Genomic DNA, 113,437 nt, shown 5'->3' on the forward strand with positions numbered 1-113,437 from the left:
AGGTGGGCGAAGCCGCTCATCGCTTCGGCGAGGGTGCCGAAGCCGGGCCGGTGTGCGTAGGGGCCGTGTTGGCCGAAGCCGGAGATCCGGACGATGACGAGGGCCGGGTTGATCTCCAGGAGCTGGTCGGGGCCGATCCCCCACCGTTCGAGGGTGCCGGGGCGGAAGTTCTCGACCAGGACGTCGGCGGTGGCGGCGAGGCGGCGGAGCAGGTCGGCGCCTTCGGGGGTGGACAGTTTCAGGCCGATGGTGCGTTTGTTGCGGGAGATTTCCTTCCACCACAGCGGTACGCCGTCCTTGGCGTGGCCGTGTCCGCGCATGCTGTCGCCGGCGACGGGGTGTTCGACCTTGATGACGTCGGCTCCGTAGTCGCCGAGGATCTGGCAGCACAGCGGTCCGGCCAGGATCGTCGAGGCGTCGATGACGCGCAGTCCGGTCAGCGGTCCGTCGTGCACTGGAGGCCCCCATTCGGTTTGTTCGCATGAAGCGAACGGTGTTTCGCTGAGCAGAATAGTTTGTGGTCAGGTGTGGGGTCAACGCGGTGCCGTGCCCGTCACCCCCTCCACGGCCGGCCGTCGCCGCGTCAGCCGGCCTCCCAGGACCACCGCGGCGGCGAGCGCGGCCACCACCGCGACGACCGCGCCGGTACGGGCGGAGAACGCGTCACCCAGCCAGCCGTGCAGCATCGCGGCGGCCGGCCGGATACCGAGGAAGCACATCGACCACAGCGCCATCACCCGGCCGCGTACCGCGTCGGCCAGCCCCTGCTGCATGGTGGCGTTGACGTCGCTGACCGCCAGCAGGTAACCGGCGCCGCCGACGGCGATGCCCACGGCGGCCACCACCGGTCCGGGGCTGACCGCCAGGACCGCCATCCCGGTGCCCAGCGCGGCCACCCCGACCGCCCCCGTCCGGCCGCTGCCCAGCGTCCGCCGCAGCCGGCCGACCCCGCCGGCGACCAGCGCCGACCCGAGCCCGAAACAGGTGATGAAGACACCCACCAGCAGCTCACCGCCGCCGAAGCCCTCGGCGAACAACGGGGACAGCGTGTTGATCGGTTCCATCGCCAACCCGATCAGGGCCACCGCGACCAGGCAGCGCACCAGCTCGGGACGGTGGCGTACGTAGGCGACGCCCCCGAGGACGCCCAGCCGGCCGCGCGGGCGCGGCCCGTCGGCGGGCCGGGGCAGCCGGACACCGGTCAGCGCCAGCGCGAACACCAGGAAGCTGGCGGCGTTCACGGCGAACGCGGCGCCCGCGCCGGCCAGCGCGTAGGTGGCCGCCCCGGCGACCGGGCCGATCGCCCGGGACAGGTTGAAGGTGAGCGAGTGCAGGGCGATGGCCTGGGGCACGTCGGCGCGGCCGACGATGTTGGGCACCAGCGCCTGCGCGGCCGGCCCGGTGACCGCCTGCCCCACCCCGGACAGCCCGACGAAGGTCAGCAGCAGCACCGGGTTCAGCGTGTCCAGGAACGCCAGCAGCGCGAGCACCGCCGCCGCCGTACCGCCCAGGGTCTGCCCCACGATGATCAGCAGCCGCCGGTCGACGCGGTCGGCCACCGCGCCGATCACCGGGGCGAGGACCAGTTGCATGGCGAACTGCAGCGCGGTGACCAGCCCCACCATGAACGCCGAGCGGGTCAGCGCGAAGATGGTCAGGATCGCCGCGACGTTCTGGAACCAGGTGCCGGTGTTGGAGGCCAGCGACCCGAAGAAGTACGGCCCGAAGCGGCGGTCCCGCAGCAGCGCGAGCGCGCCGCGCCCCACCTCGTCGGCGGGCTCGTCGGCGGTGTGGTCAGCCCGCCGCACCCGCGCCGCCCAGTCCGTACCCCTGCGGGGTGCCGCCCGCCAGCGAGGTCCACACCGACTTCGGGCGCAGGTAGAGGTGGGCCGCCTCGGTGCCGTTCTCCCGGCCGTACCCGGACAGGCCGACGCCGCCGAACGGCACCAGGTCGGACAGCACCCGGTACGTGTTGATCCACACCGTGCCCGCGCGCACCTGGCCGGCGAAGCGGTGCGCCCGGGCGATGTCGGCGGTCCAGACGCCGGCCGCGAGCCCGAAGTCGGTGTCGTCGGCCAGCCGCAGCGCCTCGGCGTCGTCGCGGAACGACGACACGGCCAGGACCGGGCCGAAGACCTCCTCGCGCAGCAGCCGCGCCCCGTCGTCGAGCCGGTCGAAGACCGTCGGCGGGACGTAGAAGCCGTCGCGCAGCCGCTCGTCGTCGGGCAGCGCGGACTGCGCGACCAGCCGCCCGGCCGTGCGGGACTCGGCGATGAACGCCAGGGTCTTGTCCCGCTGCGCCGCGGTGATCTGCGGGCCGAGGTCGGTGGCCTGGTCGAACGGGTCGCCGACCCGCAGCGCGCGCACCCGTGCGGCCACCCGGTCGAGGACCTCGTCGTAGACGGACTCGTGCAGGACCAGCCGGGAACCGGCGATGCACATCTGCCCGCAGGAGGCGAAGACGCCCAGCACCACCGCGTCGACCGCCCGGTCCAGGTCGGCGTCGCCGAAGACGACCTGCGGCGACTTGCCGCCCAGTTCCAGCGCGACCGGGGTCAGGTGGGCCGCCGCCGCGCGGGCGATGGCCTTGCCGGTGTCGTGGTGGCCGGTGAAGACGATCAGGTCGACGTCCGGGTGCGACACCAGCGCGGCGCCGGTCTCCCGGCCGCCGGGCAGCACCCGTACCAGGTCCTCCGGCACGCCCGCCTCGGCCAGCAGCCCGCCCAGCCGCAGGGCGGTCAGCGGGGTCTCCTCGGCCGGCTTGAGCAGGCAGGCGTTGCCGAAGGCCAGCGCCGGTGCGATCTTCTTGGCGGCGAAGAAGAACGGCACGTTCCACGGGATGACCCCGGCGACGACGCCGTGCGGCTCGGGCACGGTGTAGGTGTGGTACTCGGGGCCGACCGGGATGGTCTCGCCGCGTACCTGCTCGGCCCAGCCGGCGTAGTAGCGGAAGCTGCCGGCGGCCCGGCGGACCTCCCGGCGGGTGTCGCTGAGGATCTTGCCGGTGTTGCGGGTCTCGGTCTCGGCCAGCTCCTCGACCCTGGCCTCGATCAGGTCGGCGACCGCGTGCAGGATGCGGCCCCGGTCGCTGCCGGTGCGGGCGGCCCAGGCCGGTTGGGCGGCGCGCGCCGCGCGGACCGCGGCGTCCACCTCGGCCGGGGCGGCGGGCGCGACGCGGGTCAGGACCCGGGCGTCGATCGGCGAGACGACGTCAGCCATCGTTCGTCCTTTCGTCGTCGGCCGGGGTACGCGCCCGGCGCTGCGGATCCATCGATCCGGTGAGGTGTTCGGGCACCCAGACGTCCAGCACGGCCGGGACCCGGTCGCGCCGCACGGCGGTGCGGGCCCGGTCCAGGGCGGCGGCCAGGTCGGCGGCGCGGACCACCCGTTCGCCGTGGCAGCCCTGCGCGCGGGCGTGCGCCGCGTAGTCCGGTGACGGGGTGAGGTGCCCGCCGGGCACGGTGGGTTCGGTGACGGCCAGGCCGTCCGGGTAGTGCGCGGCCAGGGTGGTGGTGCCGGTGCGGTAGCCGCCGTTGTTGACCACGACGGTGACCACCGGGGCGTCGTGCTGCTGCTGCAGCCACAGGCAGGAGTCGGGCGAGCCGAACAGGTACGAGCCGTCGCCGGTGACCGCGACCGCGTGCGCGCCGCCGGCGGCGATGCTGGCGCCGGTCGCCGCCGCCACGGACCAGCCGAGGCTGGAGCCGCCCTTCTCGAACAGGGTGCCCGGCTTCGTGCGGGAGACCGTCGCGGTGTCGAAGACCTCCCAGGTGAGCAGGTCGTCGGGGCGCAGGTGGGCGTCGAGCGCCGCGGCGATCAGCGCGGGGGTGGGTACCCCGCTGACCGCTCCCCCGGCCGGGGCGCCCCGGGTGGGGGTCGGGGGCTGACGTCGCCGGGTGGTCCCGGCGCCGACCTCGCCGAGCACGGCCGCGAGGAACGCCGCCGGGTCGGCGGTGGTGCGGGCGTCGGCGCGCAGCTCGTACAGGGGGATGCGGCTCTCGATCGGGTCGGGTCCGACCCAGCCGATCCACGCGTCGTCGCGGGGCTGCTCCACGGCGGGCATCCAGGGCACCGGGTGGTCCAGCACGACGACGACGTCGAACTGGTCCAGGGGCGCGGTGGTGCGCCACGGGTTGTCGTCGGGCAGGTTCATCCGGTAGCGGGAGGCGCGGACCTCCACGCCGAGGGTGTCGGCGAGTTCGGCCAGCAGCGCCACCGCCTGCGGGTTCTCGCCGACCCGGTCGGTGACGACCACCGGCCGTCGGGCCGTGGCCAGGCGGCGGGCCACCTCGCTGACCACGCCGGGGTCGCCGGGGCCGAGGGACGGGATGCCGAGCGCCTGGGCGCTGGGCACCCGGCTGCCGGTGGTGACCGGGTGGCGGCCCACCTCCTCGGGCATCGCCAGGTAGACGGGGCCGCGTCGGGGCGCGAGGGCGACCTGCAGGCCGCGCGCCACGACCAGGGCGGCGTCGTCGAGCGCGGACAGTTTGTAGTCCCACTTGACGTACTGCCGGACGATCGACCCCTGGTCCCAGCGCTGCTGCTTCCAGAACACCGGTGAGGTGCGCGACCCGGCGCGGGTGGGCGGGTACCCCGACATGATCATGATGGGGTGGTCGCCCCACATCGCGTTGTGGATGGCGCCGCCGTGGTGCAGCAGACCGAGGTCGGCGTGGGCCGCCGTCATGGTGGGCCGGCCGGTGACCATGGTCTCGCCCATCGCGGCGGTGAGCGCGACGTGTTCGTGCGGGCAGGTGATGATCTCCGGGGTCGGTTCGCCCTTGTGGCGGGCCTGCGCGGCGGCCTCCTGGAAGGAGGTCAGCTCCGAGCCGCTGTTGAACCAGAGCCGTCGGACGCCGCTGGCCGAGGCCGCCGCCAGCACCGCGGCGGCGCCGCCGGCGGTGGCCGGGTCGGTCGTCACAGCGCCCTCGCCCGGGTGAGGTAGTCCTTGTTGATGAGCTTGTCGATCGAGGCCGGGGAGTCGACCAGCTTGGCCTTGACCAGGCTCTCCTGGCCGGTGAGCCAGGTCTGCTCGTCGAGTTGCAGGGCGTTCTCCGGGCCGGCCGCCAGCCAGCTCTCCACCAGCATGGGCAGCTCGGCGCGGGCCTGGTCGGGGTTGGTCTCCGGGTTGTACTTGCGCAGGTCGGTGATGACCTGGTCCCAGTTCTCCTCCTTGCTGGCGTAGTCGATGGCCTTGAGCACCCCGGCGAGGAACCGCACCGGCATGTCGCTGCCCGACTCGACCATCTTGAGGCTGGTGTTGTACGAGTCCGACGGCATCGGCGCGAACTCGTCGGTGCTGAAGAAGGTGACCTCGCCGATCTGCTTCTGGATGGTGTCCCGGTCGGTGTTGACGCAGACCCAGGCGTCGACCTCGCCCCGGCGGGCCAGCTCGTACGCGGCGGTGCCGACCCCGGTGACCGGGCGTTGCACCGTCCGGGGGTCGACCCCGGCGTTGATCAGCATGACGTCGAGCAGGTTCTCGGTGGCGCCGCCGGTGGAGACGATGCCGCAGGTGCGGCCGGCGAGGTGGGAGGGGTTGGTGATCGGCTTGTCCGGCAGGGACACCACCTCGAACTGCGACTTCTGCCGCACGCTGGCGATGCTGACCATCGGCGCCTGCTGGTTGGCGACCGCGATGATCGCGTTGATGCCGTTGGCGCGGGTCAGGTCGGCCGAGCCGCCGAGCACGGCCTGGATGGCCGTGGCGGTGCCCTGCCCGCCCTTGATGTCCAGGTTCAGGCCGTGCTCGGTGAAGAAGCCGCGCTCCTTGGCGACCATCGTCTCGACGAAGCTCAGCGTCAGACCGGACGCGGTCATGTAGGAGCCGGACATGCTGCCGTCGGCGTTGACCTGGTTGTCGTCGCCGCCGCAGCCGCTGAGGAGCAGGGTCATGCCGCCGGCGCTGGGCAGCAGGAGCCCGGCGGTGGCACCGAGTCGCAGGAACGAGCGCCGGGACATCGGCGAGGGGGTGTGTGTCACGAGGATCTCCGGGGGCGAGGGGGGAACGGAGGGTGCGCGGATTCCGCCAGTGCCGCGTCGCGGCGCCGACCGGGTCGTGTACGGGGGATGTGTGCGGGTGCGGCCGTGGCCGGTCAGGGCCGGCGGCGCGGCTGGACCGACTCGTGCCAGGGGATCAGGAGCCGGCGGGCGCCGGTCACGACGCTGTAGAGGGTGAAGCCGAAGATCGCCATGATCAGGATCGCGCCGAACAGCGCGTCGACCTGGAGGCCGTTCTGCAGGTTGACCGCGTACCGGCCGAGGCCCTTGTCGCCGCCGAGGTACTCGCCGACGATCGCGCCGATGGTCGCCTGGACCACCGCCAGCTCCATGCCGGCCAGGATGAACGGCATCGTGTACGGCAGGTCGGCCTTCCAGAACCGTTCCCAGCGCGACGCCTTGAGGGTGGTCATCAGGTCGTGCATGGAGCGGGGCACCGAGCGGACGCCGAACGAGGTGTTGATCAGCAGGGGGAAGAAGGCCAGCAGGGCTGCGATGACCACTTTCGACGACGGGCCGAAGCCGAGCCAGAGGATGAACAGGGGCACCAGCGCGACCTTCGGCACCACCTGGGTGGCGACGATGAACGGCCGGCTGACCCGGTCGAACAGCGGCGACTTGCCGATCATGAGGCCGAGCCCGACGCCCAGCACGATCGCCAGCGCCAGGCCCATCATGACCTCGTAGAAGGTCGTCCAGACGTGGGTCCGCCAGACGAACGGGTCGGTGATCTGCTCGGCGAACGACGCGAACACCGCCTCCGGCGGCGGCAGCACGAACCGGGACAGGTCGGTGACCTCGACGTAGATCTTCCACGCCACGAGGAAGAGGGCGATCAGCAGGGGGGTGGTGTAGAAGGACAGCCAGCGGTTCTCGCGCAGCCGCTGCGACCAGGTCGGTGGCGGGGGCCGGAGCGGTTGTCCGGTGGCGGAGGTCGGCGCCGGGTGGCGCTCTTTAGTGGCAGTCACTGTGCGGCACCTCGAGTACGTCAGGCCGAGACGGCGGAGCGGTTGTCGGTGTCCTGCACCGCGCCGATCTGGCGGCGCAGCTCGGCGGCGAGATGGCGGAACTCGGCGGACTCGGTCATGTCGAGGGTGCGCGGCCTCGGCAGCGTCACCTCGGTGATGGAGTGGATGTGGCCGGGCTTGGTCCCCAGCATCACGATGCGGTCGGCGAGGAACACCGCCTCGGAGACGGAGTGCGTCACGAAGACGACCGTCTTGCGGTTCTCCAGCCAGATGCGCTGCAACTCGGCGTTCATCATGTCGCGGGTCTGGGCGTCGAGGGCGCCGAACGGCTCGTCCATGAGCAGCACCTGCGGGTCGTGTGCCAGCGCGCGGGCGATGGAGACCCGCTGGCGCATGCCGCCGGAGAGCTGGTGGGGGTACTTGTTCTCGGTCTCGGGGAGCCCGACGAGGTTGAGCATCTCGCGGACCCGGTTCGTCCGCTCCCGCCGGCCGACGCCGGCCATCTCCAGCGGCAGGGCGACGTTGGCGGCGGTCGACCGCCAGGGCATCAGGGTGGCCTCCTGGAAGACGAACCCCAGGGCCCGGTCGTCGCCGTCGGCCCGCCCGCCGTGGTCGAGGCGGACCCGCCCCACGGTCGGGCTCTCCAACTGTCCGATGATGCGCAGCAGGGTGGTCTTGCCGCACCCGGAGGGCCCGAGCAGCACGACGAACTCACCGTCGGCGATGTCGAGCGAGACGTCACTCAGGGCGAGCATCGACTGCCCCCCGGCGCCCGCGAAGACCTTGCTGACGCCCTCCACTTTGATCGCACTCATGGCTACCCCTGTCACACACCGGCCCGCGGTAATCGCGAGATTGTTCGCTTGTGCAGTACGCCGTTCTGTTGGTGCGAACGTAAGCTATGGTCGGCGGCGAGGTCAATGACCTGGAGGGCCCGACTCGGCATCATCGATCTGGATCAATCATGAAATTCGGGAGAAAGCCTCATGAACTACCCTCCGCAGCGGACCGCGGTGCTGGTCATCGACATGCAGAACGACTTCTGCGCCGCCACCGGAGCGATGGCGACGCTCGGTGCCGACGTGCGCCGCAACGCCGACGTGGCCCGCCGGCTACCGGACTTCCTGCCCCGGGCGCGGGCCGCCGGCTGCCTGGTCGTCTGGGTCCGGCAGGCCGCGCACGACCAGCTCGTGTCGCCGGCCCGACGGGCCCGCGCCGAGGCGATGGGCCGCGACCCGCTCAGCGTCTGCGCCGCGGGCTCCTGGGGCGCCGAGCTCGCCGACGGCCTGCACCCCGAGCCCGGCGACTGTCACCTGGAGAAGACGCGCTACAGCGCCTTCGTCGGCACTCCCCTGCACAACCTGCTGCGCGCCCACGGCCGCGACCACGTGGTGGTGGTCGGGACGGCCGCCAACGTCTGCGTCGACTCCACCATCCGGGACGCGTACATGGCCGACCTGGCCGCCACCATGCCGACCGACCTGGTCGGCTGGACCCGCGCGGACCTCGCCGAGCCGGCGGTCCGCAACCTGGGCTTCTACTTCTGCGAGACCACGACCTCGACCGAGCTGGTCTCGGCCTGGTCGGCGGTCGACCGCGTCGCCTGACGCCGGGCCCCCCGCCGCTTGGCCGCCGGCGGGGCCTGCGTCGGGGCCTGGTCGTCGGCCGGCTCCGGGGCGGGCTGGTAGCCCAGCTCGGCGCTGACCTGGCGGGCCGCGTCGGCCACCAGGTCGCCGTACTCGGTCAGCAGGCGCGACGAGAAGCGGTCCTGCGGGCCGCACAGCGACAGCGACCCGTAGACCTCGCCGGAGGCCAGCCGGATGGCCGCCGCCACGCTGGCCGCGCCGGCCTGCCGCTCGCCCCGGCTCACCGCGTACCCCTGCTGGCGCACCGCCCGCAGGTCAGCCCAGAGGTCCTCCCCGGAGGTGATGGTGGCCGGGGTCATCGCGACCAGCTCGTGGGTGGCCAGGTACTCGGCCACCTCGGCGTCGGGCAACGCCGCCAGGATCGCCTTGGACGACGAGCCGGCGACCAGCGAGTGCCGGGAACCGAGCGTGACCGACATCCGGATCTCGTGCGGCGAGAGCACCTGGTCGGTGTAGACCCGCACCCAGCCCTGCCGCATCGACAGCGTCGCGGTCTCGCCGGTGATCTCCACCAGCCGCCGCATGTGCCGGTTGGTGGTCCCCTGCACGTCGACGGCGCGCAGCGCGGCCAGCCCGGCCGCCAGCGCCCCCGGCCCGAGCCGGTACCGCCGGGTGCCCTCGTCGAAGGTGACGAACTGGTTGGCCGTCAACTCCTTGAGGATGCGGTGGGCCACCGCCTTGGGCAGGTTCAGCTCCCGCGCGACCGTGGACACCCCGGTCATCTCCGGGCTGCGTTCGGCGAGCATGTCGATCACGGCCAGCGCCCGACCCAGGCCGCTGGCGGTGTAACGGTGACCGTCCGCTGGCTCGCTCACCGGCACCGCTGACCCCCATCTCGACCGTGACCTCTGTGTACGTGCGTCTGCGGGCGCGCCGTGGGCGGGCAGCCCGGCGCCCGGCGCCTAGTGCTGGATCCCGAGCATACTGACCCGGCGCAGATATGTGCGGGCGTCCTCGGGGTTGTCCGCGACCGCCCGCAGGCGCACCAGCCGCTCCCGGCGCCCCGCCAGGTCGACCGCGTCGGCCGACGTGCGGTTCTCGGTCGTGGCCGGCTGGACGAAGCGTTCGGCGACCGCGCGGCGACGCTGGGCGTACGCGCTGGTCGCCGCCGCCTGGTCGGGGGCGGCCAGCGCGGTGGCGACCGCCACCGCGTCGTGGATCCCCGAGTTCAAGCCCATGCCCCCGGTGGTGCTGCTCAGGTGGGCGGCGTCGCCGGCCAGCAGGACCCGGCCGATCCGGAAGGAGTCGGCCAGCCGTTGGTGACTGCGGTACACCTGGTGCTGGTGCAGCGGCAGCAGCCCGTCGGTCTGCGTCCGGCCGCCCAGCAGCAGGTCGACGGCGGCCAGGAAGTCCGGGTGGGTGCCCGGCGGCGGCTCGTCGTCGACCCCGGTCGACGTCGACAGCGCCGCGCGCCAGATGTCCGGGGTCCTGATCAGCGAGAAGCGGCCACGCGGGCCGGACCAGTACCCGACCTCGCCGAGGTCGGCCACCGCGTCCTCGAAGCGGAACGGCGTGGCCACCACCAGGCTGAGGAACGGGTACGTGAAGCCGGGGAACGGGACGTCGAGCAGTTTGCGGGCGGTGCTGTGCGCCCCGTCGGCGGCCACCGCCCAGTGGCAGGTCACGGCGACCCGGTCGCCGCCGACCGCCACGTCCAGTTCGACGCGCGTGTCGTCCTGGCGCAGCCCGACGACGTCGTGCCCGAAGCGCAGGTCCACGTTGGGCTCCCGGGCGACCGCGTGGCGCAGCAGCCGGACCAGTTTGTACTGCTCGTACTGGAGCCGGAACGGGTACCGGGTCTCCCCCTCCAGCAGTTCGTAGCGGAAGCGGGCGGACTCGGTGAGTTCCAGGTCGCGGTAGTCCAGCCGGCGTACCCGGACCGCCTCGGCGAGCACCGGGGCGGCCAGGTCGAGTTCGTCGAGCAGTTCCAGCGTCGGCGGGTGCACCGTGGAGCCCCGCCACTCCGAGCGCACCTCGTCGTGGTCGCGCTCCAGCACGATCACCGCGATGTCGCGGCGGGCCAGGGCGAGGGCCGTCACCATGCCCACCGGTCCGCCGCCGAGGACGACGACCGGTGCGTCCACCGGGTGGTGTGGCGCCACGTTCACTCCTTCCCGCCGGCGGGGCCGGCGATCTGCGTCGTGGGGGCGGTCCCCGCCAGGGCGGTGGCCAGGTGGCGCAGCGCCGCGCTCGGTGACTCCGCCGCCAGGTGCGTCGCCCCGGCGGTCCGCAGGAGCTGCCAGGCGCCGGCCAGGTTCGAGGAGAGCACCGGCACGGGCGCCTGCGGCAGCACCTCGTCGAGGACGTCGAGGCTGGGTGCGCCCGTACCGGTCAGCAGCACCGCGTGTCCGGCCGGGAAGCCGCCGGCCGGCGCGGCCAGCGCCCGGTGCACGGTGTCCCGCACGGTGGTCGAGGCCAGGTCGTAGATCGCGCCCGTACCGGGGACGGGCACCACGGCGGTGACCGTGCGGCCGGCCGCCCGCCAGAACGTGGCCGCCTGGTCGGTGAGCCAGTCCGGGTACGGCGAGACCAGGGTCAGCGACCGCACGCCGAGCCGGTCGAGCACCTGCCGTACCGCGGTCGCGGCGCCGAACACCGGGGCGTCGAGCCGCCCGGTCGCCACCTGGTCGGTGCGGTCGGCGTCCGGGCGGCCCGGCCGGTAGTAGCAGCCGGTGCAGGCGACGTACGCGGCCCGCAGGTCCAGGCCGCGCAGCGTGGCGACGGTGTCGGGCAGGAGGTCGGCGTACCGGTCCAGCCGGTGCGCCAGCGTCCCGTCCACCACCGGCAGGCGGGCGACGTGGTAGCGGAGGCGGGGCGGCAGCAGGCGGCGGAGTTCGGGCTCCACGGTCGGGTTGGCCGGCGGAACGATGACACCCAGAGCCGCCTCGACCACGACACCCCCACCAAACTGTTCGACTGAGCCGTACGCCGTTCTACGTACTGGAACGATAGGGGCTGCGACGGGACCGGGTCAACCCAGCCGTCACCGGTCGCCGACGCGACGGGCGGGGATGACCTGCGGGGAATCGGCCGCCGCGGGCCGTGGACGACGCGGTGTCGGGTCAGAGCCCACCGCCGACGCGCAGGACGGCGCCGGTGGTGTAGGAGGCGTCCGGGCTGAGCAGCCAGGCGATGGCGGCGGCGACCTCGTCGGGTTCGCCGGGGCGGCCGAGCGGGATGCGGCCGGCGACGCGCTCGGGCCGGTCGGGTTGGCCGGAGAGGGCGTGGATGTCGGTGCGGATGATGCCCGGGGCGACGCCGTTGACCCGGATCCCGCGCGGGGCGAGTTCCTTGGCCAGGCCGACGGTGAGGGCGTCGGCGCCCGCCTTGACCGCGGCGTAGTGGACGTACTCGCCGGGGCTGCCGAGGGTGGCGGCGACGGAGGAGACGTTGACGATGGCGGCGCCGTCGGTCATCAGCCGGGCGGCCTGCTGGGCGCAGAGGACGTAGCCGACGAGGTTGACGTCGACGACCTCCCGCAGGTCGTCCGGGCGCAGATCGGTGAAGGGGCCGATCGGGCTGGTGACGCCGGCGTTGTTGACCAGGCCGGTGACCGGTCCGAGGTCGGCGGCGGCGGCGAAGAGGGCGGCGACCTGGTCGGGGTCGCGGGTGTCGGCGGGTACGGCGACGGCGCGGACGCCGGTGGCGCGCAGCTCGGCCACGACGGTGTCGGCCGCGAGGTGGTCACGGCGGTAGCCGAGGGCGAGGTGGTGGCCGGCGCGGGCGAGACGGCGGGCGGTGGCGGCGCCGATGCCCCGGCTGCCGCCGGTGATGACGGTGACCGGTGCCACTGTTCCTCCCCTGCCGCTCGGTGTTGGCGACGTTACCGGACGGGTGGCGGGGTGTGGCTCCGGGGACCCGGCCGGGGGCGGCCGGTGGCATACGCTCGCCGCGACGGTGTCGAGTGAGGAGGGCGCGTGGCGGGTGTGGGTGTCGGTGACCTGGTCGACGACTTCGAGTTGCCGGACGAGACGGGTCGTCCCCGGCGGCTGTCGGAGTTCCTGGCGGCGGGGCCGGTGGTGCTGTTCTTCTATCCGGCGGCGATGACGCGGGGCTGCACGGCGCAGAGCTGTCACTTCCGGGATCTGGCGGCGGAGTTCGCCGCGGTGGGCGCGACGCGGGTGGGGATCAGCCGGGACACGGTGGCGCGGCAGGCGGAGTTCGCCGACCGGTACGGGTTCGACTATCCGTTGCTGTCGGACCCGGACGGCATGGTGGCGCGGCGGTTCGGGGTACGGCGGCGGTTGCCGTTGGGGCCGTTGGCCACGCGGCGGATGACGTTCGTGATCGGGGCGGACGGCGGGTGCTGGCGGTGATCCACAGTGAGGTGAGCATGACCGAGCACGCGGACCGGGCGTTGCGGGCGCTGGGGGGCTGATCCCCGACGGGCCGGCTGTCCCAGGCGGCTGGTATCAAGGCAGGGTTCAGACAGGTGTACGGAAGAGGTTGCTGATGGGTGCCGCGGGCCGGGGTTTGTCCACTGACGAGGTGCAGAGCATCCGGGAGGCGTTGGCGGCGGGTCGCAAGCCGAGAGTGGTGTTCACCGCGTCGGCGGGACAGATCGCCGGGCAGGTGGGCCAGGTGGTGGGGTTGACCGATCCGGCGGAGTCGGACGAGTTCGTCGTGGTGCGTTTCGGGCGCGACGAGTTGCCCTTCTCCCCCACCGACGTGGAGATGGCGCCCAAGGGCGCGGGCCGGCGGGTGGCCGAGCCGAAGGAGGAGGTCGAGCCGGCGCCGGAGCCGGAGCCGGTGGTGGAGCCGGAGTTCGTGTTGGATCAACGGCCGCCGGTGCCGCGGCAGCAGCGGCGGGAGGAGCAGCGGGTGGAGACGGTGGAGGCGGCGGAGGCGAAGCCGGCGCGGCGGCCGGTGAAGGCGGCGAAGCCGAAGGGGCCGGCGGGGCTGACGGTGACGTTGGCGTACGCCGAGGGTGAGTGGACGGTGGCCGCGCAGCAGGGCAGCAAGGCGTTGGCGAAGCCGTACGTGGTGAAGCCGGCCGAGGCGCTGCGGATGGTGGCGCTGGTGGACGTGCCCGGCGTGCAGGAGGCGGTCGAGCAGATCCTGGCGGCGGAGCGGGCGGAGGCGGAGCAGCAGGCGGAGAAGCTGCGCGCGGAGCTGGCGGAGATCGAGGCGCGGTTGGCGGAGTTGCGCGAGGCGGGGTGAGCCCCGTCGGTGCGTGTGGTGTGGTCCGGGTCCCGCTGGTGCGGGGCCCGGTTTCGGGTGGGCGGGTGGTGTCAGGTGGTGACGTGGGGCCGGTGGTGGACGGGGAAGGCGACCGAGTTGGCGATGTAGCAGGCGGCGTGGGCGTCGGCGTGCAGCCGGGTGGCGGTGTCGACGGTGGCGGGGTCGGCGACGGTGACCCGGGGACGCAGGACGACCTCGGTGAAGCGGGTGGTGCCGTCGACGGCCGTCATGGTGCCGGTGGCGTGGTCGGTGTAGTGGGTGACGGTGACGCCGGCGTCGGCGCAGAGGTGCAGGTACCAGAGCATGTGGCACTGGGCGAGGCTGGCCACGAGGAGTTGTTCGGGGTTCCAGCGGTCGGTGTCGCCGCGGTAGGTGGGGTCGGCGCTGCCGGGGATGGTGGGGCGGCCGTCGGTGGTGATGTCGTGGTCGCGCCCGTAGGCGCGGTAGGCGCTGGTGCCGGTGCCGTGGTTGCCGGTCCAGGTGACGGTGGCGTCGTACCGGTGTGCGGATGGCATGGGATGGAGCCTAGGGCCTGTGTCGAAGTCGGTGCCGGGGCTTGAGTGGTTGGTTGAGGATCTTGGCGTGTCGGTGTTCGAGACATAGTGAGGTCTCCGGTATCTGGTTCAGCGACCAAGCAGAACCCGAACACCGGAGACCTCGTGGACACCCTAGCGGTGACGAGGCGGCATGACCTGACCGACGCACAGTGGGTGGCGCTGGAGCCGCTGCTGCCTGTGGGGCGTAGGCCAGGTCGACCGTCGACATGGACGAAACGGCAGCTCATTGATGGGATCCGGTGGCGGATACGGGTCGGTGCCCCGTGGCGGGACGTTCCGGAGTGTTACGGGTCCTGGGCTGCGGCGTATGCGCTGTTCCGGCGGTGGCAGCGTGATGGGACCTGGGCGAGGATCCTGACCGCGTTGCAGGCCCTCGCTGACGTGGCCGGACGTGTCGTGTGGGACGTGTCGGTGGACTCGACGGTCGCCCGAGCGCACCAGCACGCCGCTGGGGCGCGTAAAAGGGGGATCTGCAGGCCGAGCCGCCGGGCGGGGTCACGGTCGAACCGGCCGATCACGCGCTCGGCCGGTCACGGGGTGGGCTGACCACGAAGGTGCACCTGGCCTGTGAGCAGGGACAGAAGCCGCTGTCGATCGTGTTGACCGCCGGGCAGCGTGGGGACAGCCCGCAGTTCATGGCGGTGCTCGACGGGATCCGGGTGCCCCGACTCGGCGGCGGCCGGCCCCGGACCCGCCCGGACCGGGTTCTCGCTGACAAGGCGTACACGTCGAAGGCCAACCGCCGCTACCTGCGCCGACGTGGCATCAGGGCGACGATCCCGTCGAAGGCCGACCAGGACGCGAACCGGCGCAAGCTGGGGTCGAAGGGCGGCCGGCCACCGGCCTTCGACCAGCAGCGGTACAAGCAGCGTCACGCCGTGGAGTGCGGCATCAACCGCCTCAAACGCCACCGTGCCGTGGCCACCCGCTTCGACAAACTCGCCGTGCGCTACGAAGCCACCGTGCACGTCGCCGCGATCAACGAGTGGCTGTGACCGACTTCGACACAGGCCCTAGTGGCCGGCGCCCCGGCGGCGGGTCCCGCGCCCGCCGCCGGCCGGGCGGTCAGGGGTGCGGGATGTGGTGGACGCCGAGGCGCTTGCGGAAGACCCAGTACGTCCAGCCCTGGTAGGCCAGCACGATCGGGGTGAACAGGACGGCGACCCAGGTCATGATCGTCAGGGTGTAGCCGGTGGACGCGGCGTTGGTGGCGGTGAGGGTGCCGGCGGGGTCGGCGGTGGAGGGCAGCACGTTCGGGAAGAGGGCGGCGAAGAGGGTGGCGACGGCGAGGCCGATGGCCACGGCGGTGCCGGTGAAGGCCCAGCCCTCGCGGCGGGCCCGGGCGGCGGCGAGGCCGGCGGCCAGGGCGAGGGCGGCGCCGACGGCGAGGACGACGGCGGCGGCGCTGGAGCGGATGGTGAGGGTCCAGGTCAGGAAGGCCATGGCGAGGACGGCGGCGGCGACGCCGAGGCGGCCGGCGAGGGCGCGGGCGCGGTGGCGGATGTCGCCGACGGTCTTGAGGGCGACGAAGACCGCGCCGTGGGTGGCGAAGAGGACGGCGGTGGTGGCCCCGCCGAGCAGGGCGTACGGGTTGAGCAGGTCGAGCAGGCCGCCGACGTACTCGTGGTCGGCGTCCAGCGGTACGCCGCGCAGGATGTTGGCGAAGGCGACGCCCCACAGCACCGCCGGGACGAGGGAGCCGACGATGATGGCGGTGTCCCAGCGGCGTTTCCAGGTGGCCTCGGGGCGCTTGTGGCGGTACTCGAAGGCGACCCCCCGGGCGATCAGGGCCAGCAGGATCAGCAGCAGGGGCAGGTAGAAGCCGGAGAAGAGGGTGGCGTACCACTCGGGGAAGGCGGCGAACATGGCGCCGCCGGCGGTGATGAGCCAGACCTCGTTGCCGTCCCAGACCGGCCCGATGGTGTTGATCATGACTCGGCGTTCGCGGTCGTCGCGGCCGAGGACGGGCAGGAGCATGCCGACGCCGAAGTCGAAGCCTTCGAGGATGAAGTAGCCGGTGAAGAGCACGGCGATGAGGAGAAACCAGACGGTGGTGAGGTCCACGGTGGGGCTCCGGGGTCAGTAGGCGAAGGCGAGGGGGCGGTCGGCGTCGTCGTCGGTGTCGTCGGGTTGGTCGGGTTCGGTGATCTCGGGTACGCCGGCTTTGGCGTACCGGAGCAGGAGTTTGACCTCCACGACGGCGAGCGTGGCGTAGATCAGGGTGAAGGCGGTGAAGCTGGTGAGGACCTCGGCGAGGCTGACGCTGCGGGAGACGCCGTCGCGGGTGAGCATCTCGCCGAAGACGATCCAGGGCTGGCGGCCCATCTCGGTGAAGATCCAGCCGAAGGAGTTGGCGAGCAGGGGCAGGATCGGCATGATCACGGCGGCGCGCAGCAGCCAGCGGCTGCGCGGGGTGCGGCCCCTGCGCTGGGACCAGAGCACCCAGAGGGCGATGGCGGCGGCGGCGAGCCCGAAGCCGATCATGAAGCGGAAGCTCCAGTAGGCCACGGGGATGATCGGGGCGTAGTTGCCGGGGCCGTACTGGGTGGCGTACTGGGCCTGGAGGTCGTTGATGCCGTGGACGGTGCCGTTCGGGTCCCCGGTGCTGAGGAAGGAGAGCAGGTAGGGGATCTTGAGGGCGAAGACCTCCCGGCTGCCGTCGAGGCTGCCGACGGTGAACACGGAGAAGGCGGCGGGGCTCTCGGTGGTGTAGAGGCCCTCGGCGGCGGCCATCTTCATCGGCTGCACCTCGGTCATGATCTTGCTCTGGATGTCGCCGGTGACCAGGACCCCGGCGGTGGAGATCAGGGCGACGGAGGCGCCCATCTTGGCGGCGAAACGGTAGGCCGGGGTGTCGGGGTTGTCCGGACGGCGCACGAGGTGCCAGACGGCGACCGCGACGAGCAGGGAGCCGGCGACCAGGAAGCTGCCGAAGATGGTGTGCGGGAAGGTGACCAGGGCGACCTTGTTGGTGAGGACGGCGACGAAGTCGGTGAGTTCGGCCCGTCCGCTCTCCGGGTTGATGCGGTAGCCGACGGGGTTCTGCATGAAGGAGTTGGCGGCGAGGATGAAGTAGGCGCTGAGGTTGCTGCCGATGGCGGCGGCCCAGATGCTGGCCAGGTGCAGTCGTCGGGGCAGCCGGTCCCAGCCGAAGATCCACAGGCCGATGAAGGTGGATTCCAGGAAGAAGGCGACCAGGGCCTCGATGGCCAGGGGTGCGCCGAAGATGTCGCCGACGAAGCGGGAGTAGTCGCTCCAGTTCATGCCGAACTGGAACTCCTGCACGATGCCGGTGACGATGCCCATCGCGAAGTTGATCAGGAAGAGCTTGCCGTAGAACTTGGTGAGCTTGAGGTACTTCTCGTCGCCGGTGCGGTGCCAGAGGGTCTGCAGGATGGCGACCAGGACGGAGAGTCCGATGGTCAGCGGGACGAAGAGAAAGTGGTAGACGGTGGTGACACCGAACTGCCAGCGGGCGACGTCCAACGCGTCCACCTGTAACCCCCAGGTCGTCATACTACGGGACGTAGTAAATACTACTCGGCGTCGTAGACGGTGCGGCAGGGGCGGAGGTCCCGAACGGACCCGGGACCAATGACCTTGATCACGGGGGCCGGTCGGGCGCGCCGGACCGACGTGCCGCAGCGGGCGTCCGGCCCCCGGCACGGGCGCGGGCGTGGCACGATCGACCGCTGATGGACACCCCGCCCTCCCCCTGGCGACCGCCCCTGCTCTGGCGGGCCGCCCAACTGTTCGCCCGCCTCCTCGTCGCGCTGGTCGCCCGGTTGCGGGTCACCGGCGACGTGCCCGAGACGCTGCGCCGGGGGCCGCTGATCCTCGCGGCCAACCACCTCAGCCCGTTCGACCCGATCGTGCTCGCCGCCGCCTGCCAGACCCGGGGCGTCGCGCCCCGGATCATGGCCACCGCCGGGCTGTTCCGCGCCCCGGTGATCGGCGCGGCCATGCGCCACGCCGGGCACATCCGGGTGGACCGGGGCACCGCCGCCGTCGGCCGGGCCCTCGACGCCGCCGCCGTCGCGGCCACCGACTCGGTCGTCCTGGTCTATCCCGAGGGGCGGATCGGGCTGGACCCCGGCCTGTGGCCGGAACGCGGCAAGACCGGCACCGCCCGGCTCGCGTTCGCCAGCGGCGTCCCGGTCGTCCCGGTCGCCCAGTGGGGCTCCCACGAGGTGCTGCCGTACCAGGCGCCCCGGGGGATGCTGGGCGGGCTCGTCCGGGCCGTGCGGCGTCGGCCGGTGATCCGGGTGCACTTCGGTGCCCCGGTCCACCTGGCCGACCTGGATCCCGCCGGGGCCGGCGCGGCCCGGCGGGCCACCGACCGGATCATCGACGCGATCACCGAGACGCTGGTGCCGTTGCGCCCCGACGAGCCCGACCGGCCCCGCCACGTCGACCCGTCCCGCCCGGTGGACACCAGCCGCGCGCACCGCCGGCTCGACCGGCCCGGCTGAGCGCTCAGCCGCCCTGCACCGCCCGCAGCACCTCGGCGACGGCCACCGCGACCGGCGCCACCGGGGTGGCCACCTCGGCCAGCCGGTGCAGCAGGACGGTCACCCGGGCCGGCTCGGCCGGCCGGCCCGCGCCCAGCTCCGCGCGCAGGTCGGCGGCGGCGACCCGCGCCGGCGGCGTGAGCTGCGCCGCGTGCCGGTCCAGCACCTGCAGCAACGTGCCGAGCAGGGCCGACAGGTCGGCCCCGGTGGGCGTCGGGGTCGACGACAGCGTGCCGCCGACCGCGTACGCGCCGGGGCCCACCGCCTGGTTGCCGACCTGGCTGACGCCACCGGACTGCTGGACGCCGTAGTTGACCGCACCGCTGTCGGACACCGTCTCCCCCATTCCCCTAGCTCTCCCGCCGCTGCCGGGACGCGTCGTTCCCGGCCTCCGTCGCCTGCTCGGCACGCGCCCCGGTGCCCACCGCCTGGTTGCCGACGACGCTCAATCCGCCGGTCTGGATCACACCCTGGTTGAGGATGGTGGTCTGCCGGGTGCGGAACTCCGTCGTGTCGACCCCCCGCGCGTCGAGGAAGCCGACGATGGCGGCCAGCACGTGCCGTTCCACCACCTTCAGGTGCTTGGCGGCGTCGAGGACCTGGAAGTAGTTGTGGTAGTCGGCGCCGGCGGCCACCTCCCGCACCCCGACCTCGGCGCCGTAGTCGTACCCGAGATCCTCCCGGGCCAGCCGGCGTCGCCGGCTCTGCCGCCGCTCGTGGCGGGCCGCGTCGAGCAGGTCGACCAGCAGCCGCCCCGGCGCACCGGCGGCGGTCCGCAGCAGGGTCGCGCCGCCGGTGGCCAACACCTGCGCCAGGTGGCTGGCCGGCAGCCACTCGGTCAACCGGTCCACGTCGTGGTAGCCCAGCCGGGGCGGTTGCAGCACCGTGCGCGCGCACTCCAGGTACAGCACCCGTCCGTCGGTGGAGAAGTGCAGGAACGTGCCGGCCACCACCTCCCCGCCCCAGGAGGGGACCAGGGCGCACAGGTAGTGGCGGGCCGCCCCGCGCGGCTGCCCGGCCACCTGCCGCACCTGCTCGTCGGACCCGCTGCCGGGGCATGCGCTGCCGGTCGGGCAGCAGCCGGGAATCGCCGGTGAGCAGCCGACCACCCACGAAGACCCGGTCCTGCAGCAGCAGCCCGCCGGGCAGGTCGGGGCCGCCCGGGTCCAGACGCACCGTGGCGAGGTGGTCGCGGACGTGGTCGATGAGGTCGACGACCGGGAACGCGACACTCGCGGCCGGCCCGGCGGGCAGCCCGACGACCGGCTCGGCCGCCACCAGCGGCAGGGCGAACGACCAGCCGGCCACCGGGTCGCCGTATCCGACGAAGGGGTCGTAGCCGCGGTAGACGGTGACGTTGCCGTGCTGGGCGCCCTCGACGGCGGCCAGCCGGGCGGCGTGGCGGCCCTCGCCCGTGGCGGGCCGCTCCGGCGGCTGCACCCGGCCCCGGCGCAGGCGGGTGGCCAGCAGCCACCGGGTACCCAGCAGGTGCAGCACCAGGACCAGGTAGGCGGCCACCCCGAAGGGCAGGGCCAGCAGCGGGCGGCCGACCAGCCAGTCCGTCAGGGAGCCCGGCTCGTCGGTGGCGGCCACCTGACGAAACTGCACCAGCAGCAGCACCGCCGCCAGCGCCCCGCCGACCAGCCCCAGCAGCGCCCGGGCCAGGCCGGTCCGGGTGTCCCGGTGGGGGGTCAGCGCCCCGGCGACCAGCATGACCAGCCCGGCCAGCACCGCCCACAGCGGGGAGATCAGCAGGGCGGCGCCCCCGGTCAGCAGCAGCCAGGCGTCGCGGTCGCGGCGTCGGCGGCGGGCCCACAGGCAGTGCCGCAGCACCGTGGGCAGGTCGAACCCGACCGACGGGGCCACCGCCCGCAGGTCGTCGTCGAAGATCTCGGCCAGCGTCCGTCGGGTGAACGTCGCGTCGGTGTGCGCGGCGGCGCACAGGTAGCGGGTCGCCTCGCTGGCGGTGTGCTCCTGCGCGGGGATGGTGTGCTCCTGCGCGGGCGGGTCTGCCTGGTGCGGCACGCGGGTCACCTGCCCGACCCGGCGGACCGGGCCACGACGAGGGCCAGCAGCGTCCCGGCCAGCACCGCGCAGAGCAGCCCGCCCGAGGAGAACGACAGCGTCGCCTGCAGCAGGGCCCGCCCGGTCACGGCCGGTTCACCGAGGCCGACCTGCACGGCCGCGCCGCCGAGGGCACCGGCCACCGCCCCGGCCAGCGGGGCGGCGAACATCGCCGGCGTCCGCCACGGGCCCGGCGGTACGGGTCCGGCGGCGGCCAGCCGACGCAGCAGCCACACCGTGACGGCCAGGAACACCAGCGTCCGCAGGTTCCCCGCGAGCCAGTACCCGGCCGGGTCGGGTGGGGGCTGGGGGTCCCACGCCGGCCAGGCCAGCCCCACCAGCACGGCGGTGACCACGACCAGCAGCGGAGCCAGGTAACCGTCGGTGGGCGGCAGGTGGACCCCCGCCAGGTCGACGTGCGCCTGGTACAGCGTCTCGGCCGCCCACGGGTTCCCGACGGCCAGCACACCCAGCAGCAGGTACCGGGCGGTGCCGGGCAGCCCGGGCCGGCGGGGCCGGCGGTGGGAGCAGGCGGGGCGGCAGCGGGTCCAGGGGCCGTCGCAGCAGCGGGGCGTCGGTACGGCCCCGGCCATCCGGCGGGTTCATGTCTCCATCGTCACCGTCGGCACCGGGGCGGCCACCGTCTCTGTCGGGTATCCGAACCGTGCGGGCCCGCCGGGTGTCCGAACCGTGCTGGCCAGGGGTCACGCCCCGGTCACCGGCCGGTCACCGCCGGCGGGGATACTGCCGGCGTGCCCCGTGCGTACCTCGACGCGCCCGCACCGCTGGCGTTCGCCCACCGGGGCGGCGCCGCCGCCGGCGACGAGAACACCGTCGCCGCGTTCACCCGCGCCGTCGACCTCGGCTACCGGTACGTCGAGACCGACGTGCACGCCACCGCCGACGGCGTCGCTGTGGTCTTCCACGACGCCACCCTGCGCCGGGTCACCGGCGAGGCCGGGCGCATCGCCGACCTGCGCCTGGCCGACCTGGCGTCGGTCCGGGTCGGCGGGGCGGCCCTGGTCCCCCGCCTCGACGAGGTGCTCGCCGCCTGGCCGCAGGTGCGGTTCAACGTCGACGTCAAGGCCGACGGCGGGGTCGAGCCCACCGTCGCCGCCGTCGCGCGCACCGGCGCCGGGGACCGCGTGCTGCTCGCCTCGTTCAGTGACGCCCGGCTGGGCCGGCTGCGCACGCTCACCGGCGGGCGGATCGCCACCGGGCTGGGCATGCGGGGGGTCGCCGCGCTGCGCCTGGCCTCGCTGGCCGGCCGCCGGCTGCGGCTGCCCCCGTCGGTGGTGGCCGCGCAGGTGCCGGTGCGCTACGGCCGGGTCCGGGTGCTCGACCGCCGGTTCCTCGCCCACGCCCACCGGCACGGCCTCCAGGTGCACGTCTGGACGATCGACGAACCCACCGAGATGCACGGCTTACTTGATCTCGGGGTGGATGGCATCATGACCGATCACGTCGGCGTGCTGCGCGACGTCTACCGCAGTCGCGGCCACTGGGCCGCCTGAAAACCCGAGGACCCCCATTGGCCGAGACGGTCACCCCCACCCCCCGGACCGCACCGGGCAGCACCCGCCGCGAGCGCACCGGCTGGTACTTCTACGACTGGGCCATGTCGGCCTTCTCGACCACGGTGCTGACCGTGTTCCTCGGCCCGTTCCTGACCAGCGTCGCGAAGCTCGCCGCCGGCTGCGAACTCGGCGCCGACGACTGCACCGGGTACGTGTACCCGCTGGGCATCAAGGTCGCCGCCGGGTCGTACTTCCCGTACCTGGTGTCGGCGTCGGTCTTCCTCACCGTCTTCGTGCTGCCGGTGGTCGGGGCGGTCGCCGACCGGTCGGCGCACAAGAAGCGGCTGCTGGCCGTCGCCGCGTTCGTCGGGGCCGGCGCCACCATCGGCATGGTCTTCGTCACCGGGGACCGGTACCTGCTCGGCGGGGCCCTGTTCATGGTCGCCAACATCGCGTTCGGCGCCGGGGTGGTGGTCTACAACTCGTTCCTGCCCCAGTTGGGCGGGCCCGACGACCGCGACGGCATCTCCAGCCGGGGCTGGGCCCTCGGGTACCTCGGTGGTGGGCTGCTGCTGGCGCTGAACCTGGTCGTGGTGATGATGTTCAGCCGCGACGGCGACGGGCAGCGCACCCTGGACCTGGCCCGCGCCTCGATCGTGTCGGCCGGGGTGTGGTGGGCGCTGTTCACCCTGGTCCCGTTGCGCTGGCTGCGGGAACGCCCCACCGCCGAGGCGGCCGCCGGGGGCGGCAACGTGCTCCTCGACGGGTTCCGGCAGCTCGGCCGGACCCTGCGCCAGATCCGGGCGTACCCGTTGACGCTGTTCTTCCTGCTGGCGTTCCTGGTCTACAACGACGGCATCCAGACGGTCATCGCCCTGGCCAGCCAGTACGGCACCGAGGAGCTGAACCTGGAGCAGGACACCCTGATCGTGACGATCCTGCTGGTGCAGTTCCTCGCCTTCGGCGGGGCGCTGCTGCTCGGCGCGCTGGCCAAGCGGATCGGCGCGTGGAAGACCGTCCTGCTCAGCCTGGTGCTGTGGACCGGCGTGATCCTCGCCGCGTTCTGGCTGCCCGCCGAGGCGCCGGTACCGTTCATGATCCTCGGGGCGATGATCGGTCTGGTGCTCGGCGGCAGCCAGGCGCTGAGCCGGTCGCTGTTCAGCCAGCTCATCCCCGAGGGCAAGGAGGGCGAGTACTACGGCTTCTACGAGATCAGCGACAAGGGCACCAGTTGGCTCGGCCCGCTCGCCTTCGGTCTGGTGTTCCAGCTCACCAACTCCTACCGGGTGGGCCTGGTCTCCCTGCTGATCTTCTTCGTGGTCGGGTTCGCGCTGCTGGCCGCCGTGCCGATCCGCCGGGCCATCGTCGCCGCCGGCAACACCCCGCCCCGGGTGCTGTAACGCTGCGGACCGATCCGGGGGCGTCGATCGGCTAGGCTGCCCTGCCGTGACCGACGACGCCACCGCCGCCCCGATCTGCCTGGCCCGCCCGCTGTCCGCCCCGCCCGTCGACTCCGCCGCCTGTGCCGTGGCGCGCGGGGTCGACGGGCGGCCGTTGCACGCCGCGGCGTTGAAGTTCTTCTGGGGGCCGATGGACTGCGGCAAGTCCACGATGGCGTTGCAGATGAACTACAACCACGCCCGGCAGGGCCGCCGGGGCCTGGTCACCACCCGCATCGACCGGTCGATGGGGCCGCAGGTCACCACCCGCATCGGGCTGGCCCACACCGCCATCGAGGTCACCGACGACCTGGACCTGCGCGCGCTGGTGCGCGACGCACGCGACGACGGGGTACGGGTGGACTACCTGATTTGCGACGAGGCCAGCTTCTACGGCGTCGAGCACGTCGAACAGATGGCCGAACTGGTCGACCGGCACGACGTCGACGTGTACGCCTTCGGCCTGGCCACCGACTTCCGGTCCCAGCTCTTCCCGGCCGCGCGGCGGCTGTTCGAGCTGGCCGACGAGGTGGCCCGCATCCAGGTCGAGGTGCTGTGCTGGTGCGGCCGGGAGGGGCTGCTCAACGCCCGGGTGGTCGACGGGCGGGTGGTCCGCGAGGGCGAGCAGGTGGTCATCGGCGACACGGTGGACACCGCGCGGGTCCGCTACCAGGTGCTGTGCCGCCGGCACCACCGCACCGGCGACCTCGGCGGCCGCTGACCCCCGGCCCCCCGTCCCCGCTGCGGGCCTTTCCCCGGCTGGTCTTTGCCTCGGCCGGGTCAGTAGGGGTCGCCGCAGACCCGCCAGTCGTCGCCGTCGCGGACCACCGACAGCCGGCGTTCCTCGGCGACGCCGCTGGCCCGGTCCAGCCGGGCGGTCACCGTGCCGTGCGGGCGCCCGTCGCGGGTGCTCACCGACACGTCGAGGACCCGGTAGCCGGTCACCTCCGGCGGGGTGCGTACCCACCGGTCGAAGCCGATCCGGCTCCACCGGGTCCGGGTGTCCGCGCAGAGCCGTTCGTACGCGGCGTCGGTGTCCCCGGCGGTGAGCTCCCGCAGGAACCCGTCGGCGGTGTCCCGGACCGGCCCGTCGGCCCGCCAGATCACCTGCACGTTCCACAGGGCCAGGCCAGCCACCCCCACGCAGCACAGCGCCACCGCGCACCCGGCCAGCACCAGCCCGGCCCGCACCGGACGCCCCGGCCGGGCCGGCCGCTCCCACCGCTCACCCCCCACGCCTACCGACCGTAGAGAACCCGCCCGCCCCACCGCAGCGACTTGCGCCCCCGCTCCGCTGCCTGCTCCCCGCCTCGCCCCGCCCCACTCGCGCGCGGGGCATCTTGCCTTGCGGGTCGGTCGGAACCAGCTGTCGGGTGGCCGTCGGTTTCGTTGGACAGGGTATGAACAGTTCGGTGGGTGGGTCCGGGACCCGGGTTTCTGGACGCCGGTCCGGGGTGCCGGGGTGGGCGGCGGCCGGCCCGTGGTGGTGTCGCGGGGCGGTCACGGTGGCCGTGGTTCTGGCCGTCGTGGGGGTGGCCGGGTGCGGTGAGGCACCGGCCGGTGGTCCGGTGGAGCCGAGCCCGACCAGCGGCGGCCGGCTACTCGAACGCGACGGGGTACGCACCCTGGTAGCCCCGCCACGAGAGATCGTTCTGCTTGCCGGAATCGTCGGCGAGCTGGTGGTCAACGACGGCGGGTGCCTCGCCGTGCGAGGTGTGCACAGCAAGCCCGGACGAGTGAGACTGCTCGTCTGGCCGCACGGCACCGACCTGCTCGCCGACGGTGAGGTCGGGGTGCTGACGCCGGAGAAGAAGGAGATCAGGGCCGGCGACACGTTCACCGCGACCGGCGGCTGGCAGGAAGTGCCGCTCTGGGGCGGGCCCGAGGTGCCCGCAGAGTGCCTCGGCGGGCAGGCGGGAGTGAGCCTCATCGACGTCGTCTGACCGTCCGCCGCCGCCCGGGCCCGCTTCGGGTGGGTGTGAGAGGGGTACCCCGCTCTACCGTATGCGTTAACAGGGGGCCCTTCCTTACACCTCAGGAGCGTGACGATGACCCGCTACGTGCAGCCGGTCCCGGTCCCCGACGATCCGTACACCTCGGACGGCTGGCTGCGGTCCTGGCTGGAGCGGCAGCTCGGCCCGGCCGGGCACGCCGCCGCCAGGGACCGCCTGACCGACCTGGCCGCCGACGTGGTGGGGCCGCTGCGCGCCGCGCACGCCGACGCCGAGGCGCACCCGCCGACGTTGGTGCGGTACGACCCGTGGGGCGCCCGGGTCGACCGGATCGACACCGCCGCCGGCTGGCAGGCCCAGCGGACCGCCGCCGCCCGGCACGCCGTGGTGGCCCTGCCGTACCTGGACGGGGCGCGGGCCACCTGGGGCGCGGCGGCGCGGGTGGTGCAGCACGCCCTGCTGCACCTGTACGCGCCGGAGTCGGCGACCTTCTCCTGCCCGGTGGCGATGGCCGACGGGGCCGCCGCGCTGCTGGCCCGCCCCGAGGTCGACCCGGCGGTGCGGGACCGGTGGCTGCCCCGGCTGGTCGCCACCGATCCGGCCACGGCGGTGGTGTCGGGGCAGTGGATGACCGAGTCGCAGGGCGGCTCGGACCTGTCCCGCTCGACCACCACCGCCCGGGACGTCGGGGACGGCTCGTGGCGGCTGACCGGGGAGAAGTGGTTCTGCTCGGCCGCCGACGCGCCGATGGCGGTGGCCCTGGCCCGACCGGTCGGCGCGGGGCGGGGCAGCCGGGTCCTGGCCCCGTTCCTGGTGCCCCGGTACGCCGCCGACTCGCCGCTGGCCGCCGCCGGTGCGCCGGCCGACGCGCCGGCGCCCGGGGTGACCGTGCACCGGCTGAAGGACAAGCTCGGCACCCGGGCGCTGCCCACCGCCGAGGTCGGCCTGCGGGAGGCGTACGCGGTGCCGCTGGGCGACCCGGGCCAGCCCGGCCTGGCACGGGCGATGACCCTGGTGGTGGTGACCCGGGTGCACAACGCCAACGCCGCCGCCAGCGGCATGCGCCGGGGCCTGGCGTACGCGCGGGCGTTCGCCGCCGCCCGGCAGGTCGCCGGCGGGCGGCTGGCCGACAACCCGCTGCACCGGGCCACCCTGGGGGCCCTGGCGGTCGACGCGGCCGGCGCGTTCGTCCTGGCCGGGCACGCGTTCGCGCTGCTGGGCCGGGTGGAGGTGGGCGCCGACCCGGACGCCGTCGCCGAGCTGCGGGTGGTCGCGCCGCTGGCGAAGCTCGCCACCGGCCGCTGGGCGGTGGCCAGCGCCGCCGAGTACGTGGAGGCGTTCGGCGGTGCCGGGTACGTCGAGGACACCGGGGTGCCCCGGCTGCTGCGGGACGCCCAGGTGCTGCCGATCTGGGAGGGCACCACCAACGTGCTGGCGCTGGACGTGCTGCGGGCGGTCTCCCGGGAGGACGCCGGTGGGCCGGTGCTGCGCCGGCTGGCCGCCGCCGTGGACCTGGCCCGGCCGCTCTCCCCCGCTCTCGCCGACACCCTGGCGGCGGTGGCCGGTGAGCTGACCGGCGTGCTGGCGGAGGTCAGCGCCGACCCGCAGGCGGTGGCGGTGGTGGCCGGGGCGCGGGGTGTGGCCCTGCGGATGGCGTGCGCGCTGACGGCCGCCCTGCTGGTGGAGCACGCGGTCTGGGGTGACGAGGCGGCGGAGGTGGCCGCACGGCTGTGGGTGCGCCGGTGGCTGCGCCACGAGGACGTCTCCGCCGACGCCCACCACCACCTGGACCTGCTCGCCTGACCGGCGAACCCCGTCCTCCCCAGTTGAGGGTTGAGCCCGCCTGCCGTCTGATTCGGGCGGAAAAAGTCTCACAAAGCAGGTCAATGAGAAAATTGAAGGCATGGAGATCAGCGAGATCAGCCGGTACGTGGGCGACACCTTCGCCGGGGTGCGGGCCGTCGAGGCCGCCGGGGACACCTTCTTCCTGTACGACCCCGACGGTGACCTGCCACCGCAGCGGCAGCAGCCGTTCGCGACGATCGTCACCACCGACCGGTACGACAGCGCCTCCCGGCTGGACGCGCCCGGCCGGTACCGGCTCAACGTCGGGCTGACCCGGGCCGGGTACACCGGGCTGTTCGGTCCGGTGCCCACCCGCCGGGAGGCGACCGGGCTGCCGGCGACGGGACACGACGCGACGGTGCCGGACCGGATCGTGCCGCACCCGGTCTACGCCGGCCAGCACTGGGTGTGCGTGGTGAACCCCGACGCGACCTGGCCCACCGTCCGGGACCTGCTGGCCGAGGCGTACGGGTTCGCCGTCCGTCGACACGCCAACCACCGGGCCCGGGGCGAGCGCCAGCCGCGCTGACCCCCACCGCCCCGGCGGCACCGGGCCCGCCGGTCAGGCGCGGCGGCGGGCCCGCGCCGCCCAGATGACGTACGCCGGGTCGCGGTCCAGGTTGTGCCGGTCCCGGTCGTAGCGGCGGGTGGTGCGCGGGTCGGCGTGGCCCATGGCGTCCTGCACGTCCTCCAGTGGCACCCCCTCGGCGCGGGCGGTGGTGGCGAAGGCGTGCCGCAGCGAGTGCGGGGACAGTTTCGCCCAGGCGGGTAGTCCGGCGGCCTGGGCGAGGCGACGGACCATCCGGAACACCGAGTGCCGGTCCAGCCGGTTGCCGCTGGCGGTGACCAGCAGCGGCCCGGTCAGGCCGGTCACCGGTACCCCCTGGGCGGCGGCGCGGGCGGCCAGGTAGGCGTCCACGGCGTACGCGGTGCCGGGGGTGAGCGCGCGGCGGCGCGCCCGGCCGCCCTTGCCGACGAAGCGGACACTGCGGTGACCGCGTTCGGCGCCCAGGTCGGCCAGGTCCAGGGAGACCAGTTCCCCGACCCGCAGACCCAGGTCGGCCAGCAGGGCGATCGCGGCCCGGTTGCGGTCCGCCGTCGGCCCCGTGTCGGCGTCGGCGGCGGCGAGCAGCCGGTCGACCTCCTCCGGGGTGAGGCCGATGGTGGTCGAGTGGTCCCGGTCGATGCGGGGCCGGTCGGCGTCGGCCACCGGGTTGGCGTCGATCGCCCGCAGCTTGACCAGGAAGTCGTACCAACTGGACAGGGCGGACAGGCGGCGGGCCACGGTGGCCGGGGTCAACGGCCGGCCGCTGCGCGCGCCCACGGTGGACTCCAGGTCCCGGCCGTAGTCGTTGACGTCGAGGAAGTTGGCGCGCAGCGGGTCCAGGCCCCGGGCGGCGCACCAGGTGAGCCAACTGGCGACGTCGCGCCGGTACGCGTCGCGGGTGTGGTCGGACAGCCGCCGGTTGCGCAGCCACGCCTCGGTGAAGTCGGTCGGGCCGCCGTCGCGCAGGGCGAGGCGGGTCGAGGAGCGCGCCGGAACACCCGAGGGCAGCATGTGAAAGATCTTGTCAGCCTTCCCGGGGTGCGGCGACGCGGCACGCCGGGTCTCGCCCGCCCCGCCAGGTCCGGCGACCGCATCCGCGCGGGGACGTCCGATGCGTCCCCGCGCGGATGCCGGTCCGTCCGGCGCCGGCCCCGGTGGGGCGCGGATGTCGGACCCGGGTGCTCAGGCGTTGATCTGCCGGGCGCCGGCGCCGGTGGCGCTGATCGCCACCCGGCGCGGCTTCGCTTGCTCCGCCACCGGGATGCGCAGCGTCAACACGCCGTTGTCGTAGCCGGCCTCCAGCCGGTCGGTGTCGAGGGTGTCGCCGAGGAACAACTGCCGGGTGAAGGTGCCCATCGGGCGTTCGGCGGCGACCAGCTCGACGCTGTCGCCGGCCGGCCGGCGCCGCTCGGCGCGGACGGTCAGCACGTTGCGCTCGACCGTGCAGTCGATGCTGTCCGGGTCGACGCCCGGCAGGTCGAACACGGCGTAGAAGTGGTCGCCGTCGCGGTAGGCGTCCAGGTGCATGACCGCCGGGCGGGCGGTGGTGCCGAAGAACTGCTCGGCGATCCGGTCGATCTCACGGAACGGGTCGGTGCGCATCAACATGGCGGTGCCTCCTCGGTTCTCCAGTGCCGAAGGTGTCGGGTTGAGTCGACTGGACTCAACTTTCCCTTCCTGTGTAGCGCGTCGCGCAACTGGCGTCAAGTCGACGGACCCGGGATCCCCTGGCGGGCCACGCGGTCGACGTGACATCACCGCACGGAAGGCGGCGGAGCGTGAGCGTCGCACCCGGGCCCTACCCTGACGCGGTGCTGTCTGAGATCAACGGCCTGTCACGCCACTTCACCGCGGACACGCTCCGGGCGCATCTCCTGCGTCGCTCGGCGCGGGCCGACAACGGATGCCTCATCGTCCGGGGCTACGGTCGCCAGCGCGGCGTCCACCAGAAGGTGGCGGGGCGGGCGTGGGCACACATCGCGGCGTACGCGGTCTTCGTCGGAGGCTACGACCCGGCCCTGGAGATCCATCACGACTGCGGGGTGCCGGACTGCATCGAGCCGACCCACCTGCGGCAGGTCTCCCGCGCGGACAACTGCCGTGCGCGAACCCAGCGCCCGCAGTGCCGCAACGGGCACGACCGGGAGGTCGAGCCGGCGACGGGCCGCCTGCGGCGGGTCTGCCGGATCTGCAACCGCGAGGCGCAGAAGCGGTGGCGCGAGCGTCAGGCCGCGCAGGTCGCCGAGGCGCGCACCTCATACGGGCGGCACGGTTCCTGACGGAAGCCGAGGTCGGCGGGGTGTTCGTCGGTGGAGAGCGGGCGTCGTACACCAGCGTAAGTGGTTACGCACAAGAACAGTCATTATGATGTGCAGGCGTTATGTCCGCTTCGCCCTGGCCAATTACTGGATTGCTGTAACCGGTAATCCAGTAATTGGCGTCGGGGGTGGTGAGGGCGGGTGCCGGCCGGTGCGGCGACGTGGGGGCGTGGCGTCAGGTCGTGTGGCGGATGATCGAGCCGGCGATCCGCTCGGTGAGCCCTGGCGAGAAGAACGGGTGGTGGCCCATTCCCGGCACGATCTCCAGGTGCGCCGCCGGGATCTGCGCCGCGAGGGCCGCACCGTGGGCTGGGGGAAACAGCGGGTCCTCGCTACCGTGCAGGACCAGGGTCGCCGCGGTGACGCGGGACAGGGCGGCCCGCCGGTCGTCGTCCCAGCGCCGCCCGGCGAGATCGTGGTTCGCGGCGGCAGCGACGTCGTGGGCCCGCGCGTAGCAGTCCTCGACGAACCGTCGCGCGGCGGAATCGCCGAAGGGCAGGACGTCGCCGTTGAGCACTCGCCAGGTCTGCACGTCGGCGTCCATGCGCTGCCGGGCCGTCGTGCGAGGCGCCGTCGCCGAGGCCATCACGTGCTGGAGGAACCGTGCCGTCGGGGGCGGAAGCTCGTCGGGCGCGGCCGGTTGACCTGCCAGCGCCCGCGCCCACGCCGGGCCGGGGTTGTTCCCCATCGGAGAGGAGGCCATGGCCGTCAGCGTGCGGACACGGGCCGGCTGATGCACGGCGAGCCACTGCCCGATCGCCGCGCCCAGCGACGTCCCGACGATGTGCGCGGCCGGGACGCCGTGGGCGTCCAGAACGGCGGCCGTGTCGGCTGCCATGTCGGCGAGCGCGTACGGGTGCGTGGTGAATTCGACGGAGTCGGAACGGCCGGTGTCACGGTGATCGAACCGGATGACCTGCCGGCCGCTGGTCACGAGCGCCTCCACGAGCTCGTCGGGCCAGCCGATGCCCGGCGTGGAGGTGCCCATGACCAGCAGGACGGTGGGGTCACCGGGGCGACCGAAACGCTCGGTCCACAACCGGAGGTGCCCAGAACGAACGAACTTCTCCTCACCAGTCAGCATGCCGGGCACCGTAGCGGTCACCGGATGCGCCGGAAGCGGCTACCCATGGTAGTTGAAAACGACGCTCGTGAGATAATGGAGTGGTAGGTGGGAGCGTCGTGAGGGGCAGGCTCACAAGCGGCGTGGGGTGCGCCGGACCGGTCGGTACCGCACACTCAGCTCGGCCGTCGGGTCACCGGCGCCGACCCGGTGCAGATAGTGCGGCCCGCCACCGGGAAGGTCCAACAGCCGGATGCCCTCGCCGAGCAGCACGGGCGCGATGTGCAGGTCGATCTCGTCGAGCAGGCCGCGTTCGAGAAGCTGCGCACCGATCGTCGGCGACAGCACCTCGACGTTCCTGCCGCCGGCCGCGTCCAGCGCGATCCGTACCGCCTCGGCCACGTCACAGTCGAGGAACGTGACGCGCTCGGCGGGCACGGCGTCCTCGGGGTGATGGGTCAGCACGAAGATGGGCCCGGTCCAGACGCCGCCGTAGAAGGCGCCCGGATCCGGGAACCGGTCCCAGCCGCGCCGGCCACCCAGGACCGCGCCGGTGGTCTCGACGTACTGCTCGATCAGGCCCGGCTGGGGCGAGATGCCCGTCGACATCCAGTCCATCTCGTGGTTCGGCCCGGCCACGAACCCGTCCAGGGACATGGTGAAGTGCCAGAGCACCTTCCCGTTCGCGGTCTGCGGTTCCCAGTCGTTCACTGCGGTCTCCTCTACCGGCTGACTACCTCGTCGGTACTGAGACGGCAGCCACCGCGAAATCTCATCGGTCCGGGGCGGGCGGAGGGTCGAACAGCGGAGACAGGGCCGGTTCGTGACCGGTACGTCGCCGTGGCCACCTGGTCGTTGGCGCGCGCCGGCAGCTCCGCGACCGCGGCCCCCGGTCGCCGCGCTCCACGGCGGACAGGTGGCGGCGCAGGATCCGGTGGTCCTCGGAAGCCGGCGCGTCCGCGCCACGCCCGCAGGAACACCTCCTGGACCAGGTCCTCCGCCTCGTCGTTCGACCCGAGCGTCCGGGGGGACCCCCATCAGCGGTATGGCCCGCCGGGCGTCTCCTGGCCGGGGACCAGCAGGGCCGCCACCAGCTCCGCCGACCTGCGCCGGGAGCGGTCCCTGAGCTGCCCGCCCACCGCGTCCGGGTCCGCCTCGGGACTCAGCTCCTCGACGTCACGGCGGCGCAGCGCACGTTCCTGACCCGGCCGGTCGACGTCGTCGCCGACGTACTCGGAGAGGAAGAACATCGCGTCCAGTGCGCGGCTGCCGGCCCGGGTCGCGTGCCGCACCTCGCCCGTACGCCGGTACTCGCAGGCGTAGTAGGCGACGGCCAGGGCGTGGCACGCGAAGGCCAGCACACCGGACGGTTCCCGCTCGGCGGCCAACTCGGGCAGCGCCATGAGCCGGGCTGCGTTCCCCCGCCAGGGCTCGGCGTCGGCCGGACCCGGCGCCCACAGGTCCTCCAGGACCAGCAGGAACGCCTCCACGTCGGCGGTCCGGCCGTCGGTGGCCCCCACCGGCCCGGTGAACAGTTGCGCCATCCGCTCGACGAGCGACGCGACCGCGATCTGCCCCTGCCGGCGGGACGCTCCCGCGAGGAACGCGCCCAGGGGGTCTGCGCGGTCTACGGCCATATGAACGTCCTTCTCTTGGTCCCGTGCTCCTTGTCGTAGACCTCGCCGGTGACCAGACCGCCCGAGGCCCGGATCAGGACCGCGCAGATCTCGACGCACACGCTGCGGGACGCCCCTCCCGCGACGGGCTGCCACGCCATCTTGTTGATGAACAGTAACGCGTTCTGCTCCGCGTCGGTGTCGGGAAGGTTGTCGGCGAGGATCTCCCCGGAGCGGATCATCGCCCGTTGGGTGGGGGTGAGGCCGGCGCCGCTGCCGGCCACCACGTCGACCTCCCCGAGCGGGGTCGACGCCCGGACGACCGCGACCGTCCTCCTGCTCTCGGCGATGGGGTCGTCGAGAGCGGCGTGGATGTCCGAAGCCCGCCTGCTCAGTGTCTCCGCGGTCGCCAACAGGGCCTGGTAGCGGGCCGTCCGTGGGAGGGCGACGACGTCGGCCTGCGCGACCCCCGTGATCCGGACCTGCCGGCCGTCGACGATCGCGGTCGCCGGCCGGTCGCCGTCGACGGAGTCGTCGAAGGACCGGTGTGCGGCCGTCCGGCCCGTGCCCGACGGCTGGAACCACAGCGCCTGGTAGGTGCCGTCGGGTTTGCGGACCAGACCGGCGTAGTCGCGGGCCAGCACGGGGTCCGTCCCGCCACGGTCGAGGGCCCTGGACACCGCGTCCGGGCTCAGGTAGGCGGTGACCGGCCGTCTGTCGACCTCGACCTGGTGCCTGCGTTCGTAGCCGTCCAGCGCGTCGGCCTCGGTGAGCCGCGCGGCCCGGTCACCGCCGTCGTCGCGGCCCTCGCCGGGCGAGGGCGGCCGGGCCGCGTCGCCGCCCGGTGGCTGCGGTACGGCGGCCGCGCCGGCCTGGGCCACCGCCGCCTGGGCCAGTGCCGCCTGGACCGTGGCGGCCACCATCTGCTGGAACAGGTCCCGGTGCTGGTCGCGCAGCTCGGCACGGTCGCGGTCCAGCGCCTCCCGCTGCCGCCGGAGCTGGGCCTGGTCGGTCTTGATCCGATCGCCGTCGGCGGCGATCGCGGACACCTCCGACTTCAGCCGCCGCTGCTCGGCGTTGAGCGCGGCGGCCCGTGCGTTGAGCCGGTCGGCGGTCGCTGGTGGCGCGCCGTTCGGATAGGCGGCCACCCGGGCGTTGTGCGCGTCGATCTTCCGGTCGTTGGCGCGCAGTTTCGCGAGCACGGCCTTGGAACGCTGGTTGTAGGAGGCGACCCGGCGGTCGACCGTGGTCTCGCGGGCGGTGAGCTGGCTCTCCCGTCGCGGCACGGCCGCGAGTCGCTCGTTGTAGGCGGTGACCTGCGCCTTCAGGGCGGCCGGCAGGCAGCTACACGGTTCGAGGCGGGCGGGAAGGGGGTTGCCGGCCGGGGCGGAGGCCGCCGGGAAGGTGGGGGCGGCGGTCGCCGGGACCCCGCCGACCGTGAGGACCAGCAGCACCGTGAGGAACAGGCGGAGCAGACGCTGACCGCCCGGCAGCGGCCGGCCGGTCGTCGACGGCGGTGTGCCGTCCCGCATGGTCAGCTCACCCTGCTGGCGACGCGGTCGATGATCCTGGCGGCAGCCTCGCTGCCGTCACCGACCTGGCAGACGGCCACCTGCACCACGGTCCGGCCGGTCAACCGCGCCTGGCGGTAGCAGGTCCACCCGTCGGCGTCCTCCTGCGTCGAGACCCACACCAGGCGGTCCGCCGTCGAGGCCTCCACGGTGTAGACCCACGCCGTGGAGCGCTGCGCGGCGTCGGTCCGCACCGCCGACGTGCAGCCTCTGATGCCGTCGGTCAGCGCCTGGAAGACCGTGCCGGCCCGGTGTCCGTCCGGGTACACACCCAGGACCTGGGTCACCGTGTGGTCGGCCACCGCCTCGGAGTCCTGGTACGTCGCCGACAGGAAGACCGTCCAGCCGCGCGTGTAGACCGACCGGGTGGCCGGGCCGACGGCGACCGCGCAGGTGGCGGGATCGGCCACCTGGGGGCGGGGTGGCTCACGATGGCTGGTGGCGGCTGTCAGGGTCGTCCCGACCAGCACGCTGGCGTCCTCCCGCGAGAGGATCCGGGCCTGTACGGTGCCCGGCACCGCCCGCTGCCCCCCGGCCGACCACAGCAGCCACCCGATGGCCGCCAGCTCCGCCAGCGCCACGACCGCGAGTCCCGCCGCCAGCCAGCGCCACGCGGGCAGGCTGCGCCACAGCGGTGGCGTCGGCGGGGGTGCGCCGACCGGCTGCGCCGGGTCCGGCGCAGGGGGCGGTGCCGGTGGCAGGGGCGGTGGGGGTGGCAGCGGGGGCCACGAGGCCACCTGCGGCTGGGGCCGCCCGTCATCCCCCGTGCCGGACTGCGACGACTGAGTCATGTGCTCACCTCGACGCTTCCTGACGGACACCCCGTGACCTCAGGCCGGGTCCAGGAGCAGACATCGACGTATGCGTATCAGCCGGGCGGGGGGTGGCGTCAAGCGAAGTGTCGGGTAGGCGGCTTTCGTGCCTGCGGTGACGGGCTGGTCAGGAGGACCGGCCGAAGACGCCGCGCAGCACCGCCCAGAACTGTGCGATCCAGGCCCGCAACCGGGCCAGGAGGGTCGCCGGCACCGGCTGGTCCCGCTGGGCCTCGGCGTCGCCGAGCAGCGGCGTGGTGGACGTCGCCGGGGAGGGGGGCGAGGACGAGACCAGCGCGTCGATCACCGGCGCGGCCGCCACCTCGACGATCTGCACCTCCGGCTCGATCTCGGACTGCGGTGCCGGGCTGCCGGCCCGGTCGTAGACCTTGATCACCTCGCCGCCGGGCAGGACCACGTCGACCTGGACCAGCCGGGCGTCGAGCCCGGCCCGCTCACCGAGCTGCTCCCGGAACGTGCCGCGCAGCACCGCCGGCGCGTCGTCCCACAACTGGTCCGCGTGGTTGTCGGCGACGTCCACGACGACCCGGACGTGCTTGCCCGGGTAGGTGGCGACCTTGCCGGCGACCTCCTGGCGGAACCGGTCGAGCACCTGGTCCAGGGTGCCCATGCCGGTGACCGAGACGTGGTCGCCGACGTCCTGGACGTCGGCGTAGTAGGACTCCGCCGACTCGCCGGTCAGGTCGCCGGGCTCCTCGCCGAGGACGTAGTCCGGCTTCTTGGCGTCCGCGTCGAACGGCCACGGGTGCAGCGTGTGGTCGCCGCCCAGCCAGAGCCGCTTGGCGTTGACGCTCTCCTTGAGGTTGTTGTACACGTTGCGGGGGAAGCTCGACGGGATGGTCCGGCCGCGTCCGGTGGGGGCGTTGGGGGCGGGGCGGCGCAGCAACTCGACCATCTGGGTGAGGACGCGGGTCGCGTCGGCGGGGCTGCGCTCCGGGTCCAGCAGCGAGTCCACGAACTGGTCGATGAGCGGGCCGAGCTGCGCGTTGTTCTGGCGGTACTGCCGCATCTGTCGGTTCGTGGGGCCGAGCAGGCCGTTGCCCTGGCGCAGGCCCTCGATGGTGTCCCGCCACGACGCGGTCGGCCACGCCTCGGCGGGCTGCTGGGACGGGCCGGGCTCGTCCTCCCGCATCATCGCCTGGACCGCCTGGTTGCCGACGGTCTGTTGCAGCGTCAACAGGCGCTGCACGTCGGCCGAACCGGCGGGCCGCTGCGGGCGGCGGGGCGCGGGTGCCGGCCGGCTGGTCTCGGCCACCTCCCGGGCACGGGCGTGCATGTGCGGCCCCTCTCCGTAAGCACCGGTGCCGCCCGGCCGGCGGCGACAGCGGCGACGCGCGTCGCGGCTAGCCCGCAGCGTAGGTCCCGGGACGCGTGCTGCCAGGGACCGTCCGGGTGGCGTCGGGGGCAGGATCCGAGGTCCGCGCGGCCAGGCCTCGGCCCTGCCGGGGCTTCGCCGGTCGCGGTCCGGTCGGTCAGGCTCCGGTGCGGGCCTGCCGCCAGCGCCGTACCACCGCGTCGGGGTCGGCCGGGCGGACGACCACCTGCGGCCCGGTGGGGTTGCGCAGCCACGCGACGACCTGCGCGTTGAGGTCCCGCACGACGGCTCGGACGCCGGCCTCGGTGGGCAGGTCCCGGACCTCGTCGTCGAGGCGTTCGAGGCGGCGGCGCAACTGGAGCGGGGTGGGCAGCAGCAGGTCGGTGGGGATCGCCTCCCGTGCCAGGAAGCTGCGGATCCACCACGACTCGTGGTACGGCTCACCGCGCCCGGGGATCGGCCGGCCCGCCCCGGGCAGGTTGTCGAACTCGCCGCGTTCCTGGGCGGCGCGGATCTGCGCCTCCACCGCCGCCTCCCCGCCACCGAGCACCGGCCCCACCTCCCCGCCCCACGATAGCCGGCGGGGCGGGGTCAGCCGGTGGGCTCGCGCAGCACCGCGACGCCACCGGCGGGCAGGTGCACGGCGTCGGTGACGGTCGCGTCGGTGAGCAGGTCCACCCCGCTCGCCGGTACGGTCTGCGGCCGGTCGGTGTGGTTGAGCAGGAACAGCCAGCTCCCGTCGTCGCCACCGCGCCGGACCGCCTCGACCCCGGCCGGCGCGTCCGGGCAGGTGGGCGCTACCCCGGCCTGGGTGGCCGCCTCGGTCAGCAGCCGGCGGTAGGTGGCGTCGTCGGGGCGGGTGGAGACGTACCAGGCGACCCCGGCGCCGTAGGTGTGGCGGGTCACCGCCGGCTGCCCGGCCAGCACGCCCCCGGCGTACCCGGTGACGGTCCGCGCGCCGGTCAGCCCGACGGTCTCGGCCCAGACCGTGCCGGTGCCGCCGTCGGTGAGGGCGACCCGCTCGTCGTCGCCGAGCGGGTGGAACTCCTCCACCCGGACGCCGAGCACGTCGCGCAACGCGCCCGGGTAGCCGTCGAGGTGGATGCGGGCGTGCGCGTCGGCGACCCCGCTGAGGTACGTCACCAGCGCGTGCCCGCCGCCGTGGACGTGGTCGCGGACCCACCCGGCGGTGGCCTCGTCGGCCAGGTACAGGGCGGGGACCACGAGCAGCGGGTACCCGTCGAGGGGGTCGCCGGGGACGGCGACGTCGCAGGCGAGGCCGGCGTGCCACAGCGCCCGGTGGGCGGCGGCGACCTCCTCGTGGTGGTTGAGCCGCTCCGCGGGCAGGCCGGGGTGTTGCAGCGCCCAGCCGCTGGCGGCGTCCCAGGCCAGCGCGACGCGGGCGGCGACCCTGCCGCGTACCTCGGCGAGCCGGTCCAGGGCCTGGCCGAGCCGCACCGCCTCCCGGTACACCCGGCTGTCCGCGCCGGCGTGTGGCACCAGCGCGGAGTGGAACCGTTCGGCGCCGCCGCGCGGGGCGCGCCACTGGAAGAACAGCGCGCCCCGGGAGCCCCGGGCGACGTGGGCGACGCTCTGGCGCAGCATCCGACCGGGTTCCTTGGTGTGCATCCGGCCGGCGGCGTAGATGAGGTTCGGCGCGGTCTCCATCAGCAGCCAGTCCGGCGCGCGGCCGGGGGCGCCGTGCCGGGCCCAGCCCCGGGCCAGGTCGGCGGCGAGGGCGGTCTGCTCCTCGGCGCCGAGGTCGACGGCCGACGGGTAGTGGTCGATGGCGACCAGGTCCACCTCGCGTGCCCAGCGGGCGTGGTCGACGGGCACCCAGTCGCCGAGGACGTAGTTCGTGGTGACCGGGACGGCGGGGTTGGCGGCGCGCAGCACGTCCCGCTGGTCGGTGTACGCGGCGAGCAGGGTGTCGGACCAGAACCGGCGGAAGTCCAGCAGGTGGCCGGGGTTGTGCAGGTACTGGGTGGCGCGGGGGGTGCCGATCTGCGCCCAGTCGGTGTAGTGCTGGCTCCAGAAGCTGGTGGTCCAGGCGTCGTTGAGGGTGTCGAGGTCGCCGTGGCGGTCGGCCAGCCACCGCCGGAAGGCCACCTCGGCGTGCGGGCAGTGGCAGGTGGTGCCGTACTCGTTGTGCACGTGCCACAGGGCCAGCGCCGGGTGGTGGGCGTACCGGTCGGCGAGGACCTCGGTGATCCGGCGGGCGGCGGCCCGGTACGCGGGCGCGGCGGCGCAGTACGTGTCGCGGCTGCCGTGGTGCAGCCGGACCCCGTCGGCGGTGACCGGCAGCGCGTCGGGGTGGGCCAGGGAGAACCAGGGCGGCGGGGAGGCGGTGGGGGTGGCCAGGGCGACCCGGATACCGGCGTCGTGCAGCAGGTCGAGGACCTCGTCGAGCCAGTCCAGGGTGTAGCGGCCGGGTTCGGGTTCCAGCCGGGACCAGGCGAACACGCCCACGGTGACCAGGGTGACCCGGGCGCGGCGCATCAACTCCACGTCCTGGCGCCACACCTCGGCGGGCCACTGTTCCGGGTTGTAGTCGCCCCCGTACCAGAGCCGGCCGTCGTCGCGCATGTGCCACCACCTGTGGGTCGTCGGAACAGAGGGGTGGTGCCCGGCCCCGCCGACCGGGCCGGGCACCACGGCGTGGGGGGTCAGCCCTTCACCGCGCCGGTGATCACACCCTTCGTGAAGTGTCGCTGCACGAACGGGTAGGCGATCACGGCGGGCAGGACGGTGACCACGACCACCGCCATCTTCACCGCCAGGGTCGGTGGGTAGGCGGTGACCCCGGGCACGCTGATCGAGGACCCGGAGACGTTCGGGGACTGCCCGGCGAGGATGTAGCTCTGCAGCACCCGCTGGATGGGGAACTTGCTGTTGTCGTCGATGAAGAGCACCGAGTTGAAGTACGCGTTCCAGTAGCCGACGGCGTAGAAGAGACCGACGACGGCGATCACCGCCCGGGACAGCGGCAGCATGATCGTCCACAGGATACGGAACTCGCCGGCGCCGTCGATGCGGGCGCTGTCGAGCAGTTCACCGGGGACGTTCATGAAGAACGCCCGGATGACGACCAGGTTGAACACGCTGATCGCGCTGGGCAGGATCAGCGACCACAGGCTGTCCTTGAGGCCGAGGCCGGTGACGACGAGGTAGCTGGGCACCAGGCCGGGGAAGATCAGGAAGGTGCCGAGGAAGAGGAACAGCAGTCCCCGGTGCGCCACCGAGCCGGGCCGGGACAGCCCGTACGCGGCGAGCACGGTGAGCGCCAGGCTGACCGTGGTGCCGGCCACGGTGACCAGGGTGCTGATCCAGACCGCCTGGGTGATCGTCCCGCCGGAGAAGATCGAGAAGTACGCCGACAGGTCGATCTCGCGGGGCACCACGACCATGCCGCCGGTGTCGTTGATGGTCTCCCGGGAGGAGAGGCTGGTGACCACCACCGACCACATGGGGAAGAGCACGGCGAGCACCAGCAGGGTGAGCGCGGTGCCCTTGCCGAGTTGGCCGAGGAACGAGGGCGGTTCCTCCCAGGTGGGCCGCTGTGGGTGGCGCCGACGCAGTCGGGGTGCCGGTTGGGGGCCGGCCGGCACCGGGCCGGCCGGGCTGATCTGCGTGCTCATGACCGGGAATACACCCCCTGCTCACCCAGCTTGTGGGCCATCTTGTTGGCCGCGACGATGAGGATCAGGCCGATCACGGCCTTGAACAGGCCGGCGGCGGCGCCCTGTCCCCACTGCTGGGTGGCGATCGCGTTGTGGTAGACGAAGGTGTCCAGCACCTCGGCGGCCTGCCGGCCGACCGCGTCGCGCTGGAGGATGAACTGCTCGAAGCCGACCGACAGGGCGTCGCCCAGGCGCAGGATGAGCAGCAGGACGATGACCGGGCGCAGGCCCGGCAGGGTGATGTGCCACAGGCGCCGCCACCGCCCGGCGCCGTCGGCTGCCGCCGCCTCGTACAGGTTCTGATCGATCGCGGACAGGGCGGCGAGGAAGACGATCGCGCCCCAGCCGACGTCCTTCCAGACCGACTCGGCGGTGACCAGGATGATGAAGGTGTCCGGGTTGGTCATGATGTTCCACGGCTCCAGCCCGGCCTGGCGCATCTCCTGCGCCAGCAGACCGGCTCCGCCGAACATCTGCACGAAGAAGGTGATGACCAGCACCCAGCTGAAGAAGTGGGGCAGGTACACCACGCTCTGCACGAAGCCGCGGATCCGACCGGACATCACGCTGTTGAGCAGGATGGCCAGGAAGATCGGCAGCGGGAAGAAGAAGACGAGCTGGAAGGCGGTGATGGTCAGCGTGTTGCGCACCGCGTCCCAGAACAGCGGGTCGCGGAAGAGGACCTCGAAGTTGCCGAAGCCCACCCACTCGCTGTAGAGGAACGCCTCCAGCGGGTCGTCGCCCACGAACGGGTTGTAGTCCTGGAAGGCGATGACGTTGCCCAGGGTGGGCAGGTAGTGGAAGACCAGCAGCAGCAGGGCGGCCGGGGCGACCATCGCCAGCAGCGGCCAGTCCCGGCGCAGCCGCGCGCCGAGGGGGCGCTTGGCCCGCCGGCGGCGGGCCCGGGGGGCGGCCGGGCCGTCCCCGGCCGACCGGTGCTGATCGGCCGGGGACGGCGCGGGGACGTCGGTGCGACTCATCGGCCGTTGTCGGACAGGGCCTTCTCGTGGAACGCCCGCCCCTCTTCGCCGCCGGTGGAGAGGAACTCCTTGGTCACCTGATCCATGTCGGTCAGCGGACGCCGGCCGCGCAGGATGTCACGGATCTTGTCGTCGGTGGGCTGGAGGACCTTGGACCAGTTGGCCGGCAGTTCCAGCTTGATGCCGGCGAACAGCTCGGGCTCCCGCAGGCCGATGAACTTCTTGTGGAAGTCGATGTACTCCTGGGCGTAGTTGGGGGTGTCGCCGCTGCGGATCTTGATCGGGGGTCGACCGCCGAGGCTGTTGACCTGGCCGGCGAACTCCTTGCGGAACTGGTCGGTGGGGATCGGGCTGTGGTCGGCGGCGCGGGTGAAGTGCTTGCCCTCCACGCCGTACTCGCGCAGCTCGAACTCGCGGCTGCCGAAGGGGGCGGCGCACCAGTTCATCACCCGCAGCAGCTCCTCCACCCGCTCCCTGCCCAGGTCCTTCTTGACGAAGGTGTAGAAGACGGGCTTCTCGCTGCCCCAGACGATGGCGTCCTTGCCGTTGACGCCGAAGAAGGGCAGCGGCTGCATGTTGAAGCCGGGGGTGACCTTGGCCTGCTCACCCTGCATGCCCTGCCAGGCGCCCATCCCGTCCTGGTACATGAGGATCTTGCCGGCGTTGAAGAGCTGCTTCTCGTCGGCGCCCTTGCTGGCCACGGTGTCGGGGTGCACCATGCCCTCGGCGAACAGCCGGGCGGTGAACTCCAGCGCGGCCTTGAACTCGGCGGTCTCGTACTTGTGCTCGAGCCCGCCGTCGGCCTTCTTGCGCCAGGTCTGGTTGCAGCCGTAGAACTGCTGCACCATGTCGAAGACCGTCCCGAAGGCCCAGACCCCCTGGTTGGCGTTGGTGGCCTTTTTGCCGAACTCGTACAGCTCCTCGATCGAGGTGGGGGTGCCGTAGCCGGCCTTGTCGATCAGGTCCTTGCGGTGGAACAGCGTCCAGGCGAAGGGACCGTCGGTGGGGAACGGCGCGGCGTAGAGCCGCCCGCCCCACACGCAGTACTCCCAGGAGCCGGTGGGCAGCGCGGCCAGGTACGGGTACGCGGCGGCCTTGTCGCCCTGCAGGTAGTCGGTCAGGTCCTCGAAGAGCGCCTTGGTGGCGTCGGAGAACCGGGCGATCTTGTCGACCTCCCAGTTCGGGACGCAGAGCAGGTCGGGCACGTCGCGGGCGCCGAGCAGGGCGCTGAGCTTGTCGGCGTAGGTGTTGCCGTCCTGCACGCTGACGACCATCTCCACGCCGAGCTTGGCGTTGATCGCCTGCATGTACTCGTTGCGGTCGTTGGCCGGCGGCGTCGGACCCCACCAGGGGCTGATGGCGCGGACCTGCTGCCCGCTGCGCCCCGGCTGCTCGGTGACCGCGTCGACCAGTTCGGTCGGGTACTTGAGGTAGCCGCTGGGGATCGGCCCCTCGCCGGGGATGTCCGGCGGGAGCAGGTCGGCGGCCTTGTACGTGGGCAGCACGGCCTTGATCGCGTCGGCCTGGGTGGCCGAACCCTGGCTGCCCACCTCCTTGCTGCAGCCGGCCAGGGTGCTGCCACCCATCGTCGCGGCGGCACCGAGGCCGATCAGACGCAGCACGGTACGGCGGTCGGTGGATGCGCCCGGCTGGGACGGCGTCACGGCGCACTCCCTTCATCGTCGAAAGCGGGTTTGCGGAGCAGGTTCGTCCGGCTAGGATTAGTTGGTGTTCTAGCCGAACAAACTAATCGACGGTGATTCGACCCACAAGGGAGCGGTGCCGGCGCAGCCGGTCGACCCCGGTCACCGCCGCGATGCGCGAAGATGACCGCGCGGCACCCACCCCCGGGATCGCGCACACCGGTGCAGGGAGCGGGCAGACTGTGATCAGCGTCCACAACGAACCGCAGCCGACCGACCTCGGCGACGTCCGCGTGGCCAACCGCGCCGTGGTCCTGCGGCACGTGCGCGTGCACGCGCCGTGCTCACGCGCCGACATCGCGGCCCGGACCGGCCTCAACAAGGCGACCGTCTCCAGTCTGGTCAGCGAGCTGATCGAGCGCCGGCTGGTCCGCGAGACCGGGCTCACCGAGAACCGCATCGGCCGGCCCGCCACCATGCTGGTGCTCGACGGCGAGCCGTACGCGGCGGTGGGCATGGAGGTCCGCGCCGACGAGCTCGTCGTGGTCGCGGTCGACCTGGCCGGCAACCGGCTGCTCACCTGGCGGCGCGCGTTCACCCCGACGGACTCCCCCACCGACACCGTCCGCGTCCTGGCCACCCTGGCCCGCCGGGCGGTGGCCCGGATCACCGAGCAGGACCGCACGGTGCTCGGCCTCACCGTCGGCGTCCCCGGCCTGGTCGACGCGGCCGGGGCGGTGCCCCTGGCCACCCCGCTCGGCTGGCGGGACGTGGCCCTGGCCGCCGAGCTGCGCGCCGCGCTGGGCGACCCGGAGCCGGGTTACCCGGTCACCGTCGACAACGAGGCCAATCTGGCCGTCCTGGCCGAGCACCGCCACGGCCGGCACGCCGGCACCCCGGACCTGGTCCATCTGACCGGGGGCATCGGGGTCGGCGCCGGGGTCATCTCCGCCGGGCGGCTGCTGCGCGGCGGCCGGGGCCTGGCCGGGGAGATCGGGCACCTCCCGCTCGACCCGGGCGGTCCCGTCTGCGCGTGCGGTCGGGCCGGCTGCGTGGAGGCGTTCGTCGGGCTGCCCGCCGTGGTGCGCCGGCTGTTGCCGGACACCGCCCAGGAGGGGCCGGTCACCGACTACCTGCCGGAGCTGGACCGGATCCAGGCCCTGGCCCGGCAGGGCGACCCCCGGGTGCGGGCCGGCCTGACCGAGGTCGGCCGCCGGCTCGGGCACGCGGTGTCGCTGGTGGTGAACCTGGTCGATCCCGAGGTGGTGCTGGTGGGCGGCCACTTCGCGGCGCTGTCCACCTGGCTGCTGCCCCCGGCCCGCGAGGAGCTGGCCGGGCGGGCGATCGCCCCGGACGCCGGCGGGCTGCGGCTGGACGCCTCCGTTCTCGGCGCGACGGCGACGGCGCTGGGTGGCGCCACCGCCGCGCTCGCAGCCATCGAAAGTGGTCGACTTCCTGCGCGGTGACCTCCGGCTCCGTTACGGATCCGCCTCTGTCCGGCCCTTGACCGCATCGGCACGGTGGTGCCAACCTCGAACAGCCGTCCCCTCGTCCGGGCAGACACCGGGGCGGCTTGTTTCGCCGGGGTCGTCGAAGCGCTTCACCGTCCGGGCCGACGGCCTCACCTCCACCATCGCGATGCCGCGTGTCGCGACGTCCGTCGAAGCGCTTCGACTTGTCGCCGGCCGGCGAGCACGGAAGGCAAGCCACATGACCGACCGCACCGACCCGGTGACCGGCCCGTCCCCCGACACCCGTATCGAGGAGCTGCTGGAGCGGCTCACCCTGCCGGAGAAGATCGGGCTGCTGCACCAGTGCCAGGCACCGGTGCCCCGACTCGGCCTGGCACCGTTCCGCACCGGCACCGAGGCCCTGCACGGGGTGGCCTGGCTCGGCCCGGCGACGGTGTTCCCCCAGGTGATCGGACTGGCCAGCACCTGGAACCCGGAGCTGATCCGGGCGGTGGGCGACGCCGTCGGCGACGAGGTCCGCGCCAAGCACCACGCCGACCCCGAGCAGGTCGGCCTCAACGTGTGGGCGCCGGTGGTCAACCCGCTGCGCGACCCCCGGTGGGGCCGCAACGAGGAGGGCTGGTCCGAGGACCCGTGGCTGACCGGACTGCTCGCCACCGCGTACGCCCGGGGCCTGCGCGGCGACCACCCGCGCCGGCTCAAGACCGCCCCGACGCTCAAGCACTTCCTCGGCTACAACAACGAGACCGACCGGGCCACCACCTCCAGCGACATGTCCCCCCGGGTGCTGCACGAGTACGAACTGCCGGCGTTCCGCGCCCCCCTGGCCAGCGGGGCGGTGGTCGCGGTGATGGCCTCGTACAACCTGGTCAACGGGGTGCCGGCGCACCTGAGCCCGCTGATCGGGGCGGAGCTGCGCCGCTGGTCGGCCGAGGAGGTCTTGGTCGTCGGCGACGCCGGGGCGGTCACCAACATCGCCGGCCTGCAGGCCCACCTGCCCGACCACGTCGCCGGGTTCGCCGCCGCGCTGCGCGCCGGCATCGACAGCTTCACCGAGGACGCCAGCGACAGCGCCCCGACCATCGACCGCCTCACCGAGGCGCTGCGCCGGGGCCTGATCTCCGAGTCCGACGTGGACCGCGCGGTACGCCGGATCCTCACCCTGCGGCTGCGCGTCGGTGACCTCGACGCGCCGCAGAACGACCCGTGGGCCGACGTCACCCCCGACGTGGTCAACTGCCCGGCCCACCGCGACCTGGCCCGGCAGGCCGCCCGGCAGTCGGTGGTGCTGCTGGACAACGACGGGCTGCTCCCCCTCGACCCCCGGACGACGCCCCGGGTGGCCGTGCTCGGCCCGCTCGCCGACACCGTGTACGAGGACTGGTACAGCGGCACCCTGCCGTACGCGGTCACCACCTACGCCGGGCTGGCCCGGCGGCTGCCGGCGGTGACCACCCACCCCGGGGCGGACCGGGTGGCGCTGCGCGTCGGCGACCGGTACGTCGGCTGCCCGGCCGGCGAGGACGGCGGCCCGCTGCGGGTGGGCGACGACGCCGACGGCACCGGATTCGACGTGGTCGACTGGGGCGGCGGCGCGGTGGTGCTGCGCGCCGTGGCCAACGGCCGGCACGTCGGCGCCGACGACGACGGGGTGCTGGTCAACGACCGTCCCGGGCCGGGCGGCTGGGTGGTCCGGGAGACCTTCCGCCTGCGCCCCGGGGTCGACGGCACGGTGCTGCTGCACCACCTGGCCACCGGCCGGTACGTCACCGTGACCGGGGACGGGACGCTGCGGGTCGACGCGGACGGCCCGGACACCGCGACCGCGTTCGGCGTCGACCTGCTCGTCGACGGGCTGGCCGAGGCCGCCGCCCTGGCCGCGGCGGCCGACGTGGCGATCGTGGCGCTGGGCAACCACCCGATGGTCAACGGCCGGGAGACCGAGGACCGCGCCGACCTGGCGCTGCCCGCCGCGCAGGAGGCGCTGCTGCGCGCGGTGCACGCGGCGAACCCCCGCACGGTGCTGCTGGTCACCAGCAGCTACCCGTACGGCATCGGGTGGGCGCGCGAGAACGTGCCGGCGGTGCTGTGGTCGGCGCACGGCGGCCAGGAGCACGGCGAGGCGGTCGCGTCGGTGCTGTGCGGCGAGGCGGAGCCGGGGGGCCGGCTCACCCAGACCTGGTACGCCGACGCGGCGGAGCTTCCCGACCTGCTGGACTACGACGTGATCGGGTCGGACGCCACCTACCTGTACCACCGCGGCGATCCCCTGTACCCGTTCGGCCACGGCCTCGGCTACACCACCTTCGACTACGCTGACCTCCGACTGAGCGCGGCGACGATGACCGTGGGCGAGGAGGTCGTGGTGAGCGTCGAAGTCACCAACGGTGGCACCCGCGCGGGTGAGGAAGTGGTGCAGCTCTACACCCGGCAGCGGCGGTCGCGGGTCAAGCAGCCGCTGCGGCAGTTGCGGGACTTCGCCCGGATCAGCCTCGCCCCCGGGCAGCGGCGGGTGGTGCGGCTGCGGCTGCGCGCGGCGGACCTGGGGTACTGGGACGAGTCCCGGGCGGCGTTCGTGGTGGAGAGCGCCCCGCACAGCGTCCTGGTCGGCCGGTCGTCGCGGGACATCCGCCTGGTCGGTACGGTCACCGTCCGCGACGCCGCCGACCCGGTGGCGGTGCCCGACGGCGCGGTGGCGCGGCAGCCCTCCGGCGCCGGCCGGCGCCGGTGACCGCCGGGACCGGGCGGGGGTGGGCCCGGTGAAGTCGCCCGACCAGGTGACCATCGCCGACGTCGCCCGGCACGCCGGGGTCGCCGGCAGCACCGTCTCCTACGTGCTCAGCGGCAAGCGGGCGATCTCCGAGGTCACCCGCAACCGGGTCCTGGCCAGCGTCCGGGCGCTCGGCTACCACCCGAACGCCGGGGCGCGGGCGTTGGCCAGCCGGCGGGCCAACGTGATCGCGTTGGTGCTGCCGCTGCGCTCCGGTATGCAGGTGCCGGTGGTGATGCAGTTCGCCATGGCCGTGGTGACCAGCGCCCGCCGTTTCGACCACGACGTGCTGCTGGTCACCTCCGACGAGGGGCCGGCGGGGCTGCGCCGGATCGCCGCCAGCGCGATGGTCGACGGCATCGTGCTGATGGACGTGGAGCTGGACGACTCCCGGGTGCCGCTGCTGCGGGAGCTGGCCCGGCCCAGCGTGCTGATCGGGTTCCCCGCCGACGCGGCCGGCCTGACCTGCGTGGACCTGGACTTCCACCGGGCCGGTCAGGTCTGCGTGGAGCATCTCGCGGAGCTGGGGCACCGGCAGATCGCGCTGCTGGGCGCCCCGGCGGCCGTCTACGACCGGGGCACCGGTTTCGCCCACCGGACCCGGTCCGGGTTCACCGAGGCCGCGGCGCGGCACGGGATGACGGCGGTGACCCGCCCGTTCGAGGAGGGCGCCGCGGCGGTCCGGCAGGGGCTGATCGAGTTGCTGGACCAGCACCCCGACCTGTCCGCGCTGGTGGTGCAGAACGAGGCCGCGGTGGGTCCGGTGCTGGCCACCCTGCCGACGCTGGGGCGGCGGGTGCCGCAGGACGTGTCGGTGGTGGGGATCTGCCCGGACCGCTTCGCCGAGCAGGCCAGCCCGATGCTGACGTCGGTGCCGGTGCCCGCCGAGGAGGTGGCCCGGCAGGCGGTGGCGCTGCTGATGAGCAAGCTGCGCGACGAGCCGGTGCCGGCGGCCACCCTGCTGGGCCCCCGGCTGACCGTGCGGGACAGCACCGCCGCGCCGCCGGCCGGCTGACCCAGGCCGTCGGCCGGTCAGAGCCGGGCGAACCAGTCCCGGGCGGCGGCGGCCCCACCGGCGCCGAGGGCGACCATCAGCGCCACCCGGGCCTTGCCGGCGGGCAGTCCCCGGGCGCCGACGGCCCCGACGCTGGCGGCGAGCCCGTCGGGTGGTGGCAGGTCGGCCAGCGCGACCGGCCGGGTCCGGCAGCGGGAGGCGACCACCACCGGGATGCCCCACTCGGTGAGGTCACCGACGGTGGCCAGCAGATCGACCGGCACGTTGCCGGGGCCGGTGCCCTCCAGGACGAGGCCGGCCGCGCCGGCGTCCACGGCGGCGGTGAGCACACCCGCCGGGATGCCCGGGTAGGTGCGGATCAGCGCGACGTCGGTGGCCGGCTGGCCCGGGGGGTGCGGCGGGCGGGCCGGTGGGGCGGCGACCGGCTCCACCCGCCCGTTGGCGACCCGGGCCACCACCGGGTACGGGTCCGAGCGCAGCGCCGGGCCGCCGGTGGCGTCGACGGCGGTGACCCAACGGGCGGCGTGCAGGTCGTCGTCGGCGCAGACCAGGACACCGGCGTGGCGCAGCGTCGGGTCGGCGGCGGCGGTGAGCGCGGCGGCGAGGTTGCGGAACCCGTCGGCGCCCGGCTCGTACGGCCGGCGGCGGGCCCCGGTGAGGATCACCGGGCCGGGCAGGTCCGGCCCGAGCAGCAGGTCGGTGAGGTAGGCGGTCTCCTCGACGGTGTCGAGGCCGTGGGTGAGCACCACCGCGTCGTGGCCGTCGTCGAGCAGGGCCGTCCGGACCCGGCGGGCGAGCGCCAGCATGGTCTCCGGGGTGGTGTCCCAACTGGGGCCGGTGGCCAGGTCGGCGACCTCGACGGCGCCGGTGGCCGGCGCGGGGACGGCGGCGAGCAGGTCGGCGCCGGTGAGCACCACCGGGGTGCCGTCGTGCCGGTGGTGGGCCATGGTGTCGCCGGTGGCCAGCAGCAGGATCCGGGGGCTCATCGTCTCGCTTCCGTCGGGGCCGGCGGGGCGGGTGGCGGGGCGGTGCCGGGCCGGCACCGGTCGAGCAGCAGGGGCAGCAGGAGCAGCAGCGCCACGACGGTGGCGGCGAGCCGCGCGGACCCGGTCGGGGCGCGGCGGGTCACGGGCGGGGGTCGTCGGTGGGGCCGAGCCGCTGTTCGAGGCGTTCGACGCGGGCGAGCAGGGGCCGCAGGTGACGGTCGAGGGCGGCGGTGAGGGCCGGGGCGGGGTCGGCCGGGGCGGGCGTCTGGGCGCGCAGGTGGACGTAGCCGGCCAGGGCGGCGGCGACGGCCCGTCGGGTCAGCCGGGGTTCGGCGCCGGCGGCGCGCAGCACCTGCCCGGCGACGCCGTCGGGTTCGGCGACCAGGCCGAGCAGCAGGTGTTCGCAGCCGACGTAGTTGTGTCCGAGCGCGGTCGCCTCGGTGAGGGTGAGCTGCAGGGCGGCGGCGGCGGGGCCGCTGACGTGCCGGCCGGTGGGCTCGGAGTCGGGTTCGGCGTGGGGGTGGGCGTCCAGGTCGCGGCGGAGCCGGGCGGGGTCGACCTCGATGGCGCGCAGGACGTGTAGGGCGAGGTTCTGGCCGTCGTCGAGCAGGGCGGCGAGCAGGTGCGCGGTGTCGACGCCCGGCGGGTCGGTGGCGCCGGCGGCGGTGGCGAGCACGGTCCGGGCGCGGGCGGTGAAGGCGGGCAGCCGCTCGGCGAGGTCGCCGCCGGCCAGGTCGGCCCGGGTCAGCTGGCGGATCGCGGTGACCCGCCGGACGGCCTGTTCCAGGGCGCGCTGGCAGATCGCGGAGACCGGCAGCGCGGTGTCGCGCACGGCGTCGGCGAGGTCGTCGGGCAGGTACACGTTGATCTTCGGCACGGTGGCCTCCTCAGGCGACGGGACCGGCGACGCTGACAGTACCCCCAATGGGGTTACCTTGTCATGGACTATAACCCCACAGGGGGACGCGGGATGCGGGCCGACGGCGTATCGTTCGGGGCGGACCGAGCGACGGGGGCGTCCGATGGTGGGCACGGCGGCGGTGGTGGGGATCGGGCTGGTCGCCCTGGGCATGGTGCTGACCCCCGGCCCGAACATGGTCTACCTGGTCTCCCGCTCGGTGGCCCAGGGCCGACGGGCCGGCCTGGTGTCACTGCTCGGGGTCGCCGCCGGCTTCGGCGTCTACCTGCTCGCCGCGGTCGCCGGGATCGCCACCGTCTTCGTGCTGGTCCCGACGCTGTACCTGGTGGTCAAGCTGGCCGGCGCCGGGTACCTGCTCTGGCTGGCCTGGCAGACCGTCCGCCCCGGCGGCGCCTCGGTGTTCGCGCCGACCCCGCTGCCGCCGGACCGGCCCCGCCGGCTGTTCACCATGGGCCTGGTCACCAACCTGCTCAACCCGAAGATCGCCATCCTCTACGTGTCGCTGCTGCCGCAGTTCATCGACCCGCACGGCGGCCCGGTGGCGGTGCAGAGCCTGATCCTCGGCGCGGTGCAGATCACCGTCGCGTTGACCGTGAACGCGCTGATCGTCCTCGCCGCCGGCTCGATCGCCGGGTTCCTCGCCACCCGACCCGGGTGGCTGCGGGTGCAGCGGTACGTGATGGGCAGCGTGCTGGCCGCGCTGGCGCTCCGGATCGCCACCGACCGGTCCCGGGCGGCGGTGGCGACCGGCTGACCCCCGGGTCGCCGGGCGGACGACGGCGCCACCGGGCCGGTGCGCGCCGGCCCCGGCCGGGGCCTACACTTCGGCCTCGATGGACGCCCCGGACACCACCGCCGAGACCCGCCCCTGCGCCCACTGTGGGCGCGACGTGCCGCAGCGGGCCGGCGCCGGCCGCCCCTTCCGGTACTGCCGGGACAACGACGGCGCGTGCCAGCGGGCCTCCCGCGCCAGCCGGATGCGCCACCGCACCGCCCCCGGGCTGCCCGGCCAGGTCGCCCGCACCTGGGAGGCCGTGGACCGGCTCGACCAGATCGTGGCGACCCTCACCGAGACGCTGCACGCCGAACTGTCCCCGGTCGGGGTGGAGCGCCAGCTCGCCGAGGTCCGCGCGGAGGCCGCGACCCAGGTCGCGCAGGCGCACACCGAACGTGACGAGGCCCGCCGCGACGCCGAGACCGACCGGGCGGGCGCGGTCGCGGCCCGGCAGGCCGCCCGCGACGCCGCCGCCGCCCGGGACACCGCCCACGCCGAGGCGCAGGCCGCCACCGCGCGGGCCGCCACCGCCCTCGACCGCGCCGCCCAGGCCGAACAGGCCCGCGACCGGGCGCACCGGGACGCCAGCGCCGCGCAGGCGCTGCGGGCGCAGGCCGAACGCGACCGCGACGCGGCCCGCCACGAGCTGGACACCGTCCGCGCCGAACGCGACGTCGAGCGGCGACGCCGCGCCGACGTGACCGCCGAACGGGACGCCGCCCGCGCCGAAGCGCACCGGGCCGCCGAGGCTGCGCAGCAGGCCACCCGGCAGGTTGAGGTCCTCACCGGCCGGGCCGAGCAGGCTCGCGCCGAGGCCGAGCAGGCGCGGGCCGACGCCGCACGGGCCCGCACCGAGGCGGACCGGGCGGGCGCGGAGGCCGACCGGGCGCGCGCCGAGGCGGCCGAGGCCGACGCCGGCCGGGCCGCGGCGCAGACCGCCCGCGCCGAGGCCGACGCGGCGGCGCGGCGGGCCGACGAGGCGGCCACGGCGGCCACCGACCGGGCCGCCGGCCTCGCCGCCGAGCGGGACGCCGCCCGGCAGGCGCTCGCCGCCGCCCAGGCCCACGGCGAGGACCTGCAGGCGCGGCTGCGCGCCGCGCAGGCCGAGCGGGACGCCGCCGAGCGGCGGGCGGCGCAGCTCGCCGACCAGGTCAGCGACCTGGCCTCGGCGCTGGCCCGGCTCGGCGCCCCGCCCCGGCCCTGAGCCCGCCGCGCGCCCCGGGTGTCGGTCGGCCCGACCGGGGTCAGTGGATGCCGGCCATCAGGGTGCGCAGGTGCCGGGTGAGCATCACCGCGCCGAGGCCGCACGCCACCGACGCCAACCCGAAGGTCAGGAAGTACGTCGGCGCCGGCCAGGTCACCGCGAGCCGGGCCACCTGCCCGCCGATCGCGTCGCCGACGGCCACGGCGAGGAACCACAGCCCCATCATCTGGCTGGCGTACTTCACCGGCGCCAGCCGGCTGGTGGCCGACAGCCCGACCGGGCTCAGCGACAGCTCACCGGCGACCTGCACGGCGTACACGGCGACCAGCCACCAGGGGGAGACCAGGTCACCGCCGACCGCGGCCTGGGCGGCGGCGGCCATCAGCACGAACGACAGGCCGTTGAGCACCAGGCCCACGGCGAACTTCGCCGGCGTGCCGACCCGGTGGCCCAGGCGCAGCCACAGCAGCGCGAACAGCGGCGCCCCGATGATGATCAGGATCGGGTTGACCGACTGGAGCCAGGAGGCGGGGAGGGTGAACCCGGCCACCGTCCGGTCGGTGCGCTCGGCGGCGAAGACGTTCAGCACCGACCCGGCCTGGTCGTAGATCAGCCAGAACGCGGCGGCGAAGACGAACAGCCACAGGTACGCCCGCATCCGGCTGTGTTCGGTGCGGCTGAGCTCCCGGTCGGTCATGATCCGGGTGAAGTAGCCGGCGGCGACCAGCACGGTGCCGACGGTGAGCAGGTTGACCACCGTGTTCACGGTGAACAGGCCGGTCACCGCCAGCGCCGCCACGACCAGCCCGGCCACGACGACGCCGACGGCGACGCGGGTCAGCGCGCGGCGACGTTCGGCCCCGAGCAGCGGGTCGGCGGGGTGGGCGCCGGCCGCGCCGAGGCCCCGCCCGCCGAGGACGTACAGCAGCACGCCGAGGGTCATGCCGACCGCCGCCGCCCCGAACCCCAGGTGCCAGTTGATCCGCTCGCCGAGCAGGCCGGTGACCAGCGGCGCGGTGAACCCGCCAATGTTGATCCCCATGTAGAAGATCGAGAAGCCGGCGTCGCGGCGTGGGGAGTCACGCGGGTACAGGTCGCCGACCATGGTGGAGATGTTGGGTTTGAGCAGTCCGGTGCCGACCACGATCAGCGCCATGCCGGCGAAGACGCTCCACTGCGCCGGTACGGCCATCACGTAGTGCCCGGCGGCGATGATCACCCCGCCCCACAGCACGCTGCGCCGGGCCCCGATGAGCCGGTCGGCGACCCACCCGCCGGGCAACGCCATCAGGTACACCATCGCGTTGTAGGTGCCGTACACGGCGTTGGCGGTGGCGCCGTCGAGGTCCTGGCCGCCGTCGGCGACCGAGGCGGTCAGGTACAGCACCAGGATCGCCCGCATGCCGTAGAAGCTGAACCGCTCCCACATCTCGGTGAGGAACAGGGTCGCCAGCGCCCGGGGGTGGCCGAGGAACGTCGGCCCCGCGACACGGTACGGCGCGTCGCCCTCCATCGTCACCTCCAGGCCGTCCGGGGGCGGCTATCGTCACCTCCGGGCCGCCTGGGCGGCTAGCATCCCCACTGACAGCCAGAACACGCCACCGATTCGAGCCCGGCCGGGAACACCCCCGCCGGGCGGCTGTCATGGCCGGCTACCCTTGGCGGGGGTCCGCCGCGCGACACCACCGTGGGCGGGAATGGCCCGGCGGCCACGGACCGTTACACGAGAAGACCAGCACCACGAGCGAGGGGAAGTCGATCATGGGCGAGCGCATGCTGCGCGGAAGCCGTCTGGGCGCGGTCAGCTACGAGTCCGACCGCAACACGGAGCTCGCGCCACGGCAGACCCGGGAATACCTCTGCGCCAAGGGCCACCAGTTCGAGGTCCCCTTCGCCGTCGACGCCGAGGTCCCGGTGACCTGGGAGTGCAAGTTCGACGGCAGCGTGGCCCGGCTCGTCGACGGCAGCGAGCCGGAGCAGAAGAAGGCCAAGCCGCCGCGCACCCACTGGGACATGCTGCTGGAGCGGCGCTCCGTCGCCGAGCTGGAGGACATCCTCGCCGAACGGCTCCAGGAGGTCCGCACCCGCCGCGGCCGCGCCTGACCCGCACGACGCGGCGACGCCCCCGAAAGGTCTCCTTTCGGGGGCGTCGCCGCGTCGTCAGGACCTCACCGGGGGCGCGGCTCGACGATCTCCCCCTCGATGGCCCCACCCGGCTGCACCACCGGCTCCCCGGCCGCCGGCGCCGGCTGCGGCGCGGCGCGCGGCGCCGACCCGGGCGGCTCCGGCTGCGGCGCACCCCGGTACACCCGCACCCGGCGGGGCCCGAACAGGTCACCGGCGACCATCGACGACACCCGCCGCTCCGCCGACCGCTGCATGCCCCGGCGGGCCAGCCGACGCACCGGCGGCACCAGCAACGACACCCCCACCAGAGCGCTGACCAGGCCCGGCGCCGCCAGCAGCACCGCGCCCAGCAGCCCCACCAGGCCGTCGGTCACCTGCGGGCCCGGCGGCTGCCCCGACTCCGCCGCCGCGCGGAACCCCCGCCACGCCCGCATCCCCTCCCGCCGCAGCAGCACCAGCCCCAGCAGCGACACCGCGAACACCAGCAGCACCGCCCACCCGAAGCCGACCCACCGGCCCACCGCGACGAACGCCGCCACCTCCAGCACCACCGCCAGCAGCATGCCCAGCGGCACGAACCTCAGTCCTCGGCGCATGTCACCTCATCCGCTCCTCGGCGCGACCCTGGCCTCCCAGCATGACACGCCGCCCCGTCACGGCCACCGGACCTGACCGGTGGGCGTCCCGTGCAACCCCCGCCGCACCGCCGCCCGCCGGTCCTGCACCGCCCACCCGGTGATCCGCCACAACGCCTCCACCACGATCAGCGGGCTCATCTTGCTCGCCCCCCGCTCCCGCTCCGCGAACGTGATCGGCACCTCCACCATCCGCAGCCCCGCCCGGTGCGCCAACCGCGACAACTCCACCTGGAACGCGTACCCCTGCGAACACACCGACTCCAGGTCCACCGCCGCCAACGCCGCCCGCCGGTACACCCGGTACCCGCCGGTGGCGTCCGACACCGGCATCCCCAACGCCCACCGCGCGTACAGGTTCCCGCACCGCGACAACAGCAGCCGCCGCACCGGCCAGTTCACCACCCGCGCGCCCGCCGTCCACCGCGACCCGATCACCACGTCCGCGTCCACCGCCGCGGCCAGCAACCGCGGCAGGTCCTCCGGGGCGTGCGACCCGTCGGCGTCCATCTCCACCACCGCGTCGTACCCGCGCCCCCGCGCCCACCCGAACCCCGCCAGGTACGCCGCGCCCAGGCCCTCCTTGCCGGGACGGTGCAGCACGTGCACCCGCGCGTCGGCGCGGGCCAGGTCGTCGGCGAGCGCCCCGGTGCCGTCCGGGCTGTTGTCGTCGGCGACGAGCACCTCCACCTGCGGGGCCGCCCGGTGCACCCGCGCCACGATCGACGTCAGGTTGTCAGCCTCGTTGTAGGTGGGGATGACCACCAGGACCCGCCCCACCCCGGGATGGCCCTGCGTCCGCCGCTGCCGCACCGTCTCGACCACCACGCCCCCCGTGTCCGTCGCGCCGGCCTCAACCGGCCCCGCTGCCGCGGGCGGCCCCCGCCGGGCGTCCCCGCCCGGCGGCCCGCCGCGTGACACCCGCGGCGACCAGAGCCGCCACGGCCAGCACCGTCAGCGCCACCTCCGGCCACACCCCCACCCGGGTGGCCAGGGTCCGCCCGTCACCCAGGCGCATCTGCCGGGTCACCACCGCCGCCGTGTTGAACCCGGTGGCGTCGAATACCCGCCCGTCGGCGGCCACGAACCCGGACACCCCGACCGTCGAGGCCATCAACGCCTCCCGGCCGTGCTCCACCGCCCGCACCCGCACCATCGCCAACTGCTGGCGGGCCTCGGCCACGTCGAACGTGGCGTTGTTCGTCTGCACCACCAGCAGCTGCGCCCCACCGGTCACCGTGTCGCGCACCAGCCCGTCGTAGGCCACCTCGAAACAGATCACGTCACCCAGCACCGCCGGCCCGGCCCGCACCACCCCCGGCTCCGTCCCGGCCACGAAGTCCGACCGCACCCGGTCGACCTGCTTGCTGACCATCCGCGCCAGGTCCCGCAACGGCACGTACTCGGCGAACGGCACCGGATGCCGCTTCGCGTACACCTGCTCCAGGTCCGGGCCGGTCCCCGGCCGCCACAGCACCCCCGCGTTGCGGACCTGCCCGGCCCGCTCACCCAGCAGCACCGCGCCCACCAGGATCGGCGCCCGCACCGCGTCGGCCGCCTGGGAGATCCGCGCCCCCGCCTCCGGGTTGCGCAACGGGTCGATGTCGCTGGAGTTCTCCGGCCACACCACCAGGTCCGGCTGCCGGGCCGTCCCGGCCGCGACCCGCCCGGCCAGGGCGATCGTCGCGTCCACGTGGTTGTCGAGCACCGCCTGCCGCTGCGCGTTGAAGTCCAGGCCCAGCCGCGGCACGTTACCCTGCACGATCGTCACCGTGACCTGGCCACCGGCGCCGCGCACCGCCACCGGCACCACCAGCCCCGCCCCGACCACCGCGACCGTCGCCGCCACCAGCGCGGCCACCGGCAGCCACCGGCCCCGCCCCACCGGGACGGCCGGGCCCCGCCACGGCCGCCACACCAGCGTCACCAGCAGCCCACCGGCCACCGCCACCGCGAACGTCACCAGCGGCGCCCCACCCACCGCCGCCAACGGCAGCATCGGCGACGAGTCCTGGCTGAACGCCAGCCGCCCCCACGGGAACCCCCCGAACGGGGTCCGGCCCCGCAGCGCCTCCTGCCCCACCCACACCAGGCCGGTCAGCAGCGGCCACCCCCACCGGGCCCGGTCCACCAGCGGCGACACCCACGCCGTCGCCGCCCCCAGCACCGCCAGGTACCCGGCCTGCACCAGCGACAACAACACCCACGGCAGGTACCCGGTGTGCAGGTTCGTCCACGCCAGCAGCGGCGCGAAGAACGCCACCCCGGTCAGGAACCCCAGACCCGCGCCGGCCCGCAACCGCCGCCGGTGCGTCGCCGCCGCCAGCAGGGCCACCCCGACCGGCGCCAGCGGCCACCACCCGTACGGCGGGAACGCCACCAACAGCGCCACCCCGGCCAGCAGCGCCGCCGGCGCCGCCACCACCAACGGCAGGGCCCGGCCCGCCACACCCTCGGCCGCCACGTCCCCGGCGCGCGTCTGTTCCCGGTCGAGCGTCGTCACCGGCACCTCACCACGATCACGCGCCGAAGGCTACCCGCCCCACCCGGGAAACCAGCCGCTACGGGCGACCCCCACCCCGGGCGCGGACAACAAATCGGGGCGCGGCCTGCGCCGCGCCCCGATGCTCCCAGGCCCTCCCCGGCCGGTGGGGCGAGAATGCGGCACGCCGACCTTCGGACCGACCCGACGTGGACTGGCTGCCCCCGCCTGACCGTTGTCTACTGGCCGTGCACCTCACCCTGCCCGTACACCGGTAACCGCGACCGGTTCGCGCCGCCCCGCCGACCCCCGCCCGCTGGACCTGGCCGCCGCAACACATCGCACCGTGTCACTCGGCCAGCGGACGAAGGGACGAAGCGAACAACAGCCGCTTCCCGTAGTAGGACTCAAAGACGGTACGTGGTGCACCCCCGGCCGTGTCAACCCGCCCCCGGCCAGTCGCCCGCCCCACCCGGCGTGTCGCGGCGGCACGCCCACCGACCGTCTCACTCCGTGACGAACCGCCCACCCAACAACGCCCGCGCCGCCCCCGGATGCTCCCGCGCCAACAGCCCCCCGGCCGCCAACACGTAGTCCACGTCCACCACCGCCCGCGCCGCCCGGGGCACCGCCCACCCCCCGGCGTGATCGGTCAACACCCCACCCAACACGCCCACCGCCGCCGACACCTCCGCGTGACGCAGCACACCCCCCGACCCCACCACCAGCCGCACGTCCCGCAGGTCCCGGCCCGCCCACTCCCCACCGGACCCACCCCGGGCATGCCGCCGCACCGCCACCGTCGCCGCCAACCCGGCCAGCCGCCGGTCCACCGCCACCTGCGCCCCGTCGACCGGCACGAACCCCGGATCCGCCGCCCGCACCCGCGCCGCCGCCGCCAACACCTCACCCTCGACCGGATCGACCAGCCGCTCCGCCCCGGCCGCCCGCACCACCCCCGGCGCCGACCACCGCATCCCCAGATCCCCCTCCACGGTCCGCGCCCGCCACCACGCGCCCGCCACCTCCCGACCCGGCCCGCCGGCCCGCTCGTCCGGCGTCAACACCGAGTACACGTCCGTCGTGGCGCCCCCCACGTCCACCACCACCAGGTCCCCGCCGACCACGTCGGCCAGCACCTCCACCCCGGCCAGCACCGCGTCCGGGGTCGCCGCCCGCACCAGCCGCGCGAACCGGCCACCCCGCGACAACCGCTTACCGCCGATCACGTGCCGCAGGAACACCTCCCGGACCGCCGCCCGCGCCGACGCCGGCGCCAACACCCCGAGCGCCGGCAGGACGTTGTCCGCCGCCGTCACCGGCACCCCCGCCGCCCCCAGCAGCCCACACACCTCGTCCCGGGCGTCCGCGTTACCGGCGAACACCACCGGCACCCGCCACCGCGCCCGCGCCAACCGGGTCGCGTTGTGGACCACCACCTCCGCGTCCCCGCCGTCGGTGCCCCCCACCAGCAACACCACGTCCGGGCGGGCCGCCCGCACCGCCGCCACGTCCGCCCCACCCAACCGGCCCGCCGCCACGTGCACCACGTCCGCGCCCGCCGACAACCCGGCCCGCCGCCCCGCCCGCGCCGTCACCAACGGCTCGTACCCGACCACCGCCAGCCGCAACCCGCCACCGGCCGACGAACACACGTACCACGGCACGTCCCGGCCCGCGCCCGCCGCCGCCACCGCCGCGTCCAGGCCGTGCAGCACGTCCGTGCCCACCGACGTCGGCACCGCCGCCACCGCGACCAGGCCACCCCCGGCCAGGTCCACCACCGCCACCTTCGTGAACGTGGACCCGACGTCGGCGCAGACCGCCAGACTCACGCCGCCGCCGGCACGACCACGGTCCCCGTCGCCGTCACCGCCACCACCGGCTCCACCACCACCTCGGCCGCCGACTCGCCCCGCTCCGGACGCCCCCGGCACACCACCCGCGCCACGAAGTCGATCGTGCGGCTGCGCGTCCCCACCCGCGTCACCGTCGCCACCACCTCCAGCACGTCCCCCGCCCGCACCGGCGACCGGAACTGCACCTCGGAGTACGAGGCGAACAACCCCTCGTCACCGTCGGAGCGGATACACACCTCCGTCGCCACGTCCCCGAACAGCCCCAGCACGTACGCCCCGTCCACCAGGTTCCCCGCGTAGTGCGCGTGCCCGTACGGCACGTACCGCCGGTGCGTCACCGTCAACCCCACCCGCGCGTCCGTCACCGCGCCACCCCCCTGCCCGTCACCAACGCGTGCACCAGATACGACGCCACCTCACCCGGCGTCGTCCCCCGACCGAAGATCCGGTCCACCCCCAACTCGGCCGCCATCGACTCGTCGAACCGCGGCCCACCCACGATCAACAACGGCCGCCGTCCCGCCGGCACCGCCTCCCGGAACGCCGCCGACATCTCCCGCGTGTTGTGCAGATGCGCGTCCCGCTGCGTCACCACCTGCGACACCAGCACCGCGTCCGCCCGCTCCCGGCGCGCCGCCGCCACCAACTCCGGCACACTCACCTGCGCCCCCAGGTTCGTCACCGTCAACTCCCGGTAGTACTCCAGGCCCTTCTCCCCCGCGATGCCCTTCACGTTGAGGATCGCGTCGATACCCACCGTGTGCGCGTCCGTCCCGATGCACGCCCCCACCACCGACAACTTCCGCCGCAGCCGCTGCTTCACCACCGCGTTGACCTCCCGCGCCGACAACAACGGAAAGTCCCGCTCCACCACCTGCACCGCCGACAGGTCCACCAGATGGTTCACCCGCCCGTACACCACGAAGAACGTGAACCCGTCACCCATCTGCTTCGCGTGCACCACCATCGCCGGGTCGATGCCCATCTTCGCCGCCAACTGCACCGCCGCACCCTCGGCCCGCTTGTCGTGCGGCACCGGCAACGTGAACGACACCTGCACCATGCCGTCACCCGTGGTGTCCCCGTACGGCCGCACCACCGACCCGCTCATGCCGGCCGCTCCAGCAGCTCCGTCGCCGGGTTGAAGTAGTCCGCCTCGTGCGCCGCCACCCCGTCCAGGCCCTTACCCCGGTCCGCCGGCCGCCGCATGATCCCGAACGCGCCCTCCGCGATCGCGGCCAACAACGACCGCTCCCCGATCCGCTCCAGCAACTCCACGGCCTCACCGAGCACCCGGTGCGCCCGCTGCTGGACGAACCCGCCCGGCGCCGGCACGAAGTCCTCGTGCAACCCGCCCGCCGCGCCCAACACGTACCGCACGTTCTGCAGGGCGATGTCCCGGTCCGACAGCCACGGCGTCACCACCGCCTCGGTCATCATCCCCACCAGCAGGATCCCCTGCCCGGTCATCGTGCCCACCAGGTTGAAGAACCCGTCCAGCAGATTGCCCCGGAACACGTCCCCGGTCATGTGCTTCGTCGGCGGCATCCACTTCAACGGCGCGTCCGGGAACAACTCCCGCGCCAGCAACGCGTGCGCCAGCTCCAACCGCAACGACTCCGGCACATCCGGGTTGATCTCGAACGCGTGCCCCAGCCCCAACTGCCAGTCCGCCAGCCCCGCCTCGTGCGCGAAGAACTCGTTCAGCAACTGCGACACCGTCACCGTGTGCGCCTCGTCCACCGCGTCCGCGGTGGTCAGGTAGTTGTCCTCACCGGTGTTGATGATGATGCCCGCCCGCGCGTGCACCTGCCGCGAGAACCGCTGGTCCACGAACGTCCGCACCGGGTTGATGTCCCGGAACAGGATCCCGTACATCGAGTCGTTGAGCATCATGTCCAGCCGCTCCAGACCCGCCAACGTGGCCATCTCCGGCATGCACAACCCCGACGCGTAGTTCGTCAACCGCACGTACCGACCCAACTCCCGCGACGACTCGTCCAACGCCGCCCGCATCAACCGGAAGTTCTCCTGCGTCGCGTACGTCCCCGCGAACCCCTCCCGCGTCGCCCCCTCCGGCACGTAGTCCAACAACGACTGCCCCGTCGACCGGATCACCGCGATCACGTCCGCACCCGCCCGCGCCGCCGCCTGCGCCTGCGGAATGTCCTCGTAGATGTCCCCCGTCGCCACGATCAGATAGATCCACGGCCGCCGCGCCGGATCCCCGTACCGCCGCACCAACCGGTCCCGCTCCGCGCGCCGCCGGTCGATCCGCCGGACCCCCGCCGCCACCGCCTTGCGCGACGCCCGCCGCGCCGCCGTCGCCGCCTTCCCCGACGGCTGCCCGAACCGCACCGACCCGGCCGCCGCCTTCTGCGCCAGCACCGTCACATCCGCGAGACCCTCCCGCGCCAACGCGTCGAACACCGGCACCGCCACCCCGTGCCCCAGCCCCACGTCCGCGACCACCGCGTCCACCAACCGGTTCACCCACGGGATACCGTCCGGGTCGGCCCCCGCCACCCCGGCCAACCGCAGCACCGCCCGCTCCACCGACACCGTCGTGTGACCACGCGCCAGATCCACCACCGGCTGCCCGACCCGCCGCGCCAACTCCCGCGCCCGCGCCACCACCACCGGATCCAGATCAAGCTTCCCCATCACACCGACCCATCCTCATAGATCACCTCACCACGCAGCACCGTCGCCCGACACACCGGCAACGGCGTCGGATCCGCCACCCCCCGCACCTCCGGGTCCACCGCCTGCACCACCGGCAGACCCCGCTCCACCCCCGCCGGCGTCGACCACACCGCGAACGTCGCCGGCGCCCCCAACGCCACCACACCCTCCGCGTCCAGCCCCACCGCACGCCACCCACCCCGGGTGTGCGCCGCGAACGCCGCCCGCACACTCATCCGCTGCACCGGATTGTGGTGCGCCACCGCCGCCCGCACCGCACCCCACGGATCCAACGGCGTCACCGGCGCATCCGACCCGAACGCCAACGCCACCCCGACCCCGTGCATCGCACCCATCGGGTTCGACTCCAACGCCCGCGTCAACCCCAACCGCGACTCGTACATCCGACCCGCCCCACCCCACAACCGGTCGAACGCCGGCTGCACCGACGCCACCACCCCGAACTCCACGAACCCCGCGATCAACCGCCGGGTCATCAACTCCGCGTGCTCGATCCGGTGCCGCGCCGCCCGCACCCGCTCCACACCCAGCTTCTCCGCCGCCCCCGCGAACCCCGCCAACACCGTCGAGATCGCCGCGTCCCCGATCGCGTGGAACCCGCCCTGCACCCCGTGCGCCGCACAGTCCACCAGATGGTCACGCACCTGCTCGGCACTCAGATACCCGTGCCCGCACGCCCCCGCCTCCCCGTCCCGGTACGCCTGCGACACGTGCGCCGTCCGCGACCCCAACGCCCCGTCCGCGAACAGATCCCCACCGGCACCCACCGCGCCCAACTCCCGGGCCCGCGCCGCACCACCCAACTCACCCCAGTACCCGTACACCTCCGGCACCCCGACCCCCGACAGCCGCAACAGCCCCGTGAAGTCCTCCTCGTCCGAGATGTCCGGCCCACCGCACTCGTGCACCGCCGCGATCCCCAACGCCGCCGCCCGCGCCAACGCCACCCGCTGCGCCGCCACCCGCTGCGCCCGCGTCACCGACCCCTGCGCCGCCGCCCGCACCACGTGGTGCGCGTCCCGCCGCACCCACCCCGACACGTCGTACCCCGCGACCGACGCCACCTCCGGACACGCCGCCAGCAACGCCCGCGACACCAACGCCGAATGGATCGACGCCTGCGACAGGTACACCCGACGCCCACCGGCCGCCCGACCCACCTCGTCGGCGTCCGGCAACCGCCGATCCCCCCACGTCGACTCGTCCCAGCCGTGCCCGAGCACCACCGCGTCCACCGGCGACCCCGCCGCGAACCCCGCCACCGCCGCCAGCAGCTCCCCCGCCGACCGCACCCCCGACAGGTCCAGCCCCGACAACACCAACCCGGTGTCCGTCGTGTGCACGTGCGCGTCCACGAACGCCGGCGTCACCAACGCCCCGTCCAACTCCACCACCCGGTCCGCGACCGGCGCGTCCGCGTCCACACCCAACCAGGCGATCCGCCCGTCCCGCACCAGCAGCGCCGTCGCGCTCGGATCCGCCGGACAGTGCAGCACGCCGCCGCGATACAACGTCGAGGGGTTCGTCATGGCCTCAGTCTGCCGCCAACCGGGCCGCGAAGAGCCCACGCACCCCAGGCTCGGACCGCACCAGATCCAACGCCAACTCCGCGTGCCCCGGCACGTACCCGTTGCCCACCACCATCGTCACGTCCGCCGCCAGACCCTCCGCGCCCAACGCCGCCGCCGCGAAACTCGTCGCCATCGAGAAGAACACCACCGTCCCGCCGTCCTCCGTCGCCAGCACCGCCCCGTGCTCACACCCCGGCACGTCCACGCAGACCACCGTCACGTCCGCCGGCACCCCCAACGCCGTCGTCACCGCCGTCGACACCCCCACCGGATCCCGCGCGTCGGCCACCGCCACCACGTCCGCCAGCCCGGCCGCCACCAGGGCGTCCCGCTCCGCCACCACCGGCACCACCCCGACGGTCCGCCCGGCACCCGCCCGCCGCGCCGCCACCAGCGACAACGACCCGCTCTTCCCGGCACCACCGAACACCGCCACCGTCACCGGCCGCGGATCGGCCTCCCGCCGCCGCCGCGCCACCCGCTCGCCCACCACCCGCGCCGTCAACGCCGGCGCCCCGCACACGTCCAGCACCGCCAACGACAGCTCCGGATCCAGGTCCGTCGGCAGCACCGCCGCGATCGACCGGGCGAACAGGATCGCGTACCCCGCACACGGCACCTGCTCGCTGCGTCCGTCCCACCGGGCCAACCCGTCGGTGAGCACCAGCGGGGTCAACGTCAGCGACACCAACGACGCCACCCGGTCCCCCGGCCGCAACCCCAACGGCGACCGCCGGCCCGCCTCGTCGACCGTGCCGATCAGCATCCCGCCCGACCCGGTCACCGGGTTCTGCATCTTCCCCCGCGCCGCGACGATCTCCAGGACCTCCGCGCGGATCCGTTCCCCGTCCCCGCCGTGCTTGTCCCACAACTGACGAAAACTCGCCGCGTCCAGGTTCAGCCGCTCCACCCGCACCCGCACCTCGTTCGGCCCGACCACGGGACTGGCGTCCAGTCGCCACGCCGCCTGCGGCAGCACCCCCGCCGGCTCCACCACACGGTGCAGCCCCACCGGTGACGTCACGACAACCTCCCCTGTCGCCGACCGAACCCCCGCCCCGGACTCGCCTGACGGGAAAACTTACGGCAGACTAATTTCTCAGCAGGATAATTTCCAGTAGCCTACGAGCCCGACGCTCACCACCCGAGGAGGGGCCGTGACCCGGACGCACCCCGTCGACGCCATCCCCGCGCCCCGCCCCACCACCGACGCCGGGCAACCCTACGAGTACCGCCGCACCCCACTGGTCGAACCCGACTGGACCCGCTTCCCCGGCTGGCGCCACGTCACCCGCGACCAATGGGAATCCGCCCAGTGGCAACGCGCCCACTGCGTCAAGAACATCAAACAACTCCGCGCCGTCCTCGGCGACCTCGTCGACGACACCTTCTACACCGACCTCGACACCGACCAACGCGCGCTGTCCACCATGTCCATGCTGGTGCCACCCCAGATGATCAACACCATGGTCCCGGACGCCCCGGTCACCACCGACGCCCTGCGCGCCGACCCCGTCCGCCGCTACATGATCCCGATCGCCTCCGACCGGCGCACCGACTGGCCGTCCCACCCGTACGCCACCCGCGACTCGCTGCACGAGCACGACATGTGGGTCGCCGAGGGCCTCACCCACCGCTACCCCACCAAGGTCCTCGCCGAACTGCTCGCCACCTGCCCCCAGTACTGCGGCCACTGCACCCGGATGGACCTGGTCGGCAACTCCACCCCCACCGTCGACAAACTCAAGCTCACCCTCCGGCCCGTCGACCGGTACGACGCGCACATCGCCTACCTCAAGGCCCACCCCGGCGTCCGCGACGTGGTCGTCTCCGGCGGCGACGTCGCCAACGTGCCGTGGCGCAACCTGGAGTCGTACCTGATGCGGCTGTTCGACATCGAGACCGTCCGCGACATCCGGCTCGCCACCAAGGCCCTCATGGGCCTGCCCCAGCACTGGCTCCAGCCCGACGTCGTCGAGGGCCTGGAACGGGTCGCCCACACCGCCGCTCGACGCGGCGTCAACCTCGCCATCCACACCCACGTCAACCACGCGCAGTCACTCACCCCGCTGGTCGCCCGCGCCGCCCAGACCGCCCTCGACGTCGGCGTCCGCGACGTCCGCAACCAGGGCGTGCTGATGCGCGGCGTCAACGCCACCAGCACCGACCTGCTCGACCTCTGCTTCGCGCTCCAGGGCGAGGCCGGCATCCTGCCGTACTACTTCTACCTGTGCGACATGATCCCCAACGCCGAACACTGGCGGGTCCCGGTCTGGCACGCCCAGCAACTCCAGCACGACATCATGGGCTACCTGCCCGGGTACGCCACCCCACGGATCGTCTGCGACGTGCCCTTCGTCGGCAAACGCTGGGTGCACATGCTCACCGAGTACGACCGCGAACGCGGCATCTCCTACTGGACCAAGAACTACCGCACCTCCATTGAGTCGGCCGACCTGGCCGCCCTGGAAAAGCGGTACGCCTACTACGACCCGATCGACACCCTCCCCGCCTCCGGCCAGCGCTGGTGGTACGCCCACCGCACCGACTGACCGCCCGTCAGGCCACCCGCTCGACCCCGGCAACGGCTGCGCCCCCACCCTCCGCCGACAGGGGCCGGACGCTGCCGGCGACGAGAGCGGCCACACCGAGCAGAACGGCCACGGTGACCAGGGCACGCAGAACGGTGACCTGGTCACCGAGGAGACCCACGACGGGCGGGCCGGCGAGAAAGGCGCAGTAGCCGATCGAGGCGATGACGCTGACGCGGGCGGCGGCGCGGCGCGGATCGTCGCCGCCCGCGCTCATACCGACCGGAAAACCGAGAGAGGCGCCGAGACCCCAGAGCAGGGTTCCGGCGTACGCGAAGACGGGCGTGGGCCCGAAGACGAACAGGGCGACACCGACGATGCCGACGACGGCCAGGACACGCACGACCCGGGTACGGCCGTAGCGGCCGAGCAGCGCCGGGCCGTACCAGCGGCCGACGGTCATGGCGGTGAGGAACCCCGCGAAGGCGAGAGCACCGAGCGTGGCGGACACGTGGTGTCCGTCGATCGCGGCGACACTGATCCAGTCGTTGCCGACACCTTCGGCGAAGGCGAAGGCGAGGACGAACACACCGATGAGCAGGGTGCGGGGTTCTCGCCAGGCGGTCAGCGCGCCGCCCCGCCGTGCGGCTGCGACCAGGTCGGGTCGCGGGTCCTGATCGTCGGCGACGAAGTGCCGCGCCTGCCATACGACGCCGGCGACGACGAGGACGGCGACGACCGTCAGGTGAACGGCGACCGGCACGTGCAGGGCGACCACGGCGGCGCCGAGCAGGGCCCCGGCGACGGTGCCGAGGCTGAAGCCGGCGTGGAAGCGGGAAATGACCGACCGGCCGAGGTGGCGTTCCACCACGGTGCCCTGCACGTTCATCCCGACGTCCCAGGCCCCGTGGGCGAAGCCGAACAGGAACAACCCGATCACCAGCGGTACGACGCCGATCAGCGAGCCGAGCGCAGCGACGGTGAGGCCGACACCGAGCAGGACCGCCATCGCCGCGACGGTGCGCGACGAACCGGCCCGTGTGACCACCGGACCGGACAGGGGCAACGCGAGCAGGGAACCGGCCGCGAGCGCCAGCAGCACCAGACCCAGCGCGGACGCGTCGAGGTCGAGGCGGTCCCGGATCTGCGGAATCCGGGAAGCCCAGCTGGCGAAGCCGAACCCGGAACCGATGAACGCCGCATAGGTCGCGGTGGTGGCGGCACGGACCGCAGCCGGCGTGACGGCAGTGGCGGGGGTGGCCGTGATGGCGGTCATGGCGGTCCTTCCAGGCGGAGGAGAGGTGGGCGGAATCAGCCAACGACAAGCCGTTGCGAACATTGGAACGAACATATCAAACAACTAGAATGTTTGAAGTGTTGATTTATCCTCGACTGGAGTGTTCACTAGGGCCATGACGATCGTCGACCGGCACCGCCGGATCCTGGACGCCGTACAGCAGGCCGGTCAGCTCGGCGTCTCCGCCCTGGCCGAGCTGACCGGCACCTCCGAGATGACCGTGCGCCGCGACCTTGAACACCTCGCCGACCAGGGGATGCTCGAGCGGTACCGCGGCGGCGCCCGCAGCCTGACCCTGCGCGGTGAGGAGCCACCGTTCGCCGTACGGGCCCACGAGGACCGGGACGCCAAGCGCCGGATCGCGGCAGCCGTCGCCGACCTGATCGCCGACGGCGAGGCCGTCGTCCTGGACAGCGGCACCACCTGCCTGGAGGTCGCACGGCTGCTGCAACCCCGCCGGCTGACCGTCATGCCACTGTCCCTGCACGCGGCGAACGCCCTCACCGGTGGCCCGCAGCTACGACTGCTCCTGCCCGGCGGCGAACCCCGCCGCGAAGAACTCGCGCTCACCGGGCCCCTCACCGAGGCGTCGCTGGCCTCGCTGCGGTTCGACACCGCGATCCTCGGCTGCTGTGGCCTGACCGCCGACGGGCTGACCGCCTACGACCTCGCCGACGCGGCCATCAAGCGGGCTGCCATCGCCTCCGCCCACCGCGTCGTCGTGGCCGCCGACCCGAACAAGTTCACCCGCACCGCCCTGGCGTTCGTGGCACCGGTCTCCGCGCTCAGCCTGGTCGTCACCACCGCCGACGCAGCCGACGACGACACCAACGCCCTCACCGCCGCCGGCACCCACGTCCGGACGGTGTGACCACCATGCCCGACGTCATCCTCTTCGACCTCTTCGGTGTCATCGCACACCAGCAGCCCCCAGCCGACCGACGCGCGCTGGTCGCGACCGCCGACGTGCCCACCACCGCCTTCTGGGACGTCTACTGGCGGCTGCGCCCCCCGTACGACCGCGCAGAGGTCACCGGCGCTGAATACTGGCGTCAGGTCGCCACCGCACTCGGCACCACCTTCACCGACGACCGGATCACCGCGCTCATCGCCGCGGACATCGCCAGCTGGAACGCCGTCGACCCCGACATGACCGCGCTCCTCGCGCAGGCCGCCACCGCCGGTACGCGGCTGGCGCTGCTGTCGAACATCCCCGAAGACCTGGCCGCCCACTACGAACAGCACCACGGTCACTGGCTGCGCCACCTCGACGTCATCGGCTTCTCCTGCCGCATCGGCCACGCCAAACCCGAACCCGAAGCCTTCCGGTGGTGCTGCCGGGAACTCGGTGTCACTCCCGACCGGATCCTGTTCGTCGACGACCGCGCCGAGAACGTCACCGCCGCGCAGCGCCTCGGAATGCGCACCCACCACTTCGCCGGCCCCGCAGCGTTGCAGCACGAGATCAACCAGACGCGGCCACGGCCGGTCGGGCGGCACGGCACCACCCGAGTCGGGTAACAGCGGACAGTCCGCACCGACCCGTCAAGCCGAGATCAGTCCCCCACCCTTGACGGTGCGGCGGTGAAGCCAAGGGGTGCTCGTGTGCGTTCGTGCGAATGGTTGTCGTGGTGGCGGGGTGGGGATCACCTCGCGTAGGGCGTCCTAGGACACTAGTGGAAAGGGTGAAGACACCGAAGCGGGCGGGCCCGAGTCCGACTCGGGCCCGCCCGCGGTCGTCCGGTCACCGGGTGAACGCGTCCCGCGCGTTGCGACCCGCGTCCTTGACGTGCTCACCCGCCTGCCGGGCGCGCGCCTCGGTCTGCTCGCTGGCACCCTCGGCCCGCATCCGCTCGTTGTCGGTCATGTCGCCGACCCGCTCCTTGGCGGCGCCTGCGAGCTCCTGGGCCTTGTTCTTCGCCTTGTCGGTGAAGCTCATCTCGCACTCCCTCTGCTCCGGCGTTCGGGCCGCTTTCGGCCCTCGTCACCTGGCATGCCCCGACCGCGCCGGACGGAAACCTCCCCCGGCCCGCCGCCCCGCCACACCACCAGCCCCACCGGTCGCGTGACACCTTGCCCACAGGACCTTTACTGGGAGTCGGCGTCGACATCGGGACGGGGAGGGTGACATGCCGGCAGTACGGGATGTCGTACGGGACGTCGTGGCGAAGGTGGCCCCCCAGGAGCTGCCCCTGGTGGACGGCCTCGCCGCCTACGACGACGACACGGTCATCCGCCGGCTCGGCCGCGCCGGCCCCCGCCGCGAGCCCCTCGGCTTCGGCTGGGGCGAGGTCGTCGGCCTGCTCACCCCGGTGGTGTGGCTCGTCCTCGACCAGGTCGCCCAGCGCCTCACCGGCGCCGCCGTCGACGAGGCGACCGACCGCGGCCGGGGGCTGCTGCGCCGGCTCGTCCGGGCTCGCCGGGCCCCCGCGACCATTCCGCCCCTGACCGCCGACCAGCTCCCCGAGGTCCGCCAGGAGGTGTGCGACCTGCTCGTCCGCCGAGGAGTGGCCGCACCGACCGCCACCGAGATCGCCGACGCGGTCCTGCGCCGACTCGACCCGGACCCCGACGCCCCCCGCCCCGCCCCGTGACCGGACGCCGCGCAGCGGCCTCCGTCGACGAGCGGGCCCTCAGCGCGGGTACCACCGCCCGGTTCGCCCTCCTGTCGCCCTGGGTGGATCGTGAGCGGTGGGGTGGCACTCACCCGCCAGGCCGTCCTAGGAGGCTGGGTGGCAGGGTCGACCGGCGCGGATCCGCACCGGTCGGGGCGCGGTGGGCGCGGGGTGGGTCACCCCGTCGGGGCGGCGGTGTCCCCGGTCGGGCGGGGGCGCGGGCGCGGGGAGCGCTCGACGCCGATCCTCGGCGGGCGACCCTCGTACGGTGTGGAGAGCACCACCGTGGTCCGGGTGGTCACGTTCGCCGCCGTGCGGATCTCCTGCAGCACCCGTTCCAGGTCCGCCGGGCTGGCCACCCGGATCAGCAGCAGGTAGTTGTCCTCCCCCGCCACCGAGTAGCAGGAGTCGATCTCCGGCAGGTGGGCCAGCCGCTCCGGGGCGTCGTCGGGCTGCGACGGGTCGAACGGCCGGATCGCCACGAACGCGGTCAACGGCAGGTCCAGCGCCTCGAACGACACCCGGGCCGCGTACCCCCGGATCACGCCGCGCTGCTCCAGCCGACGGACCCGCTGGTGCACCGCGGACACCGACAGACCCACCTTCTCCGCCAGGTCGGTGTACGACAGCCGACCGTCAGCGGTCAGCGCGGTGACGATGGCGCGGTCGATCTCCTCCACGGCGAGCAACCTACCCGCAAACCCGCTCCCCCGCGACGGCATACCCGCCGAAGCCGGAAACACCCGGCGACCGGGCGGGCGCGCACGACACCCGGCCGCCGGTGCCGGTGCTCAGCCCCGCGCCAGGGCGCGGGAGATCACCAGGCGCTGGATCTGGTTGGTGCCCTCGACGATCTGGAGCACCTTCGCCTCCCGCATGTACCGCTCCACCGGGTGGTCGGCGACGTACCCGGCGCCACCGAGGACCTGCACCGCGTCGGTGGTCACCCGCATCGCCATGTCGGTGGCGAACAGCTTCGCCTTGGCCGCCTCGATGGAGTACGGCCGGCCGGTGTCCCGCAGCCGGGCGGCGTGCAGGGTCAGCGCGCGGGCGGCGGAGATCTGGGTGGCCAGGTCGGCGAGGGTGAAGCCCAGCCCCTGGAAGTCGATGACCGCCCGGCCGAACTGCCGCCGCTCCCGCGCGTAGCCGACCGCGTAGTCGAGGGCGGCCTGGGCCAGACCGACGGCGCAGGCGGCGATGCCGAGACGGCCCGAGTCCAACGCGGACATGGCGATGGTGAAGCCCATCCCCTCCCAGCCGATCAGCCGGTCGGCGGGGATCCGGGCGTCGTCGAAGGCGATCTGGGCCACCGGCGAGGACCGCAGGCCCATCGTCTTCTCCGCCGCCTGCGGGGTGAGACCGGGGGTCTCCCGGTCGGCGAGCAGGCAGGAGATGCCCTTGGGGCCCGGTCCGCCGGTGCGGACGAAGACGTTGTAGAAGTCGGCGACCCGGGCGTGGGTGATCCACGCCTTGGTGCCCGAGACGAGGTACCGGTCGCCGTCGCGGACCGCCCTGGTGGTCAGGGCCGCCGCGTCGGAGCCGCCCTGCGGCTCGGAGAGGCAGTACGCGCCGAGCAGTTCCCCGCCGACCATGTCGGGCAGCAGCTTGCGCTGGTCCTCGGTGCCGAACTGGGCGACCGGCTGGCAGGACAGGGTGTGCACGCTGACCGCCTCGGCCACGGCGAGCCACCGGCCGGCCAGGATCTCCAGCACCTGGAGGTAGACCTCGTACGGCTGGGCGGCGCCGCCGTACTCCTCGGGGTACGGCAGGCCGAGCAGTCCGGCCCGTCCCAGGGTGCGCAGCACCTCGCGGGGGAACTCGGCACGCTGCTCGTACTCCGTCACCCGGGGGGCGAGTTCCCGGTCGGCGAGTTCGGTGACGAGGTCGAGCAGGTCGTGGGCCTCGTCGCTGGGGAGGATGCGGTCGACAGTCATGGCGCGGTGAGCTCCGTCGGGGTGCTGATGAGCCACGGCCCGCCGGTCGGGGTTCCGCACGACGGGGTGGGTCTCCCCCGCCGGGCCGCCGGGCGGTGGCGTGGGCCCCACCTGCTCAGCTTAACGCTCGTTCGGTTACCGGCCCAGTCGGTGGACCCGGCAACCTGCGCCGCCCCGGAGGTGCGGCCCCGGAGACGCGCCGGGGCGTTGTGCGGACCCCCGGCGCGGACTACCGTCACCGTAGGACATCGACGAACGCCACTTCCTGTGGGTGTGCCCGGTGTGGAGGAGGGGACGTGACGCCGACCCGGCTCGTCGCGACGCTGGTCGCGCTGCTGACGACCGCACTGCCCGGCGCGGCCGAGGCGGCCGTGGGCACGGCCCGGTGCGCCGGCCGCGCCCCGGACGCCGCCTGTCCGCCGCCGTCGCCGGTGCTGGCCGGCGCGCACACCGCCGGCCGGGTCACCGTCACCGGCGACCAGGTCCGGTACAGCTGGCCCGGGATCTCCTTCGAGGGCCGGTTCCGGGGCACCGGCGTCGGGATCGTCCTCGACGACGCCGTCAACGACTACGACGTGCACCTCGACGGCGGGCTGGTGGCCACCCTGGTCACCCCGGGACGCACCACCCACTGGCTCACCGGCCTGCCCGACGGCCGGCACACCGTACGGCTGGTCAAGCGCACCGAGAGCACCTGGACCGCCGGGGCGTTCGGCGGGTTCGTACCCGCCCCCGGCGGGCGGATCCTCGACCCGCCGCGGCCCCGTACCCGGCAGATCGAGTTCATCGGCGACTCGAACACCGCCGGGTACGGCAACATGTCCACCACCCGGGAGTGCACCGACGAGGAGGTCACCCGGCGCACCAACACCGACCTCACCTTCGCCGCCCGCACGGCCCGACGCCTCGGCGCCGACTACCAGGTCAACGCGTACTCCGGGTTGGGGATGGTGCGCAACTACGGCGGCCACAGCCCCGGCACCAGCTACCGCACCTACTACGAGCGGGCCCTGCTCGCCGACGACGGCGACGTCTGGGCCCGGCCGGCGACCTGGCGACCGCAGCTCGTGGTGGTCGCCCTCGGCGCCAACGACTTCTCCACCGCGCTGGGCCCCGACGAGCCGTGGACGCCGGAGAGCCTGGTCACCGCCTACCGGGAGGCGTACCACGGCTTCCTGGACACGCTACGGGCCCGGTACGGCCGGGCCACGACGATCGTGGTGATGGCCACCGCGCTGCCGAACACCACCGACTTCGCCGAGGCCGCCGAACGGGTCGCCCGGGAGCGCGTCGCACGCGGCGACGACCGGATCCGCTACTGGTACCACGACAACGCCGGGGTGGACCTGCTCGGCTGCCACTGGCACCTGTCCCTGCGCGACCACCAGCTCACCGCCGACCGGCTCGGCGCGTACCTGGACACCCTGCCGCTGCGCTGGTGACCCACCCCGCCTCGGGGCGCGGCGGCGACCCGCCGGGTGGCCGGCGGCGCGACTTTCGTCGGTGGGGTGTGCCAGGCTGTCCGGCGTGGCAGACCGACCCCTGTTGCTCGTCGACGCGCCGAGCCTGTACTTCCGCGCCTACTTCGGCATCCCCGAGTCCGCGGCCCGGACCGCCGACGGCCAGCCGGTCAACGCGGTACGCGGCTTCCTGGACATGATCGCCTCGCTGGTCCGCACCCGGCGGCCCGACCGGCTCGTCTGCGCCCTCGACCACGACTGGCGACCGCAGTGGCGGGTGGACCTGCTGCCGTCGTACAAGGCGCACCGGGTCGCCCCGGAGGGCGGCGAGGTGGTGCCGGACACGCTCAGCCCCCAGGTGCCGATGCTGCTGGAGGTGCTCGCCGCGGTCGGGATCACCGCGGTCGGCGCCACCGGCTACGAGGCCGACGACGTGCTCGGCACCCTGGCGACGACCCAGCCCGCGCCGGTGGAGGTGGTCTCCGGCGACCGGGACCTGTTCCAGCTCGTCGACGACGCCCGGGGCGTGCGGCTGCTCTACGTCGGGCGGGGCGTGGCCAAGCTCGACGACTGCGACGACGCCGCCGTCCGCGCCCGGTACGGGGTGCCGGCCAGCGGGTACGCCGACTTCGCCGCGCTGCGCGGCGACCCCAGCGACGGCCTGCCCGGGGTGGCCGGGGTCGGGGACAAGACCGCCGCCCGGCTGATCGACCGGTACGGCAGCCTCGCCGGCGTCCTCGCCGCCCTCGACGACCCCGGCTCCGGGTTCGCCCCCGGGCTGCGCGGCAAGCTGGTCGCCGCCCGCGACTACCTCGCCGTGGCGCCCCGGGTGGTCCGGGTGGCCCGCGACGTGCCGCTGCCGGAGCTGCCCACCGCGCTGCCCGACGCGCCGGCCGACCCGCAGCGGCTGCTGGAGCTGGCCGAGCGGTGGAACCTCGCCGGCTCGTGCCGCCGCCTGGTCGACGCGCTCACCGGGAACGCCTGACGCCGGCGCGGCGACCCGGCGACGACCCGCAGCCGTGCCGCCGGCACCGGTCCGGTCAGCCCTGCGGTGGGGGCGGGGTGCGGCGGGACGGGAACGGCGTGCCCGGCCGGCCGAGGGTGGAGCGTCCCCGCAGCCCGACCGGGTCCGGCGGGGGTGGCGGGGCGGCGGCCGGGCCCACCGCCGAGACGCGGGCGTCCAGGTACGCCGTCGCGGCCCGGTCCTCCTCGGTGGGGGCGGCGATCAGCGCGTACACCAGCCCGACCACCACGAAGATGACCGCCAGGACGATGGGGGTCAGCAGGCTGCTCACCCCGGCCCCGGCCACCTCGCCGGTGCCCGGGTGCAGGTGCACCGACAGGGCGCTCATCCCGGTGAAGTGCATGCCGTTCACCGCGATCCCCATGACCAGCGCCGACCCGGCGATCGCCAGTGGTCGCCGGACCGTCATCGCCAGCCACAGCGCCACCGTGGCGGCCACCACGGCGATCACCACCGACGCCACCACCCGCAGGGTGTCGTAGGTGAAGCTGCCGTTGAGCCGCATCGCGCCCATGCCGGTGTAGTGCATCGCGGCCACCCCGGCCCCGGTGAACAGCCCACCGGTCAGCACCCGGAGCACGGAGAGCCGGCCGGTGCCCACGATGACCAGGCCCATCCCGACCGCGGCCACGGCGATCACCGTGCTGGCGATGGTGATCGGCACGTCGTAGCGGATCCGGGTGCCCGGCACCGCGAAGCCGAGCATGGCCATGAAGTGCATGGACCAGATGGCGGTGCCGCCGAGCGCCCACGCGCTCAGCAGTCCCCACCAGGCGCGCTGCCGCGGACTGGAGGCGGTCCGGATCCGCCCGGCGCAGACCAGCCCCAGGACCGAGCCGAGCACCGACAGGGCGAAACTGAGCGCGGGTGTTATCCACCCGTATTCGAAATGACTGATCTCGGCCACGGCGAAGCGTCCCCCCACAGGATTGTTACCGGCGCGTAGTATCCGCGCGCCGCACCATATGATGGCCGCCCCTGTGACCAGGGACAACAGTCCACTCAGGCACAATTCGGCGGGTACCGCGCCGATGACCGTCCGATGCGTCGGTTGGGCCTGTCCGGACGGTTCGACGCAGGGGGTCAGGCGGTGGCGTGGTACGCCAGTACGCCCCGGTTCACGGCGGCGATCGCCTGCCGGGCGGTGGCCCGCAACTCGGTCGACGCGCCACCGGAGTCGGCGAGCTGGCCGAGCAGGTCGACCACCTGCCGGGCCCACCGCACGAAGTCCCCGGCGGGCATCTCGCCGTCGACCTGGTGGCCGCTGGCCAGCACCTTCGCCAGGGCCTCGCCGCGGGCCCAGCGGTAGATCGGCCAGGCGAAGCCGAGATCCGGCTCACGGGTCACGGCCAGCCCCCGGGCGGCCTCCTCGGCCTCGATCCCGCTCCACAGCTTCAACGTCTCGTCGACCGCGTCGGCCACCGCGCCCCGGGGCAGCGAGGCCCGCTCGTCGGTGTCCCGGCGGGCCTCGAAGACGACCACCGAGACGGCCGCGGCCAGCTCCGCCGGGGCCAACCCGTCCCACACCCCGGCCCGCAGGCACTCGGCGACCAGCAGGTCCGCCTCCGACCAGATCCGGCCGAGCATCCGGCCGGCGTCGGTGACCGTCCCGTCGGCGGTGAGGTACCCCTTGGCGGTGAGCAGCGCGACGATCCGGTCGAAGGTCCGGGCCAGCGACCCGGTCCGCCCGGCGACCCGCTGCCGCAGTTCCTCGGTGTCGCGTTCCAGCCGGCGGCGGCGCTCCGCCCAGCGGGCGTGCTCCTCCCGGTCCGGGCAGGCGTGACAGGGGTGCCGGCGCAGTTCGTCGCGCAACAGGGTGAGCCGGTGGTCCTCGCCGGTGCCCCGGCCCCGGCTGCGGCGGCTGCCCCGCCGGTCCAGACCGGTGCCGCTGACCTGGGCGGCGAGGTCCCGGCGGGCGGCCGGCGAGCGGTGGTTGAAGTGCTTCGGCACCCGGATGCGGGCGAGCACCTCGGCCGGGGTGGTGAAGTCGGCCGGGGTGACCCGCCCGGCCCAGCGGTCCTGGGTGAGCACCAGCGGACGGGGCTCGCCGAACCCGCCGGTGGCCGGGTCGAGCACCACCGCCAGTCCGGCCCGGCGGCCCGACGGGATGCGGATCACGTCACCGACCCGCAGCCGCTCCAGCGCCGTCACCGCCTGGGCCCGGCGCTGGTGCTGACCCTGGCGGGCCAGGGACCGCTCCCGGTCGGCGATGGCCACCCGCAGCCCGAAGTACTCGTCGAAGTCGCCGTGGTGGCACTCGGCCTCCACCGCGTACGCCTCGACGGTCTCGGTGTTGCGCTGCACCTGCCGGGCCAGGCCGACCACCGACCGGTCGGCCTGGAACTGGGCGAACGAGGACTCCAGCAGCGCCCGCGCCGGCTCGACGCCGACCGAGCCGACCAGGTTGACCGCCATGTTGTACGAGGGCCGGAAGCTGGACCGCAGCGGGTACGTGCGGGTGGAGGCCAACCCGGCCACGTGCCGGGGGTCGGTCTCCGGGGACCACACCACCACGGCGTGCCCCTCCACGTCGATGCCGCGTCGCCCGGCCCGGCCGGTGAGCTGGGTGTACTCCCCCGGGGTCAGGTCGACGTGCGCCTCGCCGTTGTACTTGACCAGCCGCTCGAGCACCACGCAGCGGGCCGGCATGTTGATCCCCAGCGCCAGCGTCTCGGTGGCGAAGACCGCCTTGACCAGGCCCCGGACGAACAGCTCCTCGACGACCTCCTTGAAGGCGGGCAGCATCCCGGCGTGGTGGGCGGCCAGGCCGCGCTCCAGCCCGTCGAGCCACTCCCAGTAGCCGAGCACCGACAGGTCCTCGCCGGGGATGGCGGTGACCCGGGACTCGACCACCCGGCGGATCTCCGCCCGCTCCTCCGGGGAGGTCAGCCGCAGCCCGGCGGCGAGGCACTGCTGCACGGCGGCGTCGCAGCCGGCCCGGCTGAAGATGAACAGGATCGCCGGCAGCAGCCCCTCCCGGTCGAGCCGGTCGACGATGTCCGGACGCAGCGGGCCCCGCCAGCGTGGACCGCGCCGCCCCCAGCCGGCCCCGCCGCCCCGGCCGTCGCCGACCTCCAGGCGACGCAGCGTGTCCCGGGTGTAGCGCAGCAACTCCGGGTGGACGTCGTGCTTGCGGGCGGCGTCGGCGTCGTGGAACAGGTCGAACATCCGCTTGCCGACCAGCATGTGCTGCCACAGCGGCACCGGGCGGTGCTCGCTGACCACCACGGCCGTCTCGCCGCGCACGGTGACCAGCCAGTCGGCGAACTCCTCGGCGTTGGAGACGGTCGCCGAGAGCGAGACCAGGGTGACCGAGGCGGGCAGGTGGATGATCACCTCTTCCCACACCCCGCCCCGGAACCGGTCGGCGAGGTAGTGCACCTCGTCCATCACCACGTACGCCAGGCCGTCCAGCGTCGCCGAGCCGGCGTAGAGCATGTTGCGCAGCACCTCGGTGGTCATCACCACCACCGGGGCGTCCCCGTTGATCGCGTTGTCGCCGGTGAGCAGGCCGACCTGCGCGGCGCCGTAGCGCTCCACCAGGTCGTGGTACTTCTGGTTGGACAGCGCCTTGATCGGGGTCGTGTAGAAGCACTTGCGCCGGGCCGGGGCCGGCCCGTCGGCGGCCGGCGGCGCGGGCGTGCCGCGCAGCGCCAGGTGGACGGCGAACTCCCCGACCACGGTCTTGCCGGCGCCGGTCGGGGCGCAGACCAGCACCCCGCTGCCCCGCTCCAGGGCCTGGCAGGACTCCCGCTGGAAGTCGTCGAGGTCGAACCCCACCTGGAGGGCGAACTCGTCCAGCGCCGGGAACTCGCTGGCCTGGGCGGCACGACGGCGCGCCGCGGCGTACCGCTCGGCGGGACTCGACATGGCACCAAGATTAGTGTGTCCCCGAACGGAGCACCCCCCAAGGCCGTCCGCCGCAGCCGTCGGAGGGGGTCGGTAGGGTGCACGGCGTGTCGGACCATGCCGAACCGCCCACGCCCCGCGCCGCCGGTGCCCCCGATGTCCACCGCCGGCCCGTCGCGGCGGTCCTCTTCGATTTCCACGGCACCCTCGCCCAGGTGGAGGAGCCCCGCGAGTGGGTGCTCGCCGCCGCGCGCACCTGCGGGGTCACCCTGGACCCGATCCGGGCCACCGCGCTGGCCGACCGGCTGGTGATGGCCGGCCGGGCGGGTGGGCCGCTGCCGGCCCGGGTGCCGCCCCGGCTGGCCGAGCACTGGGCCGACCGGGACCTCTACGAGCACGCGCACCGGGCGGCGTACACCGGGCTGGCCGAGACGGTCGACACCGGCATCGACGGGCTCGCCGAGGCGCTCTACGAGCGGGTGCTGGTCGCCGACGGCTGGGTGCCGTACCCGGACACCGCGCCGACCCTGGCCGCGCTGCGGGCCGCCGGGGTGAAGGTCGCGGTGGTGAGCAACATCGGCTTCGACCTCCGCCCGTTCTTCGCCGCCTGGGGGCTCGCCGACCTGGTCGACGCGTACGCGCTCTCCTACGAGGTGGGGCGCTGCAAGCCCGACCCGGGGATCTTCCTGCGGGCCTGCGGGATGCTCGGGGTCGACCCCGAGGAGGCGTTGATGGTCGGCGACACCCCGGCCGACGCGGGGGCGGTCGGGGCGGGGTGCGCGGTGCTGGTGCTCCCGGCCACCGGGCCGGGCCGGGCCACCGGTCTCGGCGCGGTGCTGGACCTGGCGTTGCCCGCCGCCCGGTCGGGCGGCTGACCTGCGGCGAACACCGCTAACCGACAGCTGTTAGCACTGTCGGTTAGCGGTGTTGTCACGGTCGGGTTATCGTCGCCGTCATGATCACCCCGGCGGGTTCGTCCCGCGACCGGATCGTCCGGGCCGCCGCCACGCTGCTCGCCGAGGGCGGCCGGGAGGCGGTCACCACCCGGGCCGTGGGCCGGGCCGCCGGCGTGCAGGCGCCGACGATCTACCGCCAGTTCGGTGACATGCCCGGCCTGCTCGACGCGGCGGTCAGCTACCGCCTCGCCGCCTACCTGCACGCCGAGAGCGCCGGCGACCTCACCGGCGACCCCGTCGACGACCTGCGGCGGGGCTGGGACGTGCAGGTCGGCTTCGGGCTGGCCGAGCCGGCCTGCCACGCCCTGATGTACGGCGACCCGACCCGCACCCCCACCGCCGCCCGGGTCGCCGCCGACATCCTGCACCAGTTGGTGCACCGGGTCGCCGAGGCGGGCCGGCTGCGGGCCGGCGTGGCCGAGGCGACCGGGATGCTGCACGCCGCCGCCGGCGGGGTCACCCTCGCGCTGATCCGCGCCGCGCCGGACCGGCGCGACCCCGCCCTGTCCACCCGCACCCGGGAGGCGCTGCTGGCCAGCCTGGTCACCGACTCGGTGGCGGCCCGCGCCGTCTCCGCCGCCGCCGACCCGGTCCGGCACGCGATCGCCCTGCGCACCGCCCTCCCCCACCTCCCCGGCGACCTCACCCCCGCCGAACGCGCCCTGCTCACCGAATGGCTGGACCGCCTCACCCGCGCCCCGGCCCCCGACCCGCCGCGCTGAGCACCGGCCCGGCGGCGGGACGGCGGTCAGTGCAGCAGACGCAGGGCGGTGGGGGTGGCGGTGGCGGTGAGGGGGAGTTCGAGGGCACGCTCGCCGTCGGCGTACGTGGTGATGCCCTCGGCGGACAGTTGCACCGTCCGGGCCCGGTAGCTGCGCACCAGCGGGTGCCCGACGTGGGTGCCCCGGTAGATGCGCGGCTTGACGCGCAGCAGGGTACGCCGGTCGAACCGGCCGCCGACCACCACGTCCAGCAGCCCGTCGGTCGGGTCGGCGGCCGGGCAGACCCGCATCCCCCCGCCGTAGCTGGCGCAGTTGCCCACCGCCACCAGCACCGCGTCGACCTCGTGCGGGACACCGTCGAGGCGCAGCGTGTACCGGCGGGGCCGTAGCCGGGCCAGTTCCACCAGGATCGCCAGGTCGTACCGGCGCGGACCGCGCGGCCAGCGCATCCGGTTGGCGCGCTCGTTGACGACGGCGTCGAAGCCGGCCGCGAGGACCGCGCCGAACCAGCGGGTCGTGCCGTCGGCCCCGGTCAGCCGGGCCAGGTCCACCGGCCGGCTCCGGCCGGCCCGCAGGGCCACGACGATCGCGTCGGCCGCCGCCACCGGGTCCGCCGGGGCGCCGGTGTCGGCGGCGAAGTCGTTGCCGGTGCCCGCCGGCACCACCCCGAACGGCACCGTCGTGCCGGCCACCGCCTGCAGGGCCCGGTGCACGGTGCCGTCCCCGCCGACCGCCACCAGGGCGCCCGCCCCGTCGGCGAGCGCGGCGTGGCAGGCGGCCTCGGCCTCGGCGGCGGTGCCGGCGTCGAGCAGCCGTACCGGGCGGCCGGCCGCCGACAGCCGCCGGACCAGGTCGGGCAGCAGGTCACGGTGCCGACGCCGGGCGGCCGACGGATTGACCAGGACGGCGACGGGGCCGTCGACGGGCGACGATCGGTCGGGGGCGGTCACGGGCAGCACCGTACCCGCCGAACGGGCTCCCCGGCAGTCCGCGCCCACCCCCGGTCTCCCGCCCCTGGTGGCGAGGCCGGCCCGCCGCTGGCGGGACCCGGCGGCGCAGACGTCGACGGCCCGCCCCGGAGGTTCCCGGGACGGGCCGTCGACGAGCGTCGGGCGGCTCAGGTCACGTCGTCGTAGCGGCGCTCGATCGGCGCCGGCCCGGCGATCGGCTCCGGCGCGGCGATCGGGCTCGCCGCCTCGATCCGCTCGCCGGCCCGCACCGGCTCCCGGTCCACCTCCAGCGGGGACGCCTCGTCGTCGTCCACACCGGCGTAGATCTCCTTGCCCCGGCCCCGGCGCCGGTCGTTGAGGAAGGCCACCCCGACCGCGACGAAGTAGAGCAGGGAGAGGCACAGCGCCAGCAGCGTCATGCCGAACGGCCCCGGGTCCGGGGTCGCCACCGCCGCGAACGCGAAGCAGATGAAGACCACGACCCGCCACCAGCTCAGCAGCCGGCGGGCGCTGACCACCCCGGTGAAGTTGAGCATCAGCAGGGTGAGCGGGAACTCGAACGCCACGCCGAAGAGCAGGATCATGGTCGTGACGAAGGATATGTACCGGGTCACCTCCAACTGCGAGTCGGCGCCCGTGACACCCGACTCCAGCAGGAACGCCAGGCCCTTGTCGACCACGAAGAACGCCAGCGCCGCGCCCGCGGCGAACAGCGGCGCCGCGATCGCCACGAAGACGTACGCCCACTTGCGCTCGTGCCGGTGCAGGCCGGGCGCGATGAACGCCCAGAGCTGGTAGAGCCAGACCGGGCCGGCGATGATCAGGCCGATCCAGAGCGCCAGCTTGAGCTTGAGGATGAAACCGTCCGCGGGCGCCAGCATGAGGAACTTCTGGCACTCGCCGTCGACCATCATCCCCGGCAACCGGCAGTACGGCTGCTTGAGCAGGTCGAACGCCGGCTGGGCGAGCAGGTAACCGCCGATCAGCCCGACCACGATCGCCAGGGAGGCGCGGAACAAGCGGTTACGCAGCTCGCGGATGTGCTCGACGAGGGTCATCGAGCCGTCGGCGGCCCGTTCGAAGTTGCTCGGACCGCGCTTCAAGAGGGCGAAGGCCACCGGAGTCGGGCCCTTCGGTCAGTTGTCGCGGACCCGCTGCACCGGGTCGGCGACCGGAGGTGCGTACGGCTGCTGCTGCGGGTGGTACGGCTGCTGCCCGGCGGGCGGCGCGTACGGCTGGCCCTGCACGGTCTGCGGGGGCACCGGCTGGTAGCCGGCCTGCGCGTCGGCCTTCTCGGCCAGGTCGCCGCGCTCCTCCTGCAGGCTCTTCGTCTCGGCCTTGATGATCCGCAGCGACCGGCCGAGCGAGCGGGCCGCGTCCGGGAGCCGCTTCGCGCCGAAGAGCAGGATCAGCACGACCACGAGTACGGCGATGTGCCACGGCTTGAGGGCACCCATGGGAAGCTCCAGTCGCTCTGTGTGTCTGCCAGGGTGGGTCGCAGCCCATCGTACGTGCGTTCCGGGCTGTTGCCACCCGCCGGGGCGGTGGTGGTTCGTCCCGGCCGGTGAAGTCTCGACCAACCCGGGTTGTCCCGTCAACCACCTGCCCGGATCCGCTCCGGACGGCCCGTCGGACCGGATCGGGCCCGATCACGACCCCGGTCGATCAGCCGCCACGCTTGGCATTGATCACGGCGACCCGGCGCTGGGCGGTGTCGAGCTTCTCCTGGAGGGCCTCGGCCCGCTGCTGGAGCGCCTCGGCCGACGCGGTCAGCGCCTGCGCCTGCGCGGCCTGCCGTTGCAGGGTCAACGCGGCCCGCCGCAGCCCCGGCAGCCGGGTCAGCACCGGACGCACCGCCAGGGCCAGCACGACCAGGGCGAGGAACACCACCGCGAGGACGATCCAGGTCACCACGGCGGTCAGCCTACCGGCCGGCCCAGCTCCCCGCCGGGTCGGCCACCGCCACCGCGACCGGCGGCAGCGGGGTGGCGTAGGCGTCGAGGGCCGCGACGGCCTGGGCGCGGACCTGGTCGGCCAGCTCGGCCGGGGCGACCACGGTGACGTCCGGGCCGAGACCCAGCACGAACCGGCGGGCCCACCCCAGGTCGGTGACGCGCAACGAGACCAGCCACCGGTCGCCGTCGCCGGGCTCGACCCGCTCGCACGGGTAGTACTCGGTGATCCACCGCTCGCCCCGGCCGATCCGCAGGGTGATCAGCGGCAGGTCCGGCGCCGGCCGGAACACCCCGTCGGTCAGGTCGGCGGGCCGGGCCCGCGACGGCACCACGGCCGCCTCGTCCAGCTCGGTGAACGCGTCGATCCGGTCGGCCCGGAACAGCCGGACCGCCTCGGCCCGCCGGCACCACGCCTCGACGTACGCCCGGCCGCTGACCGACAGCATCCGCAGCGGGTCGATGATCCGCTCGGTGCTCTCGTCCCGGGCCGCCGTGTAGTACGTGATCCGCAGCGCCCGACCCCGCTGCACCGCGTCGCGCAGCTCGCGCACCCGCTCGGTGTCCCCCGGCAGCTGCACCGCCACCGGGGCGCCGACCAGGTCACCGGCGGCGTTCTCGATCTTCGCCAGGGCGCGTTCCACCGCGTCCCGGTTGGCCACCCCGGGGGTCTCGGCGAGCATCCGCAGCGCCACCACCAGGGCCAGCGCCTCGTCCGGGGTGAGCCGCAACGGCCGGTCGATGCCGGCGTCGTAGGTGATGGTGACCCGGTCCCCGTCGAAGGCCATGTCGATCAGGTCACCCGGGCCGTACCCGGGCAGCCCGCAGACCCACAGCAGCTCCAGGTCCTCCCGGAGCTGCCGCTCGGTGACGCCCAGGTCACCGGCCGCCTCGGCGATCTCGATACCGGGCCGGGCCAGCAGGTACGGCACCAGGTTGAGCAGCCGGGCCAGCCGGTCGGCGGAGGCCCGGGAGCCGCCCCGGGCAGCCGGCCGGGTCACCGGGCACCCCCGGCGGTCACCAGTTCCTCGTGCCGGGCGGCGATCTCCCGCAGCCGGGCGACGACCGCCTCCCGCAACTCCGGTGGCTCGACCACCCGCACGTCCGGCCCGTACCCGACGAGTTGCCCGGCGAGGGACTCCGGATCGGCGTACGGCAGCACCAGCCGGTCCCCGTCCGGCCCGCTGCTGCTTCGCACCGCCCAGCGGCGCAGCCCGGCGGCCCGCCCGGGGAGCACCAGGACGGTCGCCCGCCCGGTCCGCTCCACCGGCCCCGACCAGCGGGCCACGTGACTGATCAGGTCGAGGCCGGCCGGGGGCTGGTAGGCGCCCGGCGCGCCCGTCGGCCGGACCGCCCCGACCACCCGGGACAGCCGGAAACAGCGGGTGGCGTCCCGGTCCAGGTCGTGCCCGACCACGTACCAGCGGCCCCGCCAGCAGACCACTCCCCACGGTTGCAGGCGGCGGCGCGTCGGCGCGTCCCCGTCGGGCACCCGGTAGTCGAAGCTCACCTCGCGGCGGTCCCGCGCGGCGGCGGTCAGCGGCGCGAACGCCGGGTCGACGGTGACCATCGGCTCCAGGCCCAGGGTCGCCTGCGGGTCGACGTCCACCCCGGCGGCGCGCAGCTTCGCCAGCCCCGAGGAGGCGGCGGCGGCCAGCCCGGCGTGCTGCCACAACCGCGCGGCGATACCCACCGCGGCGGCCTCGTCCGGCTCCAGCGGGATGTCGGGCAGGGCGTACTCGCGGGGGGCGATCCGGTATCCCGGCTCGGTGTCGAAGACACTCGCCGTCCCGGTCTCCAGCGGCACGCCCAACTCGCGCAGCTCGGCCTTGTCCCGCTCGAACTTGCGCTGGAAGGCCTCGTGGTCCTTCGGATCGTCGGGGTCGTGCTCGTAGCCGGGCACGGTCGCGGCGATCTGCGCGGCGGTCAGGAACCGTCGCGTGGACAGCAGGCAGATCACCAGGTTGACCAGGCGCTCGGTGCGGTTCCGCGACACGTGCAAACGCTAGCAGCCCGCCCGGCGGCCACGTGCACCCGCACGGGCTCGGCGGGCCGCGTACCCGCTCAGGTGCGGTGACCAGGCCGACCACGCCGGCGCGCGGCGGTCGGCGTCCCGGTCCGGGCGGGCCCCACCCGGTCGTAGGGTTCTCCCATGGCGCACCCGAGCGTGCGGGCGGAGAGCACCGGCACGGTCGTCGTGGCCGGGCTGGCGAACCTCGTCGTCGCCGTCGCCAAGCTCGTCGCCGGGTTGATCTCCGGGTCCGCCGCGATGCTCTCCGAGGCGGCCCATCCGGTCGCCGACACCACCACCGAGGCGTTGCTCTTCCTGGCGCTGCGACGCGGCGCCCGGCCGGCCGACGTGCGACACCCCTTCGGGTACGGCAAGGAGAGCTACGTCTGGGCGTTCCTGGCCGCGCTGTTCACCTTCGTCGCCGGCGCCGGTTTCGCCGTCACCCACGGTGTCACCACCATCCTGGTCCACGAGCACAGCGGCGACTACCTGTCGTCGTACGTGGTGCTGGCGGTCGCCTTCGTCGCCGAGTCGGTGTCGCTGGCCCGCGCCCGGCGCCAGGTGCGGGGCGAGGCCCGGCGGTGGCGTACCACCCCCCGCCGGTTCCTGCGGCTCACCCCCGACACCACCGTCAAGGCGGTCGTCCTCGAGGACAGCGCCGCCCCGGTCGGACTGCTCCTGGCCGCCGTCGGGCTCGGTCTGTCCCAGCTCACCGGCGACGAACTGTACGACGGCCTCGCCTCGGTCCTGATCGGCGTGCTGCTGCTGGTGGTCGCCGGCACCCTCGCGCACAGCAACATCACCCTGCTGGTCGGGCGGGCGGTGCCGCAGCGGCTGCACCACGAGATCGAACGCGAACTGGCCGCCCTGCCCGCCGTGGAACGGGTCGACACCCTGCTCACCATGCAACTCGGACCGGTGGACATCCTGGTCGCCGCCAAGGTCGACTTCGACGACGACGCCAGCGGGGCCGACATCGAGACCACCGCCGACGCGGCGGAACGCCGGCTCACCGGCCGGTACCCGGAGATCCGGTACGTCTTCCTCGACCTCAGCCCCTCCGCGCCCGGCGCGGACGGCCGGCACGCCCGGCACACCCAGGTCGACCCGCCGCCGGCCGGCGAGCCGTGACCCCGGACGCCACCGGGCGCGGCGGCGGCGCTAGCGTGCCGGGCATGGTGCGATGGCGGTCCGGGACGGTCACGGCGCTGCGCCGGCAGTGGGCCGGCGCGGTGGAACTCGACGTGCGACTGCCCGACGGCGCCGGCATGCGCGCCCTGGCCTACCCCGACCTGGTCGGCCGGCCGGAGCCCGGCGACCGGGTGCTGCTCAACGCCGGCGCGCTGCTGATGGGCCTCGGCACCGGCGGGTACGCCCTGGTGGTGGCCCTGCCCGACCGGCTGCCGCCGGACCCGCCGCAGGCGCTGGACAGCCGCGACGCCGGGCACCTGGTCAAGGCGCGCTACACCCCGCTGCAACCCATCCTGCTCGGCGTGGACGAGGAGGCCTCCCCGCACCGGGCGGTGCTCGCCGCCGCCGACGGCCTGGACGGGCTGCCGGTGGTCACCGCCGACCTGCACTCCGCGCTGCCGGCCGTGCTCGCCGGCATCCACGCCGACGCCCCCGACGCCCGGGTCGCCTACCTGCTCACCGACGGCGGAGCGCTGCCCGCCTGGTTCTCCCGCACCCTGGCCGGGCTGCGCGACCACCTGGCCGGCACGATCAGCGTCGGGCAGGCGTTCGGCGGCGACCTGGAGGCCGCCACCCTGCACACCGGCCTGCTGGCCGCCCGGCACGTGCTGCACGCCGACGTCGCGATCGTCGCGCAGGGCCCCGGGAACCTCGGCACCGGCACCCGGTGGGGCTTCTCCGGGGTCGCCGTCGGCGAGGCGGTCAACGCGGTCGCCGTGCTCGGCGGGCGGCCCGTCGGCTCGCTGCGGATCTCCGACGCCGACCCCCGCCCCCGGCACCAGGGCGTGTCCCACCACAGCCTCACCGCGTACGGGCGGGTCGCGCTCGCCCCCGCCGACCTGGTGGTGCCCGAGGGACTCGACCCGGCCCTGGCCGCGCGGGTCGACGCGGCGCTCGGCCCGCTGGCCGACCGGCACCGGGTCGTCCGGGTGCCGACCGAGGGGCTGGACGCCGCGCTGCGGGCCACGCCGGTGCCGCTGTCGACCATGGGCCGGGGCCTGGCCGCCGACCACGCCTACTTCCTGGCCGCCGCCGCCGCCGGGCGGCACGCCGCCGCACTGGCCGGCTGACCCGCCGCCGGGGCGGGCCTCAGACCAGGAAGATCAACGCCAGCCAGGCGCCGACCATCGCCGCCAACGCGACCGCCAGCACCCAGGTCGGCACCGTGTACTCGCCGCGCCGGTTGCGCTCGATCTCGGCCCGGATCTTCTCCCGGCGCCGATCCACCCAGTTACGGGGCTTGGCGTCGTCGTCGGAGGACCGGTCGGCAGGCTGAAAACTCGTCATGACCCGGCAAGCGTACCGGTGGACGGCCGACCGCCCACCGGTACGCCCGAGCCACGCGGGTCACATGCTGGCGATCAACCGCTCCACCCGCTCGTCGTACGCCCGGAACGGGTCCTTGCAGAGCACCGTGCGCTGCGCCTGGTCGTTGAGCTTCAGGTGCACCCAGTCGACGGTGAAGTCCCGCCGCTTCTCCTGGGCGTGCCGGATGAACTCGCCCCGCAGCCGGGCCCGGGTGGTCTGCGGCGGGGTCTCCTTCGCCTCGAAGATCTCCGGGTCGGTGGTCACCCGGTCCACCTGACCGCGCCGCTCCAGCAGCCCGTACAGGCCCCGCCCCCGGCGCAGGTCGTGGTAGGCCAGGTCCATCTGGGCCACCCGGGGGTGCGACAACGGCAGGTCGTGCTTGCGCTGGTACCGCTCGATCAGCCGCAGCTTCGTCACCCAGTCGATCTCCCGGGCCACCGGGTCCAGGTCACCGGTCTCCACCGCGCGCAGCACCCGGCCCCACAACTCCACCACCCGCTTGGCGGTCTGGTCCCCGCCCCGGCGCTCGACGAACTCCGTCGCCTTGGCCAGGTACTCCTGCTGGATCTCCAGCGCGCTGACCTCCTTGCCGGAGGCCAGCCGCACCTTGCGCCGGCCGGTGATGTCGTGCGACACCTCCCGGATCGCCCGGATCGGGTTCTCCAGGGACAGGTCCCGCATCACCACCCCGGCCTCGATCATCCGCAGCACGATGTCCGCCGTGCCGACCTTGAGCAGCGTGGTGACCTCGTTCATGTTGGAGTCACCGACGATCACGTGCAGCCGCCGGTACCGCTCGGCGTCGGCGTGCGGCTCGTCCCGGGTGTTGATGATCGGCCGGCTGCGGGTGGTCGCCGAGGAGACCCCCTCCCAGATGTGCTCCGCCCGCTGCGACAGGCAGTACACCGCGCCCCGGGGGGTCTGGAGCACCTTGCCCGCGCCGCAGATGAGCTGCCGGGTGACCAGGAACGGGATCAGCACGTCGGCCAGCCGGCCGAACTCGCCGTGCCGGGACACCAGGTAGTTCTCGTGGCAGCCGTACGAGTTGCCGGCCGAGTCGGTGTTGTTCTTGAACAGGTAGATGTCCCCGGCGATGCCCTCGTCGTGCAACCGCTTCTCCGCGTCGACGAGCAGCCCCTCCAGGATCCGCTCACCGGCCCGGTCGTGGGCCACCAGGTCCACCACCGAGTCGCACTCCGGGGTCGCGTACTCCGGATGGGACCCCACGTCCAGATACAGCCGGGCCCCGTTGCGCAGGAACACGTTGCTCGACCGGCCCCACGACACCACCCGCCGGAACAGGTATCGGGCGACCTCGTCGGGGGACAGCCGCCGCTGGCCCCGGTAGGTGCAGGTGACGCCGTACTCGGTCTCGAGGCCGAAGATTCGCCGCTCCATGATGTGACATTAGCCGCCCGAGGCACCAGATGGGCACTGCTCACCACCGGGGAAACCACCGGGCGCGCCGCCGCCGGCCCGACCGGCGCCGGACGCCCTGGTCAGCGTGGGGCACAGACGGCGACCGGGCCGGTGAGGCGGATCGTCGCCCCACCGGCCCGGTCGCCGGACAACGCCTACTTCTGCGGGGTCCCGCCCTGCGGACCCTCCAGGTCGGCCGAGCCCGCCGACGTGGTCGGCTTGCCCGCCTCCTGGGTCGGGGTGGTCGGCTTCTCGTCCGCCGTCGGGGCCTCGGCCGGCGCCGCGTCCCCGGCCAACAGGGCGGTCAGCGCCGCCCCGGTGACCCGCCGGAAGGTCCGCCCGACCCGGCGCCGGTCCAGCACCGCCACCTCGAGCTGCTCGGCGGCGATGGTACGGGCCGCGCCGCCCTCCCCGCCGACGCTGCCCAGCGCCTGCACCGCGACCGTCACCGCCTCGGCGAGGGACATGTCCGGCCGGTGCCGCTCCTTCAGCACCCCGGTGATCGCCTCCGCCTGCCCACCCATCGCCATCCGGCCCGGCTCGTCGTTGACCGAGCCGTCGTAGGTCAGCCGGTACAACTCGTCGTCCTCGGCGCTCGCCCCGACCTGCGCCACGCAGATCTCCACCTCGAACGGCTTGGACTGCTCGGTGAAGATCGTCCCCAGGATCTGGGCGAAGGCGTTGGCCAGGGCCCGGCCGGTCACGTCCCGCCGGTCGTACGCCAGGCCGTTGAGGTCGGCCGTGCGCACCCCGAACCGGCGCAGGTTCTCGAACTCGTTGTACCGGCCGACCGCGGCGAAGCCGATCCGGTCGTAGATCTCACTGACCTTGTGCAGGGCGCTGGACAGGTTCTCCGCGACGAAGAGCACCCCGTCGGCGTAGCTCAGGACCACCGCGCTCCGCCCCCGGGCGATGCCCTTGCGGGCCAGCTCGGAGCGGTCGCGCATGATCTGCTCGGGCGAGGCGTAGAACTGCATGGCCACGGCGGCGGTTCTCCTTAGGGCACGTGGGTGACGACTGCTTCAAGGTGGACGACGGCCGGCGTCAGCCGCCCGGGTTCTCCCGACGGGCGGAGACCACGGTCTCGGCGAGCGCGGAGACCTCCTCCTCACCGAGCCGGTGGGTGCCCTCCGCCGTCGCGGTCATCACCACCGGGTAGATCCGGCGGATCAGGTCCGGGCCGCCGGTGGCGGTGTCGTCGTCGGCCGCGTCGTAGAGCGCGTCCACCGCCAGCCGGACCGCCTCGTCGACCGACACCCCCGGCCGGTACCGCTTCTTCAACGCCGACTTGGCGAACAGCGACCCGGAGCCGACGGCGTCGTAGCCGTACTCCTCGTAGGGACCGCCGGTGACGTCGAAGCTGAAGATCCGTCCGGCCCGCGCCGGGTCGGCGGCCGCGAGGTCGAAGCCGGCGAAGAGCGGCACCACCGCCAGGCCCTGCATCGCCGCGCCCAGGTTGCCCCGGATCATCGCGGCGAGCCGGTTGGCCTTGCCGTCCAGCGAGAGCATCGCGCCCTCGATCTTCTCGTAGTGCTCCAGCTCCACCTGGAACAGTCGCATCATCTCCAGGCCGATCGCCGCCGAGCCGGCGATGCCGACCAGCGAGTACGCGTCGGCCGGATGCACCTTCTCCATGGTGCGCTGGGCGATCATGTTGCCCATGGTGGCCCGCCGGTCGCCGGCCATCACCACGCCACCGTCGGCCACGATGGCCACGATGGTGGTCGCGTGCGGCGACAGCTCGCCGGCCGCGCCCGGCGGCAGCGGCCGGCGGCCGGGCAGCATCTCGGGAGCCACCCTGCTCAGGAACGTGGTGAAGGAGGACGTCGTCCCCGCGCTGGTGAACGCATCTGGTAGACGCCCGGATGGATCAAAAGCCGCTGCCACGTGGTTCCTCTCAGGTACGTGATCGCCCTGGCCAGCCTCGCGGGACTGTCACGGAACTGGCCAAGACCACCGTTGCAGTTGAAGCAGAGTATCCCGCGCACCCACCCGGTGCGATGATCGTGGTCCACATGTTCCGGATCGGGGTCGCCGCAGACCGCGCAGACCCCGCCCTGTTCCCTCAGGAGCTCATCGACGTCCTGCTGCCCGATCCCGTACCGCCGACGCAGGTGGTATTCGCGCGTGCCACCGTAGAGCCGCTGCTTCGACTCCCGGCCACGAGCGTTGTGACAGGGCTTGCAGTACGTGGCGTAACCGCTGCTGTCAGCGCGGTTGCCGGCAAACTCCCGCTCCGGTTTGACGGTCCCGCAATCGGCGCAGAACCGGTGCCCTTCCGGGATCTGCCGGAGAGGCCGCACCGCTCTGCCCTGCCGTTCCTCGACCCGCTTGGCGTAGCTGGCCTTGGACCGGACGTTGAAGCACGGCTTGCAGTAGCTGCCGCGCCCGCTGGGACGCCTGCTGTTCGCGCAGAAATCGTCGAGCGGCTTCCACTGCCCGCAGTCACGACACCGGCGACGACCGTCCCGGTCATCCAGGGGTACCGACATGTCCGTTTTACCCCAGAATGATCACTGACCTCCTTTTTGTACGTAACCCCTCACGAACTCCTCGGCGTTCTCCTCCAGGACGGAGTCGATCTCGTCCAGCAGGTCGTCGACGTCCTCGGTGATCTCGGCGTGCCGCTCGGCGACCTCCGGGTTCGCCTCGGTCGTGACGTCCTCGATCTCCTCGCCCTGCCGGGACTTGCCCGACTGCGACTGCCCGCCGCTGTCACGAGTGGCCATCTGCCGCCTCCTCCATGGTTGCTGGCGCCTGCGCGGTCATGGTTGCTGCCGCCTCCACGATCGCCTGCGATGAACTTACCTCGCGCGGGCGACGAAAAGCCCGTCGCGCGCCGGCCTTCGGCGCGCGACGGGCTCGCCGGGCCCGGCCGTCAGCCGCCGGTCAGGGTCTCCAGCAGGTCCTTCGCGCTCTCGCACCGGTCGAACAACGCACCGACGTGCGCGCGGGTGCCCCGCTCCGGCTCCATCATCGGCACCCGGACCAGCGACTCCCGGCCCACGTCGAAGATGACCGAGTCCCAACTCGCCGCGACCACCTCCGAGGCGTACTGGGCCAGGCAACGGCCCCGGAAGTAGGCCCGGGTGTCCTCCGGCGGCTCCGTCATCGCGGTCCGGGTCTGCTCCTCGGTCAGCAGCGTCCGCATCGACCCGCGCTGTACGAGGCGGTGGTAGAGCCCCTTCTCCGGGCGGACGTCGGAGTACTGCAGGTCGACCAGTTGGAGCTTGTGCGAGCCCCAGCCGAGCTTCTCCCGCTCCCGGTAGCCCTCCAGCAGCCGCAGCTTCGCCACCCAGTCCAGCGTGTCGGCGCAGGAGAACACGTCGCGGCCGAGCCGGTCCAGCGCGTCCTCCCACCGGTCCAGCACGTCCACGGTCTGCTCGTCGGCGTCGGCGCCGTACCGCCCGTCCACGAAGGAGCGGACCCGCTCGTAGTACGCCCACTGGACGTCCAGGGCGGTCAGCCGGCGGCCGTCGCGCAGCCGCATCAGGTGGGTCAGCGACGGGTCGTGGCTGACCGCCCGCAGCTCGCTGACCGGGTCGGCGATGCCCAGGTCCGGGCCGAGCGCCTTCTCCTCGATCATGGTGAGGATCAGCGCGGTGGTGCCGAGCTTCAGGTAGGTGGAGATCTCCGACAGGTTCGCGTCGCCGATGATCACGTGCAGCCGGCGGTACTTGTCGGCGTCGGCGTGCGGCTCGTCGCGGGTGTTGATGATCGGCCGCTTGAGGGTGGTCTCCAGCCCCACCTCGACCTCGAAGAAGTCGGCCCGCTGGGAGATCTGGAACCCGCTCTGCCCGCCGTCCTGGCCGATGCCGACCCGGCCGGCGCCGCAGACGATCTGCCGGGTCACGAAGAACGGCGTCAGGTACGCCACGATGTCGGCGAACGGCGTCTGCCGGCGCATCAGGTAGTTCTCGTGCGCGCCGTAGCTGGCGCCCTTGTTGTCGGTGTTGTTCTTGTACAGGTGGATGGGCTGGGTGCCCGGGATGGTGGCGGCCCGCCGGGCGGCCTCGGCCATCACCCGCTCGCCGGCCTTGTCCCACCGCACCAGGTCGAGGGGGTTGGTCACCTCGGGGGTGGAGTACTCGGGGTGGGCGTGGTCGACGTAGAGCCGAGCGCCGTTGGTGAGGATGACGTTGGCCAGCCCCAGGTCCTCGTCGGCGAGCGCCTCCGCCGGGTCGTACGCGGCCCCGGAGTAGGTGAAGCCGCGGGCGTCGCGCAGCGGCGACTCCTCTTCGTAGTCCCAGCGGGCCCGGCCGCCACGGTTGAGTTCCGGGCGCGCCCCGTAGGCGTTGACCACCTGGGAGGAGGTGACCATCGGGTTGGCCCCGGCCTGGCCGGGCACGGAGATGCCGTACTCGACCTCGGTGCCCATGATCCGTCTCACGCTCATCGAATTACCCGCTCCGCTCGCCGACCCGGTCCCCCGTCACGTCGAGCGTAGTCCGCGCGGGACACGATGGTGGTGTCGCGCCGCCACGGCGGGTTGCGGCAGCCACCGTGGCGTCCGGCCGGGACCGCGGTGGCGCGGACGCGCAGAGCCCGCGACGCGGGTGCGTCGCGGGCTCTGCGGGTTGCCGTTACAGGTACTGGCCGGTGTTGCTGGCGGTCTCGATGGACCGGCCGGCCTCGGCGCCCTTGCCGCCGGAGACGAGCGTGCGGATGTAGACGATCCGTTCGCCCTTCTTGCCGGAGATCCGGGCCCAGTCGTCGGGGTTGGTGGTGTTGGGCAGGTCCTCGTTTTCCCGGAACTCGTCGACGCAGGCGTCGAGCAGGTGCTGCAGGCGCAGCCCCTTGCGGCCGGAGGTGAGGAACTCCTTGATGGCCATCTTCTTGCCCCGGTCGACGATGTTCTGGATCATCGCGCCGGAGTTGAAGTCCTTGAAGTACAGGACCTCCTTGTCACCGTTGGCGTAGGTGACCTCGAGGAAGCGGTTCTCCTCGGTCTCCGAGTACATCCGCAGCACCACCGCGTCGATCATGGCGGCGACGGTGGCCTGCGCGTCGCTGCCGTGCTCGGCCAGGTCGTCGGCGTGCAGCGGCAGGCCGGAGAGGATGTACTTGGAGAAGATGTCCTTGGCCGCCTCGGCGTCCGGACGCTCGATCTTGATTTTCACGTCCAGTCGGCCCGGCCGCAGGATGGCCGGGTCGATCATGTCCTCCCGGTTGGAGGCGCCGATGACGATGACGTTCTCCAGCCCCTCCACGCCGTCGATCTCGCTGAGCAGCTGGGGGACGATGGTGTTCTCCACGTCGGAGGAGACACCGGAGCCCCGGGTCCGGAAGATCGAGTCCATCTCGTCGAAGAACACGATCACCGGGGTGCCCTCGCCGGCCTTCTCGCGGGCCCGCTGGAAGATCAGCCGGATGTGCCGCTCGGTCTCGCCGACGTACTTGTTGAGCAGCTCGGGACCCTTGATGTTGAGGAAGAAGCTGGTGTGCTTCTCCTTGCCCATCCGTTCGGCGATCTTCTTGGCCAGGGAGTTGGCCACCGCCTTGGCGATCAGGGTCTTGCCGCAGCCGGGCGGACCGTAGAGCAGGATGCCCTTCGGCGGCCGGAGCTGGTGCTCACGGAACAGGTCGGCGTGCAGGAAGGGCAGCTCCACCGCGTCGCGGATCTGCTCGATCTGCGCCTGGAGGCCACCGATGTCCTCGTAGTGGACGTCGGGCACCTCCTCCAGGACGAGTTCCTCGACCTCGCTCTTCGGGATCCGCTCGTACGCGTACGCCGAGCGGGGCTCGATCATGAGCGAGTCGCCGGCCCGGATCGCGCTGCCGATCAGGGTCTCGGCGAGGTGGACGATCCGCTCCTCGTCGGAGTGGGAGACCACCAGCGCCCGGTCCGCCTGACCGCCGGAGGGACTCTCCAGCAGTTCCTTGAGCATGACCACCTCGCCGACCCGTTCGTAGCCGAACGCGTCGACGACGTTGAGCGCGTCGTTGAGCAGGACCTCCTGGCCGCGTTGCAGCTCGGTGCCGTCCAGCGAGGGCGAGACGGCGACCCGGAGCTTGCGCCCGCCGGTGAAGATGTCCACCGTGCCGTCGTCGTGCCGTGCCAGGAAGACGCCGTAGCCACTCGGCGGCTGCGCCAGGCGGTCGATCTCCTCCTTGAGCGTCACGATCTGCGCGCGAGCCTCCTTGAGGGTGCTCACGAGCCGCTCGTTGTTCTCGGTCAGCCGCGCCAACTGCGCCTGGGTAGCCGCCAGCCGCTCTTCGAGCTGCCGGACGTGTCGGGGGCTTTCGGTCAACTTGCGCCGCACCAGAGCGAGTTCCTCTTGGAGAAACGCGACCTGCGTGGAGAGATCGTGGGCCTCCTTCTCCCACCGTGCGGCGCGCGAGTCCGCGTCGTCACTGCGTGCCACGTCCCACCTCCCCGGGGGGCTTGAACGTTCTTGCCTAACACTAGCCGCTGTGAGGCCGATTCGGTCCCACGCAACGCCCTCGTCACTGAACCTTGATCGCCACGACCCGACCGTGGACCCCGCCGGAGGCCCCGTGCCGTCCCCGCCGCCCCGGTCCCGACGACCGGGCCGCACCCCCCGGCCCACCCCACCGGGCCGGCCCTGAGCTGCGACGACGCGGGCCGCCGGGGGCTGTCGCCCGACCTCGCACGCCCGGCCGACGGGCCGGCGGGGGCGAGACCGACCCGGCCCGACATCTCGTCGCCCGTCGATGGCGCGCCGGCCGGCGACACGGGTCCGCGCCGGGAGTGGCGCGCGGGGTGTCGGTGGTGGCGTCCGGGGCCGGCGGGGCGCGGGCGCACGACCGGGGTACCGTCGGAGCCGTGGGACGCGAGAACATGGGGGTACGCCGGTGACCGAGGTCGCGACCGACCAGGTGCAGGTCTGGGTGGACCAGGACCTCTGCACCGGGGACGGGCTCTGCGTGCAGTACGCCCCGGAGGTCTTCGAGTTCGACGTCGACGGCCTGGCCTACGTCAAGGGCGCCGACGGTGAGCTGCGGCAGGCCCCGGGCAGCCGGGTGGACGTGCCCGGGCACCTGCGTCTCGAGGTGATCGACTCGGCGCGGGAGTGCCCCGGCGAGTGCATCCACGTGGTGCGCGACGACGGCGTCGAGATCGCCGGGCCGGACGCGGACTGAGCCACCCCGGTCGTCGGCCGGCCGGCACGACGCCGGGCGGCCGACGACCGGTGGCCGCCGGACGACCGGTGGCCGACGCCGGGCCTACAGCAGCGGCCGACCGACCACCGAGGCGACCAGCCGGGCGAACTCCTCCAGCCGGGCGATCTGGCCGGCCCCGCCGTCGTCGAGGGTCTTGCCGAACCGCAGCGCGTCGTGCCGGGGCGCGCCGACCAGCTCGTCGCCGGGCGGCGCCTCGTCGAGCGAGGTCAGCAGCAGGTACACGTCGATGCTGTCGACCCGGACCGTGCCGTTGTCGCCCCGGGTGAGCCGTCGCCGGCAGCCGACCTCGGTGACCGTGGAGATCGGCACCACCCGCAGCGACGAGGTCATCGCCCCGGCCGGGCCCTCCCCCGGCGGCACGTCCTCGCCGTGCCAGAGGATCAGCCGGCTGCCGTCGCAGACCACGACCTCCTGCCACACCCCGTTGACCTCGTTGACGAAGCGCTCGAGGGTGAAGCCGAGCACCGAGGCGCCGCGCAGCACCCCGCCGAGCGCCTCCAGCGCGACGTCCGGGTCCCGCAGGTACGCCCGCGCCGCCGACTCCAGGTCCTGGTACGGCGACCAGTCGGGGAAGACCGCCGGCACCTCGGCGCCGTCGAAACCGGGCAGGCTCATCGGGTGACCTCCGCCGCGACGGTGGGTTGGTGTGGTCCGCACGCGCCGGGCCGGCGGCACCCGGTCCGGCCGGGGGCGTCCAGCGCGGCGGTCACGGCTGGTCCAGCTCCGTCGGCGTACCGGCCGGGGTGTCGTCGGTGGCCGGCGCGGTGGCGGCCTGGCGGGCCGCCTCGGCCGCCCGCAGCGCCGCCCGCCGCTGGACGTACGCCTCGGTGCCCTTGCTCGGCTTGCGCCGGCGCGGCGGGGCGGTGACCCCGGGGGCGAGCTTGCGGGCGGAGACCAGGAACGCGGTGTGCGCGATCATGCGGTGGTCCGGGCGGACGGCGAGCCCCTCGGCGTGCCAGTCACGCACCAGCGACTCCCAGGCCCGGGGCTCGGTCCAGCCGCCCCGCTCGCGCAGCGCCTCCACCAGTTCGGACAGCTGCGGGGTGGTGGCGACGTACCCGATGAAGACGCCGCCGGGCAGCAGCGCCCGCTCGACCATGTCGAGGGTCTCCCACGGGGTGAGCATGTCCAGGATGATCCGGTCGAAGCCGGTCTCCGGGCAGTCCGCCACGTCCCCGACGTGCAGTGTCCAGGCCGGGTGGGGGCCGTTGAAGAAGGCCTCGACGTTGCGGCGGGCGATCTGCGCGAAGTCGTCGCGCACCTCCCAGGAGTGCAGCTCGCCGGTGGGGCCGACGGCGCGCAGCAGGGAGCAGCTCAGCGCGCCGGAGCCGGCGCCGGCCTCCAGCACCTTCGCCCCGGGGAAGATGTCGCCCATGGCGACGATCTGGGCGGAGTCCTTCGGGTAGATGACCTGGGCGCCGCGCGGCATCGACAGCACGTAGTCCGACAGCAGCGGGCGCAGGGCGAGGTACGCGGTGCCGCCGCCGGAGGTGGTGACCACGCTGCCGTCGGGCTGGCCGATCAGCGCGTCGTGCTCCAGGATGCCGCGATGGGTGTGGAACGCCTTGCCCACCTCCAGGGTGACCGTGTGCATCCGCCCCTTCGGGTCGGTCAGCTGCACCCGGTCGCCGGGCCGGAAGGGGCCACGGTGCACGGGGGGCAGCGCCGGGGTGGGGCCGGGCGCCGTCGGGCCCGGGTCGGTCGAGGTCGCAGGGGGGTGAACGGTCACGTGTTCCACTTCCGGTTCGAGTTCCGTCTGGGTTCGAGGAGCTGCGCCAGATCCGCGATGTGCAGAACGCCGACGACATTTTCGCCTGCCGTCACGACGTACTGCGCGCCCGGGTGGGTCTGCACCGTCTCCATCACCCGTTCACCGTCGAGATCCACCGGCATCGTGGGCAGGCCGGCCAGCGACCGGGCCACCGCGTCGACCGCCAGCCAGGGCCGGCGTTCCACCGGGACGGCCGCCGCGGCGGCCGGGTCGACCACGGCCAGTGGCCGGCCGGCGGAGTCGGTGACGGCGAGCACCGCCTGCGGCTGGCCGCCGGCGTCGCGCCGGCGCTGCGCCTCGGCCAGCGGGGTGCCGGTGGGCACCGGCAGCAGCGGTCGGGCCAGCCGGGCCAGGTCGATCAGCGGGAACCGGCGGCTGACCCGGGCGATCCGGATCGACTGCCCGGCCCCCCGCCACAGGGTCACCGCGACCAGCAGCATCAGCGGCACGGCCAGCGGGGCGAGGATCCCGTTGAGGACCAGCAGGATCACCAGCACGGCGGTACCGGCGGCGACGGCCCGGCCGATCCACCCGGCGACCTCGGTGCCGACGTGCCGGTCCCGGGTGACCGCCCAGACCGCGGCCCGCAGGGCCCGGCCGCCGTCCAGCGGCAGCCCGGGCAGCATGTTGAACACGGCCACGATGACGTTGCTGACCGCCAGTTGGAAGGCGAGCTGGTTGAGCAGGGTGCGGTCGGGCAGGGCGAGGGTGGCGGCGGTGGCGGCCACGCCGAGCACCGCGGAGATCGCCGGCCCGGCGAGGGAGACCAGCAGGTCGACGCGGGGGCTCGGGGCGTCGCGGTCCATCTCGGTGTACCCGCCGAGCAGTTCGAGGGTGATCCCGCGCACACCGATGCCGTAGCGGCGGGCGGTGAGGGCGTGGCCGAGTTCGTGCAGCAGCACCGAGCCCAGCAGCGAGACGACGAACCCGAAGCCGATCAGGTACCCGGCCGGCGGGGACAGCCCGAGCCGGTGCCCGGCGAACTCGCCGTACAGGATGGTGATCAGCAGGGCGAGCAGCAGCATCGAGGCGTTGAGGTACAGCGGCACCCCGAACACCCGGCCGACGCTGAGTCCGGGTCGGTGGTCACGGCGTCGGGGCGCTTCGGTTCTCTGCTGCACCTTCCCGATGCTACGGACCGCCGGGAGCGGGCCCGCCCGCGCGGCGGCCGGCGCGCCCCGGCGGCGGGGGCCGCATCGACCGGGGTACGGGCCGACCGGGCGGGGCCGACGCCGGCGGGGTGCGGCCCGGCTGTCACACCGGTGCCCTAACCTTCCGGGCATGACGGCGGAACCGGTGATCATCCAGCAGTCCTCGGCCGGGGTGGAGGTGCCCGCGACGGTCCGGGCCTCGCTGTCCCCGTCCCGGGCGGCGGACTTCAAGACCTGCCCGCTGCTGTACCGGCTGCGCAGCATCGACCGGCTGCCCGAGCGGCCGACCGTGGAGCAGGCCCGGGGCACCCTGGTGCACGCGGTGCTGGAGCGGCTGTTCGACCTGCCGGCGGCGGGGCGCACCCCGCAGGCGGCCGGTGACCTGGTGGCCCCGCAGTGGGACCGGCTGGTCACCGAGCAGCCGGAGCTGGCCGACCTGTTCGAGGGGGCCGCGCCGGAGGCCGCCGGGGAGTTCCTGCGCTCGGCCGCCGCGCTGCTGGAGGGGTACTTCACGGTGGAGGACCCGCGCCGGTTGGAGCCGGCCGAGCGGGAGGCGCTGATCTCCGCCGTGGTCGACGACGAGCTGCTCATCCGGGGCTACCTCGACCGGCTGGACGTGGCACCGGACGGCGCGCTGCGGGTGGTGGACTACAAGACCGGCGGGGCGCCCCGGGAGGCGTTCGAGGCGCGGGCGCTGTTCCAGCTCAAGTTCTACGCGCTGGTGCTGTGGCGGACCCGGGGGGTGGTGCCCCGGGTGCTGCGCCTGCTCTACCTGCGCGACGCCGAGGTGTGCGACTACACCCCGGACGCCGAGGAGCTGGCCCGCTTCGAGCGCACGGTGGTGGCGCTGTGGCGGGCGATCGAGCAGGCCACCGAGCGGCAGGACTTCCGGCCCCGGCCGAGCCGGCTGTGCGACTGGTGCAACCACCAGGCGCACTGTCCCAGTTTCGGGGGCACCCCGCCGCCGTTCCCGGTGGGCGCGGTGGCGGCGGGTCCGCAGCCGGACGCCCGGTCCGCGCCCTCCGCGCCGGGTGCGGACGAGTGACCCTCATCCTCGGGGAGGATGGCACAGTCACCGCTGGCGACGATCACAGCGGCGTACGGGCGGTTAGCGTCGCGGTATGACCGGCGCACGGGCGTTCCTGCGTGGGCGTCCGCTGCTCGCGGACGCCCTCCTCGCCGGTGCCCTGCTGCTGTTCGACGTCGTGTTCACGCTGCTCAGCCCGCGCGAGTTCGGGCCGGGTCGGCTGCCGACACCGTGGCTGTGGAGTGTGCTGTGCGCCGCGCCGGTGGTGCTGCGCCGCCGCGCGCCGGTGGTCGCGGTGGGTGTGGCGCTGGCCACCCTGGCCCTGCCCGTCTGGTTCGACGCGGTGCCGAACACCCAGGGGCTGGCCTTCGTGGTGCTGACCTACACGCTGGCGGCGCGCGGCTCAGCGTGGCGGGCGGCGCTGGCGGCGGTGGTGTTGTGGGTGCCGGTGATGACGCTGAACGCGGTGGTGCCGCTGACCAGCCCACTCGACGTGTCCAGCGCGTACCTGGTGCTCAACAACCTGCTCACCGCGCTGGTGTCGTACGCGGTGGGGCGGGCGGTGCACGCCCGGCGGACGACCCTGTCGGCGCTGCGGGAGCGGGCCCGCGCCGCGGAGGAGAACCAGCGCACCCTGGCCGAGCAGGCGGTGGCGCAGGAGCGCCGCCGCATCGCCCGGGAGCTGCACGACATGGTCGCCCACCAGGTGAGCGTGATGGGGGTGCTGGCGACCGGGGCGCGGCGGGTGCTGCGCCGGGACCCGGACGCCGCCGACGAGGCGATCGCCACCATCGAGCAGAGCAGCCGGACCACCCTGCGGGAGATGCGCCGGCTGCTGGACGTGCTGCGCTCCGACGCCGAGCCGGCCGCCGACCTGGCCCCGCAGCCGGGGCTGGCCGGGATCGAGGAGCTGGTGGAGCAGGCCCGGCAGGCGGGCCTGCCGGTGACCCTGGCGGTGGCGGGCGACGCCACTCCGGTGCCGGAGGGGGTGGCGCTGGCGGTGTACCGGATCGTGCAGGAGGCGCTGGCCAACGCGGTCCGGCACGCCGGGTCGGCGACCGCGCGGGTGCGGGTGGCGGTCGACGACGGGCGCCTGACGGTCGAGGTGACCGACACCGGGCGGGGGGCGCCGCCGGGGCCGGCCGGTCCGGGACACGGGCTGGTGGGGATGCGGGAGTGGGTGGGCCTCTACGGTGGGACCCTGCACACCGGGCCCCGGCCCGGCGGCGGGTTCCGGGTGTACGCGCGGATCCCGGTGGAGCAGGCGGACGGTGTTCCGGCGGGGGCCGGTGGGGACAGGGAGAGCAGATGACCGACCAGGCGGCGCCGGCGCGACCGGTACGGATCCTGCTCGTCGACGACCAGCCGCTGCTGCGGACCGGGTTCCGGATGGTGTTGGGCGCGGAGGAGGACCTGGACATCGTCGCCGAGGCCGGCGACGGCGTGGAGGCGGTGGACCTGTCCCGCCGGCTGCTGCCGGACGTGGTGCTGATGGACATCCGGATGCCCCGGATGGACGGGGTGGCCGCGACCCGCGCGATCGTCGAGGCGAAACTGCCGGTGCGGGTGCTGATCCTGACCACGTTCGACCTGGACGAGTACGTGGTGGGGGCGCTGCGCGCCGGGGCGAGCGGGTTCCTGGCCAAGGACGTGCCCGCCGAGGACCTGGTGGCGGCGATCCGGACGGTGGCGGCCGGGGACGCGGTGGTCGCCCCGCGCATCCTCAAGCGGCTGCTGGACCGGTTCGCCGGGGTGCTGCCGGACCCGGCGGCGGGCCCGCCGAAGACCCTGGGCGGGTTGACCGAGCGGGAGCGGGAGGTGCTGGGGCAGGTGGCCCGGGGCCTGTCCAACGCCGAGATCGCCCGGGAGTTGTCGGTGAGCGAGACGACGATCAAGACTCACGTGGGGCACGTGCTGACCAAGCTCGGACTGCGCGACCGGGTCCAGGCGGTGGTGCTGGCGTACGAGTCGGGCCTGGTCCGGCCGCGGGGCTGAGCCGGTCGCCGGCCGGCGGCCGGAGCGGGGCGGGTTGCCGCGGTCGGCAGGGCCTGGCCCCGTGCGGTCCGCTTCCTTTCGTCACGGGCCGGCGGCGCGGTGCCACGATGACGGCCGGGTGGTCAGGGGTAACCCTGAGTCGGCATCGGGGCCGACCCGCAGCGGGAAATCCGCCGTGCCTACACCCGGAGTTGGACGGTTCGCCGCCGTCGGGCACCGAGGATGAGAACAGCCGCGCCGACCAGCGGGGGGCGGCGCGGAACGCCGGCACAGACGGAAGGGGTAGATGACGTGACCGCGACGGTAGGGCGGCAGGCGCAGGCCGCCGCTCGGGCGAACGACGTGTGGAAGGTGTACGGCAGCGGCGAGGCGCAGGTCGCCGCCCTGCGGGGGGTCAGTGTCGAGTTCGAGCGGGGCCGGTTCACGGCTATCATGGGTCCGTCCGGGTCCGGCAAGTCGACGCTGATGCACTGCCTGGCGGGGCTGGACGCGGTGACCCGGGGCACGGTCACGATCGGGGACACCACCGTGACCGGGCTGCGCGACGCCGGCCTGACGACGCTGCGCCGGGACAAGGTCGGCTTCATCTTCCAGCAGTTCAACCTGCTGCCCACGTTGACGGCCAAGGAGAACATCCTGTTGCCGATGTCGATCGCCGGGCGCAAGCCCGACCCGGCCTGGTACGACACGGTGATCGCCACGGTGGGGCTGAAGGACCGTCTCGACCACCGGCCGGCGCAGCTCTCCGGTGGCCAGCAGCAGCGGGTGGCGTGTGCCCGGGCCCTGGTCGCCCGGCCCGAGGTGATCTTCGCCGACGAGCCGACCGGGAACCTGGACTCCCGCTCCGGCGCGGAGGTGCTGAGCTTCCTGCGCAACTCGGTCCGGGAGCACGGGCAGACCATCGTGATGGTGACCCACGACCCGACCGCCGCCGCGTACGCCGACCGGGTGGTCTTCCTCGCCGACGGGCAGATCGTCACCGAGCTGATCGAGCCGACGGCGGAGACCGTGCTGGACACCATGAAGAAGCTGGACACCCCCGCCGAGGTGACCGGCTGATGTTCCGGGCGACACTGAAGAGCCTGCTGGCCCGCAAGGTACGGCTGGTCCTGTCCGGCCTGGCGGTGGTGCTGGGGGTCATGTTCGTCTCCGGGGCGTTCGTGCTCACCGACACCCTCGGCAGGTCCTTCGACAAGGTCTTCGCCGACGCGTACGCCGGGGTGGACGTCAACGTGGCGGCCAAGCCGAACGTGCGGGTCTCCGAGGCCGAGGGGATGACCCTGTCCCCGGCGTTCCCGGCCGAGACGGTGCAGCGGGTCGCGGCGGTGCCGGGGGTGGCCGACGCGGTCGGGGTGGTGGCCGCCGACGGGGCCCGGCTGATCGGCAGCAACGGCAAGGTGGTCACCTCGTTCGGGCCGCCGCAACTGGGGTCCAACTGGGTCGGCGAGGGCGACCTGCTCCAGCTCCGGGAGGGACGCGCGCCGCGCGCCGACGACGAGATCGTGGTCAACGCGGCGCTGGCGCAGGCCGCCAAGGTGGGCGTCGGCGACCGGGTCGGGGTGCTGACCCTGGCCCCGAAGCGGGAGTTCACCCTGGTCGGGGTCTTCGGCTACAGCGGGGGGCGGGACTCCGTCGGCGGGTCCCACGAGATCTACTTCACCACGCCGGTGGCGCAGGAGTTGATGCTCGGCGAGACCGGCGTCTTCAACAGCGTCACGGTCACCGCGGCGGACGGGGTGACCGACGCCGGGCTCCGCGACGAGGTGGCCCGGGCCCTGGGCGACGGGTTCGAGGTGAAGACCGGCGCGCAGTTGTCCGAGGAGATGTCGGCCGACCTGAAGGAGGGGCTGGCGTTCTTCAACCGGATCCTGCTCGGCTTCGCCGCGGTGGCGCTGCTGGTCGGCACGTTCCTGATCCTCAACACGTTCTCGATCATCGTCGCGCAGCGCACCCGGGAGCTGGCGCTGCTGCGGGCCATCGGGGCAAGCGGCAAGCAGATCATCGGCTCGGTGGTGCTGGAGGCGGTGGCGGTGGGTCTGCTCGCCTCCGTGTTCGGGCTGGCCGCCGGGGTCGGGGTGGGTGCGCTGCTGGCGTACCTGTTCGGGACCTTCGCCGGTGGGCTGGACCTGGCCGGGATCGCGGTGCCGGCCAGCGCGGTGCTCAGCGCGTTCGGCGTCGGCCTGGTGATCACGGTGGTGGCGGCGTTGCTGCCGGCGCTGCGGGCGGCCCGGATCCCGCCGATCGCGGCCATGCAGGACGTGGCCACCCCGGACCGGCCACTGACCAGGATCACCGTGAGCGGGGCGGTGGTCACCGCCGTCGGCGCCACGCTGCTGGCACTCGGGCTGACCGACAACGCCGGCGACAGCGTCCTGCCGGTCATCCTCGGCGGGGTGCTGTTCACCTTCGTCGGGGTGGCGCTGCTGACCCCGCTGATCAGCCGCCCGGTGGTGTCCCTGCTCGGGGCGCTGTTCGCCTTCTCCGTGCCGGGCCGGCTGGGCCGGCTCAACTCCGGGCGCAACCCGCGCCGCACCGCGATCACCGCCGCCGCGCTGATGGTGGGCATCGCGCTGGTCACCGGCGTGACGGTGATCCTGGACTCGGCCAAGAGCAGCCTCAGCGCCCTGGCCCAGGACAGCATCAAGGCCGAGTTGGTGATCGCCGGGGCGCAGGTCGGTCCGCGTCCGGCGAGCTTCGACCGCGACGTGCTGACCGAGGCGGCGCAGATCCCCGGGGTACGCCTGGCCGGCGGCGAGTACGGCGACATGGCGATGGTCGACGGCCAGCGGACCTGGGTGGGGGCCAGCAGCGACCCGACCGCGCTGCGGCAGATCTTCGGCGTCGAGCGGGCCGCCGGTGACGTCGACCGGATCGGCCCGGAGCAGATGCTGGTCCGGGCGGAGACGGCGACGTCACGCGGCTGGTCGGTCGGGTCGACGGCGCAGGTGCAGTTGTCCCGGGGCGAGCCGCGCACCTTCACGGTCAGCGGCATCTACCGCAGCGACGTGTACACCAACCCGGTGACGCTGCCGCCGACCGTGACGGCGGACTTCGCGGTCCCGCACCCGATCCAGGGCTTCGTCCAACTGGACCCGGGCACCCGGGTCGACGACGTGCTGCCCCGGGTGGAGGCGCTGCTGGCCGACAGCCCCGAGGTGTCGGTGGCCGACCGGGACGCGTTCATCGAGCAGCAGGCCAGCCAGTTCGACACCCTGCTCACGATGATCCAGATCCTGCTGGCGCTGGCCATCGTGATCGCCGTCCTCGGCATCGTGAACACCCTGGCCCTGTCGGTGCTGGAGCGGACCCGGGAGTTGGGGCTGCTGCGGGCGATCGGGCTGCGCCGGGCGCAGACCATGCGGATGATCACCGTCGAGGCGGTGGTGATCTCGGTGTTCGGCGCGCTGCTGGGCACCGTCGTCGGCACCGGCCTGGGTGCGGCGGTGGTCCGGGCGTTGCGCGAGGACGGCATCACCGACCTGGTGCTGCCGTGGACCCAGATGGGTGTCTTCCTGGGCCTGGCCGCGCTGATCGGGGTGATCGCGGCGGCGCTGCCGGCCGTCCGGGCCGCCCGGATCAACGTCCTCGGCGCGATCGCGCACGACTGACGGTTTCGGGTGGCGGAGGGCCCCGGTCGGGTACGGCCGGGGCCCTCGGCGCGTCCGTGGTCGACGGGTCAGCGGGGGTCGCTGGTCGGCGCGCCCAGCAGGGCGCCGAGCAGGTCCAGGTCCGCGCCGGTCAGGTCGGCCAGTTGGCGGACCCCGTCGACCGGGTCGAGGGGCACCTCCGCCGGGACGGCCAGCACCGCGGCGCCGGCGGCGACGGCGCTGGCCACCCCGGTCGCGGAGTCCTCGATCGCCACACACCGGTCGATCGGCACCCCCAGCAGCCGGGCGGCGGTCAGGTACGGCTCCGGATGCGGCTTGGTCGAGTCGACCTCGTCGCCGCAGACCACCACGTCGAAGCTGTCCCGGCCCAGCGTGTCCAGGGCCACCTCGACCAGCGCCCGGCCGCTGGAGGTGACCAGGGCGGTCGGGATCCGCGCCGCCCGCACCGCGCTGAGCAGGGCCAGCGCCCCCGGCCGCCACCGCAGGCCGGTGCGGAACAGCTCCAGGATCCGGGCGTCGACCCAGGCGGCGCTGCGCGCCGGATCCCGGTGCGGCTGGTCGAGGTCGGCGTGCAGGATCCGCATCGACTCGGCCATGCTGGTGCCGATGATCGCCCGGCGGGCGGCGGTGGAGAGGGTGCCGCCGTAGCTGACGGCCAGCTCCTCCAGGGCGATGTCCCACAGCTTCTCGCTGTCGACCAGCGTGCCGTCCATGTCGAACAGCACGGCGGCGGGATGGTGGCGGTTCACCGGGTCCTCCTGCGGTCGTCGCGACGGCCACGGGTCGACGGCGGCAGCGGCCGACCGCGGCTCGGGCACCTGCGCCGATCCTGTCAGGGTCGGCGGCCCGCCGGGGCACCGGGGCACCCGCGCCGTGACCCGGCTCAACCCAGGTCGCAGCCGGCCAGGGAACGCTCGTACCCCCGGAAGAAGGAGTCGGCGCGCTGCTGCGGGGTGCCGTGCGCGCCCTCGGCGAACCACGGCTGGTCCGGGTCGTCGCCGACGGCGAGCAGCCCCTCGCGGAACTCCTCCAGGTCACCGTCGTCGAGCACGAGCGTCCCGGCCCGCACCGAGTCACCGAGGAACGCCCCGGCCATGCAGTCGGCCTGCAACTCCTGCTGGATGGTGAAGCTGTACCGGATGCCGAGGCGGATCTGCACGCCGTGCGCGTACTCGTGGCCGAGCAGGTAGAACACGAACGCGTCGCCGATCTGCCGGAACGCCGAGAACGACCAGTTGATGTCGTACGCGATGAAGTCGCCCGGGGTGCAGTACACGGCGTTGTTGGCCGGGATAGCCTGGCCGCCGCAGGTGACCTCCCCGTCGCGCTGGTACGTGACGACCCGCCGGACCGGCTGGAACCGCTGGCCGGAGGCGCGGAACTGCTCCGCCCAGTACCGCTCGGCGAGCCGCTGCGCGTCGGCCATGTCCTGCTGGAACTCCTCCGGGGTGTCGGTGCCGTCCGCCCGGGTGGTCTGCGCGCCCGGGCCACGGTCCTGCTGCGCCTGGGACCGCCGGGGCTGCTCCGGGTCCTGCGACTGCGGCGGCACCCGGGGCGGGGGCCCGTCCTCCTCGGGCAGCCCGCCGACCACGCAGCCGGCCGCGGCGACCAGGGCCACCACCAGAGCGGCCAGCGAGCCACGGGGCCGACGTCGCGCGTGTGCCGTCACAGTGGACCTCCCCAGGCGTCGGGCGGTGGGGCGACAGGTACCCCGACGGCCGGTCCGTCATGCCCGTCGAGATCATCTACGGGCGGGGCGGGGCGGACGGTTCACCGCAGGGCCCGCCCGGTTCTCCCCCGCCGGTCGCGCCGCCGGTGGGACGTGCGCCACATCCGGGCGCCGCCACGGGTCACGTCAAGTCAGCCGTAGGTCGGCGCTAAGTGATCACGGGTGTACTCGGTGCCCCATCTCCAGGAAGGGCACCGCACTGATGCGAGCACAGTTCCCCGCCCGGATCCGGCCACGTCCCGGGCAGAGCGCGCTCACCGCCGTCACGACGCTGACGATGGTGGCCGCGCTCGCCGCCGTGGCGACCGGTCGACCGGCGGCGGAGCCCGGCGCGCCGCGCCTGGTCTCCGGACCGGTGGACATCACCGACACCCCCGGCACGATCACCGACCAGTACGGCACCACCGGCGCCGAGGGCGTCGAGAAGGTGATCGACAACTCCCCGTACCGCAAGTACTTCACCTGGCACAGCACCGGCTGGATCCAGTTCGTGGCGGACACCCCGGCGACGGTCACCGGGTACGCGGTGACGTCGGCCAACGACGCCCCCGACCGCAACCCGCGCTCCTGGGTCTTCGAGGCGTCCACCGGCACGGGTTCGTGGACCGCGCTGGACACCCGCAGCAACCAGACCTTCCTCACCGGCTTCGAGACCAGGACGTTCTCGTTCGCCAACACCCAGTCGTACCGGCACTACCGGCTGCGGATCACCGGCAACGACGGCTCCCCCGACCTCCAGCTCGCCGAGTGGCGGATCTTCGGCACCACCACCGCCACCACCCCCGCGCCGAGCGCGCCGACCGGCTTCCAGGCCACCGGCGTCTCCGGCGACCAGATGCTGCTCACCTGGACCGACACCACCCGCTACGAGACGACGTACCGGCTGGAACGCTCGACCGGCGGCGGCGCCTGGACCCCGCTGGCGGTCCTGCCGACCGCCACCACCCGGTACCGGGACCTGAAGCTGCCCGGCAGCAGCACCTACCAGTACCGGCTGCGGGCGGAGAACGCCGCCGGGGTCACCGGATGGGTCACCGCCGGCGGCACCACCCTCAGCGCCACCGTGCCGAACACCTGGACCGAGGTGTGGCACGGCGACCCCGGCGACAACGAGGTGCTCACCAAGGTGGTCACCGACGCCGACCTGACCGTCTGGCGGACCACTGGGCTGGCCGGCACCGACCTGACCTGGGCCAAGGACTACACCAAGCAGCTCTGGCAGTACCTCCAGGCGACCTACGGCGGGCTGGCCGGGCAGAAGCTGCACGCGGTCTTCCACGAGGAACCGGGGCTCGGCGGCACCGCGCGGGTGCTCTTCGACGCGGAGACCTCGCACCGCAACATGGTCGACTTCACCGGCGACGGCTGGACCTCGGCCACCGAGGCCCGGCGCGACATCATCGCCCACGAGATCGGCCACGTCGTCGAGTCCAGCGCCCACGACGTGCACGGCTCGCCCGCGTTCGGGATCTGGGGCGACAGCAAGTGGTGTGAGATCTTCCAGTACGACGTGTACCTGGCGCTGGGGCTGACCGCGCACGCCACCCGCTGGTACGACGAGAAGATGACCACCGTCGACGACTTCCCCCGGGCCGGTACCCAATGGTTCCGGGACTGGTTCCACCCGATCTACCAGGACCACGGGGGCGTCGCCACGCTGGACCGGTTCTTCCTGCTGCTGTCGACGCACTTCCACCGCTTCGACGGCGGGTACGCCCGCGAGCTGAACTGGGGCGAGTTCGTGCACTTCTGGAGCGGCGCGGCCGGCACGGACCTGAAGCCGCTGGCCACGGCGGCGTTCGGCTGGCCCGCCGAGTGGCAGGCCCAGTACCTGCGGGCCCAGCAGGACTACCCGGGGGTCACCTACTGACCCCGCCGGACGGGGTGGGCCGCCGGACCTGGCGGCCCACCCCGTCCCCGTCCCCGCCTCGTCCGGGACGGGGCCGGGACGGGGCGGCGGGTCAGGGGCTGGCGGCGAGGAAGACGAAGGCGCCGAGGATGGCCAGGTGCACCCCGCCCTGGAGCAGGGTGGCCCGACCCGGAACGACGGTGAGCACCCCGGCGACGGCGGTGAGGGCCAGCAGCGCCATCTCGGTGCCGCCCAGCCCCAGCAGCAACGGACCCTCCAGCCAGATGCTGGCGACGGCGATGGCCGGGATGGTCAGGCCGATGCTGGCCATCGCCGAACCGAGGGCGAGGTTGAGGCTGATCTGCACCCGGCCCCGGCGGGCGGCGCGGGCGGCGGCGAGGGTCTCCGGCAGCAGCACCAGCAGGGCGATGACGACGCCGACGAAGGACGGCGGCAGGTTGGCCTTGGCCACCCCCGCCTCCAGGGTGGGCGAGACGGTCTTGGCGTCGCCGACCACCGCGACCAGCGCCACGACCAGCAGCCCGAGACTGGCCAGGGCGGCGCGGGTCGACGGCGGGTCGGCGTGCTCGTCGGCGGTGACCGTGCCGTCGTCGTGCGGCACCGGGAGGAAGTAGTCGCGGTGCCGCCCGGTCTGCACCATGACGAACAGCAGGTACAGGGCGAGCGAGGCGACCGCCGCGAAGGCCAGTTGGGCGGGGGTGAACTGGGGGCCGGGCCGGCTGGTGGTGAAGGTCGGCACCACCAGGCTCAGGGTGGCCAGGGTCGCCACGGTGGCCAGGGCCCCGCCGGTGCCCTCCGGGTTGAACACCGCGACACCCCGGCGCAGCGCGCCGAGCAGCAGCGACAGCCCCAGGATGCCGTTGCAGGTGATCATCACGGCGGCGAAGACGGTGTCCCGGGCCAGGGCCTGGGTCTTCTCCCCGCCACTGATCATCAGGGTGACGATGAGCGCGACCTCGATCACGGTGACCGCGACCGCGAGGACCAGCGACCCGTACGGCTCCCCCACCTTGTGCGCCACCACCTCGGCGTGGTGGACCGCGGCGAGGACCGCGCCGGCCAGGAAGAGGGCGACCACCGCCACCACCGGGCCGGGCAGGGTACGGTTCCAGGTCATCGCGAGCAGCACGACCGCGAGCAGCGGCACGACCACGGTCCAGTGACGTAGCTGGGCACGGAGGGTAGCGATCACCCGTCCCACCTTGCCAGACGCGGTGATCATGTTACCGGCAACAGCCCCCTGCCACGCCGACGGGTAACACCCGGCACCCCCGCCCGACGGACCGGGCGACCGGCCGGACCGGTGATGTCACACAGCATTCACACAAACCGATCTAGACGATGCCTCCACGACTGTCTATACATAGGCCAGGCACAACCGCCTCCCACCTGGACGGACGGAGCATCCATGTCCCGTACGCTGCGCGCCCTCGCGACCACCTTCGCCGCGACCACGGCCGCCGTCGTGGCCGCCACCCTCGGCCTCGCCCACCCCGCCGGGGCCGCCGGCTACTCCGCTCCCCTGCGGACCGCCGTGGCCAGCCTGCCGGTCGCCACCGAGATCCGCACCGGCTACAGCCGTGACCTGTTCCCGCACTGGATCGACGCCGACCGGGACGGCTGCAACACCCGCTACGAGGTGCTGATCGCCGAGGCCGTCACCGCGCCCACCGTCTCCGGGACCTGCACCCTCACCGGCGGCCGGTGGTACTCCTACTTCGACAACGCCTACTGGACCCAGCCCAGCGACGTCGACATCGACCACCTGGTCCCGCTCGCCGAGGCCTGGGACTCCGGCGCCCGCAGTTGGGCCACCAGCCGCCGCCAGGCCTTCGCCAACGACCTCGGCGACGCCCGGGCCCTGGCCGCCGTGACCGACAACGTCAACCAGGCCAAGGGCGACCAGGACCCGGCCACCTGGATGCCGCCGTACACCTCGGCCCGCTGCCGGTACGTCAACGAGTGGGTGGCCACCAAGATCCGCTGGCGGCTCACCGTCGACACCGCCGAGAAGAACGCGCTGACCAGCTACGCGAACTCCTGCTCCAACGTCACCATCTCGGTCACGTACGCCTTCTGACCCGCCGGCCGACGCCGCGGGCCGGACCACCCGGCCCGCGGCCACCGGTCAGGGCTTGCGGGCCACGGCCCCGTACGCGTCGATCGACTCGGCCGCCGGGTCCTCCGGACGCCAGCGGGTGATCGGCACCAGCCCCGGCTCCACCATCGTCAGGCCCGCGAAACAGCCGGCGAGGTCGTCGGGGCTGCGCAGGACGTACGGCACCCCGCCGCTCTGCACCAGCCGGTCGGCGCCCTCGGCCACCGCCACGCTGGTGTCCGTGCCGTCCCAGAGCACCAGGTGGCTGCCGGGGACGGTCGCCGCCATCACCCGCCCCACGATGGAACGCACCACCGCCAGGTCCGGCTCGTAGCCCAGCACCCCCATGAACATCACCGCCACCGGCTCCCGGAAGTCCAGCGTCCGGGCCGCCTCGGCGAGGATCCGCTCCGGATCGTGGTAGTCGGCGTGCACGTAGGTGGTCACCCCCTCCGGGGTGGCGCTGACCAGCAGGGCACGGGCGTGCACCAGCACCATCGGGTCGTTGTCGACGTACACCACCCGGGACTGCGGCGCGGTCTCCTGCGCCACCTCGTGGGTGTTCTGCATGGTCGGCAACCCCGTCCCGACGTCCAGGAACTGCCGGATGCCCGCCTCGGCGGCCAGGTGACGCACGGCCCGGATGAGGAACCGCCGGGACTGGCGCGCCATCACCACGATCTCCGGGTACACCTCCGCGACCGCCGCCCCGGCGGCCCGGTCGGACTGGAAGTTGTCCTTGCCGCCCATCCAGTAGTTCCAGATCCGCGCCGCGTGCGGCACCTCGGGCTGGACCTTCGCGGCGAGGTCGGCATCCAGGTCGGTCACGGGCGGACTCCTCTGCGGGACGAGCGGTACGGCTGCGGGGCAATCGTCGGACGTCCACCTCGTCGGACGTCCACCGACACGGTGAACAGACCGGGAATGGTAACCCGCACACCGGTCCCGGCTCTGTCCCCAGGGGACACCGGCTCCCGGACCGGCCGCCGGGCGCGCGGTCCGGCCCGTCACCGGTCCGGGTCGGGTCGGGATTCCGGGACGGGAGCCCGTCGTCGAGAAGCGCCCCGGCCCGGGAACCGGTTCCATCGACCGCAGCCGGCACGCCTGCTGGCCGGGGCGCGGCGGGCCGGGGCCCGGAAGCACCTGGGCCGGGCCGGAGGCACCCGGGCCGGGCCGGAGGCACCCGGGCCGGGCCGGAGGCACCCGGGCCGGGAGCAGGTGAACGGCCTGCGCCGGGCGCTCGGCCGCCCGTGACCAGCGGCCGTCAGTCGTCACTGCCGCCCCGTGACCAGCGGCCGTCGGGCGGCTCCGCCCGCCCCGGATGACGCCGACGTCTGTTTCGTACCCCTATGTCCTGGGCCCTCCCGGGCGGGCCGGCGCGGCCGACGGGCCGCATCCCACGCCGACACGTAGGCTACGGACGTGAAGGACAACAGGGACACCACCGCGCCCGGCGGGCGGACGGCCGGGCGGCGGCCGGGTTCCGGCCCCGACGATCAGGGTGAGGTGACGGCATGACCGAGTTCGACGGGCTGCCGGTGCTCCGGTCCCCGGTGGCCATCGCCGCCTTCGAGGGGTGGAACGACGCCGCCGACGCCTCGACCGCCGCGGTGGAGCACCTGGAACAGGTGTGGCAGGCCCGGCAGGTCACCGAACTGGACCCGGAGGACTTCTACGACTTCCAGGTGAGCCGGCCGACCATCTCGATGGCGGCGGGCGAGACCCGGCAGGTGCAGTGGCCGACCACCCGGTTCATGGTGGCCAGCCCCAAGGGCACCGAACGGGACGTGGTCCTGATCCGGGGCATCGAGCCGAGCATGCGCTGGCGCACCTTCTGTGAGCAGGTCCTGGAGATCTGCCACAGCCTGGAGGTGGAACGGGTGGTCCTGCTCGGCGCGCTGCTGGCCGACGTGCCGTACACCCGGCCCCTGCCGATCAGCGGCAGCGCCTCCGACGCCGAGGCCGCCCAGCGCTACCAGCTCACCCCCACCCGGTACGACGGGCCGACCGGGATCGTCGGGGTGCTGCACGACGCCTGCGCCCGCGCCGAGGTGGA

General features: G+C 73.9%; 107 protein-coding genes and 2 pseudogenes (2 of these 109 running past the window's edge). 37 read left to right on the top strand and 72 right to left on the bottom strand.

Translation table 11 applies throughout. The annotated features are described in order from the left end of the window. From ACQUFX_RS08255 to ACQUFX_RS08285, 7 genes are all read right to left on the bottom strand, one after another. On the bottom strand, window positions 1-455 hold the beginning of the coding sequence (locus ACQUFX_RS08255) for a CaiB/BaiF CoA transferase family protein (protein WP_428965431.1). 745 nt of this gene lie to the left of the window's left edge; only the first 455 of its 1,200 coding nucleotides appear in the window; the start codon lies at window positions 453-455; its stop codon lies off the left edge, out of view. A gap of 78 nt (window positions 456-533) precedes the next feature. After that, window positions 534-1,808, bottom strand: coding sequence for an MFS transporter (locus tag ACQUFX_RS08260; protein ID WP_428965432.1), 1,275 nt, complete (start codon window positions 1,806-1,808; stop codon window positions 534-536). After that, entirely contained in the window at window positions 1,795-3,219 is a 1,425-nt protein-coding gene (locus ACQUFX_RS08265) for an aldehyde dehydrogenase family protein (protein WP_428965433.1), read from the bottom strand. The genes ACQUFX_RS08260 and ACQUFX_RS08265 overlap by 14 nt, the downstream gene beginning before the upstream one ends. After that, the gene (locus tag ACQUFX_RS08270) at window positions 3,212-4,921 is read right to left on the bottom strand and encodes a thiamine pyrophosphate-dependent enzyme (RefSeq protein WP_428965434.1); all 1,710 of its coding nucleotides are present in this window, start codon (window positions 4,919-4,921) and stop codon (window positions 3,212-3,214) included. Before ACQUFX_RS08270 ends, ACQUFX_RS08265 begins: the two co-directional genes overlap by 8 nt. Then, window positions 4,918-5,982, bottom strand: coding sequence for an ABC transporter substrate-binding protein (locus ACQUFX_RS08275; protein WP_428965435.1), 1,065 nt, complete (start codon window positions 5,980-5,982; stop codon window positions 4,918-4,920). Before ACQUFX_RS08275 ends, ACQUFX_RS08270 begins: the two co-directional genes overlap by 4 nt. Before the next feature lie 113 nt (window positions 5,983-6,095). Beyond that, a complete protein-coding gene (locus ACQUFX_RS08280; protein ID WP_428965436.1) occupies window positions 6,096-6,968 on the bottom strand; it encodes an ABC transporter permease in 873 nt (290 codons plus the stop codon). A 20-nt stretch (window positions 6,969-6,988) separates the two neighbouring features. Beyond that, window positions 6,989-7,783, bottom strand: a complete 795-nt coding sequence (locus ACQUFX_RS08285; RefSeq protein ID WP_428965437.1) for an ABC transporter ATP-binding protein — start codon at window positions 7,781-7,783, stop codon at window positions 6,989-6,991. Window positions 7,784-7,954: 171 nt separating this feature from the next. Between ACQUFX_RS08285 and ACQUFX_RS08290 the strand changes: the two genes are divergently transcribed. After that, window positions 7,955-8,575, top strand: coding sequence for a cysteine hydrolase family protein (locus tag ACQUFX_RS08290; protein WP_428965438.1), 621 nt, complete (start codon window positions 7,955-7,957; stop codon window positions 8,573-8,575). Here the strand turns inward: ACQUFX_RS08290 and ACQUFX_RS08295 are convergent. The 4 genes from ACQUFX_RS08295 to ACQUFX_RS08310 form a co-directional block, all read right to left on the bottom strand. Beyond that, window positions 8,506-9,429, bottom strand: coding sequence for an IclR family transcriptional regulator (locus ACQUFX_RS08295; protein WP_428965439.1), 924 nt, complete (start codon window positions 9,427-9,429; stop codon window positions 8,506-8,508). The genes ACQUFX_RS08290 and ACQUFX_RS08295 overlap by 70 nt on opposite strands. Before the next feature lie 87 nt (window positions 9,430-9,516). Continuing rightward, window positions 9,517-10,716 (bottom strand): FAD-dependent oxidoreductase, encoded by a 1,200-nt coding sequence (locus ACQUFX_RS08300; RefSeq protein ID WP_428965440.1) that lies wholly within the window; start codon window positions 10,714-10,716, stop codon window positions 9,517-9,519. A 2-nt stretch (window positions 10,717-10,718) separates the two neighbouring features. Next, the gene (locus ACQUFX_RS08305; protein WP_428965441.1) at window positions 10,719-11,507 is read right to left on the bottom strand and encodes an aspartate racemase/maleate isomerase family protein; all 789 of its coding nucleotides are present in this window, start codon (window positions 11,505-11,507) and stop codon (window positions 10,719-10,721) included. A 169-nt stretch (window positions 11,508-11,676) separates the two neighbouring features. After that, a complete protein-coding gene (locus ACQUFX_RS08310; protein ID WP_428965442.1) occupies window positions 11,677-12,405 on the bottom strand; it encodes an SDR family NAD(P)-dependent oxidoreductase in 729 nt (242 codons plus the stop codon). 126 nt (window positions 12,406-12,531) lie between these two features. On the opposite strand from ACQUFX_RS08310, the gene ACQUFX_RS08315 reads away from it, so the two are divergent. Together ACQUFX_RS08315 and ACQUFX_RS08320 are read left to right on the top strand one after the other, a co-directional pair. Next, window positions 12,532-12,930, top strand: a complete 399-nt coding sequence (locus ACQUFX_RS08315) for a peroxiredoxin (protein ID WP_428965443.1) — start codon at window positions 12,532-12,534, stop codon at window positions 12,928-12,930. Between the two features lie 136 nt (window positions 12,931-13,066). After that, the gene (locus tag ACQUFX_RS08320) at window positions 13,067-13,774 is read left to right on the top strand and encodes a hypothetical protein (protein ID WP_428965444.1); all 708 of its coding nucleotides are present in this window, start codon (window positions 13,067-13,069) and stop codon (window positions 13,772-13,774) included. Window positions 13,775-13,845: 71 nt separating this feature from the next. Here the strand turns inward: ACQUFX_RS08320 and ACQUFX_RS08325 are convergent, their stop codons facing one another. Then, entirely contained in the window at window positions 13,846-14,310 is a 465-nt protein-coding gene (locus ACQUFX_RS08325) for an OsmC family protein (RefSeq protein WP_428965445.1), read from the bottom strand. Window positions 14,311-14,469: 159 nt separating this feature from the next. Between ACQUFX_RS08325 and ACQUFX_RS08330 the strand changes: the two genes are divergently transcribed. Further along, a protein-coding gene (locus ACQUFX_RS08330; RefSeq protein ID WP_428966897.1) for an IS5 family transposase occupies window positions 14,470-15,347 on the top strand; the annotation gives its coding sequence in 2 pieces (ribosomal slippage) (window positions 14,470-14,866 and window positions 14,866-15,347; 879 coding nt in all). A 70-nt stretch (window positions 15,348-15,417) separates the two neighbouring features. Here ACQUFX_RS08330 and cydB read toward each other — a convergent pair. Together cydB and ACQUFX_RS08340 are read right to left on the bottom strand one after the other, a co-directional pair. Continuing rightward, on the bottom strand, window positions 15,418-16,416 hold the full coding sequence (gene cydB, locus ACQUFX_RS08335) for a cytochrome d ubiquinol oxidase subunit II (RefSeq protein ID WP_428965446.1): 999 nt from the start codon (window positions 16,414-16,416) through the stop codon (window positions 15,418-15,420). A 15-nt stretch (window positions 16,417-16,431) separates the two neighbouring features. Beyond that, on the bottom strand, window positions 16,432-17,847 hold the full coding sequence (locus ACQUFX_RS08340) for a cytochrome ubiquinol oxidase subunit I (protein ID WP_428966898.1): 1,416 nt from the start codon (window positions 17,845-17,847) through the stop codon (window positions 16,432-16,434). A gap of 200 nt (window positions 17,848-18,047) precedes the next feature. Here ACQUFX_RS08340 and ACQUFX_RS08345 point away from each other — a divergent pair, with 200 nt between their 5' ends. After that, complete coding sequence (locus ACQUFX_RS08345) at window positions 18,048-18,824, top strand: lysophospholipid acyltransferase family protein (RefSeq protein WP_428965447.1); 777 nt, start codon at window positions 18,048-18,050, stop codon at window positions 18,822-18,824. 4 nt (window positions 18,825-18,828) lie between these two features. Here ACQUFX_RS08345 and ACQUFX_RS08350 read toward each other — a convergent pair whose 3' ends face one another. From ACQUFX_RS08350 to ACQUFX_RS08360, 3 genes are all read right to left on the bottom strand, one after another. Then, window positions 18,829-19,197: a hypothetical protein gene (locus tag ACQUFX_RS08350; protein WP_428965448.1), complete on the bottom strand. Its 369-nt coding sequence runs from the start codon at window positions 19,195-19,197 to the stop codon at window positions 18,829-18,831. Between the two features lie 16 nt (window positions 19,198-19,213). Continuing rightward, a complete protein-coding gene (locus ACQUFX_RS08355) occupies window positions 19,214-19,885 on the bottom strand; it encodes a hypothetical protein (RefSeq protein ID WP_428965449.1) in 672 nt (223 codons plus the stop codon). A gap of 1,008 nt (window positions 19,886-20,893) precedes the next feature. Further along, on the bottom strand, window positions 20,894-21,520 hold the full coding sequence (locus ACQUFX_RS08360; protein ID WP_428965450.1) for a hypothetical protein: 627 nt from the start codon (window positions 21,518-21,520) through the stop codon (window positions 20,894-20,896). A gap of 159 nt (window positions 21,521-21,679) precedes the next feature. Between ACQUFX_RS08360 and ACQUFX_RS08365 the strand changes: the two genes are divergently transcribed. The 3 genes from ACQUFX_RS08365 to ACQUFX_RS08375 are packed head-to-tail and all read left to right on the top strand — an operon-like array spanning window position 21,680 to window position 24,604. Then, window positions 21,680-22,441 carry a glycerophosphodiester phosphodiesterase gene (locus ACQUFX_RS08365; RefSeq protein ID WP_428965451.1) on the top strand — a complete coding sequence of 254 codons (762 nt, stop codon included), beginning with the start codon at window positions 21,680-21,682 and terminating at the stop codon, window positions 22,439-22,441. 17 nt (window positions 22,442-22,458) lie between these two features. Further along, on the top strand, window positions 22,459-23,844 hold the full coding sequence (locus ACQUFX_RS08370; RefSeq protein WP_428965452.1) for an MFS transporter: 1,386 nt from the start codon (window positions 22,459-22,461) through the stop codon (window positions 23,842-23,844). Window positions 23,845-23,890: 46 nt separating this feature from the next. Beyond that, window positions 23,891-24,604, top strand: a complete 714-nt coding sequence (locus ACQUFX_RS08375) for a thymidine kinase (protein ID WP_428965453.1) — start codon at window positions 23,891-23,893, stop codon at window positions 24,602-24,604. Between the two features lie 59 nt (window positions 24,605-24,663). On the opposite strand, the gene ACQUFX_RS08380 is transcribed toward ACQUFX_RS08375, so the two are convergent. Further along, window positions 24,664-25,119, bottom strand: coding sequence for an Rv0361 family membrane protein (locus ACQUFX_RS08380; protein WP_428965454.1), 456 nt, complete (start codon window positions 25,117-25,119; stop codon window positions 24,664-24,666). Between the two features lie 269 nt (window positions 25,120-25,388). On the opposite strand from ACQUFX_RS08380, the gene ACQUFX_RS08385 reads away from it, so the two are divergent. The 3 genes from ACQUFX_RS08385 to ACQUFX_RS08395 all read left to right on the top strand — a co-directional run bounded on the left by ACQUFX_RS08385 (window position 25,389) and on the right by ACQUFX_RS08395 (window position 28,209). Further along, window positions 25,389-25,826 (top strand): hypothetical protein, encoded by a 438-nt coding sequence (locus ACQUFX_RS08385; RefSeq protein ID WP_428965455.1) that lies wholly within the window; start codon window positions 25,389-25,391, stop codon window positions 25,824-25,826. 105 nt (window positions 25,827-25,931) lie between these two features. Beyond that, window positions 25,932-27,638: an acyl-CoA dehydrogenase family protein gene (locus ACQUFX_RS08390; protein WP_428965456.1), complete on the top strand. Its 1,707-nt coding sequence runs from the start codon at window positions 25,932-25,934 to the stop codon at window positions 27,636-27,638. A gap of 100 nt (window positions 27,639-27,738) precedes the next feature. Continuing rightward, window positions 27,739-28,209 carry a DUF6194 family protein gene (locus ACQUFX_RS08395; protein WP_428965457.1) on the top strand — a complete coding sequence of 157 codons (471 nt, stop codon included), beginning with the start codon at window positions 27,739-27,741 and terminating at the stop codon, window positions 28,207-28,209. 33 nt (window positions 28,210-28,242) lie between these two features. Here the strand turns inward: ACQUFX_RS08395 and ACQUFX_RS08400 are convergent, their stop codons facing one another. After that, complete coding sequence (locus tag ACQUFX_RS08400) at window positions 28,243-29,238, bottom strand: tyrosine-type recombinase/integrase (protein ID WP_428965458.1); 996 nt, start codon at window positions 29,236-29,238, stop codon at window positions 28,243-28,245. Between the two features lie 171 nt (window positions 29,239-29,409). After that, a complete protein-coding gene (locus tag ACQUFX_RS08405; protein ID WP_428965459.1) occupies window positions 29,410-29,835 on the bottom strand; it encodes an Hsp20/alpha crystallin family protein in 426 nt (141 codons plus the stop codon). A 203-nt stretch (window positions 29,836-30,038) separates the two neighbouring features. Here ACQUFX_RS08405 and ACQUFX_RS08410 point away from each other — a divergent pair, with 203 nt between their 5' ends. Continuing rightward, window positions 30,039-30,506, top strand: a complete 468-nt coding sequence (locus ACQUFX_RS08410) for an HNH endonuclease (protein ID WP_428965460.1) — start codon at window positions 30,039-30,041, stop codon at window positions 30,504-30,506. Between the two features lie 214 nt (window positions 30,507-30,720). Here ACQUFX_RS08410 and ACQUFX_RS08415 read toward each other — a convergent pair whose 3' ends face one another. The 12 genes and pseudogenes from ACQUFX_RS08415 to ACQUFX_RS08470 all read right to left on the bottom strand — a co-directional run bounded on the left by ACQUFX_RS08415 (window position 30,721) and on the right by ACQUFX_RS08470 (window position 43,267). Beyond that, window positions 30,721-31,629, bottom strand: coding sequence for an alpha/beta fold hydrolase (locus tag ACQUFX_RS08415; RefSeq protein WP_428965461.1), 909 nt, complete (start codon window positions 31,627-31,629; stop codon window positions 30,721-30,723). Between the two features lie 111 nt (window positions 31,630-31,740). Further along, on the bottom strand, window positions 31,741-32,319 hold the full coding sequence (locus tag ACQUFX_RS08420) for a dihydrofolate reductase family protein (protein ID WP_428965462.1): 579 nt from the start codon (window positions 32,317-32,319) through the stop codon (window positions 31,741-31,743). A 227-nt stretch (window positions 32,320-32,546) separates the two neighbouring features. Further along, window positions 32,547-32,633, bottom strand: a pseudogene (locus ACQUFX_RS08425) (sigma factor); the annotation flags it as partial. A 12-nt stretch (window positions 32,634-32,645) separates the two neighbouring features. Then, window positions 32,646-33,245, bottom strand: coding sequence for a hypothetical protein (locus ACQUFX_RS08430; RefSeq protein ID WP_428965463.1), 600 nt, complete (start codon window positions 33,243-33,245; stop codon window positions 32,646-32,648). Next, on the bottom strand, window positions 33,236-34,756 hold the full coding sequence (locus ACQUFX_RS08435) for a hypothetical protein (protein ID WP_428965464.1): 1,521 nt from the start codon (window positions 34,754-34,756) through the stop codon (window positions 33,236-33,238). Before ACQUFX_RS08435 ends, ACQUFX_RS08430 begins: the two co-directional genes overlap by 10 nt. A 2-nt stretch (window positions 34,757-34,758) precedes the next feature. Beyond that, window positions 34,759-35,586, bottom strand: a complete 828-nt coding sequence (locus ACQUFX_RS08440; protein ID WP_428965465.1) for a sensor domain-containing protein — start codon at window positions 35,584-35,586, stop codon at window positions 34,759-34,761. A gap of 148 nt (window positions 35,587-35,734) precedes the next feature. After that, window positions 35,735-36,904: a hypothetical protein gene (locus tag ACQUFX_RS08445; RefSeq protein WP_428965466.1), complete on the bottom strand. Its 1,170-nt coding sequence runs from the start codon at window positions 36,902-36,904 to the stop codon at window positions 35,735-35,737. 196 nt (window positions 36,905-37,100) lie between these two features. Next, window positions 37,101-37,493, bottom strand: coding sequence for a DnaJ family domain-containing protein (locus ACQUFX_RS08450; protein ID WP_428965467.1), 393 nt, complete (start codon window positions 37,491-37,493; stop codon window positions 37,101-37,103). Window positions 37,494-37,534: 41 nt separating this feature from the next. Then, complete coding sequence (locus ACQUFX_RS08455; protein WP_428965468.1) at window positions 37,535-39,529, bottom strand: beta-galactosidase; 1,995 nt, start codon at window positions 39,527-39,529, stop codon at window positions 37,535-37,537. Between the two features lie 80 nt (window positions 39,530-39,609). Then, the gene (locus tag ACQUFX_RS08460; protein ID WP_428965469.1) at window positions 39,610-40,581 is read right to left on the bottom strand and encodes a carbohydrate ABC transporter permease; all 972 of its coding nucleotides are present in this window, start codon (window positions 40,579-40,581) and stop codon (window positions 39,610-39,612) included. Beyond that, a complete protein-coding gene (locus ACQUFX_RS08465) occupies window positions 40,578-41,603 on the bottom strand; it encodes an ABC transporter permease (protein ID WP_428965470.1) in 1,026 nt (341 codons plus the stop codon). Before ACQUFX_RS08465 ends, ACQUFX_RS08460 begins: the two co-directional genes overlap by 4 nt. Beyond that, window positions 41,600-43,267 (bottom strand): extracellular solute-binding protein, encoded by a 1,668-nt coding sequence (locus tag ACQUFX_RS08470; protein WP_428965471.1) that lies wholly within the window; start codon window positions 43,265-43,267, stop codon window positions 41,600-41,602. The genes ACQUFX_RS08465 and ACQUFX_RS08470 overlap by 4 nt, the downstream gene beginning before the upstream one ends. A 221-nt stretch (window positions 43,268-43,488) precedes the next feature. Here ACQUFX_RS08470 and ACQUFX_RS08475 point away from each other — a divergent pair, with 221 nt between their 5' ends. From ACQUFX_RS08475 to ACQUFX_RS08485, 3 genes are all read left to right on the top strand, one after another. Further along, entirely contained in the window at window positions 43,489-44,712 is a 1,224-nt protein-coding gene (locus tag ACQUFX_RS08475; protein ID WP_428965472.1) for an ROK family transcriptional regulator, read from the top strand. A 244-nt stretch (window positions 44,713-44,956) separates the two neighbouring features. Beyond that, window positions 44,957-47,449 (top strand): glycoside hydrolase family 3 C-terminal domain-containing protein, encoded by a 2,493-nt coding sequence (locus ACQUFX_RS08480; protein WP_428965473.1) that lies wholly within the window; start codon window positions 44,957-44,959, stop codon window positions 47,447-47,449. A 28-nt stretch (window positions 47,450-47,477) separates the two neighbouring features. Beyond that, window positions 47,478-48,503, top strand: coding sequence for a LacI family DNA-binding transcriptional regulator (locus ACQUFX_RS08485; RefSeq protein ID WP_428965474.1), 1,026 nt, complete (start codon window positions 47,478-47,480; stop codon window positions 48,501-48,503). 17 nt (window positions 48,504-48,520) lie between these two features. On the opposite strand, the gene ACQUFX_RS08490 is transcribed toward ACQUFX_RS08485, so the two are convergent. From ACQUFX_RS08490 to ACQUFX_RS08500, 3 genes are read right to left on the bottom strand one after another with little or no spacing between them, the layout of a single operon-like run. Beyond that, on the bottom strand, window positions 48,521-49,489 hold the full coding sequence (locus tag ACQUFX_RS08490) for an asparaginase (RefSeq protein WP_428965475.1): 969 nt from the start codon (window positions 49,487-49,489) through the stop codon (window positions 48,521-48,523). Next, complete coding sequence (locus ACQUFX_RS08495) at window positions 49,486-49,632, bottom strand: hypothetical protein (protein ID WP_428965476.1); 147 nt, start codon at window positions 49,630-49,632, stop codon at window positions 49,486-49,488. The genes ACQUFX_RS08490 and ACQUFX_RS08495 overlap by 4 nt, the downstream gene beginning before the upstream one ends. After that, window positions 49,629-50,366 (bottom strand): Clp protease N-terminal domain-containing protein, encoded by a 738-nt coding sequence (locus ACQUFX_RS08500; protein ID WP_428965477.1) that lies wholly within the window; start codon window positions 50,364-50,366, stop codon window positions 49,629-49,631. The genes ACQUFX_RS08495 and ACQUFX_RS08500 overlap by 4 nt, the downstream gene beginning before the upstream one ends. Window positions 50,367-50,511: 145 nt before the next feature. On the opposite strand from ACQUFX_RS08500, the gene ACQUFX_RS08505 reads away from it, so the two are divergent. Beyond that, window positions 50,512-51,162 carry a LysE family translocator gene (locus ACQUFX_RS08505; RefSeq protein ID WP_428965478.1) on the top strand — a complete coding sequence of 217 codons (651 nt, stop codon included), beginning with the start codon at window positions 50,512-50,514 and terminating at the stop codon, window positions 51,160-51,162. A 79-nt stretch (window positions 51,163-51,241) separates the two neighbouring features. After that, window positions 51,242-52,387, top strand: a complete 1,146-nt coding sequence (locus ACQUFX_RS08510; protein WP_428965479.1) for a coiled-coil domain-containing protein — start codon at window positions 51,242-51,244, stop codon at window positions 52,385-52,387. A 40-nt stretch (window positions 52,388-52,427) separates the two neighbouring features. Here ACQUFX_RS08510 and ACQUFX_RS08515 read toward each other — a convergent pair whose 3' ends face one another. Continuing rightward, entirely contained in the window at window positions 52,428-53,900 is a 1,473-nt protein-coding gene (locus ACQUFX_RS08515) for a peptide MFS transporter (RefSeq protein WP_428965480.1), read from the bottom strand. Between the two features lie 248 nt (window positions 53,901-54,148). On the opposite strand from ACQUFX_RS08515, the gene ACQUFX_RS08520 reads away from it, so the two are divergent. After that, the gene (locus ACQUFX_RS08520) at window positions 54,149-54,490 is read left to right on the top strand and encodes an RNA polymerase-binding protein RbpA (protein ID WP_067374064.1); all 342 of its coding nucleotides are present in this window, start codon (window positions 54,149-54,151) and stop codon (window positions 54,488-54,490) included. A 65-nt stretch (window positions 54,491-54,555) separates the two neighbouring features. Here the strand turns inward: ACQUFX_RS08520 and ACQUFX_RS08525 are convergent, their stop codons facing one another. The 9 genes and pseudogenes from ACQUFX_RS08525 to ACQUFX_RS08565 form a co-directional block, all read right to left on the bottom strand. Beyond that, a complete protein-coding gene (locus ACQUFX_RS08525) occupies window positions 54,556-55,110 on the bottom strand; it encodes an FxsA family protein (RefSeq protein WP_428965481.1) in 555 nt (184 codons plus the stop codon). A gap of 57 nt (window positions 55,111-55,167) precedes the next feature. Then, window positions 55,168-55,974, bottom strand: a complete 807-nt coding sequence (locus tag ACQUFX_RS08530) for a polyprenol monophosphomannose synthase (RefSeq protein WP_428966899.1) — start codon at window positions 55,972-55,974, stop codon at window positions 55,168-55,170. Between the two features lie 28 nt (window positions 55,975-56,002). Continuing rightward, a pseudogene (gene lnt, locus ACQUFX_RS08535) lies at window positions 56,003-57,747 on the bottom strand (apolipoprotein N-acyltransferase). 390 nt (window positions 57,748-58,137) lie between these two features. After that, on the bottom strand, window positions 58,138-59,466 hold the full coding sequence (locus ACQUFX_RS08540) for a glutamate mutase L (RefSeq protein WP_428965482.1): 1,329 nt from the start codon (window positions 59,464-59,466) through the stop codon (window positions 58,138-58,140). Continuing rightward, entirely contained in the window at window positions 59,463-59,855 is a 393-nt protein-coding gene (locus tag ACQUFX_RS08545) for a 3-aminobutyryl-CoA ammonia lyase (RefSeq protein ID WP_428965483.1), read from the bottom strand. The genes ACQUFX_RS08540 and ACQUFX_RS08545 overlap by 4 nt, the downstream gene beginning before the upstream one ends. Beyond that, on the bottom strand, window positions 59,852-60,601 hold the full coding sequence (locus ACQUFX_RS08550) for a lysine 5,6-aminomutase subunit beta (protein ID WP_428965484.1): 750 nt from the start codon (window positions 60,599-60,601) through the stop codon (window positions 59,852-59,854). Before ACQUFX_RS08550 ends, ACQUFX_RS08545 begins: the two co-directional genes overlap by 4 nt. After that, window positions 60,598-62,157, bottom strand: coding sequence for a lysine 5,6-aminomutase subunit alpha (locus ACQUFX_RS08555; protein WP_428965485.1), 1,560 nt, complete (start codon window positions 62,155-62,157; stop codon window positions 60,598-60,600). Before ACQUFX_RS08555 ends, ACQUFX_RS08550 begins: the two co-directional genes overlap by 4 nt. Continuing rightward, the gene (locus tag ACQUFX_RS08560; protein ID WP_428965486.1) at window positions 62,154-63,725 is read right to left on the bottom strand and encodes an amidohydrolase; all 1,572 of its coding nucleotides are present in this window, start codon (window positions 63,723-63,725) and stop codon (window positions 62,154-62,156) included. The genes ACQUFX_RS08555 and ACQUFX_RS08560 overlap by 4 nt, the downstream gene beginning before the upstream one ends. 4 nt (window positions 63,726-63,729) lie before the next feature. Beyond that, complete coding sequence (locus ACQUFX_RS08565) at window positions 63,730-64,779, bottom strand: L-erythro-3,5-diaminohexanoate dehydrogenase (protein WP_428966900.1); 1,050 nt, start codon at window positions 64,777-64,779, stop codon at window positions 63,730-63,732. Between the two features lie 145 nt (window positions 64,780-64,924). Here ACQUFX_RS08565 and ACQUFX_RS08570 point away from each other — a divergent pair, with 145 nt between their 5' ends. After that, complete coding sequence (locus ACQUFX_RS08570) at window positions 64,925-66,319, top strand: KamA family radical SAM protein (protein WP_428965487.1); 1,395 nt, start codon at window positions 64,925-64,927, stop codon at window positions 66,317-66,319. Between the two features lie 7 nt (window positions 66,320-66,326). On the opposite strand, the gene ACQUFX_RS08575 is transcribed toward ACQUFX_RS08570, so the two are convergent. Further along, window positions 66,327-67,649 carry an MFS transporter gene (locus ACQUFX_RS08575; RefSeq protein ID WP_428966901.1) on the bottom strand — a complete coding sequence of 441 codons (1,323 nt, stop codon included), beginning with the start codon at window positions 67,647-67,649 and terminating at the stop codon, window positions 66,327-66,329. Between the two features lie 61 nt (window positions 67,650-67,710). Between ACQUFX_RS08575 and ACQUFX_RS08580 the strand changes: the two genes are divergently transcribed. Together ACQUFX_RS08580 and ACQUFX_RS08585 are read left to right on the top strand one after the other, a co-directional pair. Next, entirely contained in the window at window positions 67,711-68,466 is a 756-nt protein-coding gene (locus tag ACQUFX_RS08580; RefSeq protein ID WP_428965488.1) for a DeoR/GlpR family DNA-binding transcription regulator, read from the top strand. A gap of 5 nt (window positions 68,467-68,471) precedes the next feature. Then, the gene (locus ACQUFX_RS08585) at window positions 68,472-69,116 is read left to right on the top strand and encodes an HAD family hydrolase (RefSeq protein ID WP_428965489.1); all 645 of its coding nucleotides are present in this window, start codon (window positions 68,472-68,474) and stop codon (window positions 69,114-69,116) included. A gap of 223 nt (window positions 69,117-69,339) precedes the next feature. On the opposite strand, the gene ACQUFX_RS08590 is transcribed toward ACQUFX_RS08585, so the two are convergent. Then, entirely contained in the window at window positions 69,340-69,534 is a 195-nt protein-coding gene (locus ACQUFX_RS08590) for a CsbD family protein (RefSeq protein WP_428965490.1), read from the bottom strand. 190 nt (window positions 69,535-69,724) lie between these two features. Between ACQUFX_RS08590 and ACQUFX_RS08595 the strand changes: the two genes are divergently transcribed. Further along, window positions 69,725-70,189: a hypothetical protein gene (locus tag ACQUFX_RS08595; protein WP_428965491.1), complete on the top strand. Its 465-nt coding sequence runs from the start codon at window positions 69,725-69,727 to the stop codon at window positions 70,187-70,189. 197 nt (window positions 70,190-70,386) lie between these two features. On the opposite strand, the gene ACQUFX_RS08600 is transcribed toward ACQUFX_RS08595, so the two are convergent. Both ACQUFX_RS08600 and ACQUFX_RS08605 read right to left on the bottom strand, forming a co-directional pair. After that, window positions 70,387-70,890, bottom strand: a complete 504-nt coding sequence (locus ACQUFX_RS08600; RefSeq protein ID WP_428965492.1) for an Lrp/AsnC family transcriptional regulator — start codon at window positions 70,888-70,890, stop codon at window positions 70,387-70,389. A 111-nt stretch (window positions 70,891-71,001) separates the two neighbouring features. Beyond that, window positions 71,002-72,144, bottom strand: coding sequence for an acyl-CoA dehydrogenase family protein (locus ACQUFX_RS08605; RefSeq protein WP_428965493.1), 1,143 nt, complete (start codon window positions 72,142-72,144; stop codon window positions 71,002-71,004). A 296-nt stretch (window positions 72,145-72,440) separates the two neighbouring features. On the opposite strand from ACQUFX_RS08605, the gene ACQUFX_RS08610 reads away from it, so the two are divergent. Beyond that, the gene (locus ACQUFX_RS08610; RefSeq protein ID WP_428965494.1) at window positions 72,441-73,586 is read left to right on the top strand and encodes an SGNH/GDSL hydrolase family protein; all 1,146 of its coding nucleotides are present in this window, start codon (window positions 72,441-72,443) and stop codon (window positions 73,584-73,586) included. Between the two features lie 85 nt (window positions 73,587-73,671). Continuing rightward, window positions 73,672-74,589, top strand: a complete 918-nt coding sequence (locus ACQUFX_RS08615; RefSeq protein WP_428965495.1) for a 5'-3' exonuclease — start codon at window positions 73,672-73,674, stop codon at window positions 74,587-74,589. Between the two features lie 55 nt (window positions 74,590-74,644). On the opposite strand, the gene ACQUFX_RS08620 is transcribed toward ACQUFX_RS08615, so the two are convergent. Next, entirely contained in the window at window positions 74,645-75,535 is an 891-nt protein-coding gene (locus tag ACQUFX_RS08620) for an MHYT domain-containing protein (RefSeq protein WP_428965496.1), read from the bottom strand. 176 nt (window positions 75,536-75,711) lie between these two features. Beyond that, window positions 75,712-78,498: a DEAD/DEAH box helicase gene (locus ACQUFX_RS08625; protein WP_428965497.1), complete on the bottom strand. Its 2,787-nt coding sequence runs from the start codon at window positions 78,496-78,498 to the stop codon at window positions 75,712-75,714. Between the two features lie 77 nt (window positions 78,499-78,575). Between ACQUFX_RS08625 and ACQUFX_RS08630 the strand changes: the two genes are divergently transcribed. Continuing rightward, window positions 78,576-79,352, top strand: coding sequence for an HAD family hydrolase (locus ACQUFX_RS08630; protein ID WP_428965498.1), 777 nt, complete (start codon window positions 78,576-78,578; stop codon window positions 79,350-79,352). A gap of 80 nt (window positions 79,353-79,432) precedes the next feature. Then, window positions 79,433-80,155 (top strand): TetR/AcrR family transcriptional regulator, encoded by a 723-nt coding sequence (locus ACQUFX_RS08635; protein WP_428965499.1) that lies wholly within the window; start codon window positions 79,433-79,435, stop codon window positions 80,153-80,155. Window positions 80,156-80,181: 26 nt separating this feature from the next. Here the strand turns inward: ACQUFX_RS08635 and ACQUFX_RS08640 are convergent, their stop codons facing one another. From ACQUFX_RS08640 to ACQUFX_RS08665, 6 genes are all read right to left on the bottom strand, one after another. After that, the gene (locus ACQUFX_RS08640; RefSeq protein WP_428966902.1) at window positions 80,182-81,114 is read right to left on the bottom strand and encodes a diacylglycerol kinase family protein; all 933 of its coding nucleotides are present in this window, start codon (window positions 81,112-81,114) and stop codon (window positions 80,182-80,184) included. 158 nt (window positions 81,115-81,272) lie between these two features. Beyond that, window positions 81,273-82,223 (bottom strand): twin-arginine translocase subunit TatC, encoded by a 951-nt coding sequence (gene tatC, locus ACQUFX_RS08645; RefSeq protein ID WP_428965500.1) that lies wholly within the window; start codon window positions 82,221-82,223, stop codon window positions 81,273-81,275. Between the two features lie 18 nt (window positions 82,224-82,241). Continuing rightward, window positions 82,242-82,562: a Sec-independent protein translocase subunit TatA gene (tatA, locus tag ACQUFX_RS08650; protein ID WP_428965501.1), complete on the bottom strand. Its 321-nt coding sequence runs from the start codon at window positions 82,560-82,562 to the stop codon at window positions 82,242-82,244. Window positions 82,563-82,770: 208 nt separating this feature from the next. Continuing rightward, window positions 82,771-83,019 carry a hypothetical protein gene (locus ACQUFX_RS08655; RefSeq protein WP_428965502.1) on the bottom strand — a complete coding sequence of 83 codons (249 nt, stop codon included), beginning with the start codon at window positions 83,017-83,019 and terminating at the stop codon, window positions 82,771-82,773. A gap of 10 nt (window positions 83,020-83,029) precedes the next feature. Then, window positions 83,030-84,058, bottom strand: a complete 1,029-nt coding sequence (locus ACQUFX_RS08660) for a helix-turn-helix transcriptional regulator (RefSeq protein ID WP_428965503.1) — start codon at window positions 84,056-84,058, stop codon at window positions 83,030-83,032. After that, window positions 84,055-85,053: a helix-turn-helix transcriptional regulator gene (locus tag ACQUFX_RS08665; RefSeq protein WP_428965504.1), complete on the bottom strand. Its 999-nt coding sequence runs from the start codon at window positions 85,051-85,053 to the stop codon at window positions 84,055-84,057. Before ACQUFX_RS08665 ends, ACQUFX_RS08660 begins: the two co-directional genes overlap by 4 nt. Window positions 85,054-85,209: 156 nt before the next feature. Between ACQUFX_RS08665 and ACQUFX_RS08670 the strand changes: the two genes are divergently transcribed. Next, entirely contained in the window at window positions 85,210-86,199 is a 990-nt protein-coding gene (locus tag ACQUFX_RS08670; protein ID WP_428965505.1) for a cation diffusion facilitator family transporter, read from the top strand. A gap of 44 nt (window positions 86,200-86,243) precedes the next feature. Further along, window positions 86,244-87,329 (top strand): DUF3866 family protein, encoded by a 1,086-nt coding sequence (locus tag ACQUFX_RS08675; RefSeq protein WP_428965506.1) that lies wholly within the window; start codon window positions 86,244-86,246, stop codon window positions 87,327-87,329. Between the two features lie 19 nt (window positions 87,330-87,348). On the opposite strand, the gene ACQUFX_RS08680 is transcribed toward ACQUFX_RS08675, so the two are convergent. From ACQUFX_RS08680 to arc, 8 genes are all read right to left on the bottom strand, one after another. Next, window positions 87,349-87,546, bottom strand: a complete 198-nt coding sequence (locus ACQUFX_RS08680) for a hypothetical protein (RefSeq protein WP_067366782.1) — start codon at window positions 87,544-87,546, stop codon at window positions 87,349-87,351. 60 nt (window positions 87,547-87,606) lie between these two features. Next, complete coding sequence (gene pafA, locus ACQUFX_RS08685; RefSeq protein WP_067366786.1) at window positions 87,607-88,965, bottom strand: Pup--protein ligase; 1,359 nt, start codon at window positions 88,963-88,965, stop codon at window positions 87,607-87,609. Between the two features lie 176 nt (window positions 88,966-89,141). Next, window positions 89,142-89,969: a proteasome subunit alpha gene (gene prcA / locus ACQUFX_RS08690; protein WP_428965507.1), complete on the bottom strand. Its 828-nt coding sequence runs from the start codon at window positions 89,967-89,969 to the stop codon at window positions 89,142-89,144. Between the two features lie 61 nt (window positions 89,970-90,030). After that, entirely contained in the window at window positions 90,031-90,873 is an 843-nt protein-coding gene (gene prcB / locus ACQUFX_RS08695; protein WP_067366792.1) for a proteasome subunit beta, read from the bottom strand. Beyond that, window positions 90,789-91,478 carry an endonuclease VII domain-containing protein gene (locus ACQUFX_RS08700; protein WP_428965508.1) on the bottom strand — a complete coding sequence of 230 codons (690 nt, stop codon included), beginning with the start codon at window positions 91,476-91,478 and terminating at the stop codon, window positions 90,789-90,791. The genes prcB and ACQUFX_RS08700 overlap by 85 nt, the downstream gene beginning before the upstream one ends. A gap of 21 nt (window positions 91,479-91,499) precedes the next feature. Next, the gene (locus ACQUFX_RS08705; RefSeq protein WP_067366797.1) at window positions 91,500-91,715 is read right to left on the bottom strand and encodes a ubiquitin-like protein Pup; all 216 of its coding nucleotides are present in this window, start codon (window positions 91,713-91,715) and stop codon (window positions 91,500-91,502) included. Between the two features lie 149 nt (window positions 91,716-91,864). Then, on the bottom strand, window positions 91,865-93,382 hold the full coding sequence (gene dop / locus ACQUFX_RS08710) for a depupylase/deamidase Dop (protein WP_428965509.1): 1,518 nt from the start codon (window positions 93,380-93,382) through the stop codon (window positions 91,865-91,867). Between the two features lie 187 nt (window positions 93,383-93,569). Then, window positions 93,570-95,351 carry a proteasome ATPase gene (arc, locus tag ACQUFX_RS08715; protein ID WP_428965510.1) on the bottom strand — a complete coding sequence of 594 codons (1,782 nt, stop codon included), beginning with the start codon at window positions 95,349-95,351 and terminating at the stop codon, window positions 93,570-93,572. Between the two features lie 451 nt (window positions 95,352-95,802). Here arc and ACQUFX_RS08720 point away from each other — a divergent pair, with 451 nt between their 5' ends. Next, the gene (locus tag ACQUFX_RS08720; protein ID WP_428965511.1) at window positions 95,803-96,090 is read left to right on the top strand and encodes a ferredoxin; all 288 of its coding nucleotides are present in this window, start codon (window positions 95,803-95,805) and stop codon (window positions 96,088-96,090) included. An 84-nt stretch (window positions 96,091-96,174) separates the two neighbouring features. Here the strand turns inward: ACQUFX_RS08720 and ACQUFX_RS08725 are convergent, their stop codons facing one another. From ACQUFX_RS08725 to ACQUFX_RS08735, 3 genes are all read right to left on the bottom strand, one after another. Continuing rightward, window positions 96,175-96,747, bottom strand: a complete 573-nt coding sequence (locus ACQUFX_RS08725) for a hypothetical protein (RefSeq protein WP_396890553.1) — start codon at window positions 96,745-96,747, stop codon at window positions 96,175-96,177. Between the two features lie 91 nt (window positions 96,748-96,838). Continuing rightward, a complete protein-coding gene (locus ACQUFX_RS08730) occupies window positions 96,839-97,861 on the bottom strand; it encodes a tRNA (adenine-N1)-methyltransferase (protein WP_428965512.1) in 1,023 nt (340 codons plus the stop codon). Further along, window positions 97,858-99,024 carry a site-2 protease family protein gene (locus ACQUFX_RS08735; protein WP_428965513.1) on the bottom strand — a complete coding sequence of 389 codons (1,167 nt, stop codon included), beginning with the start codon at window positions 99,022-99,024 and terminating at the stop codon, window positions 97,858-97,860. Before ACQUFX_RS08735 ends, ACQUFX_RS08730 begins: the two co-directional genes overlap by 4 nt. Before the next feature lie 160 nt (window positions 99,025-99,184). On the opposite strand from ACQUFX_RS08735, the gene ACQUFX_RS08740 reads away from it, so the two are divergent. The 5 genes from ACQUFX_RS08740 (at window position 99,185) to ACQUFX_RS08760 (ending at window position 105,684) form a co-directional block, all read left to right on the top strand. Continuing rightward, entirely contained in the window at window positions 99,185-100,099 is a 915-nt protein-coding gene (locus ACQUFX_RS08740; RefSeq protein WP_428965514.1) for a RecB family exonuclease, read from the top strand. Window positions 100,100-100,175: 76 nt separating this feature from the next. Further along, window positions 100,176-101,393 (top strand): sensor histidine kinase, encoded by a 1,218-nt coding sequence (locus ACQUFX_RS08745; RefSeq protein WP_428965515.1) that lies wholly within the window; start codon window positions 100,176-100,178, stop codon window positions 101,391-101,393. Continuing rightward, complete coding sequence (locus ACQUFX_RS08750) at window positions 101,390-102,076, top strand: response regulator (protein WP_067372027.1); 687 nt, start codon at window positions 101,390-101,392, stop codon at window positions 102,074-102,076. The genes ACQUFX_RS08745 and ACQUFX_RS08750 overlap by 4 nt, the downstream gene beginning before the upstream one ends. 291 nt (window positions 102,077-102,367) lie before the next feature. After that, window positions 102,368-103,135: an ABC transporter ATP-binding protein gene (locus ACQUFX_RS08755; RefSeq protein ID WP_428965516.1), complete on the top strand. Its 768-nt coding sequence runs from the start codon at window positions 102,368-102,370 to the stop codon at window positions 103,133-103,135. Next, complete coding sequence (locus tag ACQUFX_RS08760) at window positions 103,135-105,684, top strand: ABC transporter permease (RefSeq protein WP_428965517.1); 2,550 nt, start codon at window positions 103,135-103,137, stop codon at window positions 105,682-105,684. Before ACQUFX_RS08755 ends, ACQUFX_RS08760 begins: the two co-directional genes overlap by 1 nt. Window positions 105,685-105,752: 68 nt before the next feature. Here the strand turns inward: ACQUFX_RS08760 and ACQUFX_RS08765 are convergent, their stop codons facing one another. Continuing rightward, on the bottom strand, window positions 105,753-106,409 hold the full coding sequence (locus ACQUFX_RS08765) for an HAD family hydrolase (RefSeq protein ID WP_428966903.1): 657 nt from the start codon (window positions 106,407-106,409) through the stop codon (window positions 105,753-105,755). Between the two features lie 158 nt (window positions 106,410-106,567). Next, on the bottom strand, window positions 106,568-107,353 hold the full coding sequence (locus ACQUFX_RS08770) for a neutral zinc metallopeptidase (RefSeq protein WP_428965518.1): 786 nt from the start codon (window positions 107,351-107,353) through the stop codon (window positions 106,568-106,570). A gap of 262 nt (window positions 107,354-107,615) precedes the next feature. Between ACQUFX_RS08770 and ACQUFX_RS08775 the strand changes: the two genes are divergently transcribed. Further along, window positions 107,616-109,283: a fibronectin type III domain-containing protein gene (locus tag ACQUFX_RS08775; protein WP_428965519.1), complete on the top strand. Its 1,668-nt coding sequence runs from the start codon at window positions 107,616-107,618 to the stop codon at window positions 109,281-109,283. A 91-nt stretch (window positions 109,284-109,374) separates the two neighbouring features. Here ACQUFX_RS08775 and ACQUFX_RS08780 read toward each other — a convergent pair whose 3' ends face one another. After that, a complete protein-coding gene (locus tag ACQUFX_RS08780) occupies window positions 109,375-110,400 on the bottom strand; it encodes a calcium:cation antiporter (protein ID WP_428966904.1) in 1,026 nt (341 codons plus the stop codon). A gap of 291 nt (window positions 110,401-110,691) precedes the next feature. Between ACQUFX_RS08780 and ACQUFX_RS08785 the strand changes: the two genes are divergently transcribed. Next, window positions 110,692-111,363, top strand: coding sequence for an HNH endonuclease family protein (locus tag ACQUFX_RS08785; RefSeq protein ID WP_428965520.1), 672 nt, complete (start codon window positions 110,692-110,694; stop codon window positions 111,361-111,363). A gap of 48 nt (window positions 111,364-111,411) precedes the next feature. On the opposite strand, the gene ACQUFX_RS08790 is transcribed toward ACQUFX_RS08785, so the two are convergent. Continuing rightward, window positions 111,412-112,209 carry an SAM-dependent methyltransferase gene (locus tag ACQUFX_RS08790; protein WP_428965521.1) on the bottom strand — a complete coding sequence of 266 codons (798 nt, stop codon included), beginning with the start codon at window positions 112,207-112,209 and terminating at the stop codon, window positions 111,412-111,414. A 686-nt stretch (window positions 112,210-112,895) separates the two neighbouring features. Here ACQUFX_RS08790 and ACQUFX_RS08795 point away from each other — a divergent pair. Continuing rightward, window positions 112,896-113,437: the 5' portion of a PAC2 family protein gene (locus tag ACQUFX_RS08795; RefSeq protein ID WP_067372944.1), read on the top strand. 328 nt of this gene lie beyond the right edge of the window; only the first 542 of its 870 coding nucleotides appear in the window; its start codon is at window positions 112,896-112,898; its stop codon lies beyond the right edge, outside the window.

This window comes from Micromonospora fluostatini (assembly GCF_050410825.1).
Classification (GTDB): Bacteria; Actinomycetota; Actinomycetes; order Mycobacteriales; family Micromonosporaceae; genus Micromonospora; species Micromonospora rosaria.

Excerpts from the sequence above, each read along its gene's own strand:
- ACQUFX_RS08265 (WP_428965433.1), bottom strand. The coding sequence starts at position 3,219 with ATGGCTGACGTCGTCTCGCCGATCGACGCCCGGGTCCTGACCCGCGTC.
- ACQUFX_RS08285 (WP_428965437.1), bottom strand. The coding sequence starts at position 7,783 with ATGAGTGCGATCAAAGTGGAGGGCGTCAGCAAGGTCTTCGCGGGCGCC.
- ACQUFX_RS08290 (WP_428965438.1), top strand. The coding sequence starts at position 7,955 with ATGAACTACCCTCCGCAGCGGACCGCGGTGCTGGTCATCGACATGCAG.
- ACQUFX_RS08320 (WP_428965444.1), top strand. The coding sequence starts at position 13,067 with ATGGGTGCCGCGGGCCGGGGTTTGTCCACTGACGAGGTGCAGAGCATC.
- ACQUFX_RS08325 (WP_428965445.1), bottom strand. The coding sequence starts at position 14,310 with ATGCCATCCGCACACCGGTACGACGCCACCGTCACCTGGACCGGCAAC.
- ACQUFX_RS08345 (WP_428965447.1), top strand. The coding sequence starts at position 18,048 with ATGGACACCCCGCCCTCCCCCTGGCGACCGCCCCTGCTCTGGCGGGCC.
- ACQUFX_RS08360 (WP_428965450.1), bottom strand. The coding sequence starts at position 21,520 with ATGGCCGGGGCCGTACCGACGCCCCGCTGCTGCGACGGCCCCTGGACC.
- ACQUFX_RS08390 (WP_428965456.1), top strand. The coding sequence starts at position 25,932 with ATGACCCGCTACGTGCAGCCGGTCCCGGTCCCCGACGATCCGTACACC.
- ACQUFX_RS08395 (WP_428965457.1), top strand. The coding sequence starts at position 27,739 with ATGGAGATCAGCGAGATCAGCCGGTACGTGGGCGACACCTTCGCCGGG.
- ACQUFX_RS08400 (WP_428965458.1), bottom strand. The coding sequence starts at position 29,238 with ATGCTGCCCTCGGGTGTTCCGGCGCGCTCCTCGACCCGCCTCGCCCTG.
- ACQUFX_RS08405 (WP_428965459.1), bottom strand. The coding sequence starts at position 29,835 with ATGTTGATGCGCACCGACCCGTTCCGTGAGATCGACCGGATCGCCGAG.
- ACQUFX_RS08415 (WP_428965461.1), bottom strand. The coding sequence starts at position 31,629 with ATGCTGACTGGTGAGGAGAAGTTCGTTCGTTCTGGGCACCTCCGGTTG.
- ACQUFX_RS08430 (WP_428965463.1), bottom strand. The coding sequence starts at position 33,245 with ATGGCCGTAGACCGCGCAGACCCCCTGGGCGCGTTCCTCGCGGGAGCG.
- ACQUFX_RS08435 (WP_428965464.1), bottom strand. The coding sequence starts at position 34,756 with ATGCGGGACGGCACACCGCCGTCGACGACCGGCCGGCCGCTGCCGGGC.
- ACQUFX_RS08440 (WP_428965465.1), bottom strand. The coding sequence starts at position 35,586 with ATGACTCAGTCGTCGCAGTCCGGCACGGGGGATGACGGGCGGCCCCAG.
- ACQUFX_RS08445 (WP_428965466.1), bottom strand. The coding sequence starts at position 36,904 with ATGCACGCCCGTGCCCGGGAGGTGGCCGAGACCAGCCGGCCGGCACCC.
- ACQUFX_RS08455 (WP_428965468.1), bottom strand. The coding sequence starts at position 39,529 with ATGCGCGACGACGGCCGGCTCTGGTACGGGGGCGACTACAACCCGGAA.
- ACQUFX_RS08460 (WP_428965469.1), bottom strand. The coding sequence starts at position 40,581 with ATGAGCACGCAGATCAGCCCGGCCGGCCCGGTGCCGGCCGGCCCCCAA.
- ACQUFX_RS08465 (WP_428965470.1), bottom strand. The coding sequence starts at position 41,603 with ATGAGTCGCACCGACGTCCCCGCGCCGTCCCCGGCCGATCAGCACCGG.
- ACQUFX_RS08480 (WP_428965473.1), top strand. The coding sequence starts at position 44,957 with ATGACCGACCGCACCGACCCGGTGACCGGCCCGTCCCCCGACACCCGT.
- ACQUFX_RS08490 (WP_428965475.1), bottom strand. The coding sequence starts at position 49,489 with ATGAGCCCCCGGATCCTGCTGCTGGCCACCGGCGACACCATGGCCCAC.
- ACQUFX_RS08505 (WP_428965478.1), top strand. The coding sequence starts at position 50,512 with ATGGTGGGCACGGCGGCGGTGGTGGGGATCGGGCTGGTCGCCCTGGGC.
- ACQUFX_RS08510 (WP_428965479.1), top strand. The coding sequence starts at position 51,242 with ATGGACGCCCCGGACACCACCGCCGAGACCCGCCCCTGCGCCCACTGT.
- ACQUFX_RS08515 (WP_428965480.1), bottom strand. The coding sequence starts at position 53,900 with ATGGAGGGCGACGCGCCGTACCGTGTCGCGGGGCCGACGTTCCTCGGC.
- ACQUFX_RS08520 (WP_067374064.1), top strand. The coding sequence starts at position 54,149 with ATGGGCGAGCGCATGCTGCGCGGAAGCCGTCTGGGCGCGGTCAGCTAC.
- ACQUFX_RS08525 (WP_428965481.1), bottom strand. The coding sequence starts at position 55,110 with ATGCGCCGAGGACTGAGGTTCGTGCCGCTGGGCATGCTGCTGGCGGTG.
- ACQUFX_RS08550 (WP_428965484.1), bottom strand. The coding sequence starts at position 60,601 with ATGAGCGGGTCGGTGGTGCGGCCGTACGGGGACACCACGGGTGACGGC.
- ACQUFX_RS08560 (WP_428965486.1), bottom strand. The coding sequence starts at position 63,725 with ATGACGAACCCCTCGACGTTGTATCGCGGCGGCGTGCTGCACTGTCCG.
- ACQUFX_RS08575 (WP_428966901.1), bottom strand. The coding sequence starts at position 67,649 with ATGTTCGTTCCAATGTTCGCAACGGCTTGTCGTTGGCTGATTCCGCCC.
- ACQUFX_RS08580 (WP_428965488.1), top strand. The coding sequence starts at position 67,711 with ATGACGATCGTCGACCGGCACCGCCGGATCCTGGACGCCGTACAGCAG.
- ACQUFX_RS08585 (WP_428965489.1), top strand. The coding sequence starts at position 68,472 with ATGCCCGACGTCATCCTCTTCGACCTCTTCGGTGTCATCGCACACCAG.
- ACQUFX_RS08590 (WP_428965490.1), bottom strand. The coding sequence starts at position 69,534 with ATGAGCTTCACCGACAAGGCGAAGAACAAGGCCCAGGAGCTCGCAGGC.
- ACQUFX_RS08595 (WP_428965491.1), top strand. The coding sequence starts at position 69,725 with ATGCCGGCAGTACGGGATGTCGTACGGGACGTCGTGGCGAAGGTGGCC.
- ACQUFX_RS08605 (WP_428965493.1), bottom strand. The coding sequence starts at position 72,144 with ATGACTGTCGACCGCATCCTCCCCAGCGACGAGGCCCACGACCTGCTC.
- ACQUFX_RS08625 (WP_428965497.1), bottom strand. The coding sequence starts at position 78,498 with ATGTCGAGTCCCGCCGAGCGGTACGCCGCGGCGCGCCGTCGTGCCGCC.
- ACQUFX_RS08635 (WP_428965499.1), top strand. The coding sequence starts at position 79,433 with ATGATCACCCCGGCGGGTTCGTCCCGCGACCGGATCGTCCGGGCCGCC.
- tatA (WP_428965501.1), bottom strand. The coding sequence starts at position 82,562 with ATGGGTGCCCTCAAGCCGTGGCACATCGCCGTACTCGTGGTCGTGCTG.
- ACQUFX_RS08670 (WP_428965505.1), top strand. The coding sequence starts at position 85,210 with ATGGCGCACCCGAGCGTGCGGGCGGAGAGCACCGGCACGGTCGTCGTG.
- ACQUFX_RS08675 (WP_428965506.1), top strand. The coding sequence starts at position 86,244 with ATGGTGCGATGGCGGTCCGGGACGGTCACGGCGCTGCGCCGGCAGTGG.
- ACQUFX_RS08680 (WP_067366782.1), bottom strand. The coding sequence starts at position 87,546 with ATGACGAGTTTTCAGCCTGCCGACCGGTCCTCCGACGACGACGCCAAG.
- pafA (WP_067366786.1), bottom strand. The coding sequence starts at position 88,965 with ATGGAGCGGCGAATCTTCGGCCTCGAGACCGAGTACGGCGTCACCTGC.
- ACQUFX_RS08700 (WP_428965508.1), bottom strand. The coding sequence starts at position 91,478 with ATGTCGGTACCCCTGGATGACCGGGACGGTCGTCGCCGGTGTCGTGAC.
- ACQUFX_RS08705 (WP_067366797.1), bottom strand. The coding sequence starts at position 91,715 with ATGGCCACTCGTGACAGCGGCGGGCAGTCGCAGTCGGGCAAGTCCCGG.
- dop (WP_428965509.1), bottom strand. The coding sequence starts at position 93,382 with ATGAGCGTGAGACGGATCATGGGCACCGAGGTCGAGTACGGCATCTCC.
- ACQUFX_RS08725 (WP_396890553.1), bottom strand. The coding sequence starts at position 96,747 with ATGAGCCTGCCCGGTTTCGACGGCGCCGAGGTGCCGGCGGTCTTCCCC.
- ACQUFX_RS08740 (WP_428965514.1), top strand. The coding sequence starts at position 99,185 with ATGACGGCGGAACCGGTGATCATCCAGCAGTCCTCGGCCGGGGTGGAG.
- ACQUFX_RS08745 (WP_428965515.1), top strand. The coding sequence starts at position 100,176 with ATGACCGGCGCACGGGCGTTCCTGCGTGGGCGTCCGCTGCTCGCGGAC.
- ACQUFX_RS08750 (WP_067372027.1), top strand. The coding sequence starts at position 101,390 with ATGACCGACCAGGCGGCGCCGGCGCGACCGGTACGGATCCTGCTCGTC.
- ACQUFX_RS08760 (WP_428965517.1), top strand. The coding sequence starts at position 103,135 with ATGTTCCGGGCGACACTGAAGAGCCTGCTGGCCCGCAAGGTACGGCTG.
- ACQUFX_RS08775 (WP_428965519.1), top strand. The coding sequence starts at position 107,616 with ATGCGAGCACAGTTCCCCGCCCGGATCCGGCCACGTCCCGGGCAGAGC.
- ACQUFX_RS08780 (WP_428966904.1), bottom strand. The coding sequence starts at position 110,400 with ATGACCTGGAACCGTACCCTGCCCGGCCCGGTGGTGGCGGTGGTCGCC.
- ACQUFX_RS08785 (WP_428965520.1), top strand. The coding sequence starts at position 110,692 with ATGTCCCGTACGCTGCGCGCCCTCGCGACCACCTTCGCCGCGACCACG.